The 115,343-nt window shown below is 58.5% G+C and carries 87 protein-coding genes and 1 tRNA gene (1 of these 88 only partly in view); 22 read left to right on the top strand and 66 right to left on the bottom strand.

What is annotated here, in order from left to right:
* On the top strand, positions 1-657 hold the 3' portion of the coding sequence (locus AU182_RS03465) for a response regulator transcription factor (protein ID WP_082859185.1). Its footprint begins 21 nt before the window's first position; only the last 657 of its 678 coding nucleotides appear in the window; the start codon falls outside the window, past its left edge; its stop codon occupies positions 655-657.
* A 40-nt stretch (positions 658-697) separates the two neighbouring features.
* Here AU182_RS03465 and AU182_RS03460 read toward each other — a convergent pair whose 3' ends face one another.
* Both AU182_RS03460 and AU182_RS03455 read right to left on the bottom strand, forming a co-directional pair.
* Entirely contained in the window at positions 698-1,510 is an 813-nt protein-coding gene (locus AU182_RS03460) for a LytTR family DNA-binding domain-containing protein (protein ID WP_066960660.1), read from the bottom strand.
* A 98-nt stretch (positions 1,511-1,608) separates the two neighbouring features.
* Positions 1,609-2,697, bottom strand: a complete 1,089-nt coding sequence (locus AU182_RS03455; RefSeq protein ID WP_066960657.1) for a sensor histidine kinase — start codon at positions 2,695-2,697, stop codon at positions 1,609-1,611.
* Positions 2,698-2,844: 147 nt separating this feature from the next.
* On the opposite strand from AU182_RS03455, the gene AU182_RS03450 reads away from it, so the two are divergent.
* Positions 2,845-3,312 (top strand): EVE domain-containing protein, encoded by a 468-nt coding sequence (locus AU182_RS03450; RefSeq protein WP_066960655.1) that lies wholly within the window; start codon positions 2,845-2,847, stop codon positions 3,310-3,312.
* 96 nt (positions 3,313-3,408) lie between these two features.
* On the opposite strand, the gene AU182_RS03445 is transcribed toward AU182_RS03450, so the two are convergent.
* The 4 genes from AU182_RS03445 to bioD all read right to left on the bottom strand — a co-directional run bounded on the left by AU182_RS03445 (position 3,409) and on the right by bioD (position 7,111).
* A complete protein-coding gene (locus AU182_RS03445; RefSeq protein WP_066960651.1) occupies positions 3,409-4,077 on the bottom strand; it encodes a nitroreductase family protein in 669 nt (222 codons plus the stop codon).
* Position 4,078: 1 nt separating this feature from the next.
* Complete coding sequence (locus tag AU182_RS03440) at positions 4,079-4,294, bottom strand: DUF3094 family protein (protein ID WP_066960648.1); 216 nt, start codon at positions 4,292-4,294, stop codon at positions 4,079-4,081.
* A 140-nt stretch (positions 4,295-4,434) separates the two neighbouring features.
* Complete coding sequence (locus AU182_RS03435) at positions 4,435-6,210, bottom strand: acyl-CoA dehydrogenase C-terminal domain-containing protein (RefSeq protein ID WP_066960645.1); 1,776 nt, start codon at positions 6,208-6,210, stop codon at positions 4,435-4,437.
* 199 nt (positions 6,211-6,409) lie between these two features.
* Positions 6,410-7,111: a dethiobiotin synthase gene (gene bioD, locus AU182_RS03430; RefSeq protein WP_066960642.1), complete on the bottom strand. Its 702-nt coding sequence runs from the start codon at positions 7,109-7,111 to the stop codon at positions 6,410-6,412.
* Positions 7,112-7,477: 366 nt separating this feature from the next.
* Between bioD and AU182_RS03425 the strand changes: the two genes are divergently transcribed.
* A complete protein-coding gene (locus tag AU182_RS03425) occupies positions 7,478-7,969 on the top strand; it encodes a murein L,D-transpeptidase family protein (RefSeq protein ID WP_066962089.1) in 492 nt (163 codons plus the stop codon).
* Positions 7,970-8,180: 211 nt separating this feature from the next.
* On the opposite strand, the gene dnaB is transcribed toward AU182_RS03425, so the two are convergent.
* From dnaB to rnr, 11 genes are all read right to left on the bottom strand, one after another.
* Positions 8,181-9,626: a replicative DNA helicase gene (gene dnaB / locus AU182_RS03420; protein ID WP_066960639.1), complete on the bottom strand. Its 1,446-nt coding sequence runs from the start codon at positions 9,624-9,626 to the stop codon at positions 8,181-8,183.
* Between the two features lie 198 nt (positions 9,627-9,824).
* Positions 9,825-10,271 (bottom strand): 50S ribosomal protein L9, encoded by a 447-nt coding sequence (gene rplI / locus AU182_RS03415; RefSeq protein ID WP_066960635.1) that lies wholly within the window; start codon positions 10,269-10,271, stop codon positions 9,825-9,827.
* A gap of 34 nt (positions 10,272-10,305) precedes the next feature.
* Entirely contained in the window at positions 10,306-11,130 is an 825-nt protein-coding gene (locus tag AU182_RS03410; protein WP_227718104.1) for a hypothetical protein, read from the bottom strand.
* Between the two features lie 63 nt (positions 11,131-11,193).
* Positions 11,194-11,424: a 30S ribosomal protein S18 gene (gene rpsR, locus AU182_RS03405; RefSeq protein ID WP_066960629.1), complete on the bottom strand. Its 231-nt coding sequence runs from the start codon at positions 11,422-11,424 to the stop codon at positions 11,194-11,196.
* A gap of 12 nt (positions 11,425-11,436) precedes the next feature.
* Entirely contained in the window at positions 11,437-11,886 is a 450-nt protein-coding gene (gene rpsF / locus AU182_RS03400; protein WP_066960626.1) for a 30S ribosomal protein S6, read from the bottom strand.
* A 542-nt stretch (positions 11,887-12,428) separates the two neighbouring features.
* The gene (locus tag AU182_RS03395) at positions 12,429-13,751 is read right to left on the bottom strand and encodes a tetratricopeptide repeat protein (protein WP_066960623.1); all 1,323 of its coding nucleotides are present in this window, start codon (positions 13,749-13,751) and stop codon (positions 12,429-12,431) included.
* A gap of 96 nt (positions 13,752-13,847) precedes the next feature.
* Positions 13,848-14,450 (bottom strand): hypothetical protein, encoded by a 603-nt coding sequence (locus AU182_RS03390; RefSeq protein ID WP_153039102.1) that lies wholly within the window; start codon positions 14,448-14,450, stop codon positions 13,848-13,850.
* A gap of 40 nt (positions 14,451-14,490) precedes the next feature.
* Positions 14,491-15,153 carry an anti-sigma factor gene (locus AU182_RS03385; protein ID WP_153039101.1) on the bottom strand — a complete coding sequence of 221 codons (663 nt, stop codon included), beginning with the start codon at positions 15,151-15,153 and terminating at the stop codon, positions 14,491-14,493.
* 73 nt (positions 15,154-15,226) lie between these two features.
* The gene (locus AU182_RS03380) at positions 15,227-15,793 is read right to left on the bottom strand and encodes an RNA polymerase sigma factor (protein ID WP_082859184.1); all 567 of its coding nucleotides are present in this window, start codon (positions 15,791-15,793) and stop codon (positions 15,227-15,229) included.
* 304 nt (positions 15,794-16,097) lie between these two features.
* Positions 16,098-16,856, bottom strand: coding sequence for a 23S rRNA (guanosine(2251)-2'-O)-methyltransferase RlmB (rlmB, locus tag AU182_RS03375; RefSeq protein WP_066960614.1), 759 nt, complete (start codon positions 16,854-16,856; stop codon positions 16,098-16,100).
* A 3-nt stretch (positions 16,857-16,859) separates the two neighbouring features.
* The gene (rnr, locus tag AU182_RS03370) at positions 16,860-19,727 is read right to left on the bottom strand and encodes a ribonuclease R (RefSeq protein WP_066960610.1); all 2,868 of its coding nucleotides are present in this window, start codon (positions 19,725-19,727) and stop codon (positions 16,860-16,862) included.
* A gap of 306 nt (positions 19,728-20,033) precedes the next feature.
* Here rnr and AU182_RS03365 point away from each other — a divergent pair.
* Positions 20,034-20,120: transfer RNA gene (locus AU182_RS03365), tRNA-Leu, on the top strand.
* Positions 20,121-20,194: 74 nt separating this feature from the next.
* On the opposite strand, the gene AU182_RS03360 is transcribed toward AU182_RS03365, so the two are convergent.
* From AU182_RS03360 to AU182_RS03350, 3 genes are all read right to left on the bottom strand, one after another.
* Entirely contained in the window at positions 20,195-30,523 is a 10,329-nt protein-coding gene (locus tag AU182_RS03360; RefSeq protein WP_193754280.1) for a filamentous hemagglutinin N-terminal domain-containing protein, read from the bottom strand.
* Between the two features lie 189 nt (positions 30,524-30,712).
* Complete coding sequence (locus AU182_RS03355) at positions 30,713-32,647, bottom strand: ShlB/FhaC/HecB family hemolysin secretion/activation protein (protein ID WP_227718103.1); 1,935 nt, start codon at positions 32,645-32,647, stop codon at positions 30,713-30,715.
* Positions 32,648-32,790: 143 nt separating this feature from the next.
* Positions 32,791-35,091, bottom strand: coding sequence for a bifunctional serine/threonine-protein kinase/formylglycine-generating enzyme family protein (locus AU182_RS03350; RefSeq protein WP_066960601.1), 2,301 nt, complete (start codon positions 35,089-35,091; stop codon positions 32,791-32,793).
* 876 nt (positions 35,092-35,967) lie between these two features.
* Between AU182_RS03350 and AU182_RS03345 the strand changes: the two genes are divergently transcribed.
* The 4 genes from AU182_RS03345 (at position 35,968) to AU182_RS16175 (ending at position 39,391) form a co-directional block, all read left to right on the top strand.
* Positions 35,968-36,456 carry a type VI secretion system tube protein Hcp gene (locus tag AU182_RS03345; protein WP_066960598.1) on the top strand — a complete coding sequence of 163 codons (489 nt, stop codon included), beginning with the start codon at positions 35,968-35,970 and terminating at the stop codon, positions 36,454-36,456.
* Between the two features lie 143 nt (positions 36,457-36,599).
* On the top strand, positions 36,600-38,504 hold the full coding sequence (locus tag AU182_RS03340; RefSeq protein WP_066960594.1) for a type VI secretion system Vgr family protein: 1,905 nt from the start codon (positions 36,600-36,602) through the stop codon (positions 38,502-38,504).
* A gap of 11 nt (positions 38,505-38,515) precedes the next feature.
* Positions 38,516-39,094, top strand: coding sequence for a hypothetical protein (locus tag AU182_RS03335; RefSeq protein WP_066960591.1), 579 nt, complete (start codon positions 38,516-38,518; stop codon positions 39,092-39,094).
* Between the two features lie 3 nt (positions 39,095-39,097).
* A complete protein-coding gene (locus AU182_RS16175) occupies positions 39,098-39,391 on the top strand; it encodes a PAAR domain-containing protein (protein ID WP_082859181.1) in 294 nt (97 codons plus the stop codon).
* Positions 39,392-39,633: 242 nt separating this feature from the next.
* Here AU182_RS16175 and tssH read toward each other — a convergent pair whose 3' ends face one another.
* From tssH to AU182_RS03250, 17 genes are all read right to left on the bottom strand, one after another.
* Positions 39,634-42,297, bottom strand: coding sequence for a type VI secretion system ATPase TssH (gene tssH, locus AU182_RS03330; protein ID WP_082859180.1), 2,664 nt, complete (start codon positions 42,295-42,297; stop codon positions 39,634-39,636).
* 69 nt (positions 42,298-42,366) lie between these two features.
* Positions 42,367-43,590: a type VI secretion system baseplate subunit TssG gene (tssG, locus tag AU182_RS03325; RefSeq protein WP_066960588.1), complete on the bottom strand. Its 1,224-nt coding sequence runs from the start codon at positions 43,588-43,590 to the stop codon at positions 42,367-42,369.
* Positions 43,554-45,383, bottom strand: coding sequence for a type VI secretion system baseplate subunit TssF (gene tssF, locus AU182_RS03320; protein WP_066960584.1), 1,830 nt, complete (start codon positions 45,381-45,383; stop codon positions 43,554-43,556). The genes tssG and tssF overlap by 37 nt, the downstream gene beginning before the upstream one ends.
* Complete coding sequence (tssE, locus tag AU182_RS03315) at positions 45,383-45,865, bottom strand: type VI secretion system baseplate subunit TssE (protein WP_066960581.1); 483 nt, start codon at positions 45,863-45,865, stop codon at positions 45,383-45,385. The genes tssF and tssE overlap by 1 nt, the downstream gene beginning before the upstream one ends.
* Positions 45,865-47,370 (bottom strand): type VI secretion system contractile sheath large subunit, encoded by a 1,506-nt coding sequence (tssC, locus tag AU182_RS03310; protein ID WP_082859179.1) that lies wholly within the window; start codon positions 47,368-47,370, stop codon positions 45,865-45,867. Before tssC (AU182_RS03310) ends, tssE begins: the two co-directional genes overlap by 1 nt.
* A 98-nt stretch (positions 47,371-47,468) precedes the next feature.
* Entirely contained in the window at positions 47,469-48,956 is a 1,488-nt protein-coding gene (gene tssC, locus AU182_RS03305; protein WP_066960578.1) for a type VI secretion system contractile sheath large subunit, read from the bottom strand.
* Positions 48,956-49,474: a type VI secretion system contractile sheath small subunit gene (gene tssB / locus AU182_RS03300; RefSeq protein WP_066960576.1), complete on the bottom strand. Its 519-nt coding sequence runs from the start codon at positions 49,472-49,474 to the stop codon at positions 48,956-48,958. Before tssB ends, tssC (AU182_RS03305) begins: the two co-directional genes overlap by 1 nt.
* A gap of 47 nt (positions 49,475-49,521) precedes the next feature.
* Positions 49,522-50,790 carry a type VI secretion system protein TssA gene (tssA, locus tag AU182_RS03295; RefSeq protein WP_066960572.1) on the bottom strand — a complete coding sequence of 423 codons (1,269 nt, stop codon included), beginning with the start codon at positions 50,788-50,790 and terminating at the stop codon, positions 49,522-49,524.
* Between the two features lie 65 nt (positions 50,791-50,855).
* Complete coding sequence (locus AU182_RS03290) at positions 50,856-51,656, bottom strand: hypothetical protein (RefSeq protein ID WP_153039100.1); 801 nt, start codon at positions 51,654-51,656, stop codon at positions 50,856-50,858.
* Between the two features lie 310 nt (positions 51,657-51,966).
* Positions 51,967-52,632 carry a type VI secretion system-associated protein TagF gene (tagF, locus tag AU182_RS03285; protein ID WP_066960568.1) on the bottom strand — a complete coding sequence of 222 codons (666 nt, stop codon included), beginning with the start codon at positions 52,630-52,632 and terminating at the stop codon, positions 51,967-51,969.
* 11 nt (positions 52,633-52,643) lie between these two features.
* Positions 52,644-56,180 (bottom strand): type VI secretion system membrane subunit TssM, encoded by a 3,537-nt coding sequence (gene tssM / locus AU182_RS03280; RefSeq protein ID WP_066960565.1) that lies wholly within the window; start codon positions 56,178-56,180, stop codon positions 52,644-52,646.
* A gap of 52 nt (positions 56,181-56,232) precedes the next feature.
* On the bottom strand, positions 56,233-57,042 hold the full coding sequence (icmH, locus tag AU182_RS03275) for a type IVB secretion system protein IcmH/DotU (protein ID WP_227718137.1): 810 nt from the start codon (positions 57,040-57,042) through the stop codon (positions 56,233-56,235).
* Between the two features lie 50 nt (positions 57,043-57,092).
* Positions 57,093-58,430 (bottom strand): type VI secretion system baseplate subunit TssK, encoded by a 1,338-nt coding sequence (gene tssK / locus AU182_RS03270; RefSeq protein ID WP_066960562.1) that lies wholly within the window; start codon positions 58,428-58,430, stop codon positions 57,093-57,095.
* 63 nt (positions 58,431-58,493) lie between these two features.
* Positions 58,494-59,081, bottom strand: coding sequence for a type VI secretion system lipoprotein TssJ (gene tssJ, locus AU182_RS03265; RefSeq protein ID WP_227718101.1), 588 nt, complete (start codon positions 59,079-59,081; stop codon positions 58,494-58,496).
* 77 nt (positions 59,082-59,158) lie between these two features.
* The gene (tagH, locus tag AU182_RS03260) at positions 59,159-60,865 is read right to left on the bottom strand and encodes a type VI secretion system-associated FHA domain protein TagH (RefSeq protein WP_066960551.1); all 1,707 of its coding nucleotides are present in this window, start codon (positions 60,863-60,865) and stop codon (positions 59,159-59,161) included.
* Between the two features lie 5 nt (positions 60,866-60,870).
* Positions 60,871-62,292, bottom strand: coding sequence for a type VI secretion system contractile sheath domain-containing protein (locus AU182_RS03255; RefSeq protein ID WP_193754279.1), 1,422 nt, complete (start codon positions 62,290-62,292; stop codon positions 60,871-60,873).
* A gap of 80 nt (positions 62,293-62,372) precedes the next feature.
* Entirely contained in the window at positions 62,373-63,326 is a 954-nt protein-coding gene (locus tag AU182_RS03250) for a transposase (protein ID WP_227718100.1), read from the bottom strand.
* 107 nt (positions 63,327-63,433) lie between these two features.
* Here AU182_RS03250 and AU182_RS03245 point away from each other — a divergent pair, with 107 nt between their 5' ends.
* From AU182_RS03245 to AU182_RS03230, 3 genes are all read left to right on the top strand, one after another.
* On the top strand, positions 63,434-64,300 hold the full coding sequence (locus AU182_RS03245) for a Stp1/IreP family PP2C-type Ser/Thr phosphatase (RefSeq protein WP_066962076.1): 867 nt from the start codon (positions 63,434-63,436) through the stop codon (positions 64,298-64,300).
* A 194-nt stretch (positions 64,301-64,494) separates the two neighbouring features.
* Entirely contained in the window at positions 64,495-67,647 is a 3,153-nt protein-coding gene (locus tag AU182_RS03235; RefSeq protein WP_193754278.1) for a DUF6531 domain-containing protein, read from the top strand.
* A gap of 240 nt (positions 67,648-67,887) precedes the next feature.
* Complete coding sequence (locus AU182_RS03230; protein WP_082859176.1) at positions 67,888-69,117, top strand: lytic polysaccharide monooxygenase; 1,230 nt, start codon at positions 67,888-67,890, stop codon at positions 69,115-69,117.
* Positions 69,118-69,202: 85 nt separating this feature from the next.
* Here AU182_RS03230 and AU182_RS03225 read toward each other — a convergent pair whose 3' ends face one another.
* Positions 69,203-70,399, bottom strand: coding sequence for a multidrug effflux MFS transporter (locus tag AU182_RS03225; protein WP_066960533.1), 1,197 nt, complete (start codon positions 70,397-70,399; stop codon positions 69,203-69,205).
* A 190-nt stretch (positions 70,400-70,589) separates the two neighbouring features.
* Here AU182_RS03225 and AU182_RS03220 point away from each other — a divergent pair, with 190 nt between their 5' ends.
* Positions 70,590-71,606 carry a succinylglutamate desuccinylase/aspartoacylase family protein gene (locus AU182_RS03220; protein ID WP_066960530.1) on the top strand — a complete coding sequence of 339 codons (1,017 nt, stop codon included), beginning with the start codon at positions 70,590-70,592 and terminating at the stop codon, positions 71,604-71,606.
* Positions 71,607-71,701: 95 nt separating this feature from the next.
* Here AU182_RS03220 and AU182_RS03215 read toward each other — a convergent pair whose 3' ends face one another.
* The 14 genes from AU182_RS03215 to AU182_RS03150 all read right to left on the bottom strand — a co-directional run bounded on the left by AU182_RS03215 (position 71,702) and on the right by AU182_RS03150 (position 87,798).
* The gene (locus AU182_RS03215) at positions 71,702-72,928 is read right to left on the bottom strand and encodes a lytic murein transglycosylase (protein WP_066960527.1); all 1,227 of its coding nucleotides are present in this window, start codon (positions 72,926-72,928) and stop codon (positions 71,702-71,704) included.
* 137 nt (positions 72,929-73,065) lie between these two features.
* The gene (locus AU182_RS03210; RefSeq protein WP_066960524.1) at positions 73,066-73,734 is read right to left on the bottom strand and encodes a hemolysin III family protein; all 669 of its coding nucleotides are present in this window, start codon (positions 73,732-73,734) and stop codon (positions 73,066-73,068) included.
* 178 nt (positions 73,735-73,912) lie between these two features.
* Positions 73,913-75,235 carry an adenylosuccinate synthase gene (locus AU182_RS03205; RefSeq protein WP_066960521.1) on the bottom strand — a complete coding sequence of 441 codons (1,323 nt, stop codon included), beginning with the start codon at positions 75,233-75,235 and terminating at the stop codon, positions 73,913-73,915.
* A 122-nt stretch (positions 75,236-75,357) separates the two neighbouring features.
* Positions 75,358-76,548, bottom strand: coding sequence for an ATP phosphoribosyltransferase regulatory subunit (locus tag AU182_RS03200; protein ID WP_066960518.1), 1,191 nt, complete (start codon positions 76,546-76,548; stop codon positions 75,358-75,360).
* A 63-nt stretch (positions 76,549-76,611) separates the two neighbouring features.
* Positions 76,612-76,797 carry a DUF2065 domain-containing protein gene (locus tag AU182_RS03195; protein ID WP_066960515.1) on the bottom strand — a complete coding sequence of 62 codons (186 nt, stop codon included), beginning with the start codon at positions 76,795-76,797 and terminating at the stop codon, positions 76,612-76,614.
* 171 nt (positions 76,798-76,968) lie between these two features.
* Positions 76,969-77,844, bottom strand: a complete 876-nt coding sequence (gene hflC / locus AU182_RS03190; RefSeq protein ID WP_066960512.1) for a protease modulator HflC — start codon at positions 77,842-77,844, stop codon at positions 76,969-76,971.
* A gap of 10 nt (positions 77,845-77,854) precedes the next feature.
* Positions 77,855-79,006 (bottom strand): FtsH protease activity modulator HflK, encoded by a 1,152-nt coding sequence (gene hflK, locus AU182_RS03185; RefSeq protein ID WP_066960510.1) that lies wholly within the window; start codon positions 79,004-79,006, stop codon positions 77,855-77,857.
* Positions 79,007-79,127: 121 nt separating this feature from the next.
* Entirely contained in the window at positions 79,128-80,465 is a 1,338-nt protein-coding gene (hflX, locus tag AU182_RS03180; protein WP_066960506.1) for a ribosome rescue GTPase HflX, read from the bottom strand.
* A 189-nt stretch (positions 80,466-80,654) separates the two neighbouring features.
* Positions 80,655-80,942 carry an RNA chaperone Hfq gene (gene hfq, locus AU182_RS03175; RefSeq protein WP_066960503.1) on the bottom strand — a complete coding sequence of 96 codons (288 nt, stop codon included), beginning with the start codon at positions 80,940-80,942 and terminating at the stop codon, positions 80,655-80,657.
* 179 nt (positions 80,943-81,121) lie between these two features.
* The gene (gene miaA / locus AU182_RS03170; protein WP_066960501.1) at positions 81,122-82,084 is read right to left on the bottom strand and encodes a tRNA (adenosine(37)-N6)-dimethylallyltransferase MiaA; all 963 of its coding nucleotides are present in this window, start codon (positions 82,082-82,084) and stop codon (positions 81,122-81,124) included.
* Between the two features lie 146 nt (positions 82,085-82,230).
* The gene (gene mutL / locus AU182_RS03165; protein WP_066960498.1) at positions 82,231-84,129 is read right to left on the bottom strand and encodes a DNA mismatch repair endonuclease MutL; all 1,899 of its coding nucleotides are present in this window, start codon (positions 84,127-84,129) and stop codon (positions 82,231-82,233) included.
* A 174-nt stretch (positions 84,130-84,303) separates the two neighbouring features.
* Complete coding sequence (locus AU182_RS03160; RefSeq protein ID WP_227718099.1) at positions 84,304-85,581, bottom strand: N-acetylmuramoyl-L-alanine amidase; 1,278 nt, start codon at positions 85,579-85,581, stop codon at positions 84,304-84,306.
* 150 nt (positions 85,582-85,731) lie between these two features.
* Positions 85,732-86,244 carry a tRNA (adenosine(37)-N6)-threonylcarbamoyltransferase complex ATPase subunit type 1 TsaE gene (gene tsaE / locus AU182_RS03155; RefSeq protein WP_066960493.1) on the bottom strand — a complete coding sequence of 171 codons (513 nt, stop codon included), beginning with the start codon at positions 86,242-86,244 and terminating at the stop codon, positions 85,732-85,734.
* 36 nt (positions 86,245-86,280) lie between these two features.
* Positions 86,281-87,798 carry a bifunctional ADP-dependent NAD(P)H-hydrate dehydratase/NAD(P)H-hydrate epimerase gene (locus tag AU182_RS03150; protein WP_066960490.1) on the bottom strand — a complete coding sequence of 506 codons (1,518 nt, stop codon included), beginning with the start codon at positions 87,796-87,798 and terminating at the stop codon, positions 86,281-86,283.
* 178 nt (positions 87,799-87,976) lie between these two features.
* Here AU182_RS03150 and queG point away from each other — a divergent pair, with 178 nt between their 5' ends.
* A complete protein-coding gene (gene queG / locus AU182_RS03145; RefSeq protein ID WP_066960487.1) occupies positions 87,977-89,095 on the top strand; it encodes a tRNA epoxyqueuosine(34) reductase QueG in 1,119 nt (372 codons plus the stop codon).
* Positions 89,096-89,118: 23 nt separating this feature from the next.
* Here queG and AU182_RS03140 read toward each other — a convergent pair whose 3' ends face one another.
* From AU182_RS03140 to AU182_RS03125, 4 genes are all read right to left on the bottom strand, one after another.
* Entirely contained in the window at positions 89,119-90,921 is a 1,803-nt protein-coding gene (locus AU182_RS03140; protein ID WP_066960484.1) for a PLP-dependent aminotransferase family protein, read from the bottom strand.
* Positions 90,922-91,178: 257 nt separating this feature from the next.
* The gene (locus AU182_RS03135; RefSeq protein WP_066960481.1) at positions 91,179-92,126 is read right to left on the bottom strand and encodes an alpha/beta hydrolase; all 948 of its coding nucleotides are present in this window, start codon (positions 92,124-92,126) and stop codon (positions 91,179-91,181) included.
* A complete protein-coding gene (locus AU182_RS03130; RefSeq protein ID WP_066960478.1) occupies positions 92,113-93,312 on the bottom strand; it encodes an MFS transporter in 1,200 nt (399 codons plus the stop codon). Before AU182_RS03130 ends, AU182_RS03135 begins: the two co-directional genes overlap by 14 nt.
* 67 nt (positions 93,313-93,379) lie before the next feature.
* A complete protein-coding gene (locus AU182_RS03125) occupies positions 93,380-96,790 on the bottom strand; it encodes a PAS-domain containing protein (protein WP_066960475.1) in 3,411 nt (1,136 codons plus the stop codon).
* A 168-nt stretch (positions 96,791-96,958) separates the two neighbouring features.
* Here AU182_RS03125 and AU182_RS03120 point away from each other — a divergent pair, with 168 nt between their 5' ends.
* The 3 genes from AU182_RS03120 to AU182_RS03110 all read left to right on the top strand — a co-directional run bounded on the left by AU182_RS03120 (position 96,959) and on the right by AU182_RS03110 (position 100,940).
* Entirely contained in the window at positions 96,959-99,118 is a 2,160-nt protein-coding gene (locus tag AU182_RS03120; protein ID WP_066960473.1) for a TonB-dependent receptor, read from the top strand.
* Between the two features lie 685 nt (positions 99,119-99,803).
* Positions 99,804-100,292, top strand: a complete 489-nt coding sequence (locus tag AU182_RS03115; RefSeq protein WP_066960469.1) for an META domain-containing protein — start codon at positions 99,804-99,806, stop codon at positions 100,290-100,292.
* Between the two features lie 114 nt (positions 100,293-100,406).
* Positions 100,407-100,940 carry an META domain-containing protein gene (locus tag AU182_RS03110; protein ID WP_193754277.1) on the top strand — a complete coding sequence of 178 codons (534 nt, stop codon included), beginning with the start codon at positions 100,407-100,409 and terminating at the stop codon, positions 100,938-100,940.
* A gap of 72 nt (positions 100,941-101,012) precedes the next feature.
* On the opposite strand, the gene smrA is transcribed toward AU182_RS03110, so the two are convergent.
* The 6 genes from smrA to AU182_RS03080 all read right to left on the bottom strand — a co-directional run bounded on the left by smrA (position 101,013) and on the right by AU182_RS03080 (position 104,441).
* A complete protein-coding gene (gene smrA / locus AU182_RS03105; RefSeq protein WP_227718098.1) occupies positions 101,013-101,609 on the bottom strand; it encodes a DNA endonuclease SmrA in 597 nt (198 codons plus the stop codon).
* A 39-nt stretch (positions 101,610-101,648) separates the two neighbouring features.
* Positions 101,649-102,512, bottom strand: coding sequence for an NAD(P)-dependent oxidoreductase (locus AU182_RS03100; RefSeq protein WP_066960463.1), 864 nt, complete (start codon positions 102,510-102,512; stop codon positions 101,649-101,651).
* A gap of 51 nt (positions 102,513-102,563) precedes the next feature.
* Positions 102,564-103,007: a thioesterase family protein gene (locus tag AU182_RS03095; RefSeq protein WP_066960460.1), complete on the bottom strand. Its 444-nt coding sequence runs from the start codon at positions 103,005-103,007 to the stop codon at positions 102,564-102,566.
* An 81-nt stretch (positions 103,008-103,088) separates the two neighbouring features.
* Positions 103,089-103,592 (bottom strand): protein-export chaperone SecB, encoded by a 504-nt coding sequence (secB, locus tag AU182_RS03090; protein ID WP_066960458.1) that lies wholly within the window; start codon positions 103,590-103,592, stop codon positions 103,089-103,091.
* Between the two features lie 137 nt (positions 103,593-103,729).
* Complete coding sequence (grxC, locus tag AU182_RS03085; RefSeq protein WP_066960455.1) at positions 103,730-103,981, bottom strand: glutaredoxin 3; 252 nt, start codon at positions 103,979-103,981, stop codon at positions 103,730-103,732.
* A 49-nt stretch (positions 103,982-104,030) separates the two neighbouring features.
* The gene (locus tag AU182_RS03080; protein ID WP_066960452.1) at positions 104,031-104,441 is read right to left on the bottom strand and encodes a rhodanese-like domain-containing protein; all 411 of its coding nucleotides are present in this window, start codon (positions 104,439-104,441) and stop codon (positions 104,031-104,033) included.
* A 343-nt stretch (positions 104,442-104,784) separates the two neighbouring features.
* Here AU182_RS03080 and gpmI point away from each other — a divergent pair, with 343 nt between their 5' ends.
* From gpmI to AU182_RS03060, 4 genes are all read left to right on the top strand, one after another.
* Positions 104,785-106,329 carry a 2,3-bisphosphoglycerate-independent phosphoglycerate mutase gene (gene gpmI / locus AU182_RS03075; RefSeq protein ID WP_066960449.1) on the top strand — a complete coding sequence of 515 codons (1,545 nt, stop codon included), beginning with the start codon at positions 104,785-104,787 and terminating at the stop codon, positions 106,327-106,329.
* A gap of 33 nt (positions 106,330-106,362) precedes the next feature.
* Complete coding sequence (locus AU182_RS03070; RefSeq protein ID WP_066960446.1) at positions 106,363-107,508, top strand: murein hydrolase activator EnvC; 1,146 nt, start codon at positions 106,363-106,365, stop codon at positions 107,506-107,508.
* A 186-nt stretch (positions 107,509-107,694) separates the two neighbouring features.
* Complete coding sequence (locus AU182_RS03065; protein ID WP_066962069.1) at positions 107,695-109,092, top strand: S41 family peptidase; 1,398 nt, start codon at positions 107,695-107,697, stop codon at positions 109,090-109,092.
* A gap of 123 nt (positions 109,093-109,215) precedes the next feature.
* A complete protein-coding gene (locus AU182_RS03060; protein WP_066960442.1) occupies positions 109,216-109,461 on the top strand; it encodes a DUF6316 family protein in 246 nt (81 codons plus the stop codon).
* Between the two features lie 22 nt (positions 109,462-109,483).
* On the opposite strand, the gene hisF is transcribed toward AU182_RS03060, so the two are convergent.
* The 4 genes from hisF to hisB all read right to left on the bottom strand — a co-directional run bounded on the left by hisF (position 109,484) and on the right by hisB (position 112,468).
* A complete protein-coding gene (hisF, locus tag AU182_RS03055) occupies positions 109,484-110,254 on the bottom strand; it encodes an imidazole glycerol phosphate synthase subunit HisF (RefSeq protein ID WP_066960439.1) in 771 nt (256 codons plus the stop codon).
* Positions 110,255-110,280: 26 nt separating this feature from the next.
* Positions 110,281-111,024: a 1-(5-phosphoribosyl)-5-[(5-phosphoribosylamino)methylideneamino]imidazole-4-carboxamide isomerase gene (hisA, locus tag AU182_RS03050; RefSeq protein ID WP_066960436.1), complete on the bottom strand. Its 744-nt coding sequence runs from the start codon at positions 111,022-111,024 to the stop codon at positions 110,281-110,283.
* A gap of 198 nt (positions 111,025-111,222) precedes the next feature.
* Positions 111,223-111,867, bottom strand: a complete 645-nt coding sequence (hisH, locus tag AU182_RS03045) for an imidazole glycerol phosphate synthase subunit HisH (RefSeq protein WP_066960434.1) — start codon at positions 111,865-111,867, stop codon at positions 111,223-111,225.
* 13 nt (positions 111,868-111,880) lie between these two features.
* Complete coding sequence (gene hisB, locus AU182_RS03040; RefSeq protein ID WP_066960431.1) at positions 111,881-112,468, bottom strand: imidazoleglycerol-phosphate dehydratase HisB; 588 nt, start codon at positions 112,466-112,468, stop codon at positions 111,881-111,883.
* Between the two features lie 152 nt (positions 112,469-112,620).
* On the opposite strand from hisB, the gene AU182_RS03035 reads away from it, so the two are divergent.
* Both AU182_RS03035 and AU182_RS03030 read left to right on the top strand, forming a co-directional pair.
* Positions 112,621-112,911: a hypothetical protein gene (locus tag AU182_RS03035; protein ID WP_153039098.1), complete on the top strand. Its 291-nt coding sequence runs from the start codon at positions 112,621-112,623 to the stop codon at positions 112,909-112,911.
* Between the two features lie 91 nt (positions 112,912-113,002).
* Complete coding sequence (locus tag AU182_RS03030; RefSeq protein ID WP_066960426.1) at positions 113,003-115,144, top strand: TonB-dependent receptor; 2,142 nt, start codon at positions 113,003-113,005, stop codon at positions 115,142-115,144.
* Positions 115,145-115,343: the final 199 nt, after the last annotated feature.

Genomic DNA, 115,343 nt, shown 5'->3' with positions numbered 1-115,343 from the left:
GTGGCACCCGATTCATTCATCCTTCAGGGTGCTGCCGTGAATTATCAACTGCTGATTGCCGACGACCACCCGCTGTATCGCGACGCGCTGGCGACCACCCTCACCCCACATTTTCCCAAGGCCGAGCTGCTACAGAGCGAGGACCTGGACTCCACACTCGCGCGGCTGGCGCAGTCCGAAATCGACCTGCTGATGCTCGATCTGAACATGCCCGGCAGTGAGGGATTCAGCGGCCTGGCGCGGATTCGCAACGATTTCCCTGCGGTGCCGGTGGTGGTGGTTTCCGGTAGTGACCGGCACGGGGTCATCCAGCAGGCAGCCGGTCTCGGTGCCAGCGGATTCCTGTCAAAAACGGCACGGCCAGACGAAATACTGCAATGCATCGAATGCGTGCTGGCGGGAGAGCAGTGGTTCAGCGAAGAGGCGCTGCAGGCAGAAAGTGAAAGTGCGCTGGCAGAGAAGCTGGGCCTGCTCACACCGCAGCAATTGAAAATTTTCCAGATGATTGCCCAGGGCATGCTGAACAAGCAGATCGCCTACGACCTGGACATTACCGAGCCCACGGTGAAAAGCCACGTGACGGCCATTTTGCGCAAGCTCGAGCTGCGCGATCGCAAGCAGCTGATCCGCGAGGCACAGGCGCTGATCCAGATCTGAGCGGGGTTGCCAGCCGTGAACCCCACGGCGGCATTTTCAGTCAGATAAAGTGCTGCACCTTGTTTTTATAGCTGCGGCTCATTTTCAGGCGCTCGCCATTGTTCAGCACCAAATGATACTCGCCATTGATGTGCGCACAGATTTCCCGCACGCGCTTGAGGTTAACAATGGTTGAGCGGTGGATACGCTGGAAGACTTTCGGGTCCAGCTGCTGCTCCAGCTCCTTCATGGTGATACGCATCACGTGGGTCTCGCCATTGGCGTGCACACACATGTAATCACCAGCCGCGTCGATCCAGTCAATTTCACGGGCGGGCACCAGGGTAATCTTGCCCGAATCCTTGATCGCTATTTTTTCCGGGTAACGGCTACTGCCAAGCTCACCCGCGGCCAGCCTTTCCTCCAGGGCTTCCGGGGATTCCTGAGTGAGGTCGGCCACCGCCTCCAGCAGCTGTTCACGCTGTGCAGCAAGATTTTCACTGCCGAGCTTTTCCCGCGCGCGCTGCAGGGCACGGCTGAGGCGATCTTCCTCGATGGGCTTCAACACATAGTCCACGGCGTTGACCTCAAAGGCCTCCACCGCGTACTGGTCGTAGGCGGTAACAAATACGATCTGGGGGAGGGCGTCTTCGGGCAGTAACTGCACCAGTTCGAGCCCGGTCACACCGGGCATCTGGATATCCAGAAACGCCACGTCCGGCTTGAGACTGACGATCTGCTCCTTCGCCTCACGGCCATTACCGCATTCCGCCACCACCTCGACACCGCCAAGGTTTTCCAGCCGCAAGCGCAAACCGCGCCGGGCCAGAGGTTCATCGTCTACGATAATGACTTTCAAACTGTCGCTACTCACCGCTTGTCTCTCCACCTGTAAAAACCGTTTCCTTACGTTTTCCCTGTAACGCCGCCTTTTTCAGACCGACGTTTAAGCTCAATGAGCGAGGGCAAGAGTCAGTCCCGCTCAAAGGGGATACGCAAATGTACCGCAAGCCCACCTTCAGGACGATTGCAGAAACGGGTTTTCTGTTCTGCACCGTACAGTGCCTGCAATCGCTCGCAGGTATTGCGAATACCGACGCCGCCGCCCTTACCCAAATGCACCAGTTCTGCCTCCGGCATACCGGGACCATTGTCACTCACCTCCAGTAACAATTCACCGGCAAACACCCGCGCCTTGATCCGGACTTCCCCGCCCCATTCACGTTGCGAGATGCCGTACTTGATCGCATTCTCCACAAGGGGCTGCAGCAACAGGCTTGGAACCAGTGCCTGCTCGGCCTCCCCCTCCAGGTCCACCCGCACCTGCAAGCGGTCGGCAAAGCGGACCTTTTCAATGTCCAGGTACAGCATCAGCGCCTCGACTTCTTTCGCCAGGGTCACCTTTTGCATGGGGTCGTTGTCCAGCGAGTGACGCAGGAACTGGGAGAGGCGCGTCACCATGCTGTTTGCAGTCTTGCCATCCTGGTCGAGGATCAGCGTGGAAATCGCGTTCAGGGTGTTGAACAGAAAATGCGGGTTCAGCTGGTAGCGCAACATCTTGAGCTGCGACTGGTGCGCGATGGACTCCGCGCGCAGCGCTTTCTCCTGCTGTAGCAGTGAGGCCTGGTAATACTTGATGCCGTAATACAGCGCCGTCCACGTCATGTAGATCAGGAACGAGTAGGAGAACCAGTAGATGGCCATCACCATCGGGTGTTCGTCACTCTCCTTGCCATACAGCCACAGGGAGCCACCAAACTTGATGGCCGCCCAAAGCGCCGCTCCCAGGATGATCACGCCGAGGGTGCCCACCAGGCGCTGTGCCGGCGCCTTGTTCCAGAGCCGCTGGAAGCCGCGGCGCATACCTTCGGATATGGCAATACCGGACGCCGTGGCCACGGCAATATAGCCACTGTACAGCCAGTGGTTCTCTACCCAGAAAAAACCACCGATAAACGTCAGCAGCGTATAACCCGCCCAGCCGCTCCATTGCAGCGCCCAGTACTGGTTGCGCTCAGAGGTCAGCCATTCGGAAAGCCAGTTGAAAACGGAAGTGCCCATAATGCTCCAAACATGCGCAGAAAGTGCGCCAATCTGGGAAAATAGCCTAAATCACCAGGGGCGTGGGCGAAATACCACCAAACGCAACAATCTGACAGACTGCCGCAGATTACGGCCAGACCGGGCACATCGAGGGGAAATAGCGGGATGAATTACTGGTTATTCAAGTCGGAGCCGGACGAATACAGCCTTTCGGACCTGCAAGGCGAGCCCGGCGGGATCGGGCGCTGGGATGGTATCCGCAACTATCAGGCGCGCAACTTCCTGAGGGATCAGGTCGAAGAGGGCGACGGTGTGCTGTTTTACCACAGTGCCTGCAAGGTGCCCGCAGTGGTTGGCACCGCCCGTGTGGTGCGCGCCGCTTACCCGGATCCGGCCCAGTTCGACCCGGAAAGCAAATATTGCGACCCCAAGGCCAGCACAGACAAGCCGCGCTGGTATTGCGTGGACATCCAATGGCAGAGCGCATTTGCCCATCCGGTGTCGCTGAAAGACATCAAGCAGAACCCGGCGCTGGCGGAGATGGTGCTGGTCAAGCAGGGGCGGCTGTCGATTCAGCCGGTGACGGCGGCGGAATGGAGACAGATCGAAAAGCTGGGAGCAGGCTCTGACTGACAAAGGCGGATGCGCTTCGCTTATCCACCCTACACGAACACCTTGGAAACCGTAGGGTGGATAAGCCGCAGGCGCATCCACCGATTTCCACATGATTTAGATAAATTCAGCAATCTCGTCCAGGGGCTTTTTGCTGATCGCCGGTACCTGCGCGCCCTCGGCGGGCAGCCCCGCTACGACGACCATATAGGGACGCTCGTTCACCGGCCGCCCGAGAATTTCATTGAGGAACTTCATCGGACTGGGCGTATGGGTCAGCGTGGCAACGCCCGCATTGTGCAGTGCCGCCAGCAGCATACCGGTGGCAATCCCCACCGATTCGGAGGTGTAGTAGTTTTTGCGCTGCTCTCCCGCGCCGCCCTCGGAAAACTTCTTCAGGAAGATGACGATGAGATAGGGCGCCGTTTCCAGAAAGGGCTTGTGGGCATCTGTACCCAGCGGCGCGAGGGCATCCAGCCACTCCTCCGACGCACGGCGCTCGTAGAACTCCCGCTCCTCGGCCTCCGCCGCCTGGCGAATCTCGCGCTTTACACTGGCGGACGCCACCACACAAAAGTGCCATGGCTGCATGTTGGCGCCACTGGGGGCACTGCCGGCGGTGCGCAATGCCTGCTCGATGACTTCCCGCGGCACCGGCGCATCGGAAAACTCCCGCACCGAGCGACGCCGTTGCATCAGCTGGTAAAACGCGCGCGCACGCTCAATTTTCGCGGCATCCTCCAGCGGCTCAAATTCCAGCGGCAGGAACTGTTCTGAGTTGGCCATATCACACCACGCCTTTGGTACGTGCAATAAACAGGCTCAGCAACGACAGCAGTGTGAGCACGGCAAGAATAATGCCCAGCAACAGGAAAGGGCGGAACGGTTTGCGTTCCACATCGTTGTGGCCTCGGGTCAGGTAGCGATCCACGCGGGCCTGATCTTCGTCGGAGAGCTTTTTCGGTGGGATAACGGATTCGGTTTCAGGATCTGATTGCGACATGGTAACCGGGGTCTTTTTTATTGTGATACCCCGAGTTTAGGAGATTCGCCGCAACGAAAAAAGCCCCGCGCGTGCGGGGCCCTGTGACAAAAAGAATCCCTGTTGCCGACTGATTACCGACTACATGACCACTGGGGCGATCAGAACAGTGCTTCCTCAAGGTCCATCAGCGTCTCGCTGCCGGCCTGCACGCTCTCGGCCAACGCCTTGGTCTGCGGCAACAGGCGGGCGAAATAGAAGCGCGCGGTCTTGAGCTGGCCTCGATAGAAATCGTCCGCCTGCCCCGCGGCAACCGCAGCAACCTTGGCCCACATGTAGGCATAAGCCACAAATCCAAACAGGTGCAGGTACTCCACAGACGCGGCACCCGGCGCATTCGGGTCGGTTTTCGCCGCTTCAAGCACCGTCGCGGTCACATCTTTGAGGCGCTGCAATTCGGTCGCCAGCGGCGCAATGAACTCGGCCACTGCCTCGTTTTCCGCGTTGACATCGATAAACGCCTGCACATCCGCCGCAAACAGCTCAAAGTAGGCGCCGCCATTGGCCACGGTCTTGCGGCCGATCAGGTCCAACGCCTGAATGCCGTTGGTGCCCTCGTAAATCTGGGTGATACGCACATCGCGCACCAGCTGCTCCTGCCCCCACTCGCGGATATAGCCGTGACCACCAAATACCTGCTGGCCGAGCACGGTGCACTCGAGGCCCTTGTCGGTGAAGAACGCCTTGGCCACCGGCGTCAGCAGCGCCACCATCGCTTCCGCGTGTTGCTTTTCCTCGCCCTCGGCAAACTTGGCCAGGTCGAGCCACCGGGCCACATAGGTGGAGAGGGCGCGGGCACCGCCGATGTAGGCCTTCTGGGTCAGCAGCATGCGGCGCACGTCCGGGTGCACGATGATCGGGTCGGCGGTTTTTTCTGGTTGCTTGGCCCCCTCCGGCGAACGGCTCTGCACGCGGTCGCGGGCGTATTCAATGGCGCTCTGGTAGGAGCGCTCGGCAGCCCCCAGGCCCTGGATACCCACACCCAGACGCTCGTAGTTCATCATGGTGAACATGGCAGCGAGGCCCTTGTTCACCTCACCCACCAGCCAACCCTTGGCGCCGTCGTAGTTCATGGCACAGGTGGCGGAGGCCTTGATGCCCATCTTGTGCTCGATGGATCCGCAGTGCACCGCGTTGCGCTCGCCCAGGCTGCCGTCCTCATTGACCAGAATCTTCGGCACCAGGAACAGGGAGATACCCTTGGGACCCTTGGGCGCATCCGGCAGCTTGGCCAGCACCAGGTGGATGATGTTTTCCGACAGGTCGTGCTCGCCGCCGGTGATAAAGATCTTGCTGCCGGTAATACGGTAGCTGCCGTCGTCCTGGGGTTCCGCCTTGGTGCGGATAATCCCGAGGTCGGTGCCCGCGTGGGGCTCGGTCAGGTCCATGGCCCCGGCCCAAGTGCCGGAGTACATGTTGGGCAGGTATTTCTGTTTCAGCTCGTCACTGCCGTGGGCGTCCAGTGCCAGGCAGGCGCCGTTGGTCAGCACCGGGTAGAGGGCAAAGGAGATATTCGCCGAGCACAGCATTTCTTCCACCTGTGCGCCGAGCATCTTGGGCATGCCCATGCCGCCGAATTCCGGGTTACCCACCAGCGCACCCCAGCCGCCTTCGCAATAAGTGGCGTACGCCTCCGGGAAGCCTTTCGGCGTGGTCACCACACCATCGTTCCAGTGGCAGCCTTCCTCGTCGCCACTGCGGTTGATGGGATCCAGGGTGTTGGCGGCCAGTTTGCCCATCTCTTCCAGGATGGCATCGGCGGTTTCGCGGTCGGCGGTTTCCGCCAGCGCCGGCAGGCGCGCCCACAGTTTGTCCGCCTCGAATACCTCGTGCAGCAGGAAGTTCATCTCGCGCAGTGGTGCCTTGTAGTCGGCCATGGTCTCGCCTCGCTGAATTGGTTGTGGTTCTGACTTTTGTTTCTGACAGGTGGTTTTGACTGTGTCAGTGGGTGACTGACAGGATACCCAAACGATTAACTCAATCGTTTGTTTCAAACACATGTTTGAAATCTAGGCCGAAGCGCACCCCAAGTCAAGCCGGACCCTCGGTCCGGCCCCTGGCGTCAGCCGTTACGCATCAGTTGGATGAAGATAGCAGTGGAGAGAGATCGAGGTGGGCGGCGCCAGAGCGGTAGTCGCCAGATTCATCATGAGGCAGTACGCCCAGGCACGGTGCCGGCAACACCGTGCGCAGGGTCGCCAGGTTTTCCTCTGCCCGCGGCATGTCACTCTGGGGCCCGCGCACAAAGTTGGCGACCCAGCCGGCCAGTGGCAGGCCATCGCGGTGAATCGCCTCGGCGGTCAGCAGAGCGTGGTTAATGCACCCCAGTTCCATGCTGACCACCAGTATGACCGGCAGCTCCAGGGCCCGCGGCACGTCGGATAAAAACAGCCGCGGCGCCAGCGGCACCCGCCAGCCACCGGCGCCTTCGATCAGCACCAGATCCGCCTTGCCGCTCATCACCCCGCGGCAGATACCCACCAACCGCGAAGGTTCCAGGCGCCGGCCGGCTTCCATGGCGGCGATATGCGGTGCAATTGCCGGCTCCAGTGCGATTGGGTTGACCTGCTCATAGGGCATCTCTTCACTCATCGCCGCCATCAGGGTCAGCGCATCGCTGTTGCGCAGCCCCTCCGGGGTCTGCTCACAACCGGATGCCACCGGCTTCACCGCCGCCGTTTTCAGCCCCTGCACACCGGCGGCATGCAGCAGTGCCGCGGTCACATAGGTTTTTCCAACCTCGGTATTGGTTCCCGTTACAAAAAACGTGCGAGTCACGAAATCTTCCTCGATTTGTTGGGTCTTTTTCTTTGACGCCTCTTTAATCGTGGTCTACTTGATGATAAATTGACCACATAGAGCAGTAATCACACAACCCACACCGCCATACAAGGCTGGGGTTAGGATAATTGCCTAACAATACCCCCAGGCTTAGCTTGGGGCGACAGCCTAGGACAGCGCTGTCATAACGCTATTGCGTCACCAAGTCGCACCGCGCAACCACATTTCTCCGCCGGGCAACTCAACCTTGCCAGCAAGCCGAGACGCCCCGCAACGGTCAGGGATGTGGAAGTGCGAAAGCACGGAAGCTGATGTTTAAGCCCCGGAATGACACCATTGATGCCATTACTACCGATGAGAGCCATGCGATACCTAAAACTCAGTCTGATAGCCCTTCTCCTGGTCCCCACTCTGGCACTTGCCAAGATCAAGTCCGTTGACGAGGTCGTGGTGTACAAGTCCAAGCACCTGATGCAGCTGAAACGCAACGGCAAGGTTGTGAAAAGCTACAAGGTGGTCTTCGGCAAAAACCCCGTGGGCCACAAGCAGTACGAGGGTGATTCCCGTACCCCGGAGGGGCGCTACACCCTGAACTGGAAAAAGAAGAACAGCACCTATTATCGCGCTATTCAGGTCTCCTACCCCAACGCGCAAGACCGCGCCCGGGCGAAAAAACTGGGCCGCAGCCCCGGTGGCTCCATCATGATCCACGGTCAGAAGCCGCACTGGAAAGGTATTGAAGACTACCTGACCCGAATGAACTGGACCGATGGCTGCATTGCGGTAACCAACCCGGAAATGGACGAGATCTGGGCGATGGTGGATACCGGTACGCCGATTGAGATTTTTCCGTAATCGGCTAGAAACTAGCGAGCCACACAAGGTGGGTAAAACGCTGCAATAACAATCGAAGGCAGAGTGCCGGGTACAGGTTTTCAGGAGCGTCGCAAACAGGAAGTTTGCGCCGCAACGCCCAGGGATGGGTTCACAGTGGTCCTGAAAACCTGTACCCGGCGCTTGGCCGCCACTCACTAGCTACGGCCGCACCCTCAAGAAGCTACGAAGCTCAGTGTTCTTCCTGGTAATACTCCGGCGCCAGGTCATCAAAGCGCGTGTATTTACCCACAAACGCCGCCCGGCAAGTACCAATCTCACCGTTACGCTGCTTACCGATAATCAGTTCCGCCAAGCCCTTGTCCGGGCTATCCTCGTTGTAATACTCGTCGCGGTAGATAAACAGGATCACATCCGCATCCTGCTCGATCGCACCGGATTCCCGCAGGTCCGAGTTCATCGGGCGCTTGTTCGGGCGCTGCTCCACCCCCCGGTTCAACTGCGACAGCGCAATCACCGGGCACTCGTATTCCTTCGCCAGCGCCTTTAGAGAGCGCGAAATCTCGGAAATTTCCTGGGTACGCCCCTCGGTACTGCCCTTTACCTGCATCAACTGCAAGTAATCCACCATCACCATCGCCGGCATCGCGCGGCGCTCCGCGTCTTCCCGGCTCAGCTTGGGGTCCGCCCGCATCAGCAGGTTGGTGTGATCGCGTACCGTGCGTTTCACCCGCGCGCGTACCTCACTGGGCGACAGGCCCGGGGTATCGTCAATGTACAGCCCCTTGCCCTTCATTTTCTGCACCGCGCTCGACAGCTTGGGCCAGTCGTCCTCCTGCAGCTTGCCGTTACGGATACGCCCCTGGTCGATCTTGCCGATGGACGACAACATCCGCATCACCAGGCTGTCGGACGGCATCTCCATACTGAACACCAGCGTCGGCTTCTCCTGGCTCAACATGGCCGCCTCGACGAAGTTCAGCGCCAGAGCGGTCTTACCCATGGAGGGACGGGCGGCTAGGATAATCAGTTCACCGGGCTGCCAACCGGAGGTGCGCTGATCCAGTTCGGTCAGCCCGGTGCTGAGACCGGTGATGTCACCCTCGGACTTGAACAGCTCATCAATGCGTTCAACGGTTTTCTTCAGCAGCGTATCCACGCCGACAAAGCCGCCTTCTTTGGCGCGCCCCTCGGCGATTTCCGCCACCCGGCGTTCGGCCATCTGCAACAGGTCGGCAGACCCCAGCCCACCGGGATTGAAGCTGGTGCGGCTGATCTCGCCGGCAGCGGCGATCAGCTGGCGCAGCATCGAGCGCTCGCGCACGATCTTGGCGTAGGCCACGATATTGGCCGCGGAAGGGGTGTTTTCAGCGAGTTCGGCGAGATAGGCGGGACCGCCGATATCCGCGAGAAGATTGCGGCTGGCGAGGCCCTCGGCCAGGGTGACGATGTCCAGCGGCTGCTCGCCCCCGGACAGCTCCAGCATCACGCCAAAGATGACCCGATGGCTGGCGACAAAGAAGTCCTCTGCGCTCAATTGCTCCGCCACCGCATCCAGGCGGCTGGCGTCGAGCATCAGTCCGCCCAATACGGATTGCTCGGCCTCTACCGAGTGCGGTAGCGGCGAACTGGACTGGGATTCCTGGATATCTTCTTCAGGCGGGGCGTATTCGTTCATCTGTGGGGCTGCTGCCATTATTCCGAGCGCAAAAACGATTTTACCGGACTCACAAACAAGTCAGGCGCTGGGCTTCCAATGTCGGTCCAAGACCCACAGGGGAAATCCAGCGCCTGATTGTAGCGCGCCTCGAGGCGTAACGGGCAAATCCGTTACCGCACCCCGAAACGGGCTAGGCGTGCAGATTGCGGCAGAAGCTTATTCGGCTTCTACAACAACCTTGACCGCGGTGACCACGTCGGAGTGCAGCTGTACGTCTACGTCGTACTCGCCCACTTCGCGCAGCGCACCTTCCGGCAGCTTCACTTCGGCTTTCTCTACAGCAACGCCGGCAGCGGTGATCGCGTCGGCGATGTCGCGAGTGCCGATGGAGCCGAACAGCTTGCCTTCGTCGCCAGCGTTGGCGGCGATGGTGACAACCAGGCCTTCCAGCTTGGCAGCGCGGCCTTCGGCTTCGCTTACTTTGGCAGCAGCTGCTGCTTCCAGCTCAGCGCGCTTGGCTTCGAACTCAGCGATGTTCGCTGCGTTGGCCAGAACGGCTTTACCGGTAGGCAACAGGAAGTTGCGGCCGAAACCGGATTTAACTTCAACGCGGTCGCCCACATTGCCCAGTTTGCCTACTTTGTCGAGCAGAATAACTTCCATCTCGGAACCCTCAGTTTCAGTTCTTGTGCGCCGCTCAGCGGTCGTTGCTCGAGCGCGCGCGAATATCAATCCAGCTATCGATCAGGGCCAGTCCGCACAGGAACCCGGCCAGCGGCAGTGCGGCGATTACCAGCGTAATGTACATGGCAATCAGTGGGCCGCGTCCCCAGCCCTTGCGGGCTACCAACCAGTGGATCAGGCAAATACCCGCCACCATGATGGGGAATGCGGCTACCGCACCCCAGAACACAAAGTGCTCACTGACCAGGCAGTACACCCACAGCAACATACCGACGGCAGCAACCGGTAGAGGCATACGCAATGCGTGCATCTCTTCCCGAAAACCGCCGGGGTTATACAGCAATGCCTGCCACCAACGCCCCAGCAGCAGCGCCAGGGTTGCGCTGATCACCGATACCCAGGTCAGGTATCCGGTGGCCTGCGCTTCGCTGTCGAACGCCTTGCTCACCTGCTGTGCCTCCGGGGTGGTCGCCCCACCGGCGGCCTCATTGACCGCCTGCATCAGGTTGTCCAGCAGTCCGCCGGACACCTGCGAGGTCACCACTATGCCGAGGCTGGTGGCGATGGTCAGTACCACCAGCGCCCAGCTCCAGGCCCGTGTTGCGCGCAACACCAGCGCTCCGGCCAGCACCCCCACAAAGTGGGTGATTGCCATGCCGGCCATCAGCGGCGACATATAGCCCGCTCCGGCGGCGGCAACCACCGGCAACAGTGCCCAGGCCAGTACAAACAGGCCGTCACTACTGCCGCGGCGCAACCCCACCAGTGCCAGCACGGCGGGGCTGATCAGCGGAATACCCACCAGAGTGAGGATTACCGCGCGTAAGCGCGATCGCATGGCAAATTCAGCGATAGCGCGCACTAGATAGCTTCTCTAATTACAACAGTGCTTACGAAGCGATTAAGCTTCGTGGCTGTCCGTGTACGGCAGCAGCGCAATGTAACGCGCGCGCTTGACCGCAGTGGCCAGCTGGCGCTGATACTTGGCTTTGGTGCCAGTAATACGGCTCGGTACGATTTTGCCAGTTTCAGAAACGTAGGCTTTCAGGGTATCGAGATCTTTGTAATCGATACGCTTGGTGCCTTCGGCGGTGAAACGGCAGAACTTACGACGACGGAAAAAACGTGCCATCTGACTATCCCCTTACTCTTCGTCTTCAGTGGTGTCGGAAGACTTGTCTTCCTCGGCGCCTTCGGAAGAAGAATCTTCACGGTCGGCGCGCTCGCGACGCTCAGAGCGTTCTGCGCGCGCAGCTTTGCGCTCGCGGGACTCTTTCTCGGCCTTCATGATCGGGCTTTCTTCGGTGATCGCTTCGTCTTCACGGATCACCAGATTGCGCAGCACGGCGTCGTTGTACTTGAAGTTGGTGGTCAGTTCGGCCAGCGCTTCTTCAGTACACTCAACATTCATCAGAATGTAGTGAGCCTTGTGGATCTTGTTGATCGGGTAAGCCAGACGGCGGCGGCCCCAGTCTTCCAGACGGTGAACGTCGCCACCGCTTTCCTTGATGGTCGCAGTGTAACGCTCGACCATGCCGGGCACCTGCTCGCTCTGGTCCGGGTGAACCAGGAATACAATTTCGTAATGACGCATTTTTGCTCCTTACGGGTTAAAACAGCCTCCCGGTTTGGCGCCGCCCAGATCCGTGTCTGGATACAGCTGCCGCCCAGTGAGGCAAGGAGTGCGCAACAGCAACCCAGACGGGTGCTCTGCGGGCGGCGTATTCTATGCGTCCGGCGTACTGGTTGCAAGTTGATCGATTCGGTGTTGCGCAGATAGTCTCCGGTCCTGCGGCCGGGGAGCCACAATGCCAGGGATAAAGGGAGTCGACCCAGCAGTCACGAATTATGAAACGCCCTCACCGGGTGCTGGGGGCAATCCTCTGAGACGGGTCTCGCCGCATCAGTCACGAATAATCGGAAATAAGTTTTGAGGGGGCCCCTCGCCCGCCCGTCTTACTTGCAAAGGTCAATAACAATAAGCGGAATCACGAATTCCGATACAAACATCCCAGTCAAAATAACAATAATCTCCAGGGATCGAAGAATAACAATCAGGACTCACTACGCAGAGGGGCGCCAGCGCCCCTCCACCTCTTTTTCACCCCACACCAGTTCCACGCAGCCGCACCCAACTCAGAAGACGTAGCGCACACTCAGGCTGGCTTCGGTTTTTTCGTAGCTGTAGATATCGAAGTTGTCGTCATTGTTCGTGCGAATTACCCGCGCATCCAGCTGCAGGCGTGGCAGCAACTGTACCTCCGCCCCAATCCAACTACGTAGGCGATTGCCTTCCCGGGCCTGCTGCTTGAACTCACCGTCGCTGTCCTGCAACCGGTTGTTGCCGCGGTAGTTGCTCAAACGGTAGTGGCTGCCGGCGTGCAGCGACCAGCCCCACGACAGTGGCAGTTCGGCCTCAACCCCGAAGGTCTGCCGGCGCGGCGAATAACTGTAAAAACCGTCATCTGCGGTAGCCAGGTCCTGGCGGTCGTCCAAATCCAGGCGGTACAGCACATCGATGTCCATGATTGCCAACGGCGCAGCCCAGCGCGCCTCAAATCGCTGGCGCCAGCCATCCAGGTAACGGTAGGTCTCTGTGCCATTAAAATAACTGGGCTGATAAGCCAGCGTCAGCACGCCATTGCCGAACTCCTGCTGCATGCGCCCCACAAGGCGCCACTCATTGGTGACACGCTCGCCACCGAGGGAAGCGGTCTCCGCGACGCCCCCCAGCTCCACCCGCCAACCCTGCCAGGGCATATGCCGGGAAATACCCGCATTGAAACTGGTGAGGTTCAAGCTCTCCAGATCGCTGTAACGACGGCCGAAAGCAAACCCGTGCAGGCGCCAACCGTCTTCTGCGGTCCCCCGCAGGCGGTACTGACCCCAGGCAAACAGCTCGGTGAAAGTATCTGCGCCTACCGAGTCATCGGTAAGCAGCTCATTCTGCAGCGAGTAGGCGTTGCTGTCATAACCCGACGTCAGGCTCAGCAGCGCCAACCCACGATCCGGATCCTGCTCCGGGGCAGGCTCCGCTCCCGGGGCCCGCGCCAGCGCCGAGAGACGCATCAGCGCCAGGCGACGCAGTTTGGGGGACTCGCTATCGGTAAGATCCCGGTAGTAACCCACTGCGGAAACCGGGCGGCCCTGCTTTTCCGCCATCAACCCCAGCTGCAGGCGCGCCACCTCGCTCCACTCAGGATCTTCCAGCAGCTGCTGAAACTGTGCCTGCGCTGCCTGATAGCGCCCAAGCTTGAACAAGGTCACCCCCAGGTTATAGGTCAGGCTGGGGCCCTGCTGGCCACTCTGACGGGCCTGCTCGAAGTGCGCCAATGCGCGCTCGTAGTCCCCGCCCTTAAATGCTGCAGTGCCATTGGCAAACGGCTCTTCGGCAATGGCAGGCGCGGCTACCGCGCCCCACCAGAGCAAACCGGCGAGCAATTTTGGTGTCAATTCCATTTTCAATACCTCCAAACACAACAGGCCGGGCACACCGCGCCCAGCCCTTAAAAAGAATCATCCACTAACAGGCTTCACCCGCTACCTCTGCAATCGTTAGCCGTCCGTTGCCGCATCCACCGCCGCAGCGGGATCCAGGTCCAGAATGCCCTCGAACAGTTCCTCCAGATCCACAGGCAGGCGGTCCTTCACATCCTCCGGCAGGTTGTCGATGATCTCCCGCACGTCCGCCATGGAGCCCGCATAGTCGGCACCGCTCAGGGCGTTCTTCAGGGCCTCTTCTGCGGCCTCGCGGGCAGCGGCCGCATTTTCCTGGGCGCTCAGGGCCGCCGCGTTGGCATTGGCAATCGCCGCCTCACTGCGCGCCATGGCATCGGCGACCAGCGCCGCAATTTCTTCTGCCTTCAGCTTACCGGCAGCGCGAATTTCCGCCTGCGCCGCTTCCGCATCGGCATTGCCGGCGGCAATCGCAGCGTTGGCTTGCGCCAGACCTTCAGCGGCGGCTTCCGCGGCGAAACTGCTCGACATCTCCGGCAGCTCGATCACATTGATCGCGTCTTCTGCGGTGGCTTCCGCGTCAACCACGGAAACATCGACATCCAGGTCCGCATTCACCCCGACTTCATTGGCCAGTGCATTGCCACCGATCGGAGCGGTAACCATCAGGCCCAGCGCCATCCATGCTTTCAACGTTTTCATAATTCAACCTCATTTGTGTCTTTCAGCGTTGTGTTGGAAGTCAGATCGTTTGCGGCGTCACGGCCGCACCCTGGTTAGCTGGTAAGTCCCCGCTTGCGGGGAACTCCACCGGCACATAAAACTCTTTGCGTGCACCGTCGTGCTCAATGCGGATCAATATCTCATTGCGCTGCCCGGTACGCGCACGCACAGGCAGCGTCAGCCGATTTGCGCCCGCGTATAGGTTGGTGCGCCAGCTCAACTCCCGCTGGTCACCGTATCCTTCAAGCGCGAGATTTTCCGGAAGAGACACACTGATCAAAGCGCCTTCCATTGCGCGTGCAGCATCCACAGAGACCCGTACCGGGAGCGCTTCTGAGGCTGACGCCTGCACCATCGATGCCTCAACGGTGGGCGTGGACGACCGCCACTGCGGCAGCGCCGCAATGACCGCGAACAACACACTGGCGGCCGTAGCCAGCTGCCACTTGCGCACGTTACCCTGCACTGCATTGCGCTGTTTCGGCATTGCCGCATTCAGCACGCGCTCTTCGAAATATTCACTCGGCTGGGGCGCTGGCATGGTGCGCAGCAGATTTACCAGACGCAGCTCTTCGGCATATTCACGGCACTCACTACAACGATGCAGGTGCTTCAGCAGCACGCTGTTGTTTTCCCTTTGCATCAAGTCCAGTTCGCGACGAGCCTGACAGCAGTTCATCATTTTCATCCTTCCTTCAGAGAGCGATTCCGCCACTCGTTTTGTACCTGAGATAGCGCGCGCATTTTTCTATGGGTTAACACGCAGCGAAGGCTTCAATGGTTCCCGGCTCGAGCACGGATTTCAGTTTTTTTCGCGCCCGGTGCAACCGGGACTTCACCGTGCCCACATTGATATCGAGAATTTCGGCGACTTCCAGCGCGGTATAGCCTTCGACGTCATGTAACAGCACAACATCGCGCCAGGACTCATCCAGGGTGAACAGCGCTCGATTCAGCATGCGCTGTAGCTCGAGCTGCTGGTAATGATTGCGCTCGTCTTCCAGACGCTCCTGAAAAAACTGGTCATCACTGACGCAGGGCGCGGTTTCATCAACGGGAGAACGGGCGCGACGGCGGTACAAGTCCACGTAGCGCCGGTAGAGCACTTTGATCAACCAGGGCCCCAACTTTTGCACGGTTGCCAGCTCATCAACACGGGGAAACAGGTGAGTCAGTACATCCTGCACCAGATCTTCCGCATCCGCCCGCTCCTGTGTCCAGCGGTAGGCCATGCGGTGCATCAGACGCAGGTGCGGTCGCACCAGCGCGGTAAAGCAGTCTTCCTTTGCTGCCCTCCCGCGAAAGAAATCAATTAAGGACACCCCATTACTCCTTTCCCCATTCCCACAGTAGCGATTCTCAAGATTTGCCGATTAACACGTATCAGACCCACAAAAGGTTCCCGCAAACATAGCGCGATTAGTGACAGTGTCGAGGAGGAGAGGAGGGGCGGAGAAAGAAAGACGCCGACAATAGAAAAAACAGGCACCCGATTTCTCGAATCCGGACAGAACGAGAATATGGGTGCCGATCAGGGGGGATTTTTATGGCGCGACATGGCAACAAGGAGCGGCAAAATCGCGCGGATGGAATAACGCAGGCATGACGCTAAGGCGGGGACGGAGCTTAGCCGGCGGAACGCTGCCGCACCGCCTCGAACAGACAGACGCCGGTGGCGACCGATACGTTTAGACTACTGACTTCGCCCGCCATGGGAATATTTACCAGGTGGTCGCAGTTTTCCCGGGTGAGGCGGCGCAGGCCGGGCCCCTCGGCACCCATTACCAGAGCAAGGGGCCCAGTGAGGGAGGATTGGTAGATATTCTGCTCTGCCTCGCCGGCGGCGCCGTAAATCCACACGCCCGCCTGCTGCAACATCTGCAGGGTGCGCGCCAGATTGGTCACGGTGACAAACGGCAGCACTTCTGCGGCACCGCAAGCCACCTTGCGGGCGGTGGGCGTGAGCCCTGCGGCCTTATCTTTAGGTGCAATCACTGCGTGCACGCCGGCGGCCTCCGCAGAGCGCAGGCAGGCACCGAGGTTATGCGGATCGGTGATGCCATCCAGCACCAGCAGGAACGGAGCTTCATTTTTTTCATCCAGCTGCTGCAACAGGGACTTCAAAAACTGCTCATCGTAAATCTTGGTGTCGCCGACACACACGGCGACCGCACCTTGATGGTTGCCATCGTCACCGACTTTTTCATCCAAGGCACGCCGATCCACAAAACGGATGGCAATATCATTCTGCTCCGCCTGGCGAATAATTTTCTGCAGTTTCTGATCTTTGCGCCCGCGCAACAGCAACAGTTCCTGCACCTGTTGCGGGCTACTTTTCAACAGAGCCTGCACCGCATGCAGACCGTAAACTAAATGTTGTGCCACGACTTACTTATTCCCGCCCGGTTTTTTCGACAGCTTTTTCTTCAGTTTTTTCTTGGCCTTCTTTTTTGCCGCTCGTGCTGCCGATTCGGCCTTATCCGCTTTTTGAGCGGCCTTGCGCGCCGCAACCGCGGGGCGTTTGCCACCTTTACGCGGTTGCGTTTTTTTCGGCTTGCGCTTTTTCGGGGCTTCCTCTGTCGACTCTGCCTCTACTGGCTGCTCTACTGACGGCGGCACGATTTCCGTTTCTTCGCTGCCCACCTTGCGCTTGCGGATCGGCCGCGGCGCGTCTTCGTCGCTTTCCTGCAGGGCTTTCTTTTTCAGACCGGCGCCCCAGGGGCTGGCTTTCTGCTCTTCAGCACTGAAATCCGGCTTCTTGCGGCGCTGGCGCTCCTGCTGAAACTCCACCGCCATTTCCATCGCACGACCACTCACTTCGGTTGACTCCTCACCCTTGCGCAACTTCGCTGCTTTTGGGGCGTTTACTGCTTTCGCCGGTTTCTCGGCCTGGACGTCGGGCCCGGAAGACTTTTTGTCCGCCCTGGGCTTTCGGTATTTGGGATTTTTGTAGCTGGGGCGCGGATGCAACTCTACAAAGGTAAAATCCACCTTGCGCTCTTCCAGGTCGACCCGCGCTACCTGCACGGTGACACCGTCACCGAGATGGAAGCGCGTGCCACTGCGCTCGCCCACCAGACGCTGCTGGGCCTGCTCGAAGTGGTAGTAGTCTTTGGGCAGGGCCGTGACGTGGATCAGGCCCTCCACATACAGGTCATCCAACTCCACAAACAGACCAAAACCGGTGACTGCACTGATCACACCGCGGTAAACCTCGCCCACGTGATCCTGCAGGTATTCGCATTTGAGCCAGCTCACCACATCGCGGGTGGCGTCATCGGCGCGACGCTCGGTCATGGAACAATGCTCACCCAGCTCCACCATGGCCACCGTGCTGTAGGGCAGGATGTCTTCCCGCGCCAGTGCGTGCGCACCGGGCGCCTGGCGTACCTTATGCGCCACCGCAGCAGGGTTGGCACTGCCATTGCGAATCAACCAGCGCAGCCCCCGGTGCAACAGCAGGTCCGGATAGCGTCGAATGGGTGAAGTGAAATGGGCATACGCACGGTAGTCGAGACCGAAGTGACCGCGATTCTCCGGCTGGTACACCGCCTGATTCATGGAGCGCAGCAACATGGTCTGGATAATGTGGAAATCCGGGCGCCCATCCACCTGCTGCAGTAGCGCCTGATAATCGCTGGGCTGTGGCTCACTGCCACCTTCCAGGCGCAGCCCCAGCTCACCCAGGTACTCGCGCAGGTTTTCCAGGCGCTCCTGCTTGGGAATATCGTGCACCCGATACAACGCCGGCAGTTCCGCCGCCTCCATCAACTCCGCCGCGCATACATTCGCGGCGAGCATGCACTCCTCGATCATTTTGTGCGCGTCGTTACGCTGCACCGGCACGATACGTTCAATCTTGCGCGTGGCGTCAAATAAAATGCGCGTCTCGGTGGTCTCGAAGTCAATCGCGCCGCGACGGTCGCGGGCGCCGCGCAGGGCGCCGTAGAGATCGCGCAGGTTATCAATATGGGGAACCAGGGCGGCAAACTGCTTGCGGATGCCGCTGTCGCGATTATCCCGCTCGTCGACCATTTCACCCACCTGGGTATAGGTGAAGCGCGCATGACTGCGCATCAGCCCCTCGAAGAACTGGTAGCCGAGGATGCTCCCGGACTGGTCGATGCGCATCTCGCACACCATACACAGCCGATCCACTTCCGGGTTCAGGGAACAGAGCCCATTGGATAGCTTCTCCGGAAGCATCGGCACCACAAAATCCGGGAAATACACCGAATTACCGCGCTGGTGTGCCTCTACATCCAGCGGTGTGCCCACCGCCACATAATGGGACACGTCGGCAATGGCGACCAACAGTTTCCAGTTACCATCCGGCAGCACTTCGCAGTAAACAGCATCGTCAAAGTCCCGCGCGTCTTCACCGTCGATGGTGACCAGGGGCAGCTGGCGCAGGTCGACACGCGCCTTTTTGTCCTCTTCCAGCACCTCGTCGGCGATACCTTCTACCTGCGCAAGTACCGCGGCGGGCCAGGTGTGGGGGATGCCGTAGTTGCGGATGGCAACATCGATTTCCATGCCCGGCGCCAGGTGGTCGCCGAGTACCTCCGCTACCTCCCCGTGGGGCAGCGTATTGCGGCCCGGCTGTGCGGTGATATTCACCACCACATACTGGCCGCTCTGGGCGTCGGCACACTTGCCCTCGGGCACCATCACATCCAGGGTCATGCGCGGATTATCCGGGCGCACGAAACAGATACCGTCCTCCCGATACAGGCGCCCGGCGAGCTGGTGGGTGTTGTGTTTGATGACCCGCACCACGGCGCCCTCACGCTTGCCGCGAAAGCCGCCGGGGGTTTCCCGCACCAGCACCTCGTCGCCGTCAAACACCTTGCGCATCTGGCGGTGGGACAGGAACAGGTCATCACTGCCGTCTCCGGGGGAGACGAAACCAAAGCCATCGCGATGGCCTATGACCCGCCCGCGCACCAGGCTCATTTTGTCGAGCACGCCGAAATCCCCGGCGCGGTTGCTGGCAATCTGGCCGTCGCGGGACATGGCGATCAGCCGTCGCCGCACGCCCTCGCGACGATCCTCGTCATCAATAGACAACAGGTCGGCAACCGCCTCCCAGGAAACAGGCCCGGCCTGCTGCTCTAGCAGGTCCAGCAAAAACTCGCGACTGGGGACGGGTTTTGCGTATTTTTCCGCCTCGCGTTCGGCGTGAGGGTCGGCGACCGGTCCAGCGCTGTCAGCGGGGTGAGAGTTTGATTTGTCTTGAGTCAAAACGGCTTCCATTGTTCTGCGATCGACCGTGCAGTCTGCACAGCCCCGGCATGCACGCGGCGCAGCGGTATACGAGTGGGTGCAACCAGAAGTGGCGAATGCCAGGGAGCGGCCCAAAGCCACCCGAAACGTTGCACATTGCCGCGAGTATAAGCGATTTGCCGGCAATTCCCGACCCGCTTTTGCGGTTACCACCAGCGACCGGCCTGGCGTCGCGGAGCCCTGGCGGCCTGATGACGCAAATTGCCACAAAAACCGTTGACACCCCGCAACCAACTCAATATAGTGCGCGTCCTCAACGGAGCACACCGTTGATTTGCCCAGGTGGCGGAATTGGTAGACGCGCTAGCTTCAGGTGCTAGTGACCGCAAGGTCGTGGAAGTTCAAGTCTTCTCCTGGGCACCATATCCAAAAAAGGCCGACTCGAAAGAGTCGGCCTTTTTTTGTGCGCCGGGGCCAAGCCCCGGCCGGTGGCAAGGTTATCTACCGCCCACCGCCGCGGAAGCTTCGCGCCGACGCTTCTCCTCTTCCTCTTCCTCCATAGGTAGCAGCTCTCCGCCCTGCAGCCGCACTTCCGGCAAATTCAGCACGTCCACGCCCAGACTGTACGGAGCCACCTCGGTGAAGATACCCGGGTCCAGCTGCGCAATATCATCCACCGGGTTCTGTACCGCAGACTTCAATCCCTGAGCGGTCTCGTTACTGGCAATGGAGACACCCTTGTTACCGATGGCGGTAAACAGTGGCATCCGCCCCTCGAACGCCGGCTCGTAATAAAACAGCGAGACGATATCCACGGATTCGGTGACATTGAACCGCAATGGATTGATCACGGTACCGATATTGCCCCAGCGCTGCTGCTCGGTACCGATCACCGCGGTACCCGCAGTAATGTGGGTCTCGCGAACGCTCTCAGCTGTCAACAGGCCAAAGTTTGCACTGGCAAGGGCCAGATTCCCGCGGCCTACGTTAATCTGGCCGATAACCAGGTCGTCGGCTTCCACAATCGATACATCGATATTACCGCCGCTGGCACGCAGTGACAGGGACTGGAGGTCGGACGCGATATCCAGATCGCCGGCCAGGGTGAGGTCGGCATTGGCGGCCTTGAGGGAGCCACCGATGGTTTGTGTAGTGCTGCTTACCAGAACCACATCGCCAGTGCCGTCGTATGCCAGCGCCATATCGCCACCGTTAAACTCGACACCCGCACTAACATCATCGTAGGTGAAGTCCATTTGCTGGCTCGAAACCAGATCCAGGCCACCGGCACCATCCTGCAACGACTCGAAACCGCCAAAGGTAAATTCACCCACCTGGTTTTGCGCGTCCGAGTTTCCGGTGATCCGCCACTGCTGCTTCGCCGCCAGCTGCATCTGCAGCTGGTCGCTACCAGAGCCCCCAAGAAGCTGCGTGGGCTGGACGCCTGCCAGAATCTGCAGCAGGTCGTCACCGGCGCCCAGCGACAGGCTGTCGAGCAGCGTTCCGCTCATCACTACGGTGTCATTTCCAGCGCCGGTATCCAGTGAGACCAGGGCGCCGCCATCCAGATTGAAGGTATCGACTCCGCTTCCGGCAACGATCTGCTCAAAACCGCTGAAGCCCACTGAGGACTGCCCAGTGGCAACGCTGCCACCGCTAGCCCCCAGGGTCCAGCTCATATCACCGTCAAACCCGTACAGGGTATCGCTGCCACTCCCCGCGCTAATGGAATCCAAGCCGGCGAAACTGACCCCGCCCATTTGCAGGCGCTGCGGACCGGTCATCAGGTAATCAGCACCGAAGGTGGGGCCGTCATAAGCACCGGTAGTCTGTACTTGTTCCAGGTTCTCGAACAACACGGTGATGGAGTCGACAACAGCGACCGCCGCGCCTTCAACCAGGGTTGCATCCTGCTCCAGCGAACGCCAATTAGCCCCGCTGCCGGCGACGGTATCAGCACCACCGGCGGCGTCAACACGACCAATACCATCGAAATCGATACCGGAGACGGCAATACCACCATCGCCTGCCAGGTTGAATGTATCCGCTGCTGAGGTGCCAATCAGGGAATCCGCACCACCATTACCGGTCACTTGGCTGACCCCGCTGAAATCGATGCCGTCGACACTCAACCCACCGGATTCTCCGGCGAGGACAAACTGCTCCTCCGCACTGGTGCCAGTCAGGCTGGCACTGTCCGTCACCACTCGATCGATACCGTTGAAGGTTACCCCGTTGGCGGATACCCGCGCGCCGCTCTCCAACTGCCAGCTATCGGTACCGCTGACCACCTCGTTATCCCCCTCGCTACCGGCAAACACCTCCGCGACACTGTCAAACAGCAGATCGAATACAGAAATTTCACGGCTATCCGCACTCAGCGCAAAGCTTTCGGCCGTCGTGTTTTGGGTAGCATCGATGACTGCGGACTGGGTGGCGATCTGATCGATCCCGCGGAAGGTCACACCTGCCGTGCTAGCGCTCCCCGCACTATTTCCCAGAGTCCAGCGCACACCGCTGGCGCTCGTTACCCGATCCGACCCCGCCCCTGCGTTGACGTCCGTAATACCCGCAAAATGGATGCCCCCTGCCTGCAGGCCTCCATCGGAAGCCAGTGCGTACTGGGTATCGGTATCCGCACCGTCGAGAATGCCATTGCCGCCACTGGCCTGCTCCATTTCACTGAAGGCAATGGCGGCATGGGACACGGAACCAGATTCAGTGCCCAACTGCCAGCCGCTGTCAGCGGCACCCACTATCGCATCGCTGCCGCCGGCGCCCGTTACTGAAGACACATCGCCGAATGTCATACCGAGACTGGTAAGCGCACCGTTTCCGGTTACGGTAAATTCGTCAGCGCCGCCGGTGCCGGTCAATGCACCGGTGGCGGTCACCACGCCGACGCCACTCACGCGGATATCGCCACTGGTCACCGCGTTGGCGCCCGACAACGTGACGCTATTCCAGGCCTCCAGCGCAGTCACACCATCTTCCAACGCCAGGCGCTGCAGCCCACTGAACGTGGAGGCACCGGACGCGACTGTGCCACTGGCGGTGATGCGTGCGCTTGCCTGCCCGCTCACCGACAGGCTCACACCCTGCCCAACGTAGCTTTCCACCTCGCTGAACTGGATACCGTCGTGGCTAACGCTATTGTCGCCAGCCAGCGCGTATCCCTGCCCCGCACGGGAGATCACTTCGTCGTCTCCGCCAGCGCCCGCGGAGACGGTGCCCAGATTCCGGAAAGCGATACCACTCACGGTGAGGGCGCCGCTGCCCGACAACACAAACTGTTCGGCGCTGGTGCTTCCAACCAGGGTGGAGGTGCTCACGCTGTCGATGCCGGTAAAGTTCATCGCACTGCTGCTGAACGCTCCATCAGCCCCCGCCAGCTCGACGCTGGAAATAGCGCTGACATCGTCGCTACCTACGCCACCTTCAACCGCGGTTACACCATCGAACTGAACGCTGTCGGCAGTCAGTGCGCCATTGCCCGTTACTGCAAAGGTATGCCCACCATCATCACCGACAACACGCCCGGAGCCACCGGAGAACGCCTCGATACCGGAGATCGACACACCATTGTGCTGCAGGCTCGCGGTATTTTCTGCAAGCTGCCAGTCCCCACTGATGGCACTGCTGAAACTATCCTCGCCCGCGCCACCGGCGAGTGTGGCGACCCCATCAAACTGGATACCGGCAACATTGATTGCGCCATCACTGGCAAGCGTAAATGCGTCTGCCCCCGTACTGCCGGTCAGTGTACCGGTGGTCGCCTGCTCAATACCCAGCAGGCCAAGTGTACCCGCAAGTAATTCTCCCGCTGTGTCGGACAGGGTCAGTCCACTGTATGCGCTGGCATCCAGGGTGTTGTCCGCCGACACGCCGTCCACAAACGTCATATCGTTGACGGTGAGCAATCCTGCGGAGATGCTGCCGCCGCTGTTCAAGATAAAGTCGTCAGCACCACTGGTCCCGTACAGCCCTCCATTAAGGGCATTGAGGATTTCCACGTTCAGGAAAGTTATGCCATTGTTTTCGGCACTGCTGTCTCCCAGCAATGTCCAGTCCGCGCCACTGAACCCGGTCACAGTATCGGTACCACCCAACCCATCCACGCGGGTAGAGGAGCCAATTTCCAATCCATTGACGGTGACACTGCCGTCAGCGTTAAACAGGATATCATCGTCGCGGTTGGTAGCTCCCACGACGCCAACATCAAGGATGTCGATATCGTAAAATACGATACCCTCGGCGGTCACAAAATCACCATCTTCGCTCATGTCCGCAGAGCCGGCGGAACGAATCGTATTGGTGCCATCGTTGCCATTGACCTGGCTCAGCCCCGAGAGATTCAGGGCCGCCACGGTGATCGCACCATCGCCAGCTATCTGGAAGGTCTCATCCGCAGCGGAGCCATCAAGCTCTGCCAGTACGGCGGAGTTCAAAGCGGCAAAGGTCAGCCCCCCCGCAGTCCGCAATTCACCATCGGCGCCGGTCAGGGCCAGCGCATCGCTGTAACCGCTCGCATCCAGCCGGTCGCCAGTAGTGGCGGGGTTAGTGATGGTATCGTAGGTCGAGCCGTTGCCGAGCACTTCACTCAGGCCGGTAAATGCCATATCCCCGTATGAAACGGTTACGCCATCGGCTTCGCTGCCGATCAGGGTGAAAGTATCGTCGCCGCCGGTGCCGGTGACCGTAGCAGCATCGGTATCAATGCTGCTGAAGCCGTCAAAGGTCACGCTATTACTGCTCTGTGCAGAGTCTGCATCCACCAGTGTCCAATTGATGCCACCGGCACTCTCAACGCTGTTGCCGGTACCACCGGCGGTGACGCTGGTGACCCCGGTAAACTGAATCAGGCGAGCAGTGATGCTGTCGCTGGTCAGTGCGAATACATCGGTCCCGGCACTGCCGATCAGTGACGCGGTATCGGCCGATATCAGGCCACTGAAGGTGACATCATCGGCGATGACTTCCCGCGCATTGCCAGTGAGAGTCAGGCCCGCGACAAAAGCGGTGGCATCGAGGTTGGCTTCGTCATCCGGAGCACTGAAGCGCTCCACCTCGCTGAACACGATGCCGTCGTGGTTAACCGATTTATCCACATTCAGCGTGAAGTCCTGGCCGCCGCGAGATACCACCTGGTCCTCTTGATCGACCCCGGAGCCCGCGTTGACGTTGCTCAGACCGGTGAACTCAATGCCTGCGACCTCAAGAGCACCACCGCCCTGCAAGGTGTAGGTTTCCGCTGTAGTGCTGCCCCGAAGGTCGGACGCAGTGGCTTGATCAATGCCGGTAAACTCAATTGCGCTGGTATTGAAAGCGCCGTCCGATCCCGCCAGGGTAACTTCGGCGATGGCTGTTACCTCGTCCGTGCCAGTGCCCGCATCGACATCGCTGACACCACTGAACTGGTGTGTGCCATCAACGATCACTGCATTGTCAGCAGTAACTTCAAATGCGTGTCCACTGTTGTGCCCCTTGATCGCGCCGGAGTTACCGGTGAAGGTGTTGATGCCTTCAATTAACAGGTCGCGTCCAGTTGCGCGCTCAAAGATAACGCTGGACAGGTTTTCTGCCAGCACCCAGTCGCCAGTGGAAGCGCTGTTGAAACGATCGGAGCCGCCGTTGCCGTTGAGTTCGGCAACGCCGTAGAAGTTGTAACCCACGTATGTGCTAACGGTCAGCGTGTCATCAGCCAGGTTGAAGGCTTCCTGAGTTGCCGTGCCGTTTACAATTTCGGTGGTAATCTCGGTGATACCGGTAACGGACAGTCCGCCGGCGTCCAGCTGTCCGAGGGTATCGGTCAGGCTAATGCCTGTATCAAAAGCACTGGCATTCAGGCTGTCCACACCGCCATTGCCATGCAGAGAAGTCATGCCGGAGATGGTTATGCTGTCGGCAAAGATGACACTGCCATTCACGTTCAGTGTAAAACTATCGGCGCCGGTGGTTCCCAGCAGCCCCCCGCTGACGGCCGCCAGTGTCTCCGCATTGATAAAAGTAATGCCGTTGTTTTCGGCACTGGTGCTACTCAGTAGCTGCCAGTCCTGGCCATCCATGCCGGTAACGCTGTCGTTATCGCCGCCGCGTGCGTCAATAGATGTGACATTTTCAACCGTAATACCATTGACAGTCAGAATGCCGGAATCACCGAATGCGATGGTATCGTCGCCATTGGTGGCTTCCAGAGTGGCCGCTTCGATGGTCCCCAAGTCATAGAACTGGATCCCGCTACTACTGACATAGCCGCTTTCCATGGTCGGCGTGTCGATGGCAACAAGCCTGTCGTTGCCGCCCTCACCGTGGATCTCGGTAAGACCGAAAATATTCAAACCGGCAATCGTCAACCCACCTGAATCGTTTACGGCAAAAATCTCTGCATTGTCGGTTGCGGTCAAATTGGCGAGAGTCGCTGAATTTAGGCCCTCGAACGTCAACGAACCTGCAACGTGCAATTCACCGTCGCTGCCAGTTAGGGCGAGCGCATCGCTGTAGCCGCTGGCACCCAGCTGGTCACCGATCGCGGTGGGGTTGGTGATGGCATCATAGGTCGAACCGTTACCGAGCACCTCGCTCAGGCCGGTAAATACCATGCTACCGTAACCGACGGTAGCCCCATCGGCTTGGCTGCCGGTCAGTGTAAAGGTATCGTCGCCTGCGGTGCCGGTGAGCGTGGCCGCATCCGCATCGATGCTACTGAAGCCGTCGAAGGTAATTCCATTGCTGCTCTCGGCAGAATTCGTATCGAGAAGAGTCCAGTGGATATTACTATCACTGGAAACACTATCGCTACTCGCACCTGCAGTAACCGAGGTGAAACCACTAAATTCATATCCGGAATATCCGGAAACATCCAGCGCTCCGCCGTTCCCCAGGGTGAAGGTTTCCTGCGCATCACTACCCTGAAGTTCACCATTAGAGGCAATAATGTCCCATGCACCCGAGAAAACAATGGAGGCATTGCTTACACTACCGCTACCCAGGGCCCAGCTACCAGAACCAGTGACTTGGTCATTACCGGACCCTTCGATACTTGAAAGGCCGGTAAATGTGAACGCACCGCTATCGAGGTCCGCGTTATTTTCGGAGTTCACATCCAGGACAACATTCTGCCCATTGGTATCAACTGTTGCGACACTCGCGGAACCAAAACCGGAAAAGGCGATACCGTTATCAATGGAGAAACCAACCTCATTTTCAGCCCCGGCGAGATGCGAATAAATCTTGCTGCCACTCGCGTCGTCGAGATAGAGCACCGCCAATCCGGATGCCCGTTCCGAAAAAGTGTCGTTTCCGTCAGAGATAACTTCTTGCAGCTCCCCGAAAAGCATTCCGTTAACGGTTACTGTCTGCGAATCGTTATTAGAGCCGATCACGAAGTCATGCTGGGTAATCGCATTAGTAGATGCGGTCACTTTGTTAGCGGTAATACTGGAGATATCGGAAATGGTCAGGTTGCCAGCGACCACTTCGAGCACATTGTCGGTGAGAGTCAAACCATCCGAAAAGGCAGAGGCATCCAGAGAAGGATCGCGTGCAGCACTACCGTCAAATCCCAAACCTTTCTGCAGCATGGCAAGACCGTTAAAAGTGGTATTTGCAACGGTGACGCCGCCGTCAGATTCAATAGTGAAACTCTCACCGATATTGAAATCCAGAGTACCGCCGGAAGTGTTGATGGTATCGAAACCGATAACACCAACCCCGGAACCACTTAAAAAATATATACCGGATTCAGCGGCGCTACTCAGGGTCCAACTGTCATCCCAATTAACAACCTCTGTTCCATTTTCAGTGCCCTTAATCGTTTGTAACTCATAGAACCTGATATTGCTACTACTGGCATCAAAATATTCATTCGCCCCATCGTTCTCAATGGAAAATGTGGTAGTTCCGGCATCATCGCGTGCCGCAAGAAGATCAGAAGTTACGCTACTCAACCCAGAAAATACTGTCCCAGTACTGCCGTCCGCATCCGTAAGGAGCGCGACACTATCATTATCAGCACCTATGACAACTCCGTATTCATATCCAGAAGCATCCAGAATACTAGTACTCGAACCTCCACCTGGTGAGACTGTCACCAAATCAGTAAATAGAATTTCATGAACACCGACATAACCTTCGCTATTAACAGAAAAGTTATTTTCGATATTTCTTTCGGCAGCAAGGTCTGCACCGTTCGAGGTAACCGTCCAAGCTCCGGTAAAATTGATTCTCTTATTGCTTGCACCACTACCGTCTACTTCCCAGTCACCGGTCGAAGAAAGTGTATTTCCAGAAGCACCGATTACGCCATCCAGGTCATGAATTTCTAACTTAACTTCTGTGAAAGTGGGGTCAGTTAACTCAGCGCTATTATTTCCGACCACAGATAAAGCGATTCCGCCGGCTTGCGCCGTATCTATCTGCGACACCCTGACATCCGACAAACCAATAAACTTGATCCCACTATCGTCACTGGCGGTATCGACAAAAACCTCTGCCGCTACATTGTCATCATCTTTAAGGTAAGCACCTGAGAGACCCAGCGCATTCAACTCACCGGCGGACTCTACTTTGCTGATGCCATTGAATGTCAATGTGTTGCCAGTAAACTCCATGTTATTAGCCACGACAACGGCAGTGCCACCACCCACATCGAAGAAGTAGCTATTACCATCACCGACAATGTTTCCTGAACCACCGGTAAATAAATCGATATTTTCAAGCGTGAGATTTCCGCCGTGGGTGACACTGGCGAGATTTTCTGCCAGCATCCAGTCGCCGCCGGCAGCGCTCTGGAAACTATCGGAGCCGCCATTGCCGTTCAGGTTCGTAACGTCGTAGAAGTTATACCCGGTATAAGTGTCGACGCTAAGAGTAGCGTCGGCAGTCAGATCGAAAGCTTCCTGGTTCGTCGAACCAGTCAATGTGCCGGTGGTGATCTCTGTTATGCCGGTAATAACCAGTCCATCGGCGTCCAGCTCACCGGCGTTGTCGGTGAGGCTGACTCCCGGACCGAAGGCACTAGCGTCAATAGAATCCAGGCCCCCGAGACCATTCACAGCATCGAGGTTCTCAAAAATTACGTCATCGTATTCAACCTTCCCATCGGCAGATAGGATGAACGCATCGTCGGCAACACCATCAGCTGCGTTATTTCCAAAGAGCGTGACCCCTTCACCAACCACAACGCCATCGGCATCTGTGATAGATGCAATACTTGTTGACAAGTCACCTTTAAGGTTTGTTACTCCGCCGCTCAAGTCAATTTCCGAAATTGAGGAAATGGCGCTGACATCAAAGTGATGATTTCCGCCCAGGTTGGTTATGGCCAGAGTATTTGCGGACTGGAGATCCCCGAGGCTACTAACAGTTGGTGGGCTGTCCTCTGCAATATTTAGCGCGCCCACATCCAATGAGAAATTTCCGACATCAACATCAGCGCTGTTTCTGAAACCATTAACTGCTATTACGTTCAGGCTGCCATTAATTGCGGTTACTGCCTGACCGGAGGTCAGCGCCACAGTGTCCTGAGATTCGAGTTTAAGAGAAGAATCTCCGCTCCAATCCAAACCCGCCTCAACGGTAAGAGTCTCGGCATTCGCATCAATCGTTACCGCAGCGTTGTCATCCAGTGCGCCAACGACCGCGGCAGAGCTGATACAGTTGCCGGCGCAGTCAACACCGTCCAGAGCCACAGATTGCGCGGTAACCTGCCACTCCCCACCACTAGCAGCATCTGCATCATCGGTAACCACGGACACCGTGGATGCGCCAGAAATGGCCGATTCAGAGATAGTTTTGACCGTGCCGCCGGTACTACCCGAACCGTTACCGGTACTACTAATGGTTCCATCCAGAGTCAGACTCTGAGATGCGCTCACGGTGATATCACCACCATCCGCCACCGTATCAACCACCGTAACCGGATCGGTATTGGTGTAGGTATTTGCGTCCGCAATCAACGCACTATCGGTCCCGAGAGTAATCTCCTCGGCAGTAACGTTGATTATTCCGGCAACAGCATTCTCAACTTCACCGTTACTGACGGTCAGCGATCCATTATTGTGAATCGTTGCAGAACCTGGCCCGTAGGCTCCCAGGGTGATCGTCCCTCCACTGGTATCGATACCGGTCGCGATTACAGTGCCTGTGTTGTTTACTGCTGCGCCGACAAGTGACCTGGCTGCGCGCGCCTCCATCACCACCTGCACGGCTTCTAGATTACCGGAGTTAATAACATCAAGACCCTCGCCAAATTCGATATCGGCAGCCTCTTCGCTGATAGCAACGCCAGTGACAAGTCCGCCTGCCAGGGTAAGGGTCATTCTCTCGCCAGCATGGAAATTGATACTACCGGTGACCAGTTCTCCGTTTTCTGCCGCCGTCAGATCACGGGCGTTCGAAACGCTGGCGCCAATTAACGTGATACCGCCAGGTGCGAAAATCGGGTCGCCGGCGGCAACGCTCACTGTGCCTGCCGCATCACCCAACGTGAATTCGTAATCCCCATCTGCACCCGCGATGTTGCCGTTCATCGCTGCAGCGGTAAGCGCTGCCACACTCACCACCGAATTCTCACCAAAAAGTACGCCTCGGGGATTAATCAATACGACATGACCATTGGAGCTCAGAGTCCCGAAAATTTCTGTGCTTCCCTCAAGAACCCGGTTGATCACCATGGCCGATGGATCGAAGTCTCCACTGGCACCGGTAAAATTAAAATTAGCGCTTTCGTCTGCTTCGATTACAAAATCGGCCCAATCGATATGGGCAAACTGCCCATCGACGGCATATTCGTAATTCAACGAGCCGGCATCAGTATTATCAGTCACTGTGCCTACGACAACGTTCATGCCACTAGGCCCAGCCATGGCAAACTGCGGCATGGTTAGCGTGATGCCGGCCAGACCAGATACACTCACTGCAATAGAAAGCAAATTTCTTTTCATATTCATGATTCTTGCCACTTAGCTCCATGGCGGCGCCGCGGCGCTGCCGATATCATTTAAATCGAAGTTTGATTACTGCAGGAAGTAGGAAAAGTCTGCATATAGGGTGGGACTGTCGGCATCGTCTCCGGCACCCTCAATGGATGATTTGGAAGTCGTCGGCCAGGCCACCGATAATTGGCTCGCCCAGTTTTCGGCCCAACTGAACTTAAACAGGAAGCCGGCCCCGGCGAGGGCTGCCCAGTCATTGTTCAGATCCTCTTCAGGATTGTTTACGATGCCGTAACCAGCATCCGCAATCACCGCCACCTGCAGGATGTCATTCAGGCGATTACCAAAGATTTTGGGATTGATCGCATCGGGGAAGGATGGATACCACTCGGCAGAGATCAGCCCGGCCTGGTCGGCAGAAAAATCCCGCACATCAAACGCACGTACGCCGTTGGCGCCGCCAAGGGAAAGTTGCTCAAATGATGGCAGGGTATTTTCGCTGTACTGCCAGCGGCTTTTAACGACAAGCCGCGACTGCGAATCTGTCAGTGGCATTGGCAGAAAGAGCAACGAACTGGTTTCCGCAGCGAATTTTTGAAACTCGGAATCCGTTTCCAAGCCAGTGTCACCGGAGTAGCTATTCAGCTCCCCGTACTGTATTTTCGCGTTGACCACGTTCAGCATGGGTATGCCCCCACCGGACAGGCGATCCACATAGATACCGGCCTCGCCACCGAGCGCCTGATCCCAGCGCTCGAGGATAGGCGTCGCAGCCATCATTTCGGTGTTCTTGTCCGTTACCGTGACAGTACCAGTGATATTGAAATCCCGTGAACGCCGGAATTTGTGATCCACACTCAAGCCATAGTTTTCATTGATACCTTCAAGCTCGAGCAGGTTAATGAAGTCGTCTTCGTTTTCAGAATTATGGATCTTGAACTTATTGTAATCGGCCGAAATTTGAATGCGTGTGCGCGTACTCAACAGGGGCAGACTGTATTTTAGCTGCCCAAGATTCGACCCGAACCCGGAATCAAATTCATCAATGCCGGAGGACTTCAGATAACCCACCGTGAGCTCGTCACCGATTCCAAGGGGATTGAACCAGTCGACGGCAGTGAAAATACGGTTGTCGCCGGTAAATGTAGAGCCGTGGTTGTCCATGCGCGTGACCAGGCGCCAGCCGCTCTCATCACGCACCTTGAGGTTGAGGCGGGTCTCACCCGGGTTATCGCCGGGGCTGAAGTAGCCGGCAACGTTCAATGCGGGCAAGTCGTTTAACAGGTAAAGCGACTCTTCAATGCTGTCGTGATTGACCAATTTTCCTTGTTGCGAAGAAAACGCGTCAGCCAGTTGCGTTTCACTGTACTTCTGGTTGTCGTGTACCGCCACTTGCCCGAGTACGCCCTCCTGCACTGAAAAGGTCACCACGCCATCCTGTACCTCCTGTGCTGGGATCTGTACCTGCGCCAGGAACAACCCCTGCTGGCGGTAGAAACGCGTGAGCTCTGCGGCTATGTCTTCCAAATCCACATAGCTCAGTCCACGCTGGGCGTTCTGACGCTCCAGCGTATTTATCAGCTTGCGCAGCTCCCTCGCTCCCAGGTTTTCCGGCGCAAACCGCGCGCCCATGCCTTCGAGTAGTAGTGCGATCTCTTGCAGGTTGTCGACGGTGTAACCCGCTGCGACAATCTTATCTTCCTTCATATACTGGACGCGGAGTGCTTCGGCCTTTGCCTCGACTGTCTCGCGGTCGATACCGAATTCCGGGTACTCTTCCAGACGATGGAACCGGAATTTCTTCACCGAGATACGGGGACCGATTTCACGGCCGGAAACCTCTGGAATATCTGTATCCAGGTTAGGGTCCCTGGCCTCCTTGGCGCGGCGCTCGAACTCCTCCGATACATCGGTATCGTTGATATGGGGTACATCCTGTTCAAACGCCTGGCGCACCCGGCTGCGGAAACCACTGTCGCCGTCCTGCGCGCTCACTTCCGAACCAGTTAGCAACATTGCCGCCACTGAGACCACCAACAATCCCTTACTGAACAAAGCCACATTTCCCCCCTTGGAATATGCCACGTGCATCCACAGACTGATTTTCCGCACTAGGCAGTGTTCTATCGTCAGCAGATCGCTATGTTTTTATACGGTGCTCAGCGCACCAGATCGCGCACGATGCGGAAGCCGGTAATCTCATCACCAGCGCCGCTGTGCAGTGTTTTTGAGGTGGCCAGACAGCGGCTCATAGCATCCACCCGACTGCCGCCGGCGGCGATCAGCTGCTTGTCTATACTGACGACCCACTCCTGAACATTACCCACGGCGTTAACGATTCCGAAGGGGTTGGCCTTGCCCGCGTTAGCCGCGACGAGCTCCAGCCCTCGCTCGATTCCGCCATATCGCAATGTACAATTACGATCAGAGACTTCAGGCTGGCCATTGGCGCTGGCCGCAGCAAACCATTCGATTTCGTTCGGCAACCGGTAACTGCGTCCGGTCTGAGCGCTAAGCCACTGGATATACTGCTCTGCCTGCGCTCGGGAGATGTTATGCACGGGTAGTGCGCCGCTATCGAGCTGCACCCCTGTACACTTGCCCGCTGAATTACAGAAGCGCGCAAACTCGCTGTTTGAGATCTCGTAACGGCCCACCGCCAGAGGCCTGCCGGAAGCACCGGCCACAACCACCATTTGCGGACCGAACCCTCCATCTCGCATCGGATCAGCACAGGTGTAGCGATCACCACGGGCGCCGCTACCCGGGCGTAGATGCGCACAGTAATCGATATCGAACTCCGCTAGCGGGCGCTGCGCAGGTAGCATGATGCGCGCTTCCCGAAGCAGCCCCGCGGTGCGCTCAGGGCTTCTCACCGCCAAGCGCCCAAAGCACCCGGTAAGCTCTTCTGCCAGTACCGGGCGCAGAACCGCGGCCTTGGCCCTGTCGAGTTCGGCCAGCCGGCCGAGTGCGCTGCCGATTGAAGAAATCTGCATCCCGAAGCTGCAACTTAGGGCGGATTCCATATCATCAAGTACCGCGTCAATCTTGCGCTGCTTTGCGGCGGCGGCGAGTTGCCGCTGCTCGCGTAGCGCTTGCTGGCGTAAACGTTCGGCTTCGCGCTCAGCGGCAATTCGCTCCTCTTCCAGACGCTGGCGCAATTCCTTGCGCTCCTGGGCCAATTGGCCGCGAATTTCTTCGGCCCCTTCCACTTGTTCATTCCAGCGGGCGGCACGGCCAAGCATGGCTTCTGCCGGTTCAAGATTACCGAGATTCAACTGACCGGTGGCCGCCGCGATAAACAGATCGGATACCTGCCATCGCACGGACTCGGGGAATGACACATCGCGAGGATTGAGATCGATGTATTCATCCAGCTCTACGCGCAAGTCCCGCTCCCAGGAAGCGGTAAGTACACTGAGGCCCAATAGCCGGCTGATTGCCTCGCGCTTGTCCGCAATACGGCGCTCTAGCAGCTCGCGCTGCAGCTTATGCTCGAGCTCTACTTTCACCCGCTGCTGCTCGGCAACATTTTCCTGCTCAAGATGGGCGTAGCCAAACCCACCAGCTACGAGCGTGGCAACGAACAGGCCGCCGAAGGCCCATTTCCAACCCGCCTTGCCGAAAAACTGATGAACGAACTTATCCACCGTGGCCGTACGGTCGCATCGCTCGAACGCAAGCGCGGCTTCAAGGGCACGCCACTGGCGACGGCTAAGTGCGCGTATGCGCCTCGGCTTCAGCTTGCGCGCAAACGCCTTGTCTGCAGGAACCTTGTTATAAGGATGGCGACCACTGAACAGCTCATAGGCAACGCACCCCAGCGCATAGACGTCATCTGTGGGTTGTGGCTCGCCGCCCTTGAGCATTTCATAGCTGGCATAGGCCGGCGTGAGTGCACCCAGGGTTCCGGCGTCAAATATGGTCTGCTCACCCGCCTTGCTGGCAATTCCTCCCTCAGACACCGCGCGTGCGATACCAAAATCAATTACCTTGGCGCCCTTCTTCTGGGTAACAAATATGTTTCCCGGCTTGAAGTCCGAATGCACGATCCTGTGAGAATGCGCATAAATCAGGGCTTGCGACACATCATGCAAAATCGCCGATGCACGCTCACTACCAAGGCCCACATCCGCATGTTCGCGCAGAAGCTTGTCGAGGGGCGCCCCTTCAAGGAACTCCATGGTCATGAAAACCCGGTCGCCTTCGCGGTCGAAGTCGTACACGGTTACGATATTGGGGTGCGCAAGAGTTTGGGATTTCCGCGCCTCGCGCTGGAGGGAGATGAAAGCATCGGGGTGCTTCTGGAAGTCTTCGTTCAGTAGCTTGATCGCCACATAGGGGTCGCTATCACTGGCTTCCAACTTGCGTCGGTCGAGCGCCTTGTAAACGGCACCCATGCCGCCCACACCCAGCAGCTTGTCCAGCTCGAAGCGACCCTTGATGACAGTTTTTGTCACCGCCCCTTCCCGCGAGGTAGACGGCACGAAGTGTGTAGCCCCATACGGCTTGGCTGCCGAAGACCGGGCATCACCAGAATCAACGATTACGGTCGCAGCAGCACCTTTCAAGGGCTTTTGTGCGGCTCCGGAGGGAAGCAGCCCCGGATTGGAACCAACAGGTGGGTGATCATTTGCGCCTGTATTTTCATGACCGACAAATACCGTCACATCAGAATCATCACACGCAGATAGATTCTCTCCGGCTTTTTTGACTATTCGGGTCTTGTCACTCACTACCATCTCCCTGGCGTATACGTTACAGAAAATCCCTTTTCTGCTTATGCGTGACATCCGGCTCGATCAACCGCCATTTAAGAAATTCGGATAGAGCAACAACTACCGGCGCGGGCTGTCCAGACTGTCTAAAGAAGCGCGAAGTATAAAGGAGCGATTTTCTCGCAACAATTGGATGATGGCGCGAAAGCACAGAAACCTTATTACATTTTATTACACAGTGTTCGCAGACGCCGACAACTAAAACGAGCGTACCAACAAAGCATGAGTACACGCAGTTTTTTGTAATTCAGTACCAATTAGAGTCGTTAAATCGTGTCAGAGTCGGATAGATCCGGAGATGTATAGCAGGTACGCAGATGCAATTCATTTAATTCGTGCCAGAGTGCATTTAGCATGCGCCCATTACCATGCGGTCTATTATCGGCATGCGCAGGAATTCGTGTCAGAGTCAATTAGCACATTCTGTTTAACAGTTTTTTTTTACATGTGTGTCTGCTTAAATCCGTCCGGCTTGCCGAATCGGCAATACCCCGGTTACTGCTTTATGGCGGTAAAGGAATATCCACCATCATGTCCAAAAATATTAAGGGATAAACAATGGCTATTTACATGAACTTCAACAGCAAGGCGCCCGCTGGCAACGTAACCGCCAAGGGCTATGAAGACTGGATTGAAGTTGACAGCTTTAACTTCGGCGTAGGTCGCGGCATCAGCATGGAAGCAGGCGCGGTTGCCAACCGCGAAGCTTCTCGCCCGAGCCTCAGTGAAGTTACCGTCACCAAGCGTATCGATGCAGCTTCTGGCGGTCTGTTCAAGGCTTCTGTCACTGGTGACGAAGGCGTCAAAGTTGAAATCCACGTTGTACAAACTGGTGCCAACTCCGTTGAAAAATTTGCAGTCTACAATCTGGAAGATGTCATCATCTCTTCCTACAGTATTTCTGCTTCTGCCGGCGGCGCACCTCAGGAGGCCATCTCCCTGAGCTTCTCCAAAATCGAAGCCGACCTCAACCACGCAGATAAAACCAACAAGAATCCGAAAAACATGCGTGTCGGATACGACCTGTCCACCGCGGCTCCGCTGTAATCGACCTAGGCGAGTTGACTCGATGTGGGTGGTAATCGCCACTCACATCGGCTTTTGACGTTCGCACACGTCAATAGTGCAGCAATTTATCTGCGCGGTTTAATCAAAGCACCTGCTGGCACCTATAAGGATTTTGGGCTGTTATGTCTTCTATCAATCAAGACAAGCGCATGATTCGGACGAACTGTTCGATCGGCAAAGATACTTTTATCGCCACGGCACTGCATGGCGAAGAGCACATATCCAAGCCTTACCGCTACCAGCTCAAACTACTCTCCACGAATCACGGTATCGAGCAGGCAGATGTCGTGGGAAAACCATTCACAGTAAGCATCCACTACGCAGAGAAAGAACGGTATATTGATGGGTATGTCACGCACTTCTCGATGCATGACGTAAACGCAGAAGGCATGCGACAGTATATAGCCGTAATACAGCCGGGACTCTGGTTCACCAATCTCGGCGGCAAAAACCGCATTTTCGAGCAAAAGTCAGCGAAAGACATTATTAAAGAAGTACTCGGTGAGTACAGCAGTGTTATAAAGTTCAGCGACAAGTTGACGTCTGAGTACATCGCCCGCGAGCATTGCACCCAGTTTAATGAAACAGACTTTCAGTTCATTCACCGGCTGATGGCGCAGGAGGGGATATCATACTATTTCGTACAGAAGAGTGGTGCCCACGAATTGGTTATCTGCGATGACCATAAGGACTATTACGACTGCATCTCCGAAAAAGTCGATTACGATGGTGGAGGCAGCAATCCGCGCAAGAATTCAGTAAGCAGCTGGCACAGGGACTTCAACTATCACCGCGGCGGCTATGAATTGAAGGACTACAATGAGTTCGCTCCTGGGAAGAACAATCTGCAGTCCGTCAAAACAGCTAGTAAGCTCAACGGTGTTGGCGACTTCATCCAAAATATTTACGGTATCAATCACTTTAAGGCTTCTGGCGAATCAGAGCACGTGTTTCAGGACAGCTACCACAAGGAACTTGCAAAACGCGCCATCGAGGCCGAGGAAAGTCGCTTTGACATCGGCCACGGCACCAGTGATTGCCCCGCGCTGGCCGCAGGTGGTTGGTTCCAGCTCGATCACACCATCAAGTCGGAAAAGGGAAAATACCTACTCACCTCCGTCCGCATCTCGGCCACGGACAGCAACAGTGATGATACCCACTTCAAGAATACCTTCACCTGCATCCCGGATAAGGTAACCCCGCGCCCAGATCCATTCACTAGCACCAAACAAATACATGCACCCCAGGTGGCCGAAGTACTCAGCGTAAAAGCCACGGAGTCGGCGGGTTCTAACGACCCTTATACACAGGTCAAAGTGCGATTTCCCTGGAACTCCAAGCAGAACAGTTGTTGGATACGGGTAATGCAATCATTCTCCGGTAATAACTGGGGTGCGAACTTTGTGCCGCGGGTAGGTCAGGAGGTCGTTATCACCTACATCAACGGCGATATGGAGCGACCGGTGGTAACTGGAGCGGTCTACAACGGTGATAATACCGGACCAGGCTATACAGCTACTCAAAGTGGCTGGAAAACCCAGTATGACTCTAGCAAATTTAACGAGCTCCGCTTTGAAGATAAAAAGGGCAGCGAAGAAATCTATATGGAAGCAGGAAAAGATCACAATTTTCTGGTTCACAATGACCAGTCTGGCAAGATCGATAACAACCAGACGCTGGAAGTCAAGAAAAATCGCACCATTACCATTGCCGAGGGGGATGAGAGCATCACCCTCAGCAAGGGAAATCAGACCACCAAGATAAAGGGCGATCACTCGATCACACTCGATTCCGGCAATCAGGAACTGAAAGTAAAGTCCGGCACTCAGACCATAGACGTGATGGGCGCAATAAAAATATCCTCCAAAACATCGATAGACCTGAAAGTGGGCAGCAACACTATTTCGATCAAGCCTTCGGGAATCGAGATAAAGGGCGTAATGCTGTCCTGTAAAGGCGACGCGACGGCTGAGGTGAAGGCCGGAGCCATGTTGACCCTCAATGGTGGCATAACCAAGATCAACTGATAGGCTGAGTGATGACAGATCTGGTTAAAGTAGAAGCAACAACAGCAGAACAACTGCTGCAACACATAGAAATCAGCGACGAGGGGCGTCCGGCTCTGGTTCCGGATACTGCCCCGGAAGTCAGTATTCTGCGGCTTATGGAAGCGGGCTGCTATGCCGATGCTATCAAACTGCTGGCACTCGGGCTGCCAAAGCGCGAGTCCGTATGGTGGGCATGCCTGTCCACCAGAGACATACAAAGCCCGGCGACCGATGAGAACAATGTAAAAGCACTGGTTGCAACCGAGAGCTGGGTGAAAAACCCCAGCGAAGAGCGTCGCCTGATCTGCAAACAGCTGGGTGAAGTAACTGGGCACAAGACCCCGGCAAGCTGGGCCGCGACTGCCGCCTCCTGGTGCCATGGGAGCCTCGCCGCACCCGGCGAGCCGGTGATCGAGCCACCTTCGCACCTATACGCGCATGCGGTGGCGGGAAGTGTAATTCTCGCAGCATCCCTCTCCGACCCTGCAAATCCAGAACAAGCTTTTAGACGTTATTTGCAACAGGGGCTCAATCTTGCTCGCGGTGGCAGCGGAAAACCGGAATTGTAGATCATGGGAAAGCCCGCATCACGAATAACCGACATGCATGTATGTCCAATGACCACGGGTACAGTACCGCATGTGGGTGGACCAATACTCTCTCCGGGCGGTCCCACTGTGCTCATTGGCAACCTGCCAGCGGCCACGGTCGGTAGTGCCTGTACTTGCGTCGGCCCACCCGATACCGTAGCCATGGGTAGCACGACGGCACTCATTCAGAGCAAGCCTGCGGCGCGGATGGGGGACTCTACCGCACACGGAGGGAAAATTGTGGTGGGTTGTCCGACCGTACTGATTGGAGGCTAGGCGTGCGAAGTGTCGAATCGTTAACTTTGGTTGTCTTGATTGCGTTATCAACTTCAAACCCAGGATTCGCCATGGCACTTTTTGGAGGATAGTGATGTATTTTTTCAGAGGTATCCGGATACCTGACGCACACAAACAAGCCTACCGTTCATGCTGGGCTTTACTGGGTTAGATAAAGGTTTTTCCTCGCTCATTGCGGCGTGTGACCGGGCCGATGCAGAACCGGGGCACACGCGCTCCAATCAGCCAACGTGATAGGTAAAACCGCTCTCGGCAGTGGCTCCCACATGAATGCTTTTCACATCCTCCCCTTTCGCCATCTTGTCCAGGCACTCGCTTGCCAGAGAGGGTAACAGGGTGCGATTCAGGATAACTTCGATATTGCGGGCGCCGGTATCGGCCTCCTGGCAGCGGGCAACGATATTGATGAGAACATCGTCGTCATAACTGAAGTCTGCTCCATAGTGCTCGCGCACGCGCTTTTCGATACGGCGCATATTGATCTTGCATATATCGACCAGGTTTTCATCATCCAGAGGATAATAGGCAATCACATTGGCGCGACCGAGAAACGCTGGCTTGAATTTTTGCAAAAGGTGCGGGCGGATATTGTCCAGCAGCACCTCGGGATCCGGCTTTTCCTCAACCTGATTAAAGATCGCGCGAATTGCATCCTCACCCGCATTAGATGTCATGATGATCAGCGTATTCTTAAAGTCGATGTCGCGGCCTTCACCATCCTTGATCGTACCCTTGTCAAACAGGTTGTAAAAAATATCCTGTACGCCGGGATGTGCCTTTTCCATTTCATCCAAGAGTATTACCGAATATGGCTTGCGTCGTGCGGCCTCGGTCAACACTCCGCCTTCTCCATAACCCACATAGCCAGGGGGCGAACCAAGCAGCATGGAGACTTTATGCTCCTCTTTGAACTCGGACATATTGATGGTGGTGATACTCTGCTCCCCCCCGAACAGTTCTTCCGCCAAGGCCAACGCCGTCTCAGTTTTACCCACACCGCTGGTACCACAGAATAGGAACACACCCACGGGTTTGCGCGGGTCAGTGAGGCCAGCACGGGAAGTGCGCACTGCCTGCGCTACGGCATCCAGCGCGTGAGGCTGGCCGATGACCCGCTGATTGAGTCGCTCCGCTAGCGTCTGAACCGCCTCGATTTCATTACTGACCATTTTGCCGACCGGAATCCCGGTCCAGTTGGCGATAACTTCGGCAATAGACTGCTCGTCTACCGCCGACTGCATGAGCGGTGTTTCTCCCTGGATTTGTCGCAACTGCACAGTGAGGGTCTGTAACTGCTGCTTGAAATCCCCCAACGCCGACGCATCAACGGTCTCAGCACTTTCCGAGAGCTGGGAGGAATAGGCCTCGTCGATTCGGTCGCGCAGAGTACGAATCTCTGCAATCAGTTCCTGCTCTCTCTGCAGCTGACTTTGCAAGCAATCCAGCTTCTGCTGTGCTTCCTGCTGCTCCAACTGCAGCTGCTGAATGACATCTTCGTGGACACCAGTGGCGGCATTCTCTCGCCGCAGCTTTTCGATGGTACGGGTGCTGCTGGCAACAATGCGCTGTATATCCTCAATCGCACCTGGAGTTGAGGACTGACTCAAGGCAACGCGCGCGCATGCCGTGTCGAGCAGGCTCACGGATTTGTCGGGTAGCTGCCTCCCGGGAATATATCGGTTAGAAAGCTGGACAGATGCAACCACGGCCTCATCCAGAATGCGTACCTTGTGATGGAACTCCAGGCTGGGGGCGATACCCCGCATCATATCCACGGCTTTCTGTTCGTCAGGTTCTTCCACCTTAACCACCTGGAAACGACGGGTAAGCGCCGGGTCCCGCTCAAAGTATTTCTTGTACTCCGCCCAGGTGGTGGCCGCAATGGTACGCAATTCACCCCGCGCCAGTGCAGGCTTCAACAGGTTGGCGGCATCGCCCTGCCCTTCCTTACCACCTGCGCCAATCATGGTATGGGCTTCGTCGATAAACAGGATAATCGGTGAGGCCGACGCTCTCACCTCTTCAATCACGGACTTCAGACGATTTTCAAACTCGCCTTTTACACTGGCGCCAGCTTGCAGTAGGCCCAGATCCAGGGTTCGCACAGTGACATCGCGGAGTGGCGCCGGAACATCGCCGCTGGCGATACGCAGTGCGAAGCCTTCGACTACTGCGGTTTTCCCCACGCCCGCTTCACCGGTGAGAATCGGGTTGTTCTGACGGCGACGAGTGAGAATATCGATGCACTGGCGAATTTCCTCATCGCGCCCCAGTACTGGGTCGATCTCTCCTTCACGAGCCCGCTGTGTCAGGTTAACGGTATATTTGTCCAATGCTGGCGCCTTGCTCGCGGCGACTGCCACCGGGGCGCCATCAGCAGTGTGCACCGTGCCCCCTAACGCGCTCGACTCCCCACTGTGACCAAACATGGCACGCGCGGTTTCACGAATCGACTCGGGAGCGATGCTTTTCAGTTCCGGGCAAGATTCCAAAAGCTGACGACGAGAGGCTTCTTCCAGCAACAGCGCAGACAGGAGATGCCCAGAACTCACCGCGGTGTGTCCGAAATCAATGGATGCAAGTATCCAGCAGTTTTTTGTAGCCTCGACAATGCTTGGCGACAATGCCGCCGGGCGGCTGCTGCCGGATTTGAAGCGGGCGATGGCACCGGCCAGTTGCTTGGCAAGATTCGACGGATTGACGTCGTGCTTGTTGAGTAGATGGTAAAAATCGCTATCGGACTGATCCAGAAGCTTCAGCAGCCAGTGCTCCAGCTCAACATTGTACTGACTTTGTGCCAGGCAAAGGCCCGCTGCGCCCTCTAGCGATTCACGCATGACGGGTGTCATGGTGTCCACGAGTCTTTTAAGATCTACGTTGATCATAATATTATTTCCCTCAATTCGTTCCCTGTTATTTCACAAGTGATCACGGTCGCCGTTTGAATTCCACTTTTATGCTGCAGGCAACGCCTCTTCTGGAGACATCTGGTCGGCACTCAAGCTAACCACCACCTGCTCATCCTGATCCTGATCCCCGGCCATATGCGTATTCCATCCCAACAGGGGCTGGAGGCTGTCATCTCCCGTGAGCTGCACTGGCGATACCTGATTGGTATTCAAAGTGGCTGAAATTTCGAAATCCATTTCAATACCCGCACTCAACTGGATAAATGACTTCAGCGCTTCCAGTTTTTCCGAACCCGGAGCAATGGCCATATGATCCGAATAATCCAGTGGCTCGATTAACAGGCGAAATTTATTCTGGGCCTGGAAGCACTGGGTTCCGAGAATCGTGTCCGTACCAAGGCGATTGTTCACACCGAGCGGATACTGTGGTCCGGGTAGTCTGGTTAGCACATCTTCGGGAAGATCATCCCACTGCCCCTGAAACTGCTCGATCGTAACCTTCAGCCCAAAATACTGCCGAACCATACTTTCCAGTGCCGCTGCGGAGCACTGTTGCCGACCAAGATGGCCCGCCATGCCGTAAAGCACATCGTCCGGGATGGGCATCCGGTATTGAAGCTCACTCGTACCCAGTCCAGCGATGGATGCGAGCGCCTGACTGAATAAATCTGGGTCTCTGGCCTTGCGCCGTTTCGCCGATTCATAATTGACCGGCAGCCGGTATTTTTGCCAAGCGCGGTAAAACAAAGAGATATTGCGGTGATGAAAAATATCCAGAAAGTCTCGCAGCGCTGTGCTCTTTTCGCGAAGCTCACGGTGTAGCACCTCCGTCAAATAGTAGGGCATGACACCCTGACTCCCGACGAGCCCACAGAATCCGACTTCCATACTCCACTGTTTTTCCGGATCGGATTCTTCCGTATTCAGCGAATCCCGAGGACCCTCATTGCGCTCATTATTCATCCACCGCTGATCGGAAACTGGGGCAGTGAGTTTACGTTCTTCAATTCGGATTACATCCGCGGCAACAAACGACAATGAAGACTGCGCCTTGAAGCGCACCGTCTCCCGCACCGGCGGCGCACCACCGGCCAACGGTTCGCGAGCAAATACATTACTCACCACCGCATCGTCCGAATCTTCGCCATTTTTATCAATAAGAACCGCGTGTTCCAGATTCCGTACCGCCTGAAAGAACTCAAAGCGATAAGGCTCCGCACACAGCTTCTGGATTACACTAACGCTTTGTCGCCGGCGCGTGGAGGCCATTTCTTTAGTTCCCCATCTCGATCGCTCAACTTGGCGATCAGTCTGGTAAAGGAGTTTATTGAACAATAGAGCCCGAGAAAGCGCTCGATCACGCTAGAAAACAGCAAGGGGGACGCACCCGCAAGCATCATCGAATCAAATTCGATGCTTACCTCGGTACCCCGACATAAGACCACGCTGCCATCTACCTGGATAGGCGCCGTAATTGGACGGGTTTCGAGCTGAAGCACTGACTCAATCATGTTGCGAGTACTGCCAGAATTACGGAAATCGTACAGCCGTAGTATTTCTTTCAGCACATCAACACCGCCATTGTTACTGAGGGATAGGTGGTTAAGGTTCAGGTGTGAAATCAATCTCCAGTAGGCCCGGTCGCGTCGAGGCGGCCGAATAGTGGCGGTAGGAGGAACCGGACAACTGATCCGCTTGGACGGCGCATCGCCGTCGACGATGGACATGTAAGGCTGAGCATTACCTGATGGTAATTTTTTCGGCAAATTACGATTGGTGCAGGTCAGCTTCAGCCCCAGGGTCTGCTGGTCGGCGTCGTATGGATTGAATTCCAGGTCCACCAGCGTGATGTCCACTTCTGAGGCCTGTTCATTGCGGTGCTCACCTTCGATAACATCACGTCGGCGGGAGTACCAGAATGCGGATTTTCCATCGGCAGAGTCACTATGCTGGATACCGTAGAAAGGACGGTAGTGCGTGGTTTCGCCTCCGGCGTTAGTCGAACTGACCGCATTGATCGAATATACCTCGAGACCATCACTGCGGCGCACATCGGGAATCACGTGATAGCTGTACTCTTCGTGAGTGACCGGGATCGGATCAGCACTATGATCGAACAGGTTGACTACCGGGGTGCAGCCCAGACAGAACATGGTGGGCGACAGCTGTTTTTCCAGCTCGTGGTGAGACTCCGCCAGGTAGATATACAGGTTAAGTGAGTCGCCGTACTTATCGCTCAGAGCCCCTGCGAGCCCATCCACATCGATAAACTGGAACTTCTCGGGGAATGCGAAGTACTCGGTGAGCAAGCGGTAGCCGAGAAATGCGGAGTCGGGATAGGGTAATAGTCCCTCATCCGGGCTTAGACCCACCTGCTTCAAGGCATCCGCGTCGAGAAATATTGGATTGGGATCCCCTTCGCCCGTCGCGACGACGAGCTTTACGCACTTTGTGAGAATCAGGTCGTAAAGGTCATAGATGTGGCTCGGCAGCCCTTTGAGGAAGAAACGCAAGCGGCTTGGCTGGAGTTCGCCGAAGGTCACATCCTCATTGAATGTCTTCAGCGATAGCTTAAGTACCGCGTTGGCCCCTGCGATATCGTTGCAACCCGGTGCGATAAACGGCCTCGGCATCAAGCTCGCACTCTCGACCTGAAACGGGCATACGTCCACGGGGTAACAACTGGTGAACCGGCAGTTTTGGCCCTGGAAGCTCTCGGATTCAAGCACAAGATCTTTTTCGAGATGAACAATTCCATCCAGGTCGGATTCGGGCTCAAACTGGATGATGGCGCAAGAAGGGATAGGGCGGAGGTAATGTGGATACAGAGTTTCCAGCATCGCGTCCGTCAGTTCCGGGAAATCGTCGCTCAGCTTTTGTTGCACCCGTGCATTCATATAGGCAAAACCTGACAGCAAACGCGCTACCAGAGGATCATCTACCGTATCAGTATCCAACTGCAGGCGCGCAGCGGCGGCCGGATGCATCCGTGCAAACTCTCCGGCAGTCTGCTGCACAAAGGCCAGTTCGCGCTCATAAAGGTCTATCAGTTTTTCTGTCATTATCGCACCTCTGACACGTCGACCAGTTGCGTGACGGGATTCAATGCGGAATCAAACACGATGATTTCTGATGCCGGGTTCACATATAGAACGGCTTCTACCCGAAACCGGATACTAGGATCCTCGACGTCGATGTTTTCCTGGGCACTCACCTTCACGGAGCTAATCCTCGGCTCGTAGCGAAGGATAGTACGCTCAATATCCCGGCAAAATTTTCGGCGGCTATCTCCGGACGTGAGGTTTACTGTGGATAAATCTGGCAGGCCGTAGTTGATGTTTGAATCGTCTAGGTGCTCGTGTCCTTCCGGGGCGGAAAGGCATCGGTAGCGGGTATTGAACAGGAACTCGAGATCCCGTCGCACACCCTCGCGCAACTGGCGCAATACTTGGTGGGGACGGTGGATGTCCACGTTAACAGAGGAATCCATCAGACGATCCAGAAGCGGTGCTAGCAGTCGCTTCTCACCGGTCAATTGGGCCATCAGCTGGTCACTCCCACACCAATCTGCGATAGCGCAGTGGTCAATTTCAATTCAGACACCAGGTGATCAACCGTATAGTGACTTTTGAGGTGAATCACACTTTGGTAGCTACCGGGTTTTCCTGGCTCATCCATTACTCGTACCCTTGCCTCGCGTAGCGGATAGCGGGCGAGCATTTCCCATGATAGATCCTCGCGGCCAGTGGTATACCGATCCATCCAGTGCTGAAGTTGTCGCTCACAATCCGCCGCGTTCATGTAGGCACCCACTTTGTCGCGGATCATCACTTTTATGTAGTGGGCAAAGCGGGAGGCACACAGTATCTGCTGCAACATACCGCTGATTCGGGCATTGGCAGTAGCCGATTTGGAGCTGTACTGCTTTGGCCTCTGTAATGACGGAACACTGTTAAATGCGCTATACGGTGAGTCATAGCAATGGCACAGGCAGGTAAACCCAAGTTCGCTGAGTTCTCGCTCGGCAAAATCGGTGATCAGGATGGAGGTCGCCATCTTGATCGACTGAGCACTGCTATCGACACCGTAAGGGGCATTCGGCAACTGTGTGACCAGACCTCCCCCCAGATGATCCCGCGCTACACCGCGGATATGTGAGAACCAGCCAACCTCATCAAACTCGCGAATCAGCACACACCCCATAGCAAACACCGCATTGCCCCACAGATGGTTACTCGCGTCCGAGGATTGCACACTTTCGCCAAAACGAATGCCTCGGTAACGGGAAAACCCGCGGGTATGCGGTTGCCGCATCAGAACTTGCGGCAGTAGTACACCGATAAACCGGGAATCCTCCAGATCACGGAGGCTGTTCCAGCGGAGGTACTGTTTCTGCCGGAATACTTCAGCGAAGTCGATCGGGCGTGCGACATCATCAAAACTGTCCACCCCGAAAAGCTGCGGCGCCGCGCTACAAATGAACGGGGCGAAAGCCGCTGCCGCAGTATGGGCGATCCCCTGCAAAGTAAACACATCGTCGTATGGATGGTCTGCAAACGGCTGATGGGAGATATAGTAGTCACCGATCAGCAAGCCAAAAGGCTCACCACCAGGGGTACCAAACTCTTGGTTATATACGAGATGGAACAGCCCAGACTGATCGTAATCCGGGGCCCGCTCGATATCTCGGGAAAGGTCTTTCCAACTGACATCCAGCAGCTTGATAACTATATTGTCGGCCGCCGGTGTTTCGGAAATCAGCATCGACAGGCCACGCCAGCGTGCTTCCAATTCCTGGAATTTTGGATGATGGAGAATCGCGTTCACCTGATCATTAATCAGGAGATCCAACTCGGCAATGACCTGATTCAGCCACTCACGTACAGACTGCTGGCCGATTTCACCAGCACCACTGAAGGCACTCAACCAATATTCAAACGCGAACAGGTCGTCTGGCTCATCCAGAAATTTCTGCAAGGGGCTGTCACCATCCTGAAGCAGTAACTCGGCAAACAAGATCGTGTCACCTGGCTTCTGGTGGGAAGACATCGAAGGCAAGGCAGGCTCTCCCCGGCGGGTATGAGAAGTGTGTTAACAGACAGGAGTTGGCGGAAAAAGGGCCGCTTTAAAGATCGGCCCTTTACCAATTATCCCGCGCTCGGGATATTAGCCACCATGCGCATGGATGTAGTGAGTTCTTCCATCTGCAACCAGGGCTTCAGGTATGCAACAGCGCTATAACAACCCGGCTGTCCTGGAATTTCCTTTACTTCTACTCGCGCTTCAGCCAGTGGATACTTCGCCTTCATTTCAGCACTGGCATCCGGGTTGGAATTGGTGTACTGGGAGATCCACTTATTCAACCAGCGCTCACAGTCACCCGCTTCCATAAAGCTACCCACTTTATCGCGTGCCATTACCTTGAGGTAATGGGCAATTCGAGACGTTGCCATCAGGTAGGGCAGGCGAGCGGATATAGAGGCATTCGCGGTCGCATCTGGGTCATCGAATGCTTTTGGTTTCTGGGTGCTCTGGGAGCCAAAGAATACAGAGTAATCGGTATTCTTGTAGTGGCACAGCGGCAGGAAACCCTGTGCACTGAGCTCCGCCTCTCGACGATCGGTGATACCGATTTCAGTCGGGCACTTCTGGTCCAGGTCACCATCATCGCTTTTGAACATGTGAGTCGGCAGGCCTTCCACTTTACCGCCCCCTTCCGCACCACGGATTGCAGTACACCAGGAGTTTTCAGCAAATGCCTTGGTCATGGTCGTACCCATCACGTATGCTGCGTTCATCCAGCAATACTGTTCGTGATTGGCTGGACGGGAGACACCATCCTCGTCCACTTCGAACTCTTCGTAGTTAAAGGACTCAACCGGCTTAGTGTTGGCGCCGTACGGAGTGCGCGCCAGGGTACGCGGCATCACAAGGGTTACGAACCGGGAGTCATCGCTGTCCCGGAAGCTGCGCCACTTGATGTATTCACCAGACTCAAAGATGCCGCCCAAATCGCGCGGCTTGGAGAGTTCGGTGAAGTCATTGAAGCCAAACATACCCGCACCCGCTGCGGAGATGAACGGGCAGAAGCCTGCAGCGGCGACGTTGGACATTTTACTCAATAGCTCAATGTCTTCCGGGTGACTGGTGAATTCGAAGTCGCCGATCATGCAGCCGAACGGTTCGCCACCCGCGGTGCCAAACTCTTCTTCATAAATCTTTTTGAAGGTCTGGCTCTGATCGAACTCAACCGCCTTGTCCAGATCGCGGAACAGCTCGCGCTTGGTGATGTTCATCATGCGGACCTTGAGAGTCGCACCCGTTTCGCTGTTCATTACCAGATGGTTCAGACCGCGCCAGGACCCCTCAAGCTTCTGGAATTTTTCGTCGTGCATGATGGCCGCGAGCTGCTTGGACATTGCCGCATCAATTGCCGCCACCGCTTTATTGACCGTCTGCGTAAGGTTGCGATCCCAGGTTACAGTGCCCTGTAGAACCTGTTGGGTCAGGTTGGCGATCAGGTCCTGGGCTTCATCTGGCTGGGTCTGCTTGGTGGCAGAAATCGCCTGCTCCAGCAGGCTTACTGACTGCTCTTCTACTTCCTGTTCCGCTACATTTTCAACTTCGGTGCTCATTACGCATCCTCTCCCTTGTCATCTCCCAGCCCAAGCTGCTCGGAGATTGCCGTAACGTTTTCAGTGCTCTGGAGAATGTCCTCCAGAACCTTCTCCAGCTCCTCAGAGCGGTCCGCTTTGCTCAGCAAGTCGCGCAGCTTACTGCGTGCTTCCAGCAACTGTTTGAGAGGCTCCACCTGTTCGACGATCTGCTCTGGGGTAAAGTCATCCATGTGATTGAAATCGAGGTTTACCGCCATTTTACTACCATCATCAGACAGGGTGTTTTCGACCTGCAACGCAAGTTTAGGATTCACCTTGGCCATCACATCGTTGAAGTTATCGCGATCGATCTGGACAAACTTACGCTCTTTGAGTGCCTTTCGGTTTTCCATATTGTCGCCGGAGTAGTCACCCATGACACCCGTTACGAAAGGCAGCTCTTTTTTTACCTCCGCACCATTGGTTTCAACATCATAGGTAATGTGGACGCGTGGCTTGCGCACTCGCTTTAGTTTGTTGTGAATACTCTCGGACATCTGGGTCTCCTTTCCTCAATACGGGAATCGTGGTGTTTTCTAGGGATTTACCAACTGGGTTCTGCGGTCGGCTCCGGGGCTGCCCAGCCCTTATCTTCCTGGGCGGGTTGAGACTCGACGCCGGCAGCAGGCTGCTCAGGAGAGCTAGACTGGGTAACTGGTGGCGCCACATAACGCTGACTGTCGGAGCCATCCAACCGCACACCGGTCAGCTGTGAATACATCGCGCGGGACTGGTCATCGGGCAGAAGCTCACCCATCAGCTCGGCAACGGTCATCCGCCCCCAGCCAATCAATCGCTCGAGGCCAGGTGCCAGCGGCGTATGCGGCTCGTAGGTGCGGAAATATTTCGCGGCCTTTTCCAGCAATTGCAAGGCGTCTTCCCTTGAGGTGATAGCGCCGTTGGGTACAGAGACCATCTGCATCGCGCTTCCTCCATTCTCGGCGACGGCGGTAGGTGCCTGCCCGGCATCCACGGCAACGGGCTCGGCCTCTTCGACAGCAGCGAGCGACTCAAGCTGGGACTTGTAGACAAAGCGGACTGTGCGCAGCACTTCATCGAGAAGGGTAGTGATATTGGTCGAGGGCGGTGCATCACTGCCACAGGATTCCCGCAGCGCAGCATTGGCGGCCTTGAAACTGGTGAGGCACTCTTCCAGCGTATCCACCAGATCCGATGCCCATTGCGGAGCTGCCGCGGTGGCACAGGCATCAAACTCGCCGATGCTGTAGCCGAGTGTCTCTACACGCGCCCCTTTGGCATCCGGGTCAGCGATCTTGTCTGCGTCCCGTGCCTGCTGATAGTGGAAAAAGGAGTAGCTGCCGTAATCACCCTCCGGGGTGATCTCGGCGTTGCGGATTGGCATCAACAGGGTGCCGTCTGCACCGTCGCCGTTGAGGCCAGTAAGGGGCGCCACTTTTGTTTCAATGCCGTCTTCATCAGGCTCGGGGTATAGATCGTCCCAGTATTCCGCGATCAACCGCTCGATGAGCGTAAATCCGTCGCGCAGCCCGGGAAAGCCGTACAGGCGAATCAGCGCTTCGGTATACCAGCTGGCAACCTCTAGATCCTTGCTCTTTTCCTTGAGAATTTTCTGTGCGGTCTTGGCGACCTCGCGCCAAGGAGCGAGCAGATCGGCGTCGCTCTCATCAAACATCGCCGAGCGCTCTGCGGCACGCGCGCTGTTACGGGCATCCTTGATGGTGTAGTAATCGGAGGTGGGGGAGCGATCTGCGCGGATGTCTTCGCCCTGTCGCCGCTCGCCGGGAATATCCTGCAGAAGGGAGTCGAGTTCAATCGCATTCGGAAATGCCATGAAAAATCCTTTTTTATTATCAGGCGCAGAAGGTGTCGACTGCACGCCTATCATTTCGAGACCTTTCAGGCTAGCGCAGCCTGGGAAAACGCATCATGCGCAGCGTTCTTCGAATTTTTATCGTTCGTCTCCGGCGCATCTTTTACTGCCCCGGTAAAGCTTGCGATCAGCTGATCGAATACGCGCCTCCGCGCTGAAAACACACCCTGTTCACACCACAGGAATAGCGTATAGATTCTGTCATCACAGCCGATACAGGCCACGAGGTACTGAACCGGTACAGTGTCGACCTCGGCAAGTAACTCGCCACAGAATCCCGTCCCCCCATCGAGCGGCAGTTTCTCTGGCGGGCTGCTTACCGCGGCCCGGTGTAGCTGAGTCGCACATTGGGATAACTGTGCGCGGCAGTACTCTTCTACCGTTGGTGCCGACTGAAAATCTTCAATTCTCTGCGGCAACACAACCATAAATTCATTGTTTTCCAGGCTGCCCGCCTGCAACACCGCCCGGTGGTTCAGATCGTCAAATACCTGCCAGAAATCGGGCACAGATACAGCACAACTGCCGTCATCGGCCACTAGGCGTAGCGCCAATGAATCGGACCTAGAGAGACTCAAACCCGCTGTGGTGTTATCAGACCGCCGGACTTCGGCATGCCAGCCCGCCGCCCACAGGGCCTGCACCAGCTTCTCGGCTTCCGTCACCTCGCGACAGTTTTTTATCACCCGAGAGCCACCACTCAGCAGCTTTTTAATCCGGGTGAAATCCAGGCCGAACTTCTCGGCCAGCAACCGAATCCCCTGTCGACGTTCAACCCCTTCCCTGAGAACGCCGGTAAAAATTACCGCGCATTGACTCGCTGACATTTTCAATCCCTGAACTGTTTTCCAAGAAAACCTGTTAAAGGAATCCTGGCACGACCGGACTTCAATGTCCGACTTTAAAAAAAACTCTGCAGCCCGCTGTGCAGCGTGTGAACTTTTACTTAAGAAACAAGAAATTTATTTCCGCAATCCACGCAAGAAATCGGCACTACCGTACCGATTGCGGGAACACCAAAGTATTATTTTATCGGAATAGAATTCCGCTTGAACACCGATTTGAATGCGAATACAGATAAAATGCAGATTTTTACTGGTACGATCATACCAACTAGATAAGAGCCCCTTCTATTCTTCACCAGTGATATTTCGGCGCACCAAGCATTCGGCTATAACTTACCGGATCAGGCAATTCCGGACTCAATAGTGAACTCGGGGCGAGGTGCTGCGAACCTTCACACCACCAGAGACTAAAACTGCTATGTGTTTCCTTCATAAGAAATTCGAGCATTGTCGGATAATGCTGTGAAATTCCCGAGGCACCACTGAGTATGAACAAACCGGCTTCTGAGTCTACATTAATCGTATTGCCTGAAATCTCCGGTGGTGGGGGAAATCGCTCCAGCACCTGATCCGCAGAAAGTGCATGCTGCAGCGCCTCAATCGCCAGTGCGGAGGCCTGCTCATACCACTCCTCGGCTTCAACCAGCACAGCGAATGGATTTGATACATTTTCCAATGGCGCAGCAAGCGTGACAGGAAAGTAGCGCCCCACACTATCTACACTCGGCACCAGTATTCCTATCCAGCCCTGTCGATTGAGCACACCGGGGCTCATTGCAAAATGCCAGATTGGGCTAGTCAGGTAATAATCCAGCCAGCGGTCACCGACCAGTTCTCGGGAGCCGTGCACCGCGCGCTGCAGCCATTCATCCCAGGGCGTAACAAAGCTTGCTGGCAACTCCCGCTGAATAAAGTCGCCGTGCCCCGGAAGCTTTCCAAAGATCCCTCTGTGTGACATACCAGCTCCGATTACAGTACTTGCGGACAGCGATATCCGCCCAGCAAGCCTTGATCGAATGGATTACTCACGCCGGCTGCAGAAAGTTTGAACTGGGCCGAACGTCCGGATTCTCGGAAAGTAACCAGATGCTCAGACCCGTTGCGTGAAGACTCCAGTTCTGAATTCAGTAGTAGTCGGTACCAGGCCCAGTCGCCTTCGAAATGTTGCCGATGTACGGTTTCGTTCAGGTCCTCAAACAGAATCCGTACCCGGTTCGTTTCCCCGCCGCGCCAATCCAGTTTGGAGCGCGTGCGCGGACCGTGTGAATAGGGAACCCGCTGATTGCCAAGCTCCAGTGAAAACAGTCGCACACCCGAATCCAGCTTGGTTGGCTCTATGCGGAAACTGTACCCGGCCTGCTCACCCTGACTGAACAGGGTTTTCCGGATACGCTCCGCGCGCTCCATTTGGTGCAGTGCACCACTGGAAATGCCCAACGTCTGGCCTTCCAGGGCCTTAAGTCTCCAGTTGCGGGTATCTACAAACGGCTTCAGGTACTCCTGTACGAACTGCTGCTCGATACCGCCGGGCTTGAAGTACTTGTTGAACGCCATTACCGGCGCCTCCTGGCTGCCGCTGGCCCGGAGAGGGAACCGGTCCGCGAGGCTACGGCTATACACACTGTATACTTGCTCTCGCCATACGCGGTCGATGTGGCGTTTGGCTTTCGCCATCACCAATCCCCAGGAGCTGTCTGCAATCTCCTCCAGCCACTGGTCAAACGGTGCTGGAGCATTGGCGGCCTTCACTCGCAATTGCTTGATTGCATCTCCGGCGCCATTGAAGCGAGCCCTGGCCTTGTTGAAAGCCACTTCATCGGTATCCACACCACTGTCAATCTCCGCCAGATAGGCCTGTAGCTGGGTGATGCTGGAAAGATAATCCTGTACGCGGGCCGGTCGGCTTTTTTCGCTGCGGGTCAGCCTTTGCAGCGGCTCAAACCGAAGGTCGACCACGGTCGGCTGAAATTTATCCGCCAGTTTGCTAGCTGCACCACTGACAGCCGCGGTGCTGAGGCGACGGGTGGTGCTGGAAACCGGAAGCGGTACGCCACTCGCGTCCAACGGCACTTCAGGTCGGGGGGTCAGTAATGTGTTGTCCGAAGTGATTTCAACAATGGCAAGCAGGGGCGAGTACACAGGGTCGGAAAGTTTTGACAAGATATCCAGTGCTTGTGAGGTGGACTGGAACCGCTGGATCGGGAACCCCGATACGAACTGCTGCCAGCGCTGTTGATATTCGCCGAGATAGATTCGCTTCACGTCCTCTCCAAGCCGCTTGCGGTCATCTTCATTGAAATCTTCCCCACTGAGCTCCCCACCATATATCCAGCGTTCGTCTGCCAGCTGATCCAGTAGCGGTGAATCGGCATCGAAGTTCAGCTCCTTATATCCAGCCTTGGTATACAGGTAAGGAATATGGAAGCGGCTATCACCAGGATCGACGCCAAACAGTTGTGCGGTATCTCCACCCACTTCCCCGTAGAGGTCGATCTGTGTCTGCCCCAGATCGCTGCGCAACATCTGTGCGTACAGGCGCTGCGGTACGGGAATACGGCGCAGTTGCTGCCGAGCCGTTGCAATGGCCCGTTGATTGGGCTCAAGATCCTCCGGCAGCGGTGAAGAAAAAAGCCGCTGCAGATGGGTCATCATCTGCTCTTGCTTACCTGCCTCGCCCGACAGAGTCTGTGACCAATCATTGCTGAAATATGCCGTTAGATCTTCGAGGCTGCGCCTGTCTGTATTAAACAACATCAAATAGGTCTTTAGCGTTTGGGGTAGTGCTGGATCCGCGCTGTCGAGCATTAACAGTCGCTGTTCCAGGGAACGCTGCAGGGCCGGCAAAAACGTCAGTGCTAGCTGCTGGCGATAAAGGCGGTCCGCCGCGGCATCGACCCTCTCATCGTACAGACCGAGATTGTTGAGCCAGGGATGGTCTTCTTTCTGATATACGCTCGATGCGGCGTTCAGTGGCGCGAGCAATTCGAGGGTTTGCGAGGGAGAGAGTTTACGACTGCCCAGTTTTTTCTTGGCTTCTTCGTAAAACGCGATATTGCTGCGGACTTCTCCCATATAACGATGGTTCTGCGCGATGCTCCCAGTCCACAGGAATATAGCGCCGACAAAAGCCGCGCCGGACGCTACATAGACGGAACCGCGCAGCCAACGGGTAACGCGCTCAACCTTGCGGTTCACGCCGACCAGTTCGGCTTCCGGGAATATCACATCTTTTAACAGACGATGTAGGAAGTAGCTCTTGCCTACCCCCTGGAATCGCTGCGCCACATCCCGTTCGAGACCGAAGTCGGAACTCACCGAGGCCATCATCCGGTCAATCGGGCTTCCCTCCTGTGTGCCACTGGTAAAGTACACACCGCGTACCATGGGCACCGTGTCGTAGCGGTTGGCACTGAACGCCTGCCTCACAAAATCGGACAGTACGTTTTGCAGGCTCTCCATGCGCGCAGGGAATCCCTGTAACAGAGCGCGCTTCTCGACATTCCGCTCCTGATGTACACGCCAAAGGACCCTCTGATTGAGCTGTTGGATCAAGGCCTGGAACTCGCTAGCAAAGTCATCGAGCGGTGCTCCCGCCCCCGCATGTGCCTCTTCTGGGAAGCTGATACCCCACACCTGCTCCCGCTCAGCCTGGGAAAGGTTATCGAAATATTCGCTGAAGCCTGCAACGAGATCGCACTTGGTGAAGGTGAGGTAAATCGGGAAGCGAATCCCCAATTGCTGCTGTAGATCATTAATACGCGCGCGGATTGTCTTGGCCTGATGTACGCGTTGCTCGGTGGTCTGCACCATCAGGTCCTGCAGGCTAATCGCGACCAGCACCCCATTAATCGGACGGCGACGGCGGTAGCGCTGCAATAGATTCAGAAAGGCTTTCCAAGCATTATTATCATATACCCGGTGACTGTCCTGCGTAGTATAGCGACCGGCGGTATCAATCAATACCGCATCATTGGTGAACCACCAATCACAATTCCGAGTGCCGCCTACACCCCCGAGCGCCTCTTTTCCGTGACTTTGTGCGAGCGGAAATTCCAGGCCAGAATTGACCAGTGCAGTGGTTTTACCGGACCCAGGCGGGCCGATAATGATGTACCAGGGCAACTGATAGAGTGAAACATTACCACGCTGGGATTTAAACCTTGCCTTGCGCAGAACCTGCATGGCGTCGCGAAAACGTTCCGACAATGCATTCAGCTCTTCGCGGCTCCGCTCCTCGTCGGGATCCACTTCTTCCTGCGATTCTTCAATACCTTGAATCAACGCTTGGTTCTGTCGACGCTCCACCAGCCACTGGCTCAGGTTCCACACCAGCCAGGTTGCAAACATAAACACGATGATGGTAAGACGCGCACCTGAAGGCAGGGTGGCATTATCACTGCCGAATTTTATGTAATCGGCACCAAACCAGATCAAAAGCGAGAGCGCACACAGGCCAATCAGGCCCAGCACCCACTTATTGGTGAAAAAAATCGCCAGTCGTTTCATGAATTACTCCAGTTCCCGAGACCATTCTGCGCCGGGCAATCAGCAACCGTATCTAGCGCGGCTGCGCAATGTTGTCCTGCAATTCAGGCATCAGTGCCTGTATTTCTTCTGCTACCGGCGTTGCGCTCTGATACAGCCACCAGCGGTACCCGCTGAACGTGGCTACCAAAACGCCGAGCACCACACAGGCAATAACCCAAAGCGGTACGTAATGGATCAGCCTGGTCTTGCGATCCACACAACCCTGCCAGCGAGGGGAAAGATCGCGGTCCATAGCCGGACGATGGCTTTCAATAGTGCGGTACAAATTGTCACGGATCTGTTCCAGCTGCTCATGGCCTCGCTGTACCAGGCGATACTTGCCCTGGAAGCCAAGGCTGAGACACAGGTAAAAAAGTTCCAGCAGTTCAATATGCGATCCCGGTGTTTCCAGGGTGCGCTGCAGGATCAGAAAGCATTTCTCACCACCGAAGGTTTCTTTGTGGAACAGGCTTAACAGCGAGTGCTGGCTCCAGCCGCTTGCGGTACCCCAGGGAGTGGACAGCACTACTTCGTCCACCACCGTGCACAGTAGATATCGTGCGGTCAGCACCGTTTCCTGGGAGAGGGATAGCTGTCTGGCCTCGCGCTCGAAGCTCTGAATCTCCCGGGTCAGCCGCTTGTGCAGGTCCGGCACATTCGTGTGGTTCATCGTGCTACGGAGCTTGATGATAGCCCCGAGCAACTTGGAAGCCGCCGAGATCAGCGGATTCAGACTGTTGCGTATACGCACCTCTCCAAGGGCTATGTCGGGGACCGTGGGTTGCTGTGGCTGGGGCGGCTGTCTACCCGCGGGCGCGGCCGCTCCTGGAGTTGGGATCATCACTGTGCGGTCTGCAGCACCGGGCGCTGAATAAGCATCATTACTCATGTTCAGTTATTCCTTATTGCCCACAGTTCCATAGTAAGGCCGGGGAACTCCGCTCCCAGATGTACCGCGAACCCACCGGAGCGCTGCATTGCCTGCCATAGCTCGCCCGTCCGCTCGAGTTCGAAATAGGTAAAGCCAGCATGGTAAGGAATCTGCCGTGGCGCGACCGGTAGTGCACGAATAGACAGGCCCGGCAACTGCGCGGAAATGAGTTCACGGATTGCCTCCACCGGCGCGACTTTTGCCTGACTGGGAAACCGGCTGCGCAGCAGGTCTCCAGGCATATCCGCCTTTGCCGCCATCACAAAGCTCGCGGTTTTGACCAGAGACGGATCCGTTACCGGCGCCACATATATCCCGAACTTACGTTGCACCAGCTCCATGGCGATGGCGGTCTGCTCGAGGACTGTGGAAAGGGATTGTCGCAATGCGGAAAACAATCCCACATAACTCTGCTGCAGGTTTTCGTGCATATAACGCGGGATTTCCGGCGGTCGTTTGTTGGCGGCAGTAAATGTGGAGAGCTCGCCAGCGAGCTGCAACAGCTCCAGGAACAGACTGTGCGGATGCAGCCGGGGCTGTCCGGTGATCTGTTTGAGCAGAGGCTCAACACGGTTGATAACCTGCAGTAAAAGATAATCGGCGATCTCAGCAGAGCCACTGCGACCGCTGTCTGCCAGGCGATGGCCAAGTGCAGTACCACGATGATCCAGCAAGCCCTTCACTTCTTCGATATACGCTTTGAGTACCGGAGAGGCATCAGCGTTTAACAGCGGCGGGATGTAATCGGTATCCAGTTCAACCGGCTTTTCCGGCTGCCGCTCGCGAATACGGGTAATACCGATTGCCGCATAGCCGCTGAGATCCTCACTGCCGAGCTTCAGGCAGGCCCGCAGTTTGCCCACCTGAATCCGTGCCGCCTCGCCGGAAGTGGAGGCGCTGTTACGCGCGTCGAAGTTGGCGGCCTGATAGCGTGCCTGGGGAAAATCTTCCTGGTCTCTGACCGACTCCTGGCTTCCCGGCCGCTTCATCGGCACACACAGGTAGACAGTTTCATCCCGGGTATTAACCGGCACATCCAGCACATCCGGCAGGTTTTCATTCTCCGGCGCCAACACCGGGGTGCCATCGGGAAAAATTCCACTGATTCGGGATAGAGAAATTTTTCCCATGGCCAGCGGTTCGCTGTCGATGGCCAGTTCCAGCAGTCCCCACGTATAGGGGCCCAGGGCACCCGTGCGGGCCTCGACCAGCTGTTCCAGATAGCGGTCCTGTTGCTGGAAGTGCTGTGGACGAAGGAACATTCCCTCGCTCCAGATAACCTTATTATTCGCCGACATACGCTGTCCTTGTTGCGGCGCCAGGCAGTTGCCTTGCGGATTGGATGAGATCGAATTTCCGATTTACTTTCCGGACTGCTGCAGCTTGCGCAGTCGCTCATACTCTGCGCTCGAAATGGTTACCGTGTTGTCTTTTTTCGATTCACCACGGGCAGCACGGCGACGCATATCAAGGGCTTCTGTAGAAGCCATGCGCGTACCCTCAAGAGTGATCGCATATTCATTCTTTCTGTGATCGATAATCGGCAACAACATCAGCGCATCAGCATCCTGATACTGGACAAACTCCGCCAACAGGCCGATATATCTAACTTCTGGAGTGAGTGCCAGCTGTTCGACCCGCTGCTCTCCCGGAGCGAACTCCTTGAGAACGACTGTATCAATCAGGTCCTTGCCGAGACGGGATTCGGCGTTTTCATACAAGTTGAGAAAATCTTCACGGGAAAACTGACGATCATCGGCAAGCATGAATACCCGTACGACTACCGGTGAGGCACGTCCATCGCTATCCGGGTTTACGTCATTTTCGATCTCGACCGCCAGCGCAATGCTGGTATCCAGGTTCAATGTGCGGCGAGTGGTCTGACAGGCCACGAGCCCCATGACCAGCGCGATCACAACCAGTCGTTGAACTATCTTTTTACTTTCCACAGTGATCTCCATATGTTCGCCGGCAGCCCTGCGGGCACCGTTTGATTTTTACAGCTTTATAAACATCGTTTTTCTTATCATTGGCCTTTGCCAAAACTGCGCGCGTTCTTGAGTTCGGATAACTGACTTTCGTACGTAACAGCAAATTCATCACCAAAAAGACGTCGGTAGCAGGCTTCCGGGTCGCTGATCAGCTGCCGGTACATCTCTACAAAATTGTCCCAGTTGCGCGCGCCCTTACTGGAAAAGACACCGCCCTGCGCACCATTGCGCCGCTCGATAGATTCCGGGCTGAAAAAACGCAACATCGCATCGTAGCCGGCGCGCATTCCGGAAAGCACTGCCACCTGATGATCCGACAGGTCATCAAAACTGTCGCGCACCGCTTCTACCGGCTGCAGGAATGCACCGTTGCCTGCAAACATGGCGGCCAGCGCATCGGCCGCACTGGCACTGAACTTGAGTGGATTATTCGCCTCGGTCTGTATCATGGTGCGCTGCACGCGCAACTCGTTTTTTATGCTGGTGCGTGCACGTAACAGGTCGATCAGTCGCGACACGGTTTCCTCGATAATCTCCGCGGACTGCTGATCCAGATGCTGGAGCTGCTCCGCACGCAAATTGAGACCGAGCCTTTCTGCCAGCATGTTCCCTTGAATCGAGCCTTGCGGCTGCGGCTGCGCACTCTGGGATGGCGCCGGGACAGGCGCAAATTGCTGTGAAGCACCGGCGAACCCAGCGGCGGTCAATGGGGTAACAGGAGCGCCAGTGGACGGGGCGACAGCGGGGGCAACCATCGGCTCGGAATCGGGCGCTGCGGGTGTATCAAAACCCGGGGCACCCTGCACCTGCTCACTCACCAATGCAGAGAGTGAATCGGCGAAGGGATTGTTGGCGGTGGGCGCCGGGGTAACAAGCGGCTGCGGAGTCTCGGCTACGGTGCCGAAAGATTGATGCTGCGCGCTCCCCGTCATGGAATTGGGTTGCGGGGGCGCCAGCGGAGGACTCTGCAGCGCAGACTGACCCGACTGCTGTACCGAAAACTGCATCGCGTGGCTATGTACGGGTGCGTGATCTGCGGCGCTGCCCTCTTTCCACCAGTCATCATCGCCTCCCCAATGATCAGCGGACGCCACGGGCGGCACAATACCCGCACCAGGAACATTCAGCATTTCCAGTGGATCGCTGGGTGCTTCCTGACCGAGAAAGCCGTCCATCGACTCGCTGCACGGCGCACCGGTCAGGTATCCCCATTCGCCGCTCGGATTGCTGCTGGCGCCCGCACCTGCTCCCATATTCCCCCCGGTATTGCCTGCAGTGGGATCCAGCCAGCTATCCAACTGCTTTGCTTCCTGGGCGGTTTGCATTTTTGCCGCTGCCGCCGGGCTGAATGTGGTTCGGTCCGCGCTGTCTAGGAAATCAGCCCCACCCAGGCCATCGGGCAATCCTGCTTCGGCCCTGGCCTGGCGAATACTGACTTTCAGCCGGTAGTCTCCGAGGACAATTGCATCGCCATCCGTCAGGGCAACACGGTTGCCCTTGCCCAGTGGGTCCTCTGACTGATTGTGATAGGTCCCATTGGTACTCTGATCGATCAGGTAAAACTGGTTGTTCGCAAACTGGATCTCACCGTGACGCGATGAAACCACACGCTGGGGATCGGGTAGGACCCAATCATTACTATCGGCGCGTCCAAAGCTGCCTCCGGCGCTACTGAACAACTTGGTGTGCTTGATCATGTTGGCGCCTTCCGGATCGGCAACCACAGAGAGGATTAAATCCATGACGTTCAACTCCAAGGCCCGCAGAGCGGGGTTCCGGCAAGGGACTGTAGTTTTGGCAACACAATTTGATCCCGGCCCTGCACCGAGCGCAGGGTGGACAGGCCAGCAGATTGAAAACGTGCGGCACCAGCATCTGTCATCAGGGCTTCCGCACAGGGCGTCATCCACGGCCCCTGGGGTAGGCGGCGCAAATGCAGGGGAAGGTCGGAGTAAATATCGGAAGCGATGACGGCAGGCTGACCGCGGGCGACAAACTCTCTACACAAGGAGAGTGCCAGTAGGTAGGCACCATTGCCCCACAGATAGTACTGGTGGCCAAGCTCAGGGGTGAGCTCTTCAAACTTGAAGGTCTCGGTACGTGCGGTATCCGCACCATAGGGCAGGCGCAACATAAAGCGGGGAGCAGCCAGTGCTATATGTGCGCAGGCATCGTATTCACGCACGGCCTGCCAGCTGCTGGCGAACTCTTCCGACAGCGGGTAATTCCAGTCATCGGGATCCATGGAACCGGCGAGATTGGCGCAGCCGGCGAGGCGGCTGTCGCCCCCCATCAGCAATGCGCTACCTGCGGCTTCGGCGATGGTGGCCAGATCGATCAGCATATGCAGATCCCGCTCTTGATCCTCGATAAAGAAATCCCCCAGGATCAGGTTGTAGGGCATTCCCCCGGCCACGGCCTCACCTGTGACCAGACGCTGGAACAGCTGCGATTTTTCCAGATCATCTTCTGCCTGCGACAGGTCCGCCAGTATCTCTTCCTTGCTGACATCGATCAGGTGAAGCTCCAGGCCGGGGTGATCCTCGAGGCGACGCAGCAACAGGTGCAGGCTTCGCCAGCTGGCCTCTATCTGACGAAAATCACTGTGGTGCATGATCTTGCGCATGGCTTCGGACGCAGCCTGGGCAACCGCCTCCAGATATACGCCCTGGTTAACGTCTGGTTTTTGCTGCACATAAGGAGCAACGATGTCTTTGATCAGTTGATCGATCTGCCCCGTGGCACTGGACTGGTATTCCTCCTGGTACGCCTGCCCGGAGAGAATCGCATCCAGCATCGAGCGTGCCGACAGTCCACCTGCGGTATGGTGTGCAGATGAGTCCAGCGCTGCCAGCTCCGGTCGCCACTGCTGGATTTCATCGGCGGCGCGAGAAAAGTCCGCCGGTGTCAGTAGCTGTTTTTCCAGCTCGATAAATTTCTTGAATAGGGGTACCCGCTGATACAGATAATCCGGATGCAAGTCGTCGAACTCCAGCAGGTGTAACGGCTGTTCCATGAGCGGAAGGCGAATACTTACCTGTAACTGCTCGAACAACAGTTCAAAATTATCTTTGCGTAGTGGATAAGCCCTCCGCGTGGCAATACTGCCGGGGTCACATCGCTTACCACTGCCTCGGCCACTGAAGTCGCCCAGTATCGCAACCTTCAAACTGGTACCACGGTGCAAAGTCGACCCGTGATCAGCCTGCTCACCAAAAATCGTTCCCGAGGTGTTTAACGTCGCCCTGCTCATACGCCGGTATCCATGGTCACTGGTATAGCCACGGGCTTCTCCTCCCCGGTGGCGCCCCCCGTTGCATCTGGTTTTTCTTTTGGTGGTGGTATCAATTCTGTATTCCGGGTCCGAGCGCTATCAGCACGCGCGGTTACCGGAGCATCCGCGTCGGTTTTGCGCGTGGTATTTTTCCGCGGCCTTCCTCGCTTCAGGGGGCGCACTCGCTGGTTAGCGATCTGTTCAATTTTGTCCTTGAATACATCGCCTCCGAGTATCTGGCCGAGCTTGATGGTCTCAGCAATGTACTCGAGCAATCGCCGATCGAAGCGATAGCGGAAAAGCTTGCGATAGGCCTCGGCACGCTGTTGCGGGGTTTCACCCAGCTTCAGATAAAGACGGTGGTCGGTAATCACATCACTTGCTTCATTACTAGCGTGATGACTGAAGCTGGACCACGGATAGGCACCCAGGGAATCTGCCAACCCAAGGTACAGTGGACGCAATTCCACATAGCGATAGCAGGTTAGAAGATACGCATCCGAATCGATCAGACTGGACTTATAGCGCCCCGCCCAGAGCGTTCCGGAACGTTTGTACTTGTGATTGACAAACTGCACATAACGCCGCCCCAAAGATTGCATCATCGAAGAAATACCGTCTGGCACTCTTGGTGTAGCGATGATCTGGATCATATTCGGCAACAATACATAGGCATGCACCTCGACCCGATACTGGTCTGCCGCATTGCGCAGGCTGCACAGATAAAATTGATAATCCTCCTCAGCATAAAAACAGGGCAAGTTGTTATGGCCTACCTGCACGATATGCTGGGGAATATCAATCAGATTGAGTCTCGGGAGACGGGGCATCTTGCCGATAATTCCTTTTAATTTGCACAACCGTACCAGTTGCGCATCCGTTACTATGGAAGGGCACGCATTATTGCAAAACCAGTAAAAAAAATTCAAACGTTACTCGTTAGCGCGTTAACATTAACTCATTACATTTATGGAATTTCGCTCGCGCGCGGAACGGAATCTCGTTTTTACGGACAGGTCATGGAGTAATGACAGACATGGAGCCCATCAGGCTGGCTGTCAACGGACGCACCGATATCGGCCAGGTGCGAGAGGAAAATGAAGACAGTATCCGCTGCCATAGTAGCGAGGATCATCCCTTTGCTTATGTTGTCGTTGCAGACGGTATGGGGGGATACAGTGGCGGCGCCATGGCGAGTAACATCGCCGCCGACACTCTTCAGGACCAGCTCGACAAATTACTTAACGCCATTTTTCTCTCCTGCTCACCACAGCAACAACAGCTGATGCTGCGTACAGCTCTTGTTGACGCCATTGGTGTGGCCAATCGAAAAATTCTCGATAAAAAACAGCGCCATCCGCAGTTTTCCCATATGGGCACTACCCTGGTGAGCGCTGTGATCTGGCAGGATTTCCTGGTGGTGGCGCATATCGGTGACTCCCGTGCCTACCTCTGGAACAACTACGGCCTGCAGCCATTGACCAAGGATCACAGTGTGGTTCAGCAGATGATTGATTCCGGGCAGCTGACCCGGGAACAGGCACAGTCGTCCCAAGTACGCAATCATATTACCCGTGCACTGGGTGTCGCCGAGAAGGTCGAAGCCACCATCAATAGCTGGACATTAAAGGAAAGCGCACTGCTTTTATTGTGCAGTGACGGCCTGACTGAATACTTGTGCGATCATGAAATACAGCGGGTTATGGCAACCTATCGTCCCGCGCTGGAATGTGTGTACCACTTTATCGATGATGCCAACCAGCGCGGCGGACGTGACAATATCAGCGCAGGGATCATTGAGTTCTGCAATCGCGCGGATGCGGTTGTTGAGTTCTCAGGAAATCCAGTCACGCTAAAGCCGAAGCAGAAAGGTGACATCACTATAAGAAAGACACAGCGCTAATCAAACACGTTACAAGTTTCGGCCCAAACCCTATTAATTGAGTAAGCCCAATGACACCGGAAAGTCTGGTCGGTTTTATTCCTTCCGTTCTCGCTGACCTCGCCCCGCCGCAGCAGCCTCCATCCCCGAGCGATGTTTTTGCTATCTGCCAATGGTTACGCAAACCTGGAAATGGAACAGCCGTACCAGTCGAGGTGAAAAATCCGCTGTGGCCCAGTGCTCCGACTATCAAACCGATCGATTACTGCCTGACAAATTTCACCAGCCCAGCCATTCTCCACCTACCGGATAAGACACCCGTTCAGCTCTGTAACTACCCTGGCACCAATTTTCGCGGTGAGCCTACCCCAGATATCGTTCAGGCCACCACTGTCCTTGGCCACGTGATCGCATTTAATGGGGAGGTCGCTTTTGAACGCACTGACTTTGTCCTCTCCGGGCCATTCAATTTTTCCTGGCAACGCTTCTATCGACAAAGTGTCGATGGTAATCAGGGCCTGGGCCAGGGATGGCGGCACACACTCAGCGAGCAACTGCAACTTCCGGAGCCGGGAGCCGACAGTAACAAGGTCATACTCAATACCGCCGAAGGACGCTGTATTGCTTTCGATCTGCCGGCCATCGGCCACGGTAGTTTCAATCGCAGCGAGCGACTTTGCCTGCTGCGACAGAGCCTGCACAGTTTCCGAATCTCGGCATTCGATCAACCGGATAAAATTTTTCGCGCAGATGGCGCCGGCCGTAGTGTTCCTCTCAGCGAGATCCGGGATGGCTTCGGCAACACCCTGACAATAGATTATCAGGAGGGGCGGCCCCACAAGATCGTGACATCCTGGGGGCGCACCCTCTATTTTGTTTACCGGCAGGGGTGTCTACAAAAAATTTTCGACTCCCCAGAAAGCTCGGATCATGCGCCTCTGTGTGATTACCAGTTTGATGACGAGCAGTGCCTTGGTACGGCAGTCAGCAATAACTGCACCCACGCAAACCATGCATCACGCCGCAGTGAATCTTACTCCTACGAACAGGGACGACTCTGCAAACTGCGCAGCGATGAAATCGGCCACCTTGCATTCACCTACGACGGTATAGAACGCTGTCGCCAACTCAGTGTGGGGCGCCAGCAGTACCTGCTGCGCTGGTCATCGGGACGACGCGCGTGCACCCTGTCGGTTGATGACCAACACGATATCCAGTGGCAGTTCGACACCCGCGGAAATACCATAAGCCGCCGGCAACATGGGCGCGAGACCCGTCGACGCTACGATTTCTATTCCAATCTGTGCCTACAGGTAGATAGTACGGGGGCATCCACTTTATTGCGCCACGATGAATTTGGCCGGCTTGTGCGCCGCACCCGCCACGGCGTACACCAGCATTACATTTACGATGCCAGGGGGCGATTGCTGGCCAGCGGGATCAGCGGCCCCGACGGCCCCTCTGCCGTCTGGAAGTTTTCCTACCAGGAACACTCGCGGCCCACGCAGGTGGTCGATCCCGCGGGCAACCAGTGGCACTGCGACTACGATGACAAAGGCCAGCTGCGCCAACTCAAAGATCCGGAAGATGGCTGTGTGAGCCTGCATTGGGATGCACAGGGGCAACTGCGGGAATTGCAACAGGGCGACCGTCGATATCGCTGGCAGTATGACGAGCGGGGACGGCCGCGGGCGTTTGACGCAGGTAACTCAGACACCGCAACGGTACACAGCTGGGAATACGACATTTTCGGCACTCTCTGCAAAAGCACATTGGGGGCACAAACCTGGACCCTGCGCTGCGATGACCATCACCGCCCCTGCGCCATCGAATATCACGGAGAAACGCAGCTTCAGTGGCAATACGATGAACTCGGCCTTGTGCGTCATATTCGTTTTGCTGCGGGCACTCCCTGGCAGCTGGATTACAATCCGCGCCGGCAGCTTATCCGGCTACACGCCGGCAATACGCAATTCCGCTGGCAATACGATGCCTTCGGCCAGTTGAGTCAGTTTTTCGGCGATGGGGGCCATCAACAGCGGGAGTGGCTGTACGATCTCGGCGGTCGCGTCACTGAATACCGCGACAGTGATAACCACTGGTTTCTGGCCTACAACGCCCGCGGCACCCTAAATCAGATCCGCAACAATAACGGGCAGCAGTGCAACTTCCATTTCGATACTCACGGTCGCCTGCTGCAGGCGACAAACGACTGCTGCACCCTCCGCTACCGCTACGATCAGCGCGGTTTGCTCATCGCCGAGCACCGCGACCTGCAGCTGGAAAATCGCAGCGAGAGTCTCAGTATCAACCACCAGTATGACAGCCGGGGCTGGCTGCGCAGCTCCAGTTCCGACAGCCTCAATGTCACCTACACGTTTGCCGCCAGCGGGAATCTTTACGGTATCGATGCCAATGGCAAGCTGGTACTGCGCTGTGAGCAACGGGAAAATAGCGTGGCCTGGAGCCTGGGCGAGCACGAGGTCGTCAAACAGTATGAAGCCGGCGTGCTTACGACCATTACCCTGAACGGACAACATCGATTACCCCTCCAGAGTCGCCAACATCCCGCTAAGGTGCCAACCGCTCCCGCACAGTTTCTGCTGCGTGCGGCAAACGGACACACGGGGCTCGACCCGCGCGGCAATGTGGTTGACGAAGTGCGCCGAGACCACGGCGAAGTGTCGCACTATCACTACCAATACGATGGCTGGGGACTCCTGCACAGCACCGAATGCGGTGATTTCAAAACCTATTTCCACTACGACCCTTTTGGGCGACGGGTCGCCAAAAGCAGTACCCATCGTCGCTCGCGGCGACAACAGCGGGTGCTCAGTCACTGGTCCGGTCTCAGCCTGTGGAGCGAGGTAACTGTGCGGGACGGCCAGCGAACGCGCTTTCACTACCTCCATCACCCCATCAGTTCTGCTCTGGTGGCGCGCTCACTCGACCGTTCGAACGGCGACAGTGAAACAGGCAGTGCGAACAATCCACTGCAGTACTGCGTCACCGATGATGATGGACAGCTGCTGGCGCTGCTGGACGAGAGCGAACCGGATACGCCAATCTGGCAAAGGGAAACATTGGACCCCGCTGCGAACGCGATTCGCAATCCCGGCAGCTACCGGGGTCGCGAGGGCATCTTCGATGTGGAAACCCAGCTTGTATACCGCGATTTCTGCTACTGGCACCCCGCTCGCGCGACGCAGGGTGGCAACCCATCGCCAATCCTCAGGGCGCCCCTGGATATTGGTCAGGGGCGCTTGATGGCACTGCACCAGGATCCGCAGCCTGCCCGCGCTTCAGGTGCGGACCAGGGGCTGGATTCAGACCATGTGGCGGAGCGGCTGGCACAGCACGACGTTTAGCGGCATCCCAACACCGTCGTGTCGCGCTCAACCAGCCACTGGCTCTGCCAAAACAAGCACCCCGTCACACAATTGGCCCACACCCCGTGGGGTGCATAAGTTTTGACGCTCCATTCCCCAACCACCCACACAAATTCCATTAGCATGACGCCGCGAAGACAGCGTTGTCATTTTTTCGTAGGCGGCGTGCACGCTTCGCTCCGAAAAACATAATTAACAATAAATTTAAGGAAATCTGTCATGCATCACACCAACAAATCTTCGCGAATACGGCGTTCACAGGCCAGCAGCCAGCAAGGTAGCGGCGCGCTGCGCGCGCTTACCTTGTTCGCATTGTGCGCACTCCCCGGCCTCGATGCCCACAGCCACGGCACCATGGAAGTTCCGGAGAGCCGCATCTACAACTGCTTCCTGAACAATCCGGAAAACCCCGCCGACCCCGCCTGTGCTGCGGCCAAGGCCCTCGGCGGTACACAGCCGTTCTACGACTGGAACGAAATCAATCAGGCCAATGCCGCGGGCAATCACCGCGCACTGGTACCGGACGGGCAGCTCTGCTCCGGTGGGCGCAGCAAATACGCGGGCATGGACCTGGCACGAAGCGACTGGCAGGCAACGCCGATCACCCCCAAGGCCGATGGCACGTTTGACTTCACCTTCTGGGCAACAGCGCCACACGCCACGGATGAATGGGTGTTCTATATCACCCGCTCCGGCTACACCGGTGCCGATCCGCTGAAATGGGGTGACCTGTTCGAGTTCTGTCGTTTGGGCAATATCCCCGTAGGGGCCGATAAACGGTACACCCTGACCTGCCCCCTGCCCGAGCTGACCGGCAAGCATGTGATCTATACCACCTGGCAGCGCTCTGACAGCACGGAAGCCTTTTATACCTGTACCGATGTGGTACTCGGTGACGGCACACCCAGTGTCTGGGCGGATCAAGGCCCACTGCAGGCACAGTCAGACCTCGCGTCTGGCAGCCAGATAAGCTTGCGGTTGTTCAATAGCAGCGGCAACGACATGGAAACCGTCGCCTTGCAGCTAACGCAGGATTCGACCGCTGCGGAATGGGCACTGGCATTTGCCAACCGGGTCAACAGCCAGTCCCAGTATGCGCGCATCGGTGTCCTCGACCCCTCCAGCGATACCATCACACCGCGATCGAGTGCAACGGAGAACCGGGTGTACACGCCGGCCGATTTAAACCTGAGCCACGAGGTGGATATCCAGCCGGCAGATACTGGCGGTGACGACGGTGGTGATACGGGCGGTGGCGGTGATTACGACTACGCCTACCCTGCAGGCATCGGTAGTTACGTACCCGGAGAGACGGTAGTGCTGAGCAGCGACGGCAACCGTTACCGGTGCCGCCCCGCCCCGGAAGGGCAGTGGTGCAATATCAACAGCGCCTTCCATTACGCACCGGGCACCGGTACCAACTGGAGCGACGCTTGGACGCGCCTATGATGAACCGCTAAATGATCCGCCGCTAAACAGAAGCGCCCGGTGCTCGCCGGGCGCTTCTGTTACTGACCGACAAATCCACTGGGCCTCAAGTGGTGACGGCATGCGAGGGCTGGCGCAGGGTCATCACCGACAGCAACACCGCCACCGCACCGCAGACCGCAATCGCGACCACCAGTGTCCGCGGTGCACCGTCAAACACGGCACTCACGATGCCAATGGCGACGGCGCCCAGCATCATCTGCAGCGTTCCGCCGAGTGCTGCCGCGGTTCCCGCAATGGGGCCGTGGTCATCCAGTGACAGGACCATGGTGGTCGGCACGACCAGGCCGAGAAACGCATTGGCCAATAACAGCATCGCCACCAGCACAGCAAAGTCGTCAACACCCATCAGGTTGAGCAGCAGGTGAAGTAAACCGCTGAGCGCGAAACCGGCAACCGCCCACTTCACCACACTCACACCACCAAAACGCTCACACAGGTTGGCGGCAAACTGGCTCGTTGCGAAAAAGCCCAGCGCATTCACGGCAAAGGCCAGGCTGAACTGGGAGGGGGTCAGTCCGTAATAGTCCGTATACAAAAATGCCGCAACGGAAAGGAAAGAGAAAAAGCCCGCCGTGCCCATGCCGCCGATCAGCGTCATCCCCATAAAGTAACTATCCCGGAACAGCACACGAAACGCGCCCAGCATCGCCGCGGGATTTACCGGCACCCGCTGATCCACCGGCAGGGTTTCCGGCAGGGCAAAGCGGATCAGTAACAGGCTCGCTACCGTCGCCAGCGCCACCGCATAAAACACCGAAGGCCAGCCAAATGGCGCCATCAGCAGGCTGCCTACCAGCGGTGCCAGCATCGGGGATATGGAAATGACCAGCATCACGGTAGTCATCAGCCGCGTGGCCTCGGTACCGGTGTAACGGTCACGGATAATCGCCCGCGGGATCGACATCACCGCGGCTGCACCTACCCCCTGTACAAAACGCAGCGCAATCAGCCACTCGATGGTGGGGGCGAGCGCACAGCCGATCGAAGACAGTAAAAAAACCACCAGCCCGAAATACAGCGGTGGTTTGCGCCCGAACATATCCGCGGCCGGCCCATAAAACAGCTGGCAGGCACCAAAGGCGATAAAAAAAGAGACCAGGGTGTACTGGGACATGGCGGTCGGCACACCGTAGTCCTCCGCCATGGCCGGCATCGCGGGCAGGTACATGTCGATGGCGAAGGGGCCGACACAGCTCAGCAAGCCGAGCATCAGCGCCATTTTAATCAGGTCGGGTTTCATGGGCTCTCGTATTCCGGGTGCTACCGGGTAGCAACTGTTACCGCCGGACAACCACGCCCGAACACCACCCGATTCTAACAGCCCCCTGCAACACGCCAAGCCGCGTACCGCAGAACACGATAATTGACTTCCACCAATTGCCGAGTCACCACTAGAATAACCGTCAAATCACCATAGCGACCCATCATCCATGCAAGAGCCCTTCGAAATAGCCGGTGTCAGTGTGCCTCGCGGCGAGACCCGAAAAATAGAACTTCCCATCGTGCGGCTCTATACCGATACCGAAATGGCCATCCCGGTGTATGTCCACCGCGGCAAGCGACCCGGCCCCACCATGTTCGTGTGTGCCGCGATTCACGGCGACGAGCTGAACGGAGTCGAAATCATCAGCCGCCTGATCAACAGCAAGGCGCTCAAGTCCCTGCGCGGCACCTTGATTGCCGTGCCGGTGGTCAACGTGTACGGCGTATTGCACCAGTCCCGCTACCTGCCAGACCGGCGCGACCTGAATCGCTCTTTCCCCGGCTCCTCGCGCGGCTCCCTCGCCGGGCGCATGGCGCATGTGTTCCTAGAGGAGATCGTCGCCAAGTGCGATTACGGCATCGACCTCCACACCGGCGCCATCCACCGCAGCAACCTGCCGCAAGTGCGCGCCAACCTCGACGACCAGCAGACCCGCGAAATGGCCAGCGCCTTCGGTGTGCCGGTCCTGCTCAATGCGACCCTGCGCGATGGCTCGCTGCGCCAGGCCGCCGCCGACCTGGGCGTTCGCATCCTGCTTTACGAAGCCGGTGAGGCCCTGCGCTTCGATGAACTGTGCATTCGCGCCGGTGTGCGCGGGGTACTGAATGTAATGCGCAAGCTGGACATGCTGCCGCCCAAAAAGGGCCGCCAGGGCATCGAGCCGTTTGTTGCGCGGCGCAGCGGCTGGTTGCGCGCCGGCGACAGCGGCATCGTCAATCACAAGAAGCAGCTAGGGGATCACGTCAAGAAAGGGGAGGTCCTCGCCACCATTGCCGACCTCTACGGCAACGAGCTGGAAAACGTACTGGCGGATGCGGATGGCATTATTATCGGCAAGCAGAATATTCCGCTGGTACAGGAAGGTGAGGCCATGTATCACGTAGCCTATTTCCACGAACCGAATGAGGTACTGGAAAACCTGGAGTTACTGCAGGACTCGTTGCTTCCAGAAGAAAATTTCTGATTTGTTCTCACGAAGCACGCGGTAGAAAGTGAAGGGCGGGTGCCCGCCCGCCTTAGCAGGCGGAACAAGGCACCCGAAGTACCGCAGCGGCAATCTTATTGCTTGCGGAGGAGTTCAAGCACTTCCTTGCTGGGGAAACCCTGCAACTCAACGCCTGCCTCTTCTTCAAACTTGAGAATCGCCTTGCGGGTACCACCGCCGGCCTTGCCGTCGATCTCGCCGTCGTAATAGCCCTTCTCTTTCAACTTGGTTTGCAGCTCGATCACCTCATCGTGATCCAGCTTGGTAAATGGCCGCTTCCAGTCTTTGGTCAGCGGCTTGGCACCACCAATCTGGTCCGCAAGAATACCCACCGCCGCTGCGTAGCGATCCGAATTGTTATAGCGCTTGATCACGAAGAAATTTTTCAGCATCAGAAACGCCGGGCCCTTGCGCCCCGCCGGGACTTTGAGCTCTGCCATATCATCCGGGCGCGGGAACGCCTGGCCGCGCACGCGCTTGACCCCGAGCTTCTCCCATTCCGATATTTTCAGCTTGCCCGCCGGCAGCTTGCGCTCTGGAATAGTCACCTCGTAGCCCCAGGTCTGGCCGGTGACCCAACCATTCTTGTCCAGCAGATTCGCCGCGGTTGCCAGCGCATCCGGTACCGAGCTCCAGATATCGCGCTTGCCGTCTCCGTCCATATCCACCGCGTACGCCTGGTAACTGGTGGGGATAAACTGGGTGTGCCCCATGGCACCCGCCCAGGAGCCGGTGAGGTGGCTCTCATCGATATCGCCACTTTGCAGGATCTTCAGTGCCGCCAGTAACTGGCTGCGGCCGAACTTTTTGCGCTTGGGGTCCGCATAAGCCAGTGTGGCGAGCGAGCGCACCACACTGCGCATGACCGTCTGGTTATCCAGAATCGCGCCAAAGCTCGACTCCATCGACCAGATCGCCAGCAGGATGTTTGGATTGACGCCGGATTGCTTTTCAATCTTGTCGAGCCACGGTTTCAGCTCCTGTTTCTTGGCGCGACCACGTTGCACCGCGAACTTGGTGATGCGATTGTCAAAATACTGCCACGCCGGCGCTTTGAATTCGGGCTGATAACTCGCCTTGTCCAGCACCCACTGATCCGGCGAATCAATGCCCTTAAAGGCGCGGTCAAAGGTTTCTGCGGTGATCCCCTCCTTCATTGCCGTCTTGCGGAACTCTTTCTTCCATTTTTCGAAACCCGGATCCGCAGCAGCGCCCGCCACCAGCGGTAGCGCACACAGGAATGCAAACAGAATGGAAATAAAACCGGTGCGACGCACCGCAACAGAGGCAACCTGGCCCATAACGACTCCTTGGCAAAACACGCTCGCTCAAGGGTAGAACGGAAGACCGGTAACGGAAAGGGAGGAATGCCGCCAGTCACTCAGGCTGTGACCGGCCCGACACTCTTTTCAACAAAACGGAGAAGGTGGTGCCGCTCTCAGCTCGCCGGCGGAATCACATAAAACAGTACCGCAAAGAAGTGCAGCACACCGCCCGCGAGTACAAACAGGTGCCAGATGGCGTGGTGGTAACGCAGACTGCGCCACAGGTAAAAACCAATGCCGCCGGTGTAACACAAGCCACCGAGTACCAACAGCAACAGACCGCCGGGCGCCAGGTTGTCCATCAGCGGCTTGATCGCCGCAATCACCACCCAGCCCATCAGCGCACTGAGCGTGATCGACAACGCACGGATCTTCTTGAGCGGCGTGAACTGGATAATCAGGCCCACCAGCGCCAGCGCCCAGATAATGCCGAACAGCCACCAGCCCCAGGGGCCGCGCAGGGTGACCAGGGTAAATGGGGTGTAAGTACCGGCGATCAGGAGGAATATGGAGGAGTGGTCCAGTGTACGCAGTATCTGCTTGGCAGAGACGTGGGTGATGCTGTGATACAGGGTGGACGCGGAAAAGCACAGAATCAGCGTCGCGGCGTAGATACTGCTGCTGACGATGTGCCAGACATCCCCCCGCAGGGCGGCAAAACTGCACAATACGCCGAGGCCGGCGATGGCAAGCAACGCACCCACACCGTGGATGACGCTGTTGGCGATCTCTTCCCCAAAGCTGTAACGGCTAGTGACCGCTTCGGTCAGGCTATTGGACATGGCGCTTACCCGTTCTGCGAACCTGCATCGATCCTGTTAGAGGTCGATGACCAGAGTGACAGAAAATTGTGACTGAAATTTGAATTACAGTCCATCATCGGGATTTGCCGCCGGCTAAGCAAGCGAAGTTTGAGACCGGCGGGTATCGCCGGCCTCAACGGGAGGGGGAGCAGGGAGATCAGATGCTCGCGTTGTGGATACCCATCTCACACAGGGCGGAAGATTCGCGCACAATGGTCTGCACCCGGTCCGGGCCAGTGGAGATAATATCGATGGGTGCGCCAACCAGCTCTTCGATACGCGCGATATAGTCCAGCGCGGCCTGTGGCAGCTCCTTCTCGCGGCACACACCAAAGGTGGTCTCGCTCCAGCCGGGCATGGATTCGTACACAGGCTGCGCGCTTTCCCAACCGGCCGCATCGAACGGCACCGGCATATCTTCGCCGGCGGCATTTTTGTAACCCACACAGATCTTCACTTCTTCCAGGCCATCCAGCACATCCAGCTTGGTCAGGCACAGGCCGGAAATACTGTTGATACGGATGGCGTGGCGCACGGCAACGGCGTCGAACCAGCCGGTGCGACGCTGGCGACCGGTAGTGGCACCAAACTCGTGGCCTTTCTCACCCAGGTGGCGGCCCACCTCACAGTCCAGCTCGGTGGGGAAGGGCCCGCTGCCCACACGGGTGGTATACGCCTTGGTAATGCCAAGCACGTAATCCAGGTACAGGGGGCCAAAACCGGAACCGGTGGCGGTGCCGCCCGCGGTGGTATTGGAGGAGGTCACATACGGGTAGGTGCCGTGGTCGATATCCAGCAGGGAGCCCTGGGCACCCTCGAACAGGATGTGCTCGCCATTCTCACGGGCGGTGTGCAGCATGTCTGCCACATCGGCCATCATCGGCATCAGCTCGTCGCGCCAGGTTTCCGCGAGTTTGATGGTTTCCTCATAGCTCACCGGGTCGACCTTGTAGTACTCGGTCAGGGCGAAATTGTGGTACTCCAGCAGCTCCTTCAGCTGGGCGCAGAAGTTGTCCCAGTTGCACAGGTCCCCCAGGCGCAGGCCACGGCGTGCGACCTTGTCTTCGTAGGCGGGGCCAATCCCGCGACCGGTAGTGCCGATCGCCTTGGCGCCACGGGCCTTTTCACGGGCCTGGTCCAGCGCCACATGCACGGGCAGGATCAGCGGGCATGCCGGCGACAGGCGCAAGCGCTTGCGCACGGGGACGCCGGCGGCTTCCAGCTCGCCCATTTCTTTCTGCAGGGCTTCCGGAGACAGAACCACGCCATTGCCAATCAGGCAGGTCACGTCCGGGCGCAGCACGCCGGAAGGAATCAGGTGCAGCACGGTCTTTTCACCGTTGATCACCAGAGTGTGGCCGGCGTTGTGGCCGCCCTGAAAGCGGACCACCAGTGCGACTTTCTCGGTCAGCAGATCAACGATCTTGCCCTTGCCCTCGTCGCCCCACTGGGTGCCCAGCACCACTACATTCTTGCCCATGTGCGTAAATCTCGTGTCGTCAGTTCAAAAGACGGGCGGAAAGATGTGTCGGCCGCGCCCGTCGTGCGGCCTGAAAATCAAAGTGCTGCGATTGGCACAAGGCCAATGGCAAAGCTTAGGGTTTACGAGCGGGGCTTCACCACCCAGCTGGCCCCCTCCTTCACCAGTTCGCGGTCGCAGCGGCTCAGGGTTTCGCTGTCATCGCTGCCCGCGTCGCCCATCAGGCTGATCACTACCTCGCCCGCAGCGCGCAGAGACTCGGCGGTCTGCCACAATTGCTCGCAATCACTGGCGGGGGCCAGGATCGCCCCGGCCTCCCGTTCACCGTTGGCACCCAGCGCATTGATCGCCGCCAGATCGGTACTGAAGCCGGTGGCTGCACGGTCGCGGCCGAATACGGCACCGATACCGTTGTAGCGGCCGCCGTTGGCCAGCGCCTGGCCGTGGCCAGGGGAGTAGGCCGCAAACACCAGCCCGGTCTCATAGTCATAGCCGCGCATTTCGCTGAGGTCGAAAAACAACGTCACCTGCGGATAGCGGCGCGCAACCGCGTCGGCAACTTTCTGCAGTTCGTCCAGTGCGCTTTTCAGCGTGTCCGGGCCATTGCCAAACAGTTCTTTGGCCCGCGCCAGACACTCGCTGCCACCGGCCAGGCGCGGCAGGCCGCGCAGCCAGTTGGCGGCATCCGCGGAAGTAATATTGTCGTCTACCCAGCGCTCGATATCCGCCACGGCTTTGCTTTGCAGCAGGGCAATCAACGCGCTCTTTTGCTGCTCGTCCAGCTCGGCGGCCCGGGCAAGGCTGCGGAAAATCGCCACATGCCCGAGGTCCAGGTGGATTTCGCGAATACCCGCAGCGCGCAGGGTTTCGATCATCAGGCTGATGACCTCGATGTCGCCCTGCAGGCTTTCAACACCATACAACTCCGCGCCAATCTGGATCGGCGCGCGCGGCCCCATGGGGGCTCGCGGGCGAGTGTAGAGCACCTGTCCCGCATAGCACAGGCGATTGGCGCCACTGCGGGGGAAACTGTGGCTGTCGATACGCGCCGCCTGCGGGGTAATGTCCGCGCGAATCCCCAGGCTGCGGCCGGACAACTGGTCAGTCACCCGGAAGGTGCTCAGGTCCACGTCGCGCCCCATACCAATCAGCAGGGAATCGGCAAACTCCACCATCGGCGGAATAATCAGCTCATATCCCCAGCGGTGATAGAGGTCCAGCAGGTTTCGGCGCAGGGTTTCCACCCGCTTGGCATCTGCAGGCAAAATCTCGGCGATGCCATCCGGTAGCATCCAGCGTTCGGCTTGGGTCATGGTGTGGGTATTCGACAGTTAACAGTGTGGCCTTCGCGACCAGGAGAACCTCAGTCCTGTAGATCAACCAAAGAGCATCAGCAGGGCTGTGCCGGCAAGCATGGATACCAGCCCCGCCGTGCGCAGGCTGCGATTATCCACAGATGCCAGCTGCTGCACCAGTGCGCGCCAGCGGCGGGGGTAGAGAAAAGGCAATATGCCTTCGATGATCAGTACCAGGCCCAGGGCCCGGACCAGCTCTTCCCACACAGTGACAGCTCCAGTCGCGCTTTGGCTTAGAGGTTCTACAGCAGATTCAATAAAAAGGGGCCGGCACAAAAAAACCGGGCGCCGGCCCGGTTTTCAGGATTTTACCACTATTTGATCGCGCTGTGGCCAGTGGCAACCAATCCGCGATCAATGTGGCTTCTGGGCTGCCGCTTACTTGCCCTTGGAATCCTTGAGATAGCGGAAGAAATCGCTGTCTGGGTCCACCAGCAACATATCGCTCTTGCTTTTGAAGGACTCTTTATAGGCGGTCAGGCTGCGGGAGAAGCGATAGAACTCCGGGTCCTTGCTGAACGCCTGCGCATAGATCTTGGCCGCTTCCGCATCACCGTCACCGCGCAACTCTTCCGCCTTGCGGTAGGCCTCAGACTCGATCACCACCTTCTGGCGATCGGCATTGGCACGAATGCGCTCGCTGGCTTCCTGACCTTTGGCGCGGTGATCCCGCGCTTCCAGCTCACGACCCGCTCGCATCCGCTGGAACACCGACTCGGACACTTCCGGTGGCAGGTCGATACGCTTGACGCGCACATCGACAATTTCCACGCCCAGGTCCGTTTGCGCCGTTTTGTTCAGATTCTCGGTGATCTCCGCCATCAGCTCGTCGCGCTGACCACTTACCACTTCGTGCAGGTCACGCACACCAAACTGGTTCCGCAGCAGGTTGTTGATCTGCTCCGCCAGCAGGCGCACCGCGTTGCGCTCGTCACCGCGGGTCGCCACATAAAAACGGCCCACATCAACGATTCGGAACTTGGCGTACGAGTCCACCATCATGAACTTGTTTTCGCTGTTCAGCATCCGCACTGGCTGGGAGTCCACCGTCTGGATACGGGCGTCGAACTTGCGCAGCTCGTGCACCAGCGGAATTTTGAAATACAGTCCGGGCTCGTAGTCGGTGCGCACCACTTCACCGAAGCGCACCAGCACCGCCTTCTCGGTTTCCTTCACAACGAAGGCGCTGGCAGACAACGCCAGCAGCCCGAGCAGAATCAAGGCAATGACAAATAGTGATTTGTTGTTGTTCATAGCAACCCCCTTATCGCACTTCGCGGCTGCGGCGAGCGTTATTCACTTCGGTGCGAATCTGGTTCATCACCCGCTGGGAAATCTCGTCGACCACCTGCGGAGTCACCTGTGTGCCCTGGCTGGCCCCACCGGAGGCACCTCCAGTCAGTTTGTCCAGGGGCAGGTACATCATGTTGTTGCCACCCTCGACATCCACCATGACTTTGGACGTGTTGCTCATCACTTCCTGCATTGCATCCAGATACATCCGCTCGCGGGTGACTTCCGGCGCCTGCTGGAACTCCGTCAGGAGTGCCGTGAAACGTGCCGCCTCACCGCGGGCACTTTCGACAACCCGGGATTTGTAGGCTTCCGCCTCTTCAATCATGCGCTGAGCCTGACCGCGCGCTACCGGGATGACCTGGTTGGCATAGGCCTGGGCTTCGTTCTGCAAGCGCACCTCGTCCTCACGGGCTCGCACCACGTCATCGAAGGCGTCCTGCACTTCACGCGGCGCCTTGGCGTCGGTGAGGTTGACTACATCGACCCGGATACCGGTTTGGTACAGGTCGAGATACTCCTGCAGGCGCACCTGGGTGTCGGCAGCAACCTGAGTACGATTCTGGGAGATAACCCCGTTCAGGGTCTGCGAGCCCACGATGTGGCGCAGGGCACTGTCAGTGGCCTCCTGCAGACTCTTCAGCGGGTCGCGCACGCGCAGCACAAACGATTCTGCATTATCGATATGCCACTGCACCTGCAGCACCACGTCGACGATACTGGCGTCCTCGGTGAGCATCTGGCCGGTGGTGCGTTCGGTACGCACCTCGGTCATGTTCACCTTGGTCACGTGATCGATCAGCGGCGGATTCCAGTGCAGACCGGAATTTTCGGTGCTGTGGTATTTACCCAGGCGCAGAACCACCGCAGATTCGTTGGCATCCACCTGATAGAAGCCCCACAGGCCGTACACTACGGCCAGTACGATCATCACCAGCGACCAGGGGAAACTGCCGCCACCGGGGCGCCCGTCACCAGCGTCCGATGGCTTGCCACCAAACAGGCCGTTCAGTTTCTGCTGCATTTTGCGCAGCAGCTCGTCGAGATCGGGCGGGCCATCGTTGTTGCGATTGCCACCACCCCAGGGGTCTTTGTTATTACCACCCGGTTCGTTCCAGGCCATTTATTTACTCCAACTCTTCAACTTATTGATCGTTAGCTGTCGCGAAATTCTAGCATTGATTGCCATCGAGTATCCGCGCCCAGCGCTGTAAACTTTACGCTTCGTTATACGGCGACACCGCTCACTCGGTTTCCCAGTCTTCCGGTTTGGGCTCGGCATCGGGATTTTCCGGCAGCCACTGAGGTGGATTCCCCACCTCGCGAAACGGCGCCATCAGCCGCTGCAACTCCGCCCGCGGCAACAATATTTTCAATTCAATGTCGCCGTTGTCGCGATAATTTTCTTCCTGCACCGCGTTGCCTTCAAACAGCTGGGCCCGCAAGCGCGCGTGCTGTGGAGGGATCACTACCGCGCCGCTCACCATCTGCTGGCCGAGTCGCTCGGCGATGGCCTCCACCAGCAACTCACACCCCGCACCGGTGGCTGCGGACAACCACACCGCGCGCGGCACGCCCTGATCGTCCCGGTCGATACGCGGTTCGGCGTCGGCCAGCAAATCCAGTTTGTTGTACACCAGCAGATGAGGCAAATCCGCCGCGCCAATTTCTTCGAGTACCGCCTGCACCTCTTCAATCAGGTGCAGACGATTTTCTGCCGCCGCATCCACCACATGCAGCAGCAGTGTGGCATTGGCCGCCTCCTCCAGCGTCGCGCGGAAGGCTTCCACAAGGCGGTGTGGCAAGTGGGAAACGAAGCCCACGGTGTCCGCCAGAATCATTGCGCCCACATTGGGCAGTTCTACCCGGCGCATGGTGGGGTCGAGCGTGGCGAACAACTGATCGCGCACATAGACGTCAGCGCTGGTGATGCGATTGAACAGGGTGGACTTGCCGGCGTTGGTGTAACCCACCAGGGAAACCGTCGCCACCTCGGCACGGGAACGCGCGCGACGCCCCTGCGCACGCTGACGCCGCACCTTGTCGAGACGCTTCTCAATGGAGTCGATACGCGCACGCAGCAAACGGCGGTCGGTTTCCAGCTGGGTTTCACCGGGGCCGCGCAGGCCGATACCGCCTTTCTGGCGCTCGAGGTGGGTCCAGCCCCGCACCAGGCGGGTGGACATATGCCGCAACTGCGCCAGCTCTACCTGCAGTTTGCCCTCATGGGTACGCGCCCGCTGGGCAAAGATATCCAGAATCAGGCCGGTGCGGTCCAGCACCCGGCACTTGAGTTCGCGCTCGATGTTGCGCTCCTGGCTGGGCGACAGGGTGTGATCAAAAATCACCAGCTCCGCGCCGTGCTTGGTCACGGTCTCCTGTATTTCTTCCAGTTTGCCGCGGCCGACAAAGGTCTTGGGGTCCGGTGTGGCGCGCTGGCCAAAGATAAAGGCCACCGGGTCGGCACCGGCGGATAGCGCCAGCTCTTCAAATTCCCGCGGGTCGTCGGGACTGTCGATGGCGGAGAGTTCCAGGTGTACCAGCACTGCCAGCTCACCGGATTCCGGGCGATCAAAAAACAAGGATTATTCTCTTGGGCTCAATAGGTGCGCCATTGGCTGGCGCCGAACAACAGACGCCCCGGACGAACCGGGGCGCTGTTAATTACTGCTTTTTAAAACGGCTTCGCACGCTCATCGCCACCTCCATCACACCAGATACCTGGGGCAAATAGCGGGGGCAGTACGCAGCGAACACCGTCAAACCAACGGCTAGCCGCCGAAGGTATCGCGTTCACCGCCTTCCGGAGCGGCGCCTTCACCACCCTGTCCGGCCGGATTCATCAGCGGCACACGAACAGCGCGAGAGGGTACAACGGTGGAAATAGCGTGTTTGTAGACCATCTGGCTCACGGTGTTTTTCAACAGCACCACGAACTGGTCGAAGGATTCGATCTGGCCCTGCAGTTTGATGCCGTTCACCAGATAGATGGAAACCGGGATTCGCTCTTTACGCAGAACATTCAGGTAAGGGTCTTGTAAGCTGTGCCCTTTTGACATCTTTTTTCTCCTTGCCAAAAGATAAGTCGCCAGATGACGCACGATCGCGCCCGCGAAACCCGCGGACTAAGAAACGGCCATGGTGATACGGCGCATAAAAAAGAGCCAAAAGTTAACAGGCTCTGTGAATAACTGACTGAACAGGGCTGGATACACCAGCCCACTCACGTTATGGCTGCTCAACCGAGAAATTTCAAGGCCTCTGCCAACATTTCGTCAATTTTGCGTACTTTGCCGCCAGGCTGCTGTGCGTCGATGCACTTGAGGTCTGGCCAGCGTCGCAACCAGGTGAGTTGGCGTTTGGCCAACTGGCGCGTGGCGGCAATGCCCGCCTCGACCATCTGTGGGTAATCCATCTCGCCGTCGAGATACTCCCATACCTGCCGGTATCCCACGGCACGGATCGCCGGCAGATCCCGATGCAGGTCACCGCGGGCGCGCAGCGCCTGTACTTCCTCGATAAACCCATTTTCCAGCATGCGCTCGAAACGCAGGGCGATGCGCCTGTGCAATAGGGACCGATCTGTGGGCACTATAGCCAACTGCTGAATTGCGTATTGGGTGTGCAAGGAATCGCTCTGCTGCGCCGCCCGGAGTTCGGTCATGGTCTTGCCCGACAGGTGGTACACCTCCAGCGCCCGTTCGATACGCACCGAGTGATTGGGGTGCAGCTCTGCCGCCATTGCCGGGTCGACTTGTGCCAGTTCGGCGTGCAGTGCCGGCCAACCTTCTTTCTCTGCCCGCGCCTCGATGGCCGCGCGAAACGCCGGGTCCGCCTGCGGCATCTCTGCCATGCCCTGTAATAGAGCCTTGAAATACAACATGGTTCCGCCCACCAGCAGCGGAATCTTTCCGCGCCCGCTGATCTCGGCCATCACCTTCAGGGCGTCCTGGCGAAAGCGGCCCGCGGAATAGCTTTCCGCCGGGTCGCAGATATCGATCAGGTGATGGGGGTACCTGGCGAGCTCCTCCGGTGTCGGCTTTGCAGAGCCGATATCCAAACCGCGGTACACCAGCGCCGAATCCACGCTGATCAACTCCACCGGCAAGTGGTCGCTGATCGCCATCGCCAGGTCGGTCTTGCCCGAGGCAGTGGGCCCCATCAGAAAGATAGCGCGGGGGCGCGCGGGGTTTATTTGCATTTGGACGCCTTTAGAAACCGTAGCGAGCGGGTGCCTGGTGGTGGCCGCCGGAACGCAGGCAGCGGAATGTATTCGCTATACATGAGCATGCCGAGTACCGCCGGACGCCGCCAGGCATCCGCGCAGTAGGTTTATGAAGGCGTCCATTATTGGCCGCGCATAAACCACTTATCCATATCGGACAGTTTCACCTGGGTCCAGGTGGGCCGACCATGATTGCACTGCCCGCTGCGCTCGGTGCGCTCCATGTCCCGCAGCAGCGCATTCATCTCCGGGATGGTCAGCTTGCGATTGGCACGCACGGAACCGTGGCAGGCCATGGTGGAAAGGATCTCATTGATCTGGTTGCCAATGCGATCGCTGCTGCCCTCTGCCAGCAGGTCCGACAGCACATCCCGCACCAGCTGCTCCACCGGTGCACCGTGCAGCATACTGGGCACCTGCCGCACCATCAGGGTTTCCGGGCCGGCGCGCTGCAACACAAAGCCGAGGGAAGTGAACACTTCCTCACGCTCCTCGAAGCAGTCTGCCTCGCGCTCACTCACCGCCAGACTTACCGGCACCAGCAACGGCTGCGCCTGAATGCCACCGGCGGCGTGGGCGGCTTTCATATTCTCGTACACGATACGCTCGTGTGCCGCGTGCATATCCACCACCACCATGCCGTGCTGGTTCTGGGAAAGAATATAGATACCGTGCAGCTGGGCCACGGCAAACCCCAGCGGTGGCGCCTCGCTGTCCGCTTCCGCCGGTATCGACGGCTGCCCCCCCGCCAGTGGCGTCGCCACGGCACCCGCAGGCGTCTCCTGCACACCACCGCTGAAGGGCTGGTGCAGTGCACCATAGCCCTGCATCTGCTGCTGGATGCGTTGCGGAGAGGACGCTGTACCAAATCCCTGACCGGCAAACCCCGCGGATGGCGCTGACGTCGAGGGCGACGGCGCCGAGGCGAGCGCCATTCGCTCCTGCCCGGCAAATTCGCCGGCGGCTACTCCGGAGATCTGCGGCGAAACCGCTTCGTGCTCTTCATTCTGACCCGGGCGCACATCGGCCAGGGCGCGGTGCAGGGAACCAAACAGGAAATCGTGCACCAGGCGGCTGTCGCGGAAGCGCACCTCGTGTTTGGTGGGGTGCACATTCACATCCACCGAGGCCGGGTCCAGTTCCAGGTACAACACAAAGGCCGGGTGCCGGCCGTGATACAGCACGTCGGCGAAAGCGCGGCGCACCGCATGACTCACCACGCGGTCACGGATCGCGCGGCCGTTGACGTAGAAGAACTGCAGGTCCGCCTGGGAGCGGGAAAACGCGGGCTCCGCCACCCACCCCCACAAGCGCAAACCATTGCGCTCCATTTCGATGTGCAGAGCATTTTGCATAAACGCCGGCCCGCACAGCTGGGCGACGCGACGCTCCATTTCCGCGCGACTGGTGCCACCGCGCAGGTTGTGCACACCTTTGCCGTTGTGGCGCAGACTGATCGACACGTCGAAGCGCGACAGCGCTAGACGCTTGATGGTTTCATCGACGCGATTGAATTCGGTTTTTTCCGTGCGCAGGAATTTCCGGCGCGCGGGGGTATTAAAGAACAGGTCCCGCACCTCCACCGTGGTGCCACGGGGGTGGGCGGCAGGCGCGAGCTGGGTCTCCATTTCGCGCCCCTCGGCGGATACCACCCAGCCCTTGCCGGTGTCGTCGCGACTGCTGGTCAGCGTGAGGCGGGCCACGGAGGAAATACTCGCAAGGGCCTCCCCGCGAAAACCGAGGGTGGCAACCGCTTCAAGATCTTCGAGGGCGTGAATTTTCGAGGTGGCGTGACGGGCAAGCGCCAGGTGCAGGTCTTCCTTTTCGATGCCCTTGCCGTTGTCGCGCACCATGATGCGCTTCACCCCACCAGCGTCCAGGTCGACTTCCAGCCGTGTAGCCCCGGCATCGAGGCTGTTTTCCAGCAACTCCTTGATCACGGAAGCCGGACGCTCAACTACCTCACCGGCGGCGATCTGGTTGGCGAGTCTTGGGGAAAGTAGCTGGATATTTTCTGGCATCGGGGTCTTGTACTTACCGCTGGCCCGGAGCTGTTCCGGGGCCACGCTTTCGAAGTTCTAGTGAATTGTTGTGGCGCAGGAGCACCGGGTAGCGGTTTCGAAAAGCCATTCCCAGTAGCCTGCCGCCACCGAAGGTAAAACGACCTCCGCTGCCGCAGTGCGGAGCCACGACACTCAACCAGACGGGATAGTCAGCGTCTGCCCCACCCGGATCATCGAGGTGCGCATGCCGTTGGCCCGCTTCAGGTCGGCCACCGAAATGTTGTAGCGGGCCGCAATGCCGGACAGGGTATCACCCCGCAGGATTCTATGCTTGCGGTCGATGCGATTGGCATTGGCCGCAAGCCAGCTGTCCGCAGGTGGGCGGGCGGTAAAGTGAGCCACGATGCCGTCGCCGAGCTTCTCCGCCATGCGCTTCTGGAACGACGGGTCACGCAGGCGACGGGCTTCCTGAGGATTGGTGATAAAGCCGGTCTCTACCAGAATCGAGGGCACATCCGGATTGCGCAATACAGAGAAGTTCGCCTGCTCGACTTTCTTCTTGTGCAGGTGGGTGAAACTGCCCAGGGAACTCAGCACGCTGCTGCCAATATCCAGGCTGGCGTTCATGGTGGCGGTCATCGCCAGGTCCAGCAGTACACCGGCGAGGGTGTCGTCCTTGTCGCTGAGACTCAGGCTGCCGGCGCCGCCGATCAGGTCGGATTCGTTTTCCCGCTGCGCGAGAAACCGCGCCGTCTCACTGGTGGCACCGCGCGAGGACACCGCATAAACGCCGGCGCCGCGCGCATCTTTGCGGGTAAAGGCATCCGCGTGAATCGACACAAACAGGTCCGCGCGCAGTTCACGCCCTTTTTTCACGCGGTCGCGCAGGGGAATGTAGTAATCGCCGGTACGCACCAGTTTGGCGACAAAGCCGGGGCGCGCATCGATGGACTTTTGCAGGTAGCGGGAGATGGCCAGCACCACGTCTTTTTCGCGCAGGCCGCCAGGGCCGAGTGCACCCGGGTCTTCACCACCGTGACCGGCATCAATGGCAACAACGATCTCACGCTTGCCACTGACCACCTGCACCTGCTCGATGGTCTTCTCCTCCACCTTGCCCCCGTCGTGCAGGTCAATTACCAGCCGATCGGGAAGCTGTTCGTGGCGGCGCAGGGCGAAGCTGCGGGGATTGACCCGTTGCTTCAGGTCCAGCACCACACGCAGGTCGCGATTGTTCTGTACCGCATGGCGCACGCCCGCAATGGGCGTATCCGCCAGTGGCAGACCCTCGATGCCGGTGGACAGCTTGGCGCCACTCACGTCGATGACCACGCGATCCGGGTTGGTGAGCGTGAACAACTTGTGCTCGGCGGGGCCATCGAGATCGAACACCAGACGGGTGTGATCCGGAGCGCGCCACAGGCGCACCCCTTCGACTTCCGCGCTGTTGGCCACAGCAGCCGGCAGCATAACCAGCACCGCCAGCAACAGGGCGACAAGCCTGAAATTCCTATTTGCAGTCAATTTTGCTGTAAGTCGCACTGGCAACCTTGCTCCGCTCATTATTATTGCCCCGTGGAATCTATTGCCGTTTCGGGCCCAACCACTCACCCCAGTGTATCAATCCCGTGGGAAGTCCGCGCCCGCCAGTACCAACGCGCCGGCTTCGCTCAGCGCCACCAGTTTCAGTGCACGCCCCTCGCCCTTGAGCTGCAGGATCAGTTCCATATCCGGGTGCGGCAACACCCCCGCGCCGCGCTCGGACCACTCCACCAGGCTGAGGCTGCCGGGGCCAAAATAGTCCCGCACCCCCATATACTCCAGCTCTTCCGCATCGCCCAGGCGATAGAGGTCAAAATGATAAACCCGGCGCTCGCCTTCGCTGCCGGGGGCAAACTCGTAGGGTTCCACCAGAGTATACGTCGGACTTTTTACCGCGCCGCGGTGGCCAAATGCACGCAATACACCACGGCTGAACGTGGTCTTGCCGGCGCCCAGCTGGCCGCCGAGGAAAATCACCAGGCCGGCACCCAGGCCACTGGCGGCACAGGCTTTGCCCAGCACCTCGCCAGCCGCCACGGTGGCGGCCTCGTCGGCGAGATACAGGGTTTTATCCACAGGCAGTGTGCTCACATCGACATCCCTCGAACAAATCCTTCGGACAAACGCTCAATCCACCAGCGCGCGGATATGCGGCAGCAAATCAGTGGCGAGCAGGCCGCGCTGGCCATCCTGGGCCGCGCGGTTGCCGGCCTCGCCGTGCAGCCACACCGCCAGCCGCGCCGCCGCGGGCGGCGCCATGCCCTGCCCGAGCAGTGCGGCGATCACACCGGTCAACAGGTCACCCATACCGCCGGAGGCCATACCCGGATTGCCACTGTTAATCAGTTCCACACCCTCACTGTGGGCGATAAGTGTGCCGGTACCTTTAAGTATCACGACGCCACTGAATTTTTGCTGAATGGCTTTCGCTGCCGCCACGCGGTCGGCACTGACCTCGGCGGTGGATACACCTAACAGCCGCGCTGCTTCCCCCACATGCGGAGTGAGCACCCAGTCGTCGCGCTGCACGCCTGCCAGTACCCGGCCGCCGGCGAGAATATTCAACGCATCCGCATCCAGCACCAGCTTGGCCCGGGCGCGGCCAGCGCGTGCCAGTAATTGTTCGCTCCACGGGCTTTGGCCCAGCCCCGGGCCTACGGCAATCACATCCGGCGCTTCCAGCAGTGGCTCCAGCTCCTGGCCGGACACCACCGGATGCGCCATTACCTCCGGGCAGCGGGTCAGCACCGCGGCCACATGCTCCGGGCGCGACGCGAGGGCGATCAGCCCGGCGCCGGCGCGAGCGGTGGCCTCTGCCGCCATCAAGGCCGCGCCACCAAAGCCGTGGTCACCACCGACCACCAGCACATGGCCAAACTGGTTTTTGTAGCTGTCGGCAGCACGCGGAGACAGGCGCTCCAGGCTGCCGCCGTTGTGGCGCGCCAGCAACGCCGGCACCTGCTGGTAAATGGCCGGAGCCGCACCCAGATCGTCGAAGACCACCTCTCCGGTCAGCGCGGGGCCACGGCCCAGATACAGGCCGACCTTGCGGCCAATAAAGGTGATGGTCACATCCGCTGCAACCGCACCGCTCTCCGCGGTACCGCTGTCTGCGTGCAGGCCGGACGGCAGGTCCACCGACAGCACCGGCGCCCCCGCCGCATTCATGTGGGCAATGGCGCTGTCCATCGGCGCCCGCAGGGCACCACTGAAACCGGTCCCCAGCAGTGCGTCCACCAGCACGGTATTTTTCTCCACCGGCGGCAAGGCTTCCAGGCTCGACACCAGGCTGGCACCCTCGCGCTCGGCAAAGCGGTAGGCTTCGAGTGCATCGCCCTGCAGTTTCTCGGCCGGCACGGCCATAAACACGGTGACGGGAATCTGTCGCTGGGCGGCGAGCCCGGCGATCACATAGCCGTCTCCGCCATTGTTGCCGCCACCGCAAAATACCTGGATCGCCGCCAGGTCGGGCCAGCGGCTGCGCAGGCAGTCATAGGCCGCGCGACCGGCGCGCTTCATCAACGCAAGGCCGGGGATCTGCTGCTGGCTGATAACCAGCTGATCCAGCTGGCGCACAGCCTCCGCACTGTAAAGAGATTGCGGGGCCGAAACAGGCGGGCGGGCGGCGTTGGTCTGACTGTCCATGGTAGTTACTGCGTTCCGATGTTGGCGATGACGGTGGCCAAGCGCAGTGAGCAAGCCCTGTGGCTAGTTTCACCTTTTGCGCTCAGATTCTGTGGTCAATTTTTAAACTGTGGCAAAATACCGGCAATTATACCGCCTCAACCCACGATTCGCCGCACACAGGGTCATCCCTTTTTTTATGAGCGCCACCCCGGACCTCCAAACCCTGCAAGACCTGGCCGAGCAGATTCAGCACTGGGGGCGGGAGCTTGGCTTTCAACAGGTGGGCATTACCGACTGCCATCTGGAGCAACACGGCGAACGCCTGCAGCAGTGGCTGCAGGCTGGCTACAACGGCGATATGCAGTGGATGGGTGCCCACGGTGAAAAACGCTGGCGACCGGAACTGCTGGAAGAGGGCACCCTGCGGGTGATCAGTGTGCGCCTGGATTACCTGCCCCCGGATACGCAACCGGTAAACATTCTGAAGAGCCCGGACAAAGCCTATGTCTCGCGCTACGCCAACGGCCGCGATTACCACAAGCTTATCCGCAAACGGCTGGCGCAACTGGCGCAGCAGATCGAGCGCTACTGTGATGCGCACGGTATTGAAAGCCGCGGCCGCGCCTTTACCGACAGCGCACCGGTAATGGAGCGGGCACTGGCGGAAAAGGCCGGGCTGGGATGGATTGGCAAAAACTGCATGGTGATCAACAGCCAGGCGGGCAGCTGGTTTTTTCTCGGCGAGATTTACACCAACCTGCCGCTGCCCGTCACGACCAGCGCAGAACCGAATCAATGCGGCACCTGCACCGCCTGTCTGAAGGTGTGCCCCACCGACGCGTTTGTGGGCCCCTACACGCTGGACGCGCGCCGCTGTATTTCCTACCTGACCATCGAAAATCAGGGTCCGATTCCCGAGGAGCTGCGCGAGCCGATGGGCAACCGGGTGTTCGGCTGTGACGATTGCCAGATCATCTGCCCCTGGAACAAGTTCGCCAAACCAACCGCGGAAGCGGATTTTCACCCCCGCCACGGGCTGGATAACGGGGAGCTGGTGACGCTGTTTCAGTGGACGGAAGACGAGTTCCTGAAAAAGACCGAGGGCTCGGCGATTCGCCGCATCGGCTTTGAGCGCTGGCAGCGCAATCTGGCGGTGGCGCTGGGCAATGCAGACCCGGCCCCGCAAATCATCGCCGCACTGGAGCAGGCCCGGGACGCGGCAACCCCGCTGGTGCAGGAGCACATTGACTGGGCGCTGACGCGCCTGCACAGCGGGCGGCGGCGCAAGCGCAAAGTGCGCAAGTCCACGGGTTAAATCAGCGCGCACAAAGACCGGCGTTATTCGTTGGCCACGATGGCGGTATCAATCAGTTTGCCCAACTCATTAAACCACTTGATCCGGTGGCCATCGGTAACCACATGGAAGCTGGCCTTGCGCCCATAGGACCAGTTGCGCCATTGACGCACCCATTGGTCGCCGTCGAGCCACCAGCGCCCGGTATCGGTTTCGTCCATCTCCACATCGTTGCGTGAATACCCGAGCATGGTGCCATCCGGCTTGAGCTCGATGCGATATGACTCGCCGAGGGTGTTGGTACCGAGAAAAATAGCCCCCGGCATTTCCCGCTGCAGGTCGACTGCGGTGAGATGGCGGCCGCTCGCCCCTGCCAGCGTTTCTTCCTCCGCATGCAGCTCTCCGCTGATCAGCTGCGCCAACACCTTTACTCCGGGCTCGATCTTGTCTGCGTCGATTGCCGAAAAACCAAGGCGTACGGCACGACCGTCACTAATGGTTTCCAGCAACAAACCATTCTGCTCGGCCCGAATCTGCAGCTGCAGAGGATCGATATGCGCAGGCAGTTCCAGCCAGCAGGCGGTGCCACAGCTGGCACGTCGAACCTTGAGTTTCGGCAAGTGGTACATCAGCGCCTCACCCAGTGCGGACCAGCGCTCCTTCAACTGCTGGGTAATCTTGAACAGCGCGGCGTCCAGATGCCCTGCGGCGACAAATTTTGCCAGCAGGCGCTGGTTCAGGGCCGGCACCCGCTCGCGCAGGGTATAGCGCAGCGCGCGCAGCCGCTGGATTACCGGCTTGGGCGCAACCACAAACGCGAGCTGCATGCCCGGGTCGATCACCTTGGGAAACTGGTAGAGGTAAATCACCGAACCACCGCCATCCATGCTCTTAAGGGGCGGGAGCGGGTTACCGTGGTAGCAGAAATCGTGGTCACAGTCGTTTTCGATGACCACCGCCTTTTGTTCGCGGGCCTGCCTCAGCAGCAGCCGCCGCCGTTCCAGGCTGGTGGTAACCGCGGTGGGGTTGTGGACATTCGGTTGCAGATAAATACAGTCTGCTTGCCGCAGCGTCTCTTCGACCAGTGGCCCGTCCGCGTCCTGGGGGAGCGACAGCAAGCGCGCACCGGTGCGACGAAAAATTTCGCCACTCTCGCCGCCGGCCGGTGTTACCAGGGCCAAGGTGCGCTCATCGCCCAGCAACAACTCACCCAAAAGGTGGTAGGCCTGCTCCATCCCACTGGTTAACAGTATCTGGCCGGGCTCCACATAAATGCCCCGCCGCGGCAACAGGCGCGTGCATATCTGCTCCACCAGATTGCGGTCATCCTCGTTGTTGCCGAGGGTGGCCCACTGAGCCACTTCCCGCGCGGTAAAAATGTCCCGGGTACACTCACGCCATTCCGCACCGGGGTACAGGCGGGGGTCGTACTCGTTGCTGACAAAAGGATAGGGATATTGCAGCCAGTTGGCGGGGCGGTTTTGCAGGGCGCGGCGGCTCACCGACACCGGGTTACAGTGATTGCGCCAGTAACTGCGGTCATCTTCATCCCGCCGCGGAATATCCCCGGCACCGTGGCTGATCACCCCCTGCTGGGAGACGGTTTCGCTCACATAGAAACCGCTGCGCTCGCGGGTAACGAGAAAGCCGTCGTCCACCAGCTGCTGATAGGCGAGCACCACCGTATTGCGGGCCACCCCCAGCTGTTCCGCCATACGCCGTGACGACGGCATTTTATGGCCGGCAGGAATGCTCCCGGAAAGGATTCCCTGGATCAGTTTTTCACGAATTTGCTGCTGCAGGCTTTTTTCTGCCGCAGGATCGAGGACGATCAGTGCTTCGCTCATGTTCGGCTCTTTATCGTTGTAATCGCCTGCAATGAATCCGACGTGTGGATGGCAGTTTGCCCGGCTCCACAGGGACAATCAAGGAGACTACCGGGCGCGGTGCGAGCAGGCACAGGCACCGGGCATGTATGCGCAATACGTGCCAACATCTGCAATCAAGTCGAAGCACTTGCCGGTGATCAGGAAAAAGAGGGCGGGAGGTATCGACGGGAGCACGCCTTGCCGCCCACCTGCAACGCAGGCGGGCGACAGCATTATCACAGGCCGTGCAGAAATTCTGCGGTGTGGCGGTACACCCGTCCACAGGCGTCTGGCACCAGGTTTTCGATATTCAGGAAGGCATGAATCATGTCGTTAAAGTGCAGCAGCTCGGCATTGGCGCCGCCCTCGCGCACCTGGCGCACATACTCCACACCCTCGTCCCGCAGCGGGCAAAACTCGGCGGTGATCACCAGGCTGGCGGGCAGGTTGCGGGTGAACTCCCCATACAGCGGTGACACCTGCCGGGGATTTTCTGCGTTCTGCAGGTAGTTGTTGAAATACCAGAGAATCTTTTCCTTCTCCAGCAGATAGCCGCGGCCATTTTCCTCGATAGACGGGGTTTGCATGGTGTAGTCGAGGCTCGGGTAAATTAGCACCTGCGCATCAATGGTATGCGGCTGATGCTGCAGCAAGCGGCTGGCCGAGGCGCACAGCGCACCGCCGCCGGAATCGCCCATCAGAATCCAGCGGCCATTGTGGGCGATGCCTTTTTTATCCAGCGCCGCCCCCAGGTGACGAACCACGCTGATCAGGTCATTCAATGCTGCGGGGTAGGGATTTTCCGGCGCGCGGCGATATTCCACGCTGATCAACATGCGCCCGCAAGCCTCGGCAATACGACGGCAGATGGGATCGTACACCGACACGCTGCCGGCCATATGGCCACCGCCGTGGCAGTAAATAATCGCCGCCTTTTCCTTCGCGCTTCCCTCTTCGGTCGCTGCAGGCTGGTAGATCCGCACCGGCACCGGGTACTCACCACCCTGCACCAGGGTCTCGCACACGGTCATTTCCGGGCCGGGCTCGACAAAATTGCGGGTCAGGTTGGCCAGGCTTTCACGGGCGGAAATCGGGGTGGGCTCAAAACCCGCCGCCTTGAGCTGCGCCACCTGCGCGTTGACCGCCTCCAGCCATTCCGCGAGTTTGGGTTCAAGCTGCCGCATTGTCCGCCTCCAGATTTTCCACTTCGATTTTTTTACCGCTTTCCGGCAACAGGAATGAGAACACAAACAGTGACGCCGAGCAGGCCACAGCGAAGTAGGCCGCGGTGGCCGGCTCACCGGTAATATCCGCGAGCAGGCCAGCGCCGTACATCAGCACCGTCTCCACGCCGTAGGAAACGGACCAGAACATGGCAAAGGTCACCGTGATACGCGCCGGCGTCATGCCCGGCAGTTCCTGCGGCAGGGTGACCAGAGCGGTCATCGGCAGGAACATACAGAAACCCGCGAGGGCAGCGGCAGCGTAGGCGATGATCGGGTCACGGCTGGTGACCATGAGCGCGGCAAAGATCACCAGCGCCAGGCCGCCAAAGCGCAGCACCGGCAGGCGCAGCGGGAAGCGCTTGGTCACGATGATGCCCGCCACGGTGCCCACCATGCCGGCGGCGATCATCACCGCAGACAGATGGTGGCTTGCCACGGCAAAGCCGTCGATCAGCGGGAACAGGGCGAACACCGCGATGTAGCAGAACAGCACACCGCAATACGCCAGCGGCAGCCACCAGTTGAAGCCCTCTTTCACGCCCTGCTTGAAACCGTAATTTTCCTGGGGCTTGTCTGCACCGCCGGATAGCGAAAAGTTCTCCGCCGTCAGCCACCACAGCACGCCCAGCGCCAGCACCATCACCCCGTACAGCACCACTATGGACTGCCAGCTACCCAGCCAGCTGAGCAGTGCGGTGGTGGAGAGCAGAGCCAGCAGGTTGCCGGTATTGAACGCGGCGGCATTGATGCCGTTGATCATGGGGCGCTCTTCAGCGGCAAAGTAGTGCAGCACCACCGGTGCGAAATACACAATCGCCAGTGCGCCACCGAGCCCCAGTGCCAGGCGCGACAGCAGCCAGCCACCGTAGGTATCCGCCAGCGCACCAAAGCCACCGGCGGCAATCAATATGATGGCGATGGCAAAGGCGCGCTTGGCACCCAGCCGCATCAGCAGCGCTGCGGCGGCCAGGTTACCGATAATTTTGGCAATGGTGATGACATTGCTGCCCCAGGTGGCATTGGCAAACCCCTCTTCACCAAAGGACGCCTGGATGGCCGGGGTGAGAATGGCCCCGGACACCCAGCTGGCCGCGAACAGCGCATAGGCGCTGAACATCAGAATTTCCAACAAGTATTTTTTCATCGCTGTGATACCACTTTTTATTCTTCCGGATAATACGTTTCAGACTGCGCGCGAAGACGCCCCCTGCCTATACGACCTTGGTCGTATCGAGGGTGCGCCGCAGCCCTTGCTGCAGCAACGCGCGCAGAGCCGCCGGCCGCAGCGGTTTCTGCAGGAACTGCCAACCCGCCTGCTGGGCGCGCGCCTTCACCGTGTTGGTGTTCTCCGCGGAGATGATCACACAGGGCACGTCGCCGCCCCATTGCGCCAGCAGCTCCGCCGCCAGATCGATGCCGTTGTCACCGTCGTCGAGATGGAAGTCCATCAGCAGCAGGTCCGGCTCGGCAGCAGCCAGCGCCTCCCGGCGATTCTGCGCACACTGGACGGTACAGCCCCAGCCGCCAAGCAGTGCCGCCATCGCTTCGAGAATCGCCGGCTCGTTGTCCACGCACAGGATCTGCAGGTCCAGCGGTGCACCGCGCCCGCCGCTGCTTTTGGTACTGGGCCGCACATTCACCCGCGCGGTGGCGCGCGGCAGGCATACCCGGAACACACTGCCGCGGCCGGGCACCGAGGACAGGCCAATCGGCGCGTTCAGCAGGCGGCACAGGCGCTCCACGGTGGCCAGGCCCAGCCCGTAACCGTGCTGGCGCTGCCCCTGACCGGCGGCGCCCTTTGGCGTGAGCCGGCAGAACTCGCGGAAAATCGCCTGCTGCTGGTCCGGCGCAATCCCCTCACCGGTATCCCAGACTTCCAGGGAAACACTACCGCCACGGCGGCGCGCACCGATCAGCACTCCGCCCTCACGGGTGTATTTGACCGCGTTGTCCAGCAGGTTCTGCACGACACGCCGCAGCATTTTCTCGTCACTTTGCACCCACAGGTTACTGCGGCGGTAGCGCAGGCGGATGCCGCGCGCCTCCGCCGCAAGGCGCGCCTGGGCCACGGCATCGTCGAGGATGCTGTCGAGGGATACCGGGGCTACGCTGGGCTTGATGTCGCCGGCGTCCATGCGGGCAATCTGCAGCATGTCGGTGATCAACTGCTCCGCCGCGGCGAGGGCACTGTCGGCGCGGGTGAGCAGCTGGCGACTGCCATCTTCCAGGGGGTGTGCGGCCAGTGCATCGATAAACAGCCGGCTGGCATTCAGCGGCTGCACCAGATCGTGACTGGCGGCGGCAAGGAAGCGGGTCTTGCCGGCGCTGGCCTCCTGCAATTCGTGATTCAGTGTCTGCAGTTCGTCATTCACACTTTCCAGCTCGGCGGTGCGATGCGCCACCTTGTGCTCCAGCGAGTTGCGCACATCGGTCAGCTCCGCCAGCGCGCGCTGGTAGTCAGAGACATCGGTGTAGGTGGTAACGAAGCCCCCGCCGGGCAGCGGGTTGCCGCGAATCTCCAGCACCGTGCCGTCGGTGCGGTGACGCTGCACCCGGTAGGCGGTGCCGTTGCGCAAATGCTCCACGCGCTTGTTCACATGGTCTTCCACCACGCCGGGACCGCACTCGCCGCGGCTTGCGTTGTAGCGCACCAGCTCCGCCACCGGCCTGCCCACGTAAATCATTTCCGGGGGATAGTGGAACAGCTCCAGATAGCGGCGGTTCCACGCCACCAGGTTGAGGTTGCCATCCACCACCGAGATGCCCTGGTCGATGTTATCGATACTGCTCTGCAGCAGACCGCGCCCGAACTGGTAGATATCCGATGCCTGCTCCAGTTGCTGGGTGGTGACATCCGGCTCACCTAACTGGCGCACCAGGCGGCGCGCACTGGTGCTGCCCACCACACCGGCGAGGATTTTTTCGACCGCTTCGCGATAGTGCTCCGCAGAGGCACCGGGTGCTTGTGTGTCCGCGTTTTCCTGCATCGGCGCCAAGGCGCGGTTCGCCGCATCCTCACCCACAAAGCGCGCCAGCAGCTGCCGCAAACGCGCACGATCCACCGGCGCCACTTCCGCCGCCGCACTGCCGGGCAGCCAGCGCTGCTGCAGCAGCGAACAGCCGATCAGCGCCAGCCCGTTGATACCCAGCCCGAATACGCAGGCGATGGTCAGCGGGTTCCAGCCGAGCCCCAGCAGCGCGGCGATGCGGTCCTCTCCGCCGAGCGCCGCCGGCAGCGCAGACATTGCCCACACCAGCGACCCCAGTAACAGGCCCACAACCACACCGGCGGCGCGCAGCCGCGGCCAGCGTGCGGGCCAGGTCACCGCGGCGATCATGGCCGGCGCGAGTTGCGCCGCCAGCGCCAGGGACAACAGGCCAAAGGTACCGAGGCTCACCCCGGAACCGATCAGCTCGCTTACCCCAAACGCCGCCAGCATCAGCAGGCCGATAATGCCGCGGCGCACCCGCCGCAGGTCACTGCCCAGCGCCACCCCTGCCGGGCGCTGCTGCAGCCGCTTCAGCCACCAGGGCACAATCATGGTGTTGGCGATCATGGTGGAGAGGGCGATGGTGGCGATGATCACCATGCTGGAGCCGGCGGAGAGCCCGCCCACAAAGGCCAGCAGCGCCAGCCACGGGATGCCACTTTCCAGCGGCACGCCCAGCACAAAGCGCTCCGCGTTGGCGTAGCTCTCCGGCAACCACAACATGCCGCCGTAGCCCACCGCCAGTACTGCCAGGGACACCACTGCCAGATACAGGGGGATTAACTTGCGCACCGGGCCTATATCCCGCTCGTCGTCACTCTCGATCATCAGGATATGGAACTGCCGCGGCAGGCAGAAAATGGCCGCCATGCCCAGTATCACTACGGCCAGATAGCCGGTGTCGGCCGGACGCGCCTCGGCGATGGCCGCCACCCTGTCGCTGGCGAGTGCCGCGCGGGTGAGATCGGCGGCACCGTCAAACGCGCTGTACACCACAAACCAGGCCACCGCGATCAGGGCGCCGATCTTGACCAGCGCCTCGAAGGCCACCGCCAGCAGCATGCCATTGCGGTGCACGCTGCTGTCGATATGCCGGGTACCGAACAGCACCGCAAACAGCCCCAGGGTCACGCTCACCACCGCGGTCACCACCGAGCCACTGATACCCCGGTCCTCCACATTCTGCGCCAGCAGCAGGAAGCTGTCGGCCACCGCCCGCAACTGCAGGGACAGATACGGCACGATGGCCACCACCGCCAATAAGGCAACCACCGCCGCAAGCCACTGGGAGCCGCCGTACTGGGCGCTGATAAAGTCCGCGATGGAGGTGGAGCCCTGCTGCTTCGAGAGGCGCACAAAGCGCATCAGCAAGGGGGCACCAAAGACCAGCATCATGCTGGCGCCGACAAAGGTAGGGGGCAGCAGCCAGCCCTCCGTGACCGCCTGCGCGGGCACGCCGAAGAACATCCAGGCACTGGTATAAGTGCCGGCCAGGGCCAGCAACAGGGGTTTGAGCGGGCGAATACGCCCGGCCGGCAGCCGGTCACCCCAGAAGGCGATGGCAAACAGCATCAGCAGGTAGGTCAGGCCCACGGCGGCCAGCAGGGTCAGGCTGAACAATTGGCGCCTCATTCATTTTTTTGTTTATGATGAAGAGAGTAACCGATAGTTCGTTTTGTGTCCTGTTCACCCGTTGCGACCGGCGTCATACCTTGGTCTAACAGGCAAGGTCGCGATCAGCAGATACAGTGCAAATCCGTAACTTAGATAAAAACCATAAACCGGTGATCGGAGAGAGCCATGCGCAATCCAATTAAATTCAACCCTCTTGCCGCAGGCATCATGCTCGCCTGTGGTGCATCCCTTGCCTACGCAGAACCCCAGCTGGAAGAAGTGACCGTGACCGCGCAGAAGCGCGAGCAGTCGCTGCAGGAAGTGCCGGTGGCGGTGTCGGCCATTAGCGAAGCCCAGCTGATGGACAACGGTATTACCGACCTGACCGAAATCCAGAAGATGTCCCCGAACACCACTCTACAGGTGAGCCGCGGAACCAACTCCACCCTGACCGCTTTCATTCGCGGTATTGGCCAGCAGGATCCGCTGTGGGGATACGAGCCAGGTGTGGGCATTTATATTGACGATGTTTACATTGCCCGCCCGCAGGGTGCGGTTATGGATGTGTTCGATGTGGAGCGCATCGAAGTGCTGCGCGGCCCGCAGGGCACCCTGTACGGCAAGAACACCATCGGTGGTGCGGTCAAATACGTGACCAAGAAGATGAGCGGTGATACTGAAGTATCGATCGGCAGCACACTGGGAAGCTATAACCAGCGCGACCTGAAGCTCAAAGCCAGCACCGGCTTGACCGAAAACCTGAATATCGGCGCAGCGATCGCTAGCTTCAACCGTGACGGATTCGGTGAAAATGTCCGAACCGGCGAAGATCAGTACAACAAGGACATTCTGGCTGCCCGCGTCAGCCTGGAGTACTCGCCATCCGAAGACCTTTTCTTCCGCTTTGCCGCAGACAAAACTACCGACAAGTCAGCGTCCAAGCATGGACATCGCTTCAACCCGGGCATTAACGGAGAAGCTGTGCTGGGTAGCGTTTACGACACCGAGTCAAACCTGCCTTCAGACAACCTTGTCGAAACCAGTGGCATGTCATTGACAGCCGAATGGAAGCTGTCTGACAGCGTAACCGTCAAATCAGTGACCGCCAGCCGCGAAGGTGAGACTGAAACTGTCATCGATTTTGACAGCGTGAATACCGCTAGCTTCGACGTTCCCGCGGTGTATGACGATGAGCAGTTTACTCAAGAATTCCAGCTTATCTGGCAAGGCGAAAATGCTGATCTGGTCAGCGGTATTTACTACTACGACGGAACTGCAGCTGGCGGCTATGACGCGGTTCTGGACCCGATCACTGTTGCAGTGAACGGCAGTGTAGACACCCAAAGCCTGTCGGCCTACGCACACTACAATTGGCAGTTTGCCGATCAGTGGAACCTGAACCTGGGTGGCCGCTATACAAAAGATGACAAGGAAGCCGACGTTTACAACGCGGTAGTCGCCGGTCTTGGTAGCGACCTTTCTCATGACAAGTACTATGCCGATTCTGCTGACCCCGTCGTCTTAGCCGTTCGCACGGATTACACCAACAGCGACTCATGGGGTGAGTTCAGCCCTCGCGTAGGCTTGGATTACCAGGTCAGCGACGACGCCATGATTTATGCAAGCTACAGCACTGGCTTCAAGTCAGGTGGTTTCGATATGCGCGGCGTTGAAACAGCCAACCCGCAAACACGAGAAGGCTACGCTCCCGAAACAGTGGACACTGTTGAGTTTGGCTGGAAGCTTGACCTCCTCGACAACCGTCTGCGTGTAAACGGTGCCTTGTTCCGCGCTGACTACACCGACATGCAGCTGACGACTCAGCGACTGCTTGATGACGGTACTACTGCAGGCGACGTGCTGAATGCTGGTAAATCGCGTATTCAGGGCCTCGAATTGGAAGCGTCCCTGGCACTGACCGACACGCTCTCTGCGAACGCGAACCTAGGCTGGGTAGATGCCGAGTTTGTTGAGTTTATCTCTGGCGGTATGGACATCTCCGATACTCGCGACATGCAGAACACACCGGATACGACTGCCATGGTTCGATTGAACTGGTCCCTTCCGGTTGCTGGCGGCGAATTGGTTGTCGTCCCATCAGCGTCTTACCGCTCCGACACGCAGATCTTCGAAACCCCAAGCATCCTAGACCAAGACGGTTACACCTTGGTTGACCTGACGGCTACCTACTATAGCGCCGACGGCAATTGGAACCTTGGTCTGCAAGGCAAGAACCTGACGGATACTGAGTACCGCATCGCGGGCTACGATTTTGGCCCTGTCTTCCAGACAGGCTTCTACGGCGCACCACGCACTATCGCTCTCACAGGTAACTACAACTTCTAAGAACCGTCACTCCCATTCGTTGTACATTGCATTGTTGGGGCCCTCTGGGCCCCTTTTTTATGCCCTGCAGTTTCTGCACTATGTGCGTATCCCTCTTCTTTCCCTCCACAGGCACCACCGCTCCCGAGGCGCACCAATAACTAAATTGGCGCCTAATTTCACACTTTGGCGGCATCCTCTTCTAACCTGAAAGAGAGGGCGGCAGTGACGCCGCTGCTTGAACCAAGCCATCGAGGTATCCGCGTGCAGAAATTGAGTAGTATTCTGCTGACGGCGGCAATTGCGACAGGAGTTGTTGCGGGTTGTACATCAACCGAGCCCAGGGATAGTCACGCAAATCGCGCTTTCAGTAGCGCAGTCCCGCCACATATGGATCCGGCGCACCTGTCGGTCAGAGCCTCCGACCGCAGGCCGAGGAGTGGCAGCCGCGGCGCGCCCCGCTCCCTGAATGTGAACGGCACCCGCTTCCGCTGCTTTGAACAGGAGCTGGACTCAAAAGTGGTGGTGCGCTGCGTACGGCAGTCCTAGCCACCACTCACCCCCTTCGGGGGGCACTGACGCCCGTCACTCCCTGTTTCTGTGACCCTTTCCGCCACAAGCTGGCGCCGCAGCCCTCTCGCAAAGTCCGCAGCTGTCTAAGCTTGATCTATCTGCACGCAGGGAGCAGGAACAGGGAGCAAAAGGAATGATCCGAACCGGTACCAATAAAGTGGTCCCGGCGTGGCTTACCGGCCTCGCCATCGTGATTGCTGGCTGTATGAACATGGACAGCAAGGAGTCCGGGCCCACCCAGAACCCCGGCTCCATCGCCAGCGTCTGTGGCGACAAGTGGGAAATGCGCCTGTTGCGCATCAACGGCCAGGCAGTGCCGGTCGACCAGCCGCAAGAATTCACCTTCCTGTGCAACAGCGATGGTGAATCCATGGGCAAAAGCGGCATCAACACCTACCGCGGCGCCATGCAGATCACCGCCAACGGCCAGATTCTGTGGGATACCGCCAGCTTCGCCTCCACCAAAATGGCCGGCCCACCCCAGCTGATGGAGCAGGAAACCCAGTACCTGCGCGCCCTGTCGGGTACGCGCCAGGCCTTCGTCAAAAGTGGTGGCGGCCGCCTGATCCTGCGCGACGCCTCCGGCGACATCTATATCGAATACATCAAGGCGGGTGGCTGAGCGCAGTCGCCGCCCCTACCACTGCGTTCGGCAGATGCCGGATAGATCGGATCGGTCACAGACTGCCTTAGCCGATTGGTGTTAAATGGCGCAAAAGGCCACCGGATGGATGACATGCACCGCCTGATCCCGCCGCCACAACACATCATCTCCCACACCAGGCTTGCGAGCGCTGGCGCCCTCGCGCTGGCATTCTTGTTGCTGGCCGTGAGTGGCTGCAGCAGCCAGGACACCGCCCCCTCCGCCATGACCGATACCGGCAGCGACGCCATCTGTGACCGAGAGTGGCTACTGGACAGCCTGACCGTCGACGGCCGCGAGCACAAGCAGAGCATGTTCTGGAAAAAAATGTGGCGCGACCGCCCCTACCTCGGCTGCGACAAACTGGGTTTCGTGCGCGGCAGCGCCGGCTCCAACCCCTACCTGGGCAAATTCCAACTGGCCGACAGCGGCGCCATCCGCTGGCTCAAACCACCGAAAACCGCGCGCATGGCTGGCCGCCGTGACAGCAGCGAGCTGGAAAAGGATTTTTTACTGGCCCTGCCGCGAGCGACGCACGCCCGCATCCACGGCGACAGACTGATACTGGAGGGGAGCAACGGCACCCGTCTGGAGTTCAAACAGGCCGGTGAAAGGCACCCCCAGTAGACCGACGCCGGCGCACAAAAAAGGCAGCCTCTGGGGCTGCCTGAACATGTATTGATTGGAAAGGGCGTCACTTCAGGGGCGCGAGCGGCGCTGGTGCTGCTCCAGGTTCTGCTGGCGCTTGCGCTCACTTTTGCGCAGCAGGATATACGTCGCGCCGAGACCGCCGTGCTGCTTCTGCGCACTGTGAAACGCGAGCACTTCTTGCAACTGTGGCAGCCAGGCATTCACGCAGCTTTTCAGCATCGCCGGGGTCTTGCGCCCCTCGCCCTTACCGTGGGTGATCAACGCACAGCGCACATCCGCCTCCACACAATCCCGCACAAACTGATACAGCGAACTGCGGGCCATTTCCACGGTGTGGTTGTGCAGGTCCAGGCGCGCGTCCACGGTATATTTGCCCAGCCGAAGATTGCGGTACACGCCGTTCTGCACGCCGTCGCGCTTGAATTCAATGGGATCGAACGGCTCGACCGGCTCGACAAATTCGCCCCCCAGGGGATTGAGTTCCCGATAGGTCTGGGCGGTTGCAGATTCGCGCCGCGCGCGCTGGTTGAGCGGGTCTTTGGTGTTTTTGCGCAAGGCGCTCTCGCGCTGCCGGGGGGACAGTGGCTGTACATCCCCAAGCGCTCCCATCGCACCGCGAAAGTCTTCCAGGTCACTCTTGTCCACAACATCCCCCCAATTACCACGGTATCTGGCCTGGGTACGTCAGGGATCGAGAAACAGATCCACTGCCAGTTCACCGGCCTTGGCGGGATTGTGCGCATATTGCGTGAAATCTTCCACCCCGCGTTCGTGTAGCAGGGTCTCGTCGATCAACTGGGCACCGTTCAGACCCTGATTGTCGGTGATCAGCACCTCGTAGGCGGCATCCGCCATCACGATGGGCTTGCGGCTCTGCTCGAACATTTCCCGGCTGCCCACCGCAAACTCAATGGCCGCGGTGGCCACCAGGGTACGGGGCCACAGGGTCGCCACGCTGATCTTGCTCTTCTGCAGCTCCGCCGCCAGCCCCATGCTCAGAATCGTCATGCCGAACTTGGACAGCGCATAGGGGGCGAAGGGGCCGAGCCAGCGCGGCTCCAGGTTGAGCGGCGGCGACAGGCTGAGGATGTGCCCGCAGGAGGACTGCTTGAGGTAGGGGATCGCCAGGTGCGCGGTCAGGTACACCGCGCGGGCATTCACATCCATCATCAGGTCGTAGCGCTTGGGGGGCGTCGCCTCGATGCTGGTGAGGTTGATAGCGCCGGCATTGTTGATCACGCCATCGATGCCGCCAAAGGTGTCGGCGGTTTTCTTGATCGCCTCCGCCACCTGCTCCTCGTTGCGCACATCCACCTGCATGGGCAGGGCGACCCCGCCGGCGGCTTCGATTTCCTCGGCCACGGTGAAGATGGTCCCGGGCAGCTTGGGGTGCGGCTCGGCGGATTTCGCGGCAATGGCAATGTTGGCCCCATCCGCGGCACATTTGAGCGCTATGGCACGCCCGATACCGCGGCTGGCGCCGGTAATGAAGATGGTTTTGCCTTTGAGGGCGCCGGTGTTTTTGGTCAGGGTGATCACGTCGCTCATGCGGGCACTCCCATGGGATAGCGGTTCAGGGTCGAAGAGGCGCAGTGGCCGTCAGTCACCCGCGACAGAGACCACCGCAGGGCTGTAGATATCCTTGAAGGTTTGCGGCATGCGTTTGGGCTTGCCGCTGGAGAGCTCAATGCACACCATCTGCCAGCTGGCGCGAAGCACGAGGGCCTCGTCACTGGCGCGGTACACCTGGAACTTGCGGGTCATATTGAGGCGGCCGTCGACCATGGTCAGCCAGGTACCGATGCGCAGTTCATCGCCCTCTCTGGCGGCCAGTATATAGTCGTACTCGGCCTGGCGAATGGCCATTCCGCGATCCAGTGACTGGTAATGGGTGACATCCAGCCCCAGTTCCTTGCTGTGCAGCCAGGCGGCGCGCTCGCACCAGCGCACGTATTCGGCGTTGTTGGCGTGGTGCAGGCCGTCAACGTGTTCCGGGGTGACACGAACGACGTGGATATACGGTTGGGGGAAGTCCCACTGCATGTTTGCTCCCTTTCACTGGCGGCTCTGCTGCCGGGTACAAAAAAGGCTCCCGAAGGAGCCTTTTTCTGGAACAACCGCGCCTTATGCGTCTGCGTCGGTCTTCTCTGCGCCTTGCTCGGCCTGCTGTTGCGCCTGCTGCATGGCAGCGGCAAACAGGGCGTCGAAGTTGATCGGCGGCAGCATCAGGGCCGGGAATGAACCCTTGGTCACAACGTTGTCCACCACTTCGCGGGCGTAGGGGAACAGGATGTTCGGGCAGGCGGTGTTCAGCGCCTGAGCCAGCTGCTGGCCTTCCAGACCTTTGATACCGAACAGGCCGGCCTGCTGAACTTCGACCAGGAACGCCGTCTCGTTCTCGATCTTGACTGTGATGGTCAGGGTCAGCGCCACTTCGTACAGATCTTCATCGATCTTGGCGGTCTTGGTGTTCAGTTCCTGATTAACTTCTGGTTTCCACTGCTTTTTGAAAACCTCGGCACCCATCGGCGTCTCGAAAGAGAGGTCTTTCAGGTAGATGCGCTGCATTGCGAATTGGACTTGTTGTGCGTCGCCGTTTACTGCTGCGCCGTTTTGTTCTTCAGCCATGTCACTGCCTGTCGTAAAAAATAGATTATTGACTGCCTTCCCTGATAGAAAGACTCCCTGTATGGGTCTTACTTATGGGGGCCTCGAAATACCCTTTCAAGGCACGTCACGGAAAATTCTTGAGCCCGCGCCGGGCGTCACGCCAGCAGTTGATCGAGCTGGCCGCTGCGCTCGATGGCCATCAGCTCATCGCAGCCACCCACATGGTGATCGCCGATCCAGATCTGCGGTACCGTATGGCGCCCTGCCTTGGCGGTCATCTCCGCGCGCAGGGCGCGGTCGCCGTCCACGGAAATCTCCGTATAGGGGACGTTCTTGTTGTCCAGCAGGTACTTTGCGCGCACGCAGAAGGGGCAGAAGCGGGTGGTGTAGATAACAACTTCTTTCACAACCGAATAACCTCTTGGCTTCTCTGACGAAGGGTTTCAGGGCGCCGAATCAGCCTTTGACCAGCGGCAGCTTCTGATTCGACCACTCGGACATACCGCCCTCGAGGCGGCGCACATTGTAGCCCGCCTTCTTCAGCTGGCGGCCCACCGGTCCCGCGTGCTGGCCCATCTTGTCGGCCAGGATCAGCGTCTTTTCTTTATAGGGTGCCAGTTCGCCAATGCGCTTCTCGACCTCGCCGTGCGGGATATGGATGGCATCGACAATGTGCCCGGCAACGAAGTCCGAGCGGTCGCGCAGGTCCACCACCCGGGCATCCTCAGCATTGATCAGGCGCGTGGCCTCATTCGCGGACGCGGGCTTGCCCGCCTTGATACGTTCGGTAATCGCCAGTACGTAAATCAGCGCTACCAACAGACTCACCAGCAGCCACTGCTCGCTGATAAAGACGAAAAAATCCACTTCGCCCCCAGAAATTCACAATTGTTGTTTTAAATGGGACCACTGACGCGGCAGTCGGTCACGTTTGCGCCGGGTATTGTACGGCAACGGGAAAGCCCCTGTGCACCACATGCGGTCCGGCGGTTTGAAGGTGGCGCAGTATACACGATGATGGCCATTTCTTAATCAGCAATTTCACCGCGGGCCGGCGGTGCCACGCCTGCAAAACAGGCTCCATTACTGACCCGGAGCCCGGAAACAGGTTAAAATCCGCCACCTGCGGTAAAACTCCCCCGCGAGTTCCGTCCCCTGGCACCGACGCCGAACGATATTCCACGCAACCCAATACAGGAATTCCGATCCCATGGCATCCGAGACTTCGCCCAAACGCCCGCTGGTACTGCTGATTCTGGATGGCTTCGGCCACAGTGAGCACGCGGAGCACAACGCCATTGCCGCGGCCAAGAGCCCGGTTTGGGACCAGATCTGGGCCAGCCGCCCGAAAACCCTGATCCACACCTCGGGGATGGCGGTGGGCTTGCCGGAAGGACAGATGGGCAACTCGGAAGTGGGCCACATGACCCTCGGCGCCGGCCGCGTGGTGTACCAGAACTTCACCCGCATCAACAAGGCGATCAAGGACGGCGACTTCTTCACCAACCCGGCCTATACCGCGGCGGTCGACAAGGCGATTGCCAACAACGGCGCCGTGCACATCATGGGCCTGCTGTCGGAAGGCGGTGTCCACAGCCACGATGACCACATCGTTGCCATGGCGACCCTCGCCGCCCAGCGCGGCGCCAGAGCGGTTTACATCCACGCATTTACCGACGGCCGCGATACCGCACCGCGCAGTGCGGAAACCCCACTGGCACGCCTCACCCAGGTGTGCGACGCCTTGGGCAACGCACACATTGCCAGCATCAGCGGCCGCTACTTTGCCATGGACCGCGACAACCGCTGGGACCGCGTGCAGCCGGTGTACGACCTGATCACCCAGGGCGTGGCCGAGCACACGGCGGATTCCGCCCTCGCCGGCCTCGAGGCTGCTTACGCACGGGACGAGAACGACGAATTTGTCGCCCCCACCCGTATCGGCGCTCCGGCGCCGGTGAACGACGGCGACGCAATGATTTTCATGAACTTCCGCCCGGACCGCGCGCGCCAGCTGACTCGTGCCTTCACCGCCCCCGACTTCGACGGCTTCCCCCGTGCGGCCACCCCGAAGCTGGCGGATTTTGTGATGACCACGGAATACGCCGCCGACATCGACGCCAGCTGCGCCTTCCCGCCGGAAAGCCTGGTGAACACCTTTGGCGAATATCTGCAGTCGCAGAACAAGACCCAGCTGCGTATCGCCGAGACAGAAAAATACGCCCATGTGACCTTCTTCTTTAGCGGTGGCCGCGAAGCGCCCTACAATGGCGAAGAACGCGTTCTGATCCAGTCCCCGGATGTGGCCACCTACGACCTGCAGCCGGAAATGAGCGCGCCGGAAGTGACCGACAAGCTGGTGGAAGCCATTGAGAGCGGCAAGTTCGACGCCATCATCTGCAATTACGCCAACGGCGATATGGTGGGCCACACCGGTGTGTTCGAGGCCGCCGTCAAAGCGGTGGAAGCCCTGGATGTGTGCGTGGACCGCGTGACCAAAGCCGCGCTGGCGGCCGGTGGCGAGGTGCTGATCACCGCCGACCACGGCAACGTGGAAGAGATGTTCGATGCGGGCTCCGGCCAGGTGAGCACCCAGCACTCGACCCTGCCGGTGCCCTTTGTGTACATCGGTGAGCGCGAGGTCACCATGCGCGACGGTGGCAGCCTGGCAGATGTAGCGCCCACCATGCTGGCGCTGATGGGCCTGCCACAGCCGGTGGAAATGAGCGGTGAGCCGCTGGTAAAAGTGAACTAACCCGGGCCAGTCCCGCGAGGTAGAACCATCTCCATGAACATATCTGCCGTCGTTATTGCAGCCCTGCTGTCGTCTCTGCTTCTGGTCCCCGCCTGCTTCGCGCAGGCGGCGGACGAGGAACAGCAGGCGCGGCTGGCGGAGATCAAGCAGCGCATCGAGGCCCTGCAGCAGGAACTGAACCAGGTAAAAAGTGACCGCGACCAGTTGCTCAAGGACCTGGAATCCAATGAGAAGGACATTTCGGAACTGCTGCAACGGATCGACAAGATCAAAGCCGACATGCAGAGCCGCGGCGAAAAACTGCAGGAGCTGAAGAAGGAAGAACAGCAGCTGGAGGAATCCCGGCGAAGTATGCAGCGGCGGGTCGAGCAGGAAGTCGCCGCCGCTTACCGACTCGGTCGCCAGGAGCAGGTCAAACTGCTCCTCAACCAGCAAGACCCCCAGCACATCGCCCGCCAGCTCCGCTATCACGACTACTTCCTCAAACAACGCAGCCGCGTCATCGGCGATTACGTCTCAACCCTCGACCAGCTCTCCACCGTCAGCGCCGGCATCCAGCGCGAACAGGACACCCTGGCCCACGAACGCAGCCAGCTGGAAGAAAAGCGCCGCGCGCTGGTGAGCGCACAGCAAAATCGCCAGCGCACCCTCGACAAGCTCGCGCGGCAGCTCGCCAGCAAAAGCGGTGAACTCAACCAGCTGCACAGCGACCGCGGCCGCCTGCAACGTCTGGTAGACGAAGTGGGCCGCGCCATTGCCAGCCTGATCAACCCTAGCGACCAGACCCCGTTCGCCAAACAGCGCGGGCGCATGCAGTGGCCCACCAGCGGCCGTCGCGCCAACGCCTTTGGCCAGCGCCGCGCCAATGGCATCACCTGGACCGGCGTCACCCTGCGTGCCAACGAGGGCACACCGGTCAAGGCGATCCACCGGGGGCGCGTGGTCTTCGCGGACTACCTGCGCGGCCAGGGCATGCTGATCATCCTCGACCATGGCGATGGCTACATGAGCCTGTATGGCCACAACCAGTCCCTCACCCGCGCTATCGGCGAGTGGGTGGAGCGCGGCGATACCATCGCCAAGGTGGGCAATACCGGCGGTCTCAGCCAGGCCGGGCTCTATTTCGAAATCCGCCACCGCGGCAAGCCGCAGGACCCCACGGTGTGGTGCAGGGGCTAAGCCCGCCACCACGTCCATAACCAAGCCCGCAAAACAGGCGACGCTGCCCTACCACACTCCCCGCTGCGTTTTTATCCCTGCGCAACACACGCCAGTTCGTTTCCCCGCCAAGTTCAAACCTCACGGGAGTGCCGGGTCTACAATTCTTCATGGACAGTAACGATAAATGCCAAGGACGTGCAGATGATGTTCACCACCAAAACACTGGCCCGCCTGATTGGCGCCGCCGCTCTCGCCGCTCTTCCGCTGATGGGACTCAGCCAGGGCGACCAGGACAACAGCGCCGTACGCGCGGTCCAGGAAGCCGAATCCCGACTGCCGCTGGAAGACCTGCGCAGCTTTGCCAAAGTGTTCGAACAGATCCGTCAGGGCTACGTCAATGAAGTCGACGACAGCACCCTGCTGGAATACGCCATCAAGGGCATGCTGCAGGGGCTGGACCCGCACTCCGCCTACCTCGACAGCCGCTCGTTCGACGACCTGCAGGCCAACACCACCGGTGAATTCGCCGGCCTCGGTATCGAGGTGGGTATCGAAGACGACTACATCACCATCATTACCCCGATGGACGACACACCTGCCGCCCGCGCCGGACTGCGCGCCGGTGATGTGATCCTGCGCCTGTCGGGCAAATCCATGCGCGGGGTAAGCCTGGACGAGGCGGTGGATAAAATGCGCGGCCCGGTAGGCTCCTCGGTCACCCTGACCATCGGCCGCAAGGGCCACAAGGAGCCCTTCGATGTCACCGTCAAGCGCGACAAGGTGCGCGTATACAGTGTGCGCGGCGAGATGCTCGAAGACGGTTACGGCTACCTGCGGATCAGTCAGTTCCAGATGGACACCGGCGGCGACCTGATGCGCGCCATGAAAAAGCTGAAGAAAAAGGGCGAACTGAAAGGGCTGGTGGTCGACCTGCGCAACAACCCCGGCGGCGTGCTGCAATCCTCGGTGGAAGTGGTGGATGCGTTCCTTGAGGAAGGGCTGGTGGTTTACACCGAGGGCCGCAATGACTCGTCCAACTTGCGCTACTCCGCCAGTGCCGGCGATGTCACCAACGGCGCACCGCTGGTGGTTTTGATCAACGACGGCTCTGCCTCCGCCGCGGAAATTGTCGCCGGCGCACTGCAGGATCATCGCCGCGCGGTGGTCATGGGCACCGACAGTTTCGGCAAGGGCTCGGTGCAGACCGTTATCCCGATCAACCAGGATCGCGCGATCAAACTCACCACCGCCCTCTATTTCACCCCCAAGGGGCGCTCCATTCAGGCGCAGGGCATCAAGCCCGATATCACCGTTGAAAGAGTGCAGGTTACCCGCCTGGACGGCCGCGCACGCACCACCGAAGCGGATCTGGCCGGGCACCTGGGTAACGGCAACGGCGGTGCCGAAAGCGGCTCGGAAGATCGCAAGCGGGCCAAGGCCAAGCAGGACGACTGGTACAGCCGTGACAACCAGGTGTTTGAAGCACTGAATGTGCTCAAGGGCCTGAATCTCTATGTACGTCGCACACCCACGGGCACTGAAGAAAGCAGTGCACCGAAAGCGAAAGATCAGGTGGCACAAATTCGCGCCGAAGACCTGTAAATCCCGGTAATTACAGGGAGTGACACCCGGTTATTGGCTAGGCTTTTAACTGGGTGTGCTGTTACCGCTGGCATTGGCGGGATGGTAGTAAGAAGTCGTTACAGAGGTATTAACGAGGTTGTCATGCAGCAGTATCGTCGTGGCGAAAAAGGAGAGTCTATCCCTCCCCGAGCAGACCGTTTTTTCAAACTGGACGACGACTGGTACTTCACCGTCCGCGGCGGCAAGACCTTCGGCCCCTACGCCTGTCGCGAAGAAGCCGAAAAGGCGGTAGACAAATTCCTCAACCCCCTCAACAAATACACCGGCAACGTGCGTCCGTTTGGCAGCCTGCGCGCACGCCGTTGGCGCGGCACGCAAAAACTATAAGCGGGCCGTACGCACTCGCGAGTTAAAGTCGCATTTCAATACCCGCGTTCTGCATAAACGCCTTGGCTTCGGCCACGGTGTATTCACCGAAATGGAAAATACTCGCCGCAAGCACGGCATCGGCACCACCCTTGAGCACACCGTCGGCCAGGTGTTGCAGGTTACCCACACCGCCGGAGGCGATGACGGGTACCGACACCGCGTCGGAGATCGCGCGGGTCAGGGCCAGGTCAAAACCGTTTTTGGTGCCATCGCGATCCATGCTGGTCAGCAGGATTTCCCCAGCACCGTAACTGTCCATTTTCTTCGCCCACTCCACCGCGTCGATGCCGGTAGGCTTGCGTCCGCCGTGGGTGAAGATTTCCCACTTCGGCTCTTTGTCATTACCCACCTGCTTCGCATCGATGGCAACGACGATGCACTGGCTGCCGAAACGGTCGGCGGCCTCGCGCACAAAGTCCGGGTTGAACACCGCAGCGGAATTGATCGCGGTCTTGTCCGCGCCGGCGTTCAGCAGGTTGCGGATATCCTGTAATTCGCGCACCCCGCCGCCCACGGTCAGGGGGATAAACACCTCGGAGGCCATTTTTTCCACGGTGTGCAGTGTGGTATCGCGGCCCTCGTGGGTGGCGGTGATATCCAGGAAGGTGACTTCATCGGCACCGGCTTCGTTGTAGCGCCGGGCGACCTCCACCGGGTCTCCGGCATCGCGGATGTCGACAAAGTTCACGCCTTTGACCACGCGGCCGGCGTCGACGTCGAGACAGGGGATTATGCGTTTGGCGAGGCCCATGCTGTTGTCCCGGTTCCTTATTTCAGTTACTTGTTCCAGCTGTCGCACAGCTGTTGTGCTTTTTGCAGGTCGAGCTTGTCTTCGTAAATGGCGCGCCCGGTGATGGCACCGAAGATTTCGGTTTTGTCATCGCCAGCGGCGAGCAGCTTTTCGATATCCTCGATACAGCTGACGCCGCCGGAGGCGATGATGGGGATCTGCACCGCGCGGGCGAGGTCCATGGTGGATTCGAGGTTGACGCCCTGCATCATGCCGTCGCGGGCGATGTCGGTGTAAACGATCGCGCTGACACCACAGTCCTGGAATTCCTTGGCGAGCTCGGTGGCCTGCACATCGGAGACTTCGGCCCAGCCTTCGGTGGCGACGAGTCCGTCTTTAGCATCGAGGCCGACGATGATATGGCCTTCGAACTCCCGGCAGGCTTCCTTGACCAGTTTCGGGTTTTTCACCGCGGCGGTGCCGATGATGGTCCACTGCACGCCGGCTTCGAGGTACCACTCGATAGTTTTCAGGTCGCGGATGCCGCCGCCGATCTGGATCGGAAACTGCGGGAACTGGCGGGCGATGGCGTTGACGGCGTCGCCGTTGACCGGGTTGCCGGCAAAGGCGCCGTTCAGGTCGACGATATGCAGGCGCTTGGCGCCCTGGCTGAGCCAGTGTTCGGCGGTGGCGACGGGGTCGTCGGAGAAGACGGTAGCGTCTTCCATTTCACCCTGGCGCAGGCGCACGCACTCGCCGTCTTTCAGATCAATGGCTGGGATAACGATCATTTTGGTTAACTTCCTGTTTCGGGGCCCAGGTTAGTTTCAGGCCCGGTGGCGGCAGGGCACCGGGTAAGTCTTTTCAAAACCGCTGTGAATACATCCCTGTACGCTGCGTCGGCAACATCCCTGTTGCCGACGCTTTTGAAAAGACTTACCCGGCACCCTGCCTTCGCATCTAGTTATTTACTTCGCCGGCCGGCGCTCTTAAGCAGCACCGTTCCAATCGACAAAATTTTTCAACAGCTGCATACCCGCATCCGCACTCTTTTCCGGGTGGAACTGGGTGGCGAAGATATTGTTGCGGGTCACTGCCGCGGCGAACTGCACACCGTAGTCGGTGACGCCAGCAACAGCTTCATTGTCTTCCGCGGGCACATAGTAGCTGTGCACAAAATAGAAACGGCTGCCGTTTTCGATGTTGCGCCACATGGGGTGGTCGATGGCTTGCTGCACCCGGTTCCAGCCCATATGCGGGACTTTTAAATGCTGGCCATTTTCGTACAGGTCCTTGCCGAAAAACTTTGCCGGCTGCGGGAAGATACCCAGGCAGTCGACGCCGCCATTTTCTTCACTGCTCGCCATCATGATCTGCATGCCCACGCAGATGCCAAGAATCGGCATGCCGGACTCGACACACCGGTTCAGCAGGGGCACGAAGCCCGGGCGGATGAAGCCTTCCATACAGTCGCGGATGGCGCCGACGCCGGGGACGATCAGGCGGTCAGCGCCTTCGGCTTGTTCAGGCGTGGTGGCGAGCACCACTTCATCAGCGGGAGCGACTTTTTGCAGGGCGCTGGCGACGGAGTGGAGGTTGCCCATGCCGTAGTCGAGGACGACGATCTTTTGCATCTTCGCTCCCGCCTTACAGCACGCCTTTGGTGGAGGGCATGGCGCCTTCCATCCGCGGGTCCGGGGTCAGGGCCATGCGCAGGGCGCGGCCGAAGGCCTTGAACACGGTCTCGATCTGGTGGTGGGCGTTGAAGCCGCGGATGCAGTCGATGTGCAGGGTCACCAGGGCGTGATTGACGAAGCCCTGGAAGAATTCATAGAACAGCTCGGTGTCGAAGTTGCCGATGCGTTTCTGGGTAAAGGGCACGTTCATGGTGAGCCCGGGGCGCCCGGAGAAGTCGATGACCACGCGGGACAGCGCCTCGTCCAGGGGCACGTAGGCGTGGCCGTAGCGAGTCATACCCTTTTTGTCACCGATGGCCTGGTTGATGGCCTTGCCAAGGGTGATACCGATGTCTTCCACGGTGTGGTGGTCGTCGATATGCACGTCGCCATCGCAGGTGATATCCAGGTCGATCATGCCGTGGCGGGCGATCTGGTCCATCATGTGCTCGAGGAAGGGGACGCCGGTGTTGAATTTGCCGGTGCCTTTGCCGTCGAGGTTAAGGCTGACCTGGATCTTGGTTTCCAGAGTGTCGCGGTTGACGCTGGCGGTGCGCATGAGGTCTACATCCTTGATTGCAGGGCGGGACTCACCGGTTTGGCTGGCCCCTGAGACAGAAGGCGCGAATTATACGCCCAAATGGGCCGGAATTTGGCGGATAGTGTCAGATGAAACTTGATTCGTCACAGAGATCAAATATCATACCGCCCATGACTATGCACCCCCGCCACAAGACCCCTGTCTGGGTCAGCTTTGTACTGCTGTTCGCGCTGATGCTCGCGCAGCCGGTGCTGGCGGAGCATATTCACATCGAAGAGCGGGCGCACAGCATGTGCGACCTGTCTCACAACCACACTCCCGCCCCCGCGGGGAGTGAATTCACCTTCGTCTCCGCCGACCTGGCGCCGCTGTATATCCAGCAGCAGGCCCCCGCGGCCCTCGATTGCCAGCCGGAGCGCCAGTCCGCCCGCGGCCCTCCCGTACACCTGTCTATCCGCTGAACGCACCGATTTAGCAAACACATAACGCTTACGTTTTCGGGCACCGGTCTCTCGAGCGGCCGCTGCCTGTGATTGACAGGAATAATTCAAAATGTACCGAGTAAACACTCTGGCGCTGGCTATTGCCTGCGCATTCTCTTCTGCTGTGTCTTCTGCCGCTTCCGCTCAGGCCACCGATTCTGACCGAGAGGCCCTGGAAGAGGTCAATGTCACCGTATCCCCACTGGCCAAACCCGCCGATGCAGTAGCGGCGCCGGTTTCTGTACTGAGCGGCGATGAACTGCGCAAGTCCGCCGCGGCCACCCTGGGCCAGACCCTCAACAGCCAGCTGGGCGTGGCCAATGCGGCCTTCGGCGGCGGCGTGGGCCTGCCGGTCATTCGCGGCCAGAGCGCCAACCGGGTGAAGGTGCTGAGCGACAACCTGGACGTGGCCGACGCCTCCAACACCAGCTCTGACCACGCGGCCAGTATCGAACCCCTGCTCGCCAACAGTATTGAAATCCTGCGCGGCCCGGCCGCCCTGCGCTACGGCAGCGGCGCCATCGGCGGCGTGGTCAACGTGATTGACGGCCGCATTCCCACCCGCGTTCCGGAAGCCACCGAAGGCGCGGTCGAGATGCGTCACGACACCGCCAATAATCAGGATGCGGGCGTGTTTCGTCTGGGCGGCGGCGCAGGCAACCTGGCCTGGTACCTCGATGGTGTTTACCGGGAGAACGGCAATACACAGATTCCTGGCCTGGCGGTCCTTGAACATGAGGAGCACGACCACGAAGCACACGCCGGTGAAGAACACCACGAGGACGAATTCAATACCGATGGTTTTGTCGGTAACACCAACGCCCGCGCCAAGAGCGGCAGCGCCGGCCTGTCTTGGGTAACCGACCGCGGATTTATCGGCTTCTCGGTCAACCGTCTGGAGAACAACTACGGCATCCCCCTGGGCACCCATGTTCACCATGAAGACGAGCACCACGAAGAGGGCGGTGAAGAGCACGCGCTTGCAGAGGAGCACGAGGAGCATGAAGAGCACGGCGAAGAAGGGGTGCGTATCGACCTGGCCCAAACCCGCTACGACCTGAAGGGCGAGCACGCCTTTAACAGCGAGTACTGGGACAAGATCAGCTTCCGCCTGGGTCACAACGACTACGCACACGTCGAGCTCGAGGACGGCGAACCCGGCACCCGCTTCACCAACAAAGCCTGGGAAAGTCGTGTGGAGGTTACCCACGATGACGGTGGCGAGTGGCGTGGCGCCTACGGCCTGCAAGTGTCGCGCAAGGACTTTGCCGCGATCGGCGATGAGGCGTTCATTCGCCCGTCCATCACCGACAGTCTCGGCGCCTTTACCATGAAAGAGCGCGAGTGGGGCAACTGGCACCTGGACCTGGGGGCCCGCCTGGAGACGGTCAGCATCGACCCACAATACGGCAACGACAAAGACTTCACTCTGGTCGGCCTGTCCAGCGCACTGCAGTATTTCCTGAAAGAGCACCAGCACCTGAGCGTCAGCCTGACCGGCGCCGAGCGTGCACCGGTGGCCGAAGAGCTGTTTGCCGATGGCGCCCACCTGGCGGAATCCCGCTACATCATCGGTGACGAAAACCTCGACAAGGAAAACTCGCTCAACCTGGAGCTGGGCTATCACCACCACAATCAGGACGCGACCGGCTGGCACGCGACCAAAGTGGAAGCCAATGTGTTCTACAACCGTATCGGCGACTACATTTATGCCGCCAATACCGGCCTGGAAGATGAAGAAAGTGAATTCGCCATCTACGGTTACCAGAATCGCGATGCCGCCTTCTATGGCGCCGAAGCGTCGGTGCAATTCCCGCTGGCCAGCGGCCTCAGCCTGACCCTGTTCGGCGACAGCGTGCGCGCAAGCTTTGATGATCGCATCGCCGGTCAAAGCCGCGAAGTGCCACGCCTGCCGCCGCTGCGTTACGGCTTCGCCCTCGGCGGTGATTACGCCAACTGGAACTGGCAGTGGCGCAACACCCACGCCACCGAGCAGAAACGCCCCGGCACATTTGAAGAAACTACCGACGCCTACACCCGCATGGACCTCACCGCCCAGTACAACTTCAAACTGGCGGGTAACGATGCCGTGATTTTTGCCAACGCACGCAACCTGCTGGATGAAGAAATCCGCAACGCCACTTCGCTGTTGCGCGACTTCGCACCGGAAGCGGGGCGCAGTGTGGAAGCGGGGGTGCGCCTCCACTTTTAATTCAACCTGCGCATTCCGTGCAATGTCGACCGGCATTGCACGGAATGCTCAACACCCGCCCCACTATTCCCTCAAAAGAATTCACGCCCCCGCCCGACCTCAGCATCTAAAGCACACACTGTTGAGCGTCGAGAATTCCTGCACGGCAGTACCAACTGACTCTTCAAATACATTGTTACTCGACATGTGAGTATTTCGT

The organism is Microbulbifer sp. Q7 (genome assembly GCF_001639145.1).
In the GTDB taxonomy this organism is placed as follows: domain Bacteria; phylum Pseudomonadota; class Gammaproteobacteria; order Pseudomonadales; family Cellvibrionaceae; genus Microbulbifer.
The sequence above is the reverse complement of the archived record's forward strand: the minus strand, read 5'-3'. Positions and strand labels throughout refer to the sequence as shown.

Excerpts from the sequence above, each read along its gene's own strand:
- AU182_RS03455 (WP_066960657.1), bottom strand. The coding sequence starts at position 2,697 with ATGGGCACTTCCGTTTTCAACTGGCTTTCCGAATGGCTGACCTCTGAG.
- AU182_RS03450 (WP_066960655.1), top strand. The coding sequence starts at position 2,845 with ATGAATTACTGGTTATTCAAGTCGGAGCCGGACGAATACAGCCTTTCG.
- AU182_RS03445 (WP_066960651.1), bottom strand. The coding sequence starts at position 4,077 with ATGGCCAACTCAGAACAGTTCCTGCCGCTGGAATTTGAGCCGCTGGAG.
- AU182_RS03440 (WP_066960648.1), bottom strand. The coding sequence starts at position 4,294 with ATGTCGCAATCAGATCCTGAAACCGAATCCGTTATCCCACCGAAAAAG.
- AU182_RS03435 (WP_066960645.1), bottom strand. The coding sequence starts at position 6,210 with ATGGCCGACTACAAGGCACCACTGCGCGAGATGAACTTCCTGCTGCAC.
- AU182_RS03425 (WP_066962089.1), top strand. The coding sequence starts at position 7,478 with ATGCGATACCTAAAACTCAGTCTGATAGCCCTTCTCCTGGTCCCCACT.
- dnaB (WP_066960639.1), bottom strand. The coding sequence starts at position 9,626 with ATGAACGAATACGCCCCGCCTGAAGAAGATATCCAGGAATCCCAGTCC.
- rplI (WP_066960635.1), bottom strand. The coding sequence starts at position 10,271 with ATGGAAGTTATTCTGCTCGACAAAGTAGGCAAACTGGGCAATGTGGGC.
- AU182_RS03410 (WP_227718104.1), bottom strand. The coding sequence starts at position 11,130 with ATGCGATCGCGCTTACGCGCGGTAATCCTCACTCTGGTGGGTATTCCG.
- rpsR (WP_066960629.1), bottom strand. The coding sequence starts at position 11,424 with ATGGCACGTTTTTTCCGTCGTCGTAAGTTCTGCCGTTTCACCGCCGAA.
- rpsF (WP_066960626.1), bottom strand. The coding sequence starts at position 11,886 with ATGCGTCATTACGAAATTGTATTCCTGGTTCACCCGGACCAGAGCGAG.
- AU182_RS03395 (WP_066960623.1), bottom strand. The coding sequence starts at position 13,751 with ATGGAATTGACACCAAAATTGCTCGCCGGTTTGCTCTGGTGGGGCGCG.
- AU182_RS03390 (WP_153039102.1), bottom strand. The coding sequence starts at position 14,450 with ATGAAAACGTTGAAAGCATGGATGGCGCTGGGCCTGATGGTTACCGCT.
- AU182_RS03385 (WP_153039101.1), bottom strand. The coding sequence starts at position 15,153 with ATGATGAACTGCTGTCAGGCTCGTCGCGAACTGGACTTGATGCAAAGG.
- rnr (WP_066960610.1), bottom strand. The coding sequence starts at position 19,727 with ATGGAAGCCGTTTTGACTCAAGACAAATCAAACTCTCACCCCGCTGAC.
- AU182_RS03355 (WP_227718103.1), bottom strand. The coding sequence starts at position 32,647 with ATGTTGCTAACTGGTTCGGAAGTGAGCGCGCAGGACGGCGACAGTGGT.
- AU182_RS03345 (WP_066960598.1), top strand. The coding sequence starts at position 35,968 with ATGGCTATTTACATGAACTTCAACAGCAAGGCGCCCGCTGGCAACGTA.
- AU182_RS03340 (WP_066960594.1), top strand. The coding sequence starts at position 36,600 with ATGTCTTCTATCAATCAAGACAAGCGCATGATTCGGACGAACTGTTCG.
- AU182_RS03335 (WP_066960591.1), top strand. The coding sequence starts at position 38,516 with ATGACAGATCTGGTTAAAGTAGAAGCAACAACAGCAGAACAACTGCTG.
- AU182_RS16175 (WP_082859181.1), top strand. The coding sequence starts at position 39,098 with ATGGGAAAGCCCGCATCACGAATAACCGACATGCATGTATGTCCAATG.
- tssH (WP_082859180.1), bottom strand. The coding sequence starts at position 42,297 with ATGATCAACGTAGATCTTAAAAGACTCGTGGACACCATGACACCCGTC.
- tssG (WP_066960588.1), bottom strand. The coding sequence starts at position 43,590 with ATGGCCTCCACGCGCCGGCGACAAAGCGTTAGTGTAATCCAGAAGCTG.
- tssF (WP_066960584.1), bottom strand. The coding sequence starts at position 45,383 with ATGACAGAAAAACTGATAGACCTTTATGAGCGCGAACTGGCCTTTGTG.
- tssE (WP_066960581.1), bottom strand. The coding sequence starts at position 45,865 with ATGGCCCAATTGACCGGTGAGAAGCGACTGCTAGCACCGCTTCTGGAT.
- tssC (WP_082859179.1), bottom strand. The coding sequence starts at position 47,370 with ATGTCTTCCCACCAGAAGCCAGGTGACACGATCTTGTTTGCCGAGTTA.
- tssC (WP_066960578.1), bottom strand. The coding sequence starts at position 48,956 with ATGAGCACCGAAGTTGAAAATGTAGCGGAACAGGAAGTAGAAGAGCAG.
- tssB (WP_066960576.1), bottom strand. The coding sequence starts at position 49,474 with ATGTCCGAGAGTATTCACAACAAACTAAAGCGAGTGCGCAAGCCACGC.
- tssA (WP_066960572.1), bottom strand. The coding sequence starts at position 50,790 with ATGGCATTTCCGAATGCGATTGAACTCGACTCCCTTCTGCAGGATATT.
- AU182_RS03290 (WP_153039100.1), bottom strand. The coding sequence starts at position 51,656 with ATGTCAGCGAGTCAATGCGCGGTAATTTTTACCGGCGTTCTCAGGGAA.
- tagF (WP_066960568.1), bottom strand. The coding sequence starts at position 52,632 with ATGTCACACAGAGGGATCTTTGGAAAGCTTCCGGGGCACGGCGACTTT.
- tssM (WP_066960565.1), bottom strand. The coding sequence starts at position 56,180 with ATGAAACGACTGGCGATTTTTTTCACCAATAAGTGGGTGCTGGGCCTG.
- icmH (WP_227718137.1), bottom strand. The coding sequence starts at position 57,042 with ATGATCCCAACTCCAGGAGCGGCCGCGCCCGCGGGTAGACAGCCGCCC.
- tssK (WP_066960562.1), bottom strand. The coding sequence starts at position 58,430 with ATGTCGGCGAATAATAAGGTTATCTGGAGCGAGGGAATGTTCCTTCGT.
- tagH (WP_066960551.1), bottom strand. The coding sequence starts at position 60,865 with ATGGATTTAATCCTCTCTGTGGTTGCCGATCCGGAAGGCGCCAACATG.
- AU182_RS03245 (WP_066962076.1), top strand. The coding sequence starts at position 63,434 with ATGGAGCCCATCAGGCTGGCTGTCAACGGACGCACCGATATCGGCCAG.
- AU182_RS03230 (WP_082859176.1), top strand. The coding sequence starts at position 67,888 with ATGCATCACACCAACAAATCTTCGCGAATACGGCGTTCACAGGCCAGC.
- AU182_RS03225 (WP_066960533.1), bottom strand. The coding sequence starts at position 70,399 with ATGAAACCCGACCTGATTAAAATGGCGCTGATGCTCGGCTTGCTGAGC.
- AU182_RS03220 (WP_066960530.1), top strand. The coding sequence starts at position 70,590 with ATGCAAGAGCCCTTCGAAATAGCCGGTGTCAGTGTGCCTCGCGGCGAG.
- AU182_RS03215 (WP_066960527.1), bottom strand. The coding sequence starts at position 72,928 with ATGGGCCAGGTTGCCTCTGTTGCGGTGCGTCGCACCGGTTTTATTTCC.
- AU182_RS03210 (WP_066960524.1), bottom strand. The coding sequence starts at position 73,734 with ATGTCCAATAGCCTGACCGAAGCGGTCACTAGCCGTTACAGCTTTGGG.
- AU182_RS03205 (WP_066960521.1), bottom strand. The coding sequence starts at position 75,235 with ATGGGCAAGAATGTAGTGGTGCTGGGCACCCAGTGGGGCGACGAGGGC.
- AU182_RS03200 (WP_066960518.1), bottom strand. The coding sequence starts at position 76,548 with ATGACCCAAGCCGAACGCTGGATGCTACCGGATGGCATCGCCGAGATT.
- hflC (WP_066960512.1), bottom strand. The coding sequence starts at position 77,844 with ATGAACAACAACAAATCACTATTTGTCATTGCCTTGATTCTGCTCGGG.
- hflK (WP_066960510.1), bottom strand. The coding sequence starts at position 79,006 with ATGGCCTGGAACGAACCGGGTGGTAATAACAAAGACCCCTGGGGTGGT.
- hfq (WP_066960503.1), bottom strand. The coding sequence starts at position 80,942 with ATGTCAAAAGGGCACAGCTTACAAGACCCTTACCTGAATGTTCTGCGT.
- miaA (WP_066960501.1), bottom strand. The coding sequence starts at position 82,084 with ATGCAAATAAACCCCGCGCGCCCCCGCGCTATCTTTCTGATGGGGCCC.
- mutL (WP_066960498.1), bottom strand. The coding sequence starts at position 84,129 with ATGCCAGAAAATATCCAGCTACTTTCCCCAAGACTCGCCAACCAGATC.
- AU182_RS03160 (WP_227718099.1), bottom strand. The coding sequence starts at position 85,581 with ATGCTGCCGGCTGCTGTGGCCAACAGCGCGGAAGTCGAAGGGGTGCGC.
- AU182_RS03150 (WP_066960490.1), bottom strand. The coding sequence starts at position 87,798 with ATGGACAGTCAGACCAACGCCGCCCGCCCGCCTGTTTCGGCCCCGCAA.
- queG (WP_066960487.1), top strand. The coding sequence starts at position 87,977 with ATGAGCGCCACCCCGGACCTCCAAACCCTGCAAGACCTGGCCGAGCAG.
- AU182_RS03140 (WP_066960484.1), bottom strand. The coding sequence starts at position 90,921 with ATGAGCGAAGCACTGATCGTCCTCGATCCTGCGGCAGAAAAAAGCCTG.
- AU182_RS03135 (WP_066960481.1), bottom strand. The coding sequence starts at position 92,126 with ATGCGGCAGCTTGAACCCAAACTCGCGGAATGGCTGGAGGCGGTCAAC.
- AU182_RS03130 (WP_066960478.1), bottom strand. The coding sequence starts at position 93,312 with ATGAAAAAATACTTGTTGGAAATTCTGATGTTCAGCGCCTATGCGCTG.
- AU182_RS03125 (WP_066960475.1), bottom strand. The coding sequence starts at position 96,790 with ATGAGGCGCCAATTGTTCAGCCTGACCCTGCTGGCCGCCGTGGGCCTG.
- AU182_RS03120 (WP_066960473.1), top strand. The coding sequence starts at position 96,959 with ATGCGCAATCCAATTAAATTCAACCCTCTTGCCGCAGGCATCATGCTC.
- AU182_RS03115 (WP_066960469.1), top strand. The coding sequence starts at position 99,804 with ATGATCCGAACCGGTACCAATAAAGTGGTCCCGGCGTGGCTTACCGGC.
- AU182_RS03110 (WP_193754277.1), top strand. The coding sequence starts at position 100,407 with ATGCACCGCCTGATCCCGCCGCCACAACACATCATCTCCCACACCAGG.
- AU182_RS03100 (WP_066960463.1), bottom strand. The coding sequence starts at position 102,512 with ATGAGCGACGTGATCACCCTGACCAAAAACACCGGCGCCCTCAAAGGC.
- AU182_RS03095 (WP_066960460.1), bottom strand. The coding sequence starts at position 103,007 with ATGCAGTGGGACTTCCCCCAACCGTATATCCACGTCGTTCGTGTCACC.
- secB (WP_066960458.1), bottom strand. The coding sequence starts at position 103,592 with ATGGCTGAAGAACAAAACGGCGCAGCAGTAAACGGCGACGCACAACAA.
- gpmI (WP_066960449.1), top strand. The coding sequence starts at position 104,785 with ATGGCATCCGAGACTTCGCCCAAACGCCCGCTGGTACTGCTGATTCTG.
- AU182_RS03070 (WP_066960446.1), top strand. The coding sequence starts at position 106,363 with ATGAACATATCTGCCGTCGTTATTGCAGCCCTGCTGTCGTCTCTGCTT.
- AU182_RS03065 (WP_066962069.1), top strand. The coding sequence starts at position 107,695 with ATGTTCACCACCAAAACACTGGCCCGCCTGATTGGCGCCGCCGCTCTC.
- AU182_RS03060 (WP_066960442.1), top strand. The coding sequence starts at position 109,216 with ATGCAGCAGTATCGTCGTGGCGAAAAAGGAGAGTCTATCCCTCCCCGA.
- hisF (WP_066960439.1), bottom strand. The coding sequence starts at position 110,254 with ATGGGCCTCGCCAAACGCATAATCCCCTGTCTCGACGTCGACGCCGGC.
- hisA (WP_066960436.1), bottom strand. The coding sequence starts at position 111,024 with ATGATCGTTATCCCAGCCATTGATCTGAAAGACGGCGAGTGCGTGCGC.
- hisH (WP_066960434.1), bottom strand. The coding sequence starts at position 111,867 with ATGCAAAAGATCGTCGTCCTCGACTACGGCATGGGCAACCTCCACTCC.
- hisB (WP_066960431.1), bottom strand. The coding sequence starts at position 112,468 with ATGCGCACCGCCAGCGTCAACCGCGACACTCTGGAAACCAAGATCCAG.
- AU182_RS03035 (WP_153039098.1), top strand. The coding sequence starts at position 112,621 with ATGACTATGCACCCCCGCCACAAGACCCCTGTCTGGGTCAGCTTTGTA.
- AU182_RS03030 (WP_066960426.1), top strand. The coding sequence starts at position 113,003 with ATGTACCGAGTAAACACTCTGGCGCTGGCTATTGCCTGCGCATTCTCT.